The organism is Pseudomonas sp. E6002 (assembly GCF_013385565.1).
In the GTDB taxonomy this organism is placed as follows: Bacteria; Pseudomonadota; Gammaproteobacteria; order Pseudomonadales; family Pseudomonadaceae; genus Aquipseudomonas.
The window spans coordinates 1-114,622 of sequence record NZ_JACAPT010000017.1 but is presented as its reverse complement, the minus strand read 5'-3'; the positions used below and the strand labels follow the sequence as shown (position 1 = coordinate 114,622).

Genomic DNA, 114,622 nt, shown 5'->3' with positions numbered 1-114,622 from the left:
CGAGATCATCTGGTCCAGGCACACCGAGCGCGACTTCTCCAGCAACTGGGCAGTCAATGCGGTGAGCAGCACCGTCAGCAGCGCCCACGCCCGGCCCGACGGCACCAGCAAGCGGTAGATCAGCGCCATGACCCCGGCAGACGCCAGGGCGGTGGGCATCACGTTAGCCAGGTCGTTGGGCGCGCCGAATAAACGGGCAAAGAGGTAGCTGAGGTAGGTCGCGGTGCCCGGATAGTCCGGGTAAGGCTCACCGTAGGTGGTAGGAAACAGGCTCGCGCCGTGGCGAAACATCTCTTGCATGAACACGGCCCAGCGGCCGTCGAAGCCCTGTGGCTGCTGGTCCCAGATGCCCAGGGTGAACAGCAGCAGGGCGATGAGGAAAATACCCAGCGATTCCATTCGAAAGCGATTGTGTTGATCCATTATTCAGCCTGTCAGGTGGGGTAAACCGGCTCATGTTGCCGAACGCCACCCTGAATAAGCCCTGAACGGAATCAAACATTCATCCGCCTAACGACGAGCGGGCCAGATCAGCAGCGGCAGCAGCCGGATGTAGAGTAGCTCCCCTACCAATTCCACCAGGGTTTGCGTGATCACCGCTGCAGCAGCGAGCCCGCGGATCTCTTCGGGCAACGCCAGCGCCAGCGGCAGCACCACCAGGGAATTACGCGTGGAGGCGCTGAAGGTGACCGCCCGCGCCGTGGGCGCCGATAGCTTGAACAGGCACGAAGCCAGCGCCCCCATCAGCGGGGCCAGCAACAGGAAGCCGATATACACCGGGATCACCGGCGCCAGCAGGCCGATATCGCGGACCACGGCGGTGATCTGCGAACCGATCACCACCATCAGCACCAGCGCCATGGCCGGCACGGGCAGCCAGGCCCAGGCATCGCTCCAGGCACTGACGACCGGTGAGCGCCGGGACAGGGAAGTGGTCAGCACCGCCAGAATCATGGGGGCAACGATCAGCAGCAGGAAGGCTTCGACAAACGGCCCCACTGCAACCGCCACCTGCGACTGCGCCCCCAGCATCAACCCCAGGTAGACCGGCAACAGCAGCAGTTGCAGCAACAACAGAATCGGGGTCGCTGCCAGCATCAACCGCGAGTCACCCTTGCCGATATGGGTAAACACCACCACGTAGTCGATGCACGGCGTCAACAGCACCAGCAACGCACCCACCAGGATCGCCGGGTGTTCCACCAGGCCCCGAGTCAGCGCCCACACCAGCAGCGGAATCAGGATGAAGTTGGCCAGCAGCAACGCGGCCATGAAGTGTTTGTTGCCCAGCCCCTGGCGCAGGTCCAGAAACGGGATTTGCAGGAACATCGCGTACATCAGCACGGCGATGGCGGGCGTAACCAGGGCGGCCACACCTTGAGACATGGAGGGCGCCAGCAGGCCGACAACGGCAGCCAGCACCACGCTGGCGAAGTAGATCGGGATCTGGTTTTGTTCGAGGGTGTCGCGGGTCATGGGCCGGCTCTGGTGGGCGAAAGGGTCTAAGCCTAGGCATCTGTGCCGCTCAGGTCGAGCCTCAGAAAAATCCCCGGGGCCTTCATAGCAGAAATTTGTTAGTTTCGACTTCTCATAAAACTGCGCACGGGCCTTTGACCCCCCATCGAAAGCGCAATGATCGAGCCTGTTCATGAACCTGCCAGTCCGACCTCAAGCCGAAGCATTCCGCGAGCCCACAGCCGATGGGCATTCCATCGGCGGCTTCACGTGGCGCCATCCGCGCACAGACGTTGAACGCCCGGTCGTCATCATCAACGCCGCCACCTCCGTACGCTGCCGTCACTACTCACGGTTTGCCGATTACCTGTTTGCCAATGGCTTCGACGTCATCACCTACGACTACCGCGGCATCGGCGAATCCCGCAGCGGCTCGCTGAAAGGGTTCAAGGCCTCATGGTCCGATTGGGGCGTGCTGGACTTCGAAGCGATCCTGCAGCGGGCCCAGCGGGAGTTTGCCGGCCAACCGATTGATGTGGTCGGGCACAGTTTTGGCGGATGTGCGGCGGGGCTCGGGGCTTCCGGCGCGGTGATTCGGCGCCTGGTGACGGTAGGCGCGCAGTTTGCCTACTGGCGCGACTACGAGGCGAGCGGGCGCTGGCGGATGCTTGCCAAATGGCATGTGGTGATGCCGCTGGTGACAGCGGTTTTTGGCTACTTCCCGGGCAAACGCATAGGCTGGCTGGAGGATACCCCGGCGGGCGTGGTACGCGACTGGAGTACGCCGACGCCGAGTTATGAAAAACGTCCGAGTGGGCGAGCCTTGCCCGAGTTGCCGTTTTCGCGGGTGAAAGCACAGATATTGGCCATCAGCATTACCGACGACCCGTTTGGCACGGTGGCGGCAATCGAGCGCCTGCTGGGTTACTTCGACGGCAGCGAGCGCACGCACCTGCGGATCGCGCCTGAAGATATCGGCGAAAAAGAGGTCGGACACTTCGCATTCTTTCGCAGCCAGTATCAAGATCGGTTGTGGCCGATTGCATTGGCTTGGCTGCAACGGGGAGAGTTGGCCAACGGCACGCCGGGGCGCCAAGTGACGGATCGCACCTAGAAAGCCTTGGGATTTTTCCAGACCTGCGCTTCAATACCCCACCCCCAGATCCTGACACCAAGGACGTGAGCCCATGGCTTCGCCGAACAAGCAGCAAAAACGCGCCCACCGGGCAAAAGCCAAGGCCAAGCAGAATCGCACCCAACGCGCCGTCGCCACCAAGCCGGATGCCTTTGCCGGCGATGACAGCCGCATTGATCTTGAATCGGTGGATTTGACCGAGCTGTTCCTCGAGATGCGCACCGCTGGCGAAACCAGCCAGCAGGCGCTGTGTGCCGTGTTCCTGGCGCACCCGCTGCTGGCAGTGGTACTGGAGCAGGAAGGCGAAGAAGAAGCGACGGACTTTATCCTCGCGGCGCTGATCGAGTATCGCCAGTGGGCCACGGATACCGAGGATGAAGCGGCAGCGCTGGCGTGGATTGAATCGCCGGAATTCCAGGCCGATTACGTCGCGGCGTCACAGGCGCTGGTTAGCTCCGAAGACTGATACAAAACGAAATGTGGGAGCGGGCTTGCTCGCGAAGGCAGTGTGTCAGTCAGCTCAAATGTCGACTGATCCACCGCATTCGCGAGCAAGCCCGCTCCCACATTTGATCAACGGTATTGCGACGAAAGCATTCCGTCAGTTAAGCACCGCCGCCCCAACCTTCCGGCCCTTGCGCCGACGCGACACCATCAGCCCCGCCGCAACTACCAGCAAGCTCAGGATCCCGGTGGCAATGATCTCCACCTGATGCGCTTCCTGGAACAACATGATCGTCAGCACGCCCACGATGAACACGATCACCGCATACGTCAGGCCCGGGAACAGCCACATCTTGAAGGCAATCTTCTCGCCCGCTTCCGTGCGTTTCTGGCGCATGCGCAGTTGCGACACGGCGATCACCAGGTACACCAGCAGCGCGATGGCGCCGGAGCTGGCCAGCAGGAATTCAAACACCGCCGCCGGTGCCACGTAGTTGGCGAATACCGCCAGGAACGCCGCGCCGGTAGACAGCAACACCGCCCAGTAAGGCGTGCCGCTCTTGTTGGTGATCTTGGACACCGCCGGTGCATCACCGCGACGGCCCAGGGAGAACATCATGCGCGAAGCGGTGTACAGCGCCGAGTTCAGGCAACTGGTCACGGCCACCAGCACCACCAGGTCAACGATCAGCTTGGCATTCGGGATGCCCATGCGTTCCAGCACGGTCTGGTAGGAACCGACCGCTGCCAGCGCAGGATCATTCCACGGCACCAGGGCCACGACGATGAAGATCGACACCAGGTAGAACAAGCCGATCCGCCAGATCACCGAGTTGGTGGCCTTGGAAATCTGCTGGCCCGGGTTCTTCGATTCAGCGGCCGCGATGGTCACGATCTCGGTGCCCATGAACGAGAACATGGTGGTCAGGATCGCCGCCAATACCGCGCCCATGCCGTTGGGCAGGAAGCCCTGGGTGTCGAACAGGTGCGAAACGCCGCTGACCTGACTGCCCGGCAGGAAGCCGAAGATCGCCAGGATGCCGAGGATCACAAACCCGATGATCGCCACCACTTTGATCAGCGCAAACCAGAACTCGAACTCGCCGTAGTTCTTCACACTGAACAGGTTGGTCGCGGTCAGCAGCAAGGTAATGATCAGGGTGAAGGCCCAGATCGCCACGCCGGGGAACCAGGCGTGCAGGATGGTCGCGGCAGCGTTGGCTTCCAGCGGAATCACCAGCACCCAGAACCACCAGTACAACCAGCCGATGGTGAAACCGGCCCAGTGCCCGATCGCACGGTCGGCATAAGTAGAGAACGAACCCGTGTCCGGCGATGCCACGGCCATCTCGGCCAGCATGCGCATCACCAACACCACCAGCGTACCGGCGGCGGCATAAGCCAGCAGCACGGCCGGGCCCGCCGCAGCAATCGCGTGGCCGGAGCCCACAAACAACCCGGCACCGATAACGCCGGCAATCGACAGCATGGTGACGTGACGCGGTTTGAGCCCCTGTTCGAGGTCATTGGAGCTTTGCGTACTACTCATTGACACACCTTTGCGAGGAATTGCGAATACGGTCCACCCGGTCTGGCGTCTTTCTCGTGAAAAGAAACCAACGGGGCGTTCTTTATTTTTTACGCAAGATTTGCGCCAAAATGTTACAGAGCCGCGATTGACGCGGGCTGTAGGGAAACTCAATAGCTCTCGTAAGTCACTGACACTAATGGCATTCCGCTATAGCGTTACTGTGCGACTCACTTGAAAGACGAATCAGTGCACCAAAAACACACACAATTTGTGCGTGACGCCCCATTAAAGGGCTGATATGGACCGTTCGCCGGTTTAACCCTTCCAACACCCGGCCAAAGCTGGCACCATCGCGCCCTTTTTTACGCGAAACCTGTAGGAATACTGGTTCAAACGGCTGTTCGGTTGTTGATGGCGCGACACACTGCTGTGCCGATGCGACACCCTGCCGCAGACCGTCTGTTTACCGCCTGCAGGGCTGTTGGCTGTCATCCGGACGCTATGCTAGCTTGGCGCCTCGCCAGGAAGGCGGGCCAACAGCAGGAGCGCAATGAACACAATGAGGACCGCACATGGCTGAGGCCACGCCCGCGCTTGAAATCCGCAACTTGCATAAACGCTATGGTGAGCTGGAGGTGCTTAAAGGTATCTCGCTGACCGCCCGCGACGGCGATGTGATCTCGATCCTGGGTTCCTCCGGTTCCGGCAAGTCCACGTTCCTGCGCTGCATCAACCTGCTGGAAAACCCGCACCAGGGGCAAATCCTGGTGGCTGGTGAAGAGCTCAAGCTCAAGGCTGCGAAAAACGGCGAACTGGTGGCCGCCGACGGCAAACAGATCAACCGCCTGCGCAGCGAAATCGGTTTTGTGTTTCAAAACTTTAACCTGTGGCCGCACATGAGCGTCCTCGACAACATCATCGAGGCCCCGCGCCGCGTGCTCGGCCAGAGCAAGGCCGAAGCCACTGAAATCGCCGAAGCCTTGCTGGCCAAGGTCGGCATCAGTGACAAGCGTCATGCCTACCCCGCGCAACTGTCCGGCGGCCAGCAACAACGCGCCGCGATCGCACGCACCCTGGCCATGCAGCCCAAAGTCATCCTGTTCGACGAGCCCACATCGGCCCTTGACCCGGAAATGGTTCAGGAAGTACTTAATGTGATCCGCGCCCTGGCCGAAGAAGGCCGCACCATGCTGCTGGTCACCCATGAAATGGGCTTTGCCCGCCAGGTGTCCAGTGAAGTGGTGTTCCTGCACCAGGGCCTGGTCGAAGAGCAAGGATCGCCACAGCAGGTATTTGAAAACCCGCTTTCGGCGCGCTGCAAACAATTCATGTCCAGCAACCGCTAACGGAGCAACATGCATGCAGAACTATAAAAAATTCCTCTTGGCCGCCGCTGTTTCGATGGCGTTCAGCGCCACGGCGATGGCTGAAACCTTGAAAATGGGGATCGAAGCGGCCTACCCGCCGTTCAACAATAAAGATGCCAGCGGCAACGTCGTCGGCTTCGACAAGGACATCGGCGACGCCCTGTGCGCCAAGATGAAAGTCGAGAAGTGCGAAGTGTATGTCTCCGACTGGGACGGCATCATCCCGGCCCTGAATGCCAAGAAGTTCGACTTCCTGGTCTCCTCGCTGTCCATCACCGATGAACGCAAGCAGGCCGTCGACTTCACCGACCCGTACTACTCCAACAAGCTGCAGTTCATCGCGCCCAAAGCCAACAAAGACTTCAAGACCGACGCGGACTACCTGAAGGGCAAGATCATCGGTGCACAGCGCGCAACGCTGGCCGGTACCTACCTGGAAGACAAGCTGCCGGACACCACCGCCAAGCTCTACGACACCCAGGAAAACGCCTACCTCGACCTGACTTCCGGCCGCCTGGACGGGATGCTCGCCGACAAGTACGTGCAGTACGAGTGGCTGAAAAGCAAAGACGGCTCCGCCTACGAATTCAAGGGCGACCCGGTGGTCGAGAGCGACAAGATCGGTATCGCCGTACGCAAAGGCGACCCGCTGCGCGAGCGCTTGAACAAAGCCCTGGCTGAAATCAAGGCCGACGGCACCTACAAGAAGATCAACGACAAGTACTTCCCTTTCAGTATCGAGTGATCCTGAATGGCCTGCCCGGCGTGCTCGCTTGAGTGCGCCGGTCCTGAGCTTTGCCTTGCGAAACGACTAAACCATGAATTTCGACCTCTACGGATTCGGCCCGGCGCTCGCCGCCGGCGCGCTGATGACCGTCAAGCTGGCGCTCACCGCCCTGTGCCTCGGGCTGGTGCTCGGGCTGGCCGGCGCCCTGGCCAAGACTTCCCCGTACAAGCCGCTGCAATGGCTTGGCGGCAGCTACTCCACCCTGGTTCGCGGCATCCCGGAACTGCTGTGGGTCCTGCTGATCTACTTCGGTACGGTCAACCTGATGCGCTCCCTCGGGGAGTTTTTCGGCAACCCCGACCTTTCCCTCAGCGCTTTCGCCGCCGGGGTGATCGCCCTGGGCCTGTGCTTTGGCGCCTACGCCACGGAAGTCTTCCGCGGCGCGATCCTGGCCATTCCCAAGGGCCACCGTGAAGCCGGTGTCGCACTGGGCTTGTCGAAGGTCCGGATCTTCACCCGCTTGATCATGCCGCAGATGTGGCGCATCGCGCTGCCGGGCCTGGGCAACCTGTTCATGATTCTGATGAAGGACACCGCGCTGGTCTCGGTGATCGGCCTGGAAGAAATCATGCGCCACGCGCAGATCGGCGTGACCGTCACCAAGCAGCCCTTCACCTTCTTTATGGTCGCGGCCTTCATGTACCTGGGCCTCACTGTCCTGGCGATGACCGGCATGCACTTCCTGGAAAAACGTGCCGCGCGCGGCTTTGCGAGGAGCACGCAATGAGTGGCGACTACAGCTGGCTGTCGCATTTCGACCTGGGCCTGAACTGGGCCGTGATCATCAAATGGCTGCCGAAACTGGCCCAGGGCGCAACCCTGACCCTGGAGCTGGTGGCCATCGCCGTGATCGCCGGCCTGCTGCTGGCAATCCCGCTGGGCATCGCCCGCTCGTCACGCCTGTGGTACGTGCGCACCCTGCCCTACTGCTACATTTTCTTCTTCCGCGGCACGCCGCTGCTGGTGCAGCTGTTCCTGGTGTACTACGGCCTGGCACAGTTCGACGCCGTGCGTGAAAGCTTCATGTGGCCGTACCTGCGGGACCCGTTCTGGTGCGCCACCGCCACCATGACCCTGCACACCGCCGCCTATATAGCCGAGATCCTGCGTGGCGCGATCCAGGCCATCCCGCCGGGTGAAATCGAAGCCGCGCGGGCGCTGGGCATGTCCAGGCCCAAGGCGCTGTTCTACATCATCCTGCCGCGTGCCGCGCGCATCGGCCTGCCGGCCTACAGCAACGAAGTGATCCTGATGCTCAAGGCCAGCGCCCTGGCCAGTACCGTGACCCTGCTGGAACTGACCGGCATGGCCCGCACGATCATTGCCCGCACCTACCTGCCGGTGGAGATCTTCTTCGCAGCGGGTTTGTTCTACCTGCTGATGTCCTACGTCCTGGTGCGCTTCTTCAAGCTGCTGGAGCGCTGGTTGCGGGTCGATGCCTGCCAGGGCCGCTGACGCCTTGCTGACGGGTGAGCAACTGCTCGCCCGCTTCCAGGCGCTGGATGCGTTCCTCACCGAACATCAAGGGCTGTGGCGACCACGGCCCTTTACCCATCTGCAATTGCCGTGGGAAACCCAGCATCCCGAACTGGCCCATTGGCTGCGCCAGCGCTCGCTGGCCGAAGCGGAAACCAGCCATAACCAGCCTCACCACCTGCCGGCGCCTGCGCCTTTCCCTGAGCTGGCCATGCAGTCGCTGAATCTCAGTGCTGTGGATAACTTACCGTCCCGCCCGCTACCGGCCGCCCGTCATCGCCTGAACGTCGATGTACCCGGCCGCAAATGGCAGCAGATCGAAGCCTTCGGCGCCGCGCTGCAATTTCGCCAAACCCCCGAACACTGGCTCGACTGGTGTGCCGGCAAGGGCCACCTCGGCCGCCGCCTGTTGCAACCCGGGCAGCAACTGACCTGCCTGGAATACGACCCGGCCCTCATCGCCTCAGGGCAAGCCCTCAGCGAACACCATCAATTGCCCGTCACCCATCGCCTGCAAGACGTGATGGCCGACGTACAGATCAGCCGCGACCAAACCCCGGTGGCACTGCACGCCTGCGGCGACCTGCATGTGCGCCTGCTCCGACTGGCCAGCGCCGCCGGCTGCCAGCAGTTGGCCGTGGCGCCCTGCTGCTACAACCGCATCCGCGCCGAGCAGTACCCGCCGCTGTCGATTGCCGCCCAGGCGTCGTCACTGTATTTATCGGTGGAAGACCTCGGCCTGCCGCTGAGCGAAACCGTTACCGCAGGCGCGCGGGTGCGTCAGCAGCGCGATACGTCGATGGCCAGGCGCCTGGGTTTTGATGTCCTTCAGCGGCAACTGCGCGGGAGCGATGCTTACCTGCCCACTCCGTCCCTGCCCGCGAGTTGGCTGGCCAAGCCGTTCGCCGACTACTGCCGCGAACTGGCGGCCCTCAAGGGATTATCCACAGGGGAACAGGATTGGTCGGCACTGGAGGCCCAAGGCTGGCAGCGCTTGGCACAGGTGCGAAACCTGGAATTAGTGCGTGGTCTGTTTCGGCGCCCGCTGGAAATGTGGCTGGTACTGGACCGGGCATTGTTTCTCGAAGAAAACGGTTACAGGGTTCAAGTCGGCAGCTTCTGCGAAACACCGCTCACCCCGCGCAACCTGATGCTGCTCGCCGAGCGCAATTAAAGGGCATTTTGTCGCAGCGTGCCCTGTGGATAACTCTGTTGATGGAATTCTGGCAGAGGCCCTGCCGGCAAGTTTCGCGGGGCAAAATGCTGACTGGTCATTTTTTGTTCACAAAATAAAACGCACGCAAAACAGGCAGTTGCAGCGTGATGAGAACCGCTCCGCAAAATTGCGGTTTGATGACAGGTCGAACCAACCGATTGTGCATAAGCATCTGAGGTTAGCGGCATAACCCGGGCTTTTCAGTGGGCAACCAGCAGGCGGCAAAGCGCGTTTATATCGTCACAGGCCATGCTTGCGGCTTGGTTATCCAGCGGATCGCTGCCAAAAGCCAGGGCCTCGCTGATCGCCGGATCCCGATGCACCACCTCCAACAGGCTGTCACCCAGGCGCTTCCTGAACACCTCGACCATGTCCAGGCTGAAGCCCGAGGTCTCGTCGAGTTGGTTGATCACGAAGTGGCAACGCAGCGCCGGCCGATCATCAAGGTGTGGCGCCAGCAACTGCTCCATCTGCTCCAGGGTGCCAAGGGAAGCCGCATCCGCCTGGGCGATGACCAGCACCACATCGGCCACGTTCAGTGCCTGATGCAGGTAGACGTTATTACCCGCCGGGGTGTCGATGATCACCGTGTCCTGCTCACCCAAGCCCAGGGCCGACAAATGTTGCGCCAGCCAATGCGGCTCCTGTTTCAGCCAGCGCTGGAGGTCTTCCTGCTGACGGATATCGGTTTCGCCAAACGTGATCACCTGGCAACCGGCAAAGCCTGAATGAAGGATCTGGCTCCAGCGCTCGTTGTGCAGGCTGGTGCGCCCGATGCCGGGCAAGGTATGGCTCAGGCCGAAGTGGTGATAGAGCGCGTTTTGCGGGTCCAGGTCCAGCGCCACCACTGGCTGTCCCAGGCGCTGCAAACCGCTGCTCAGCGCGGTGGCCAGGGTGCTGCGGCCGACGCCGCCATTGACCGAAACCAGCGCTACCACCTTCGCCCGGATGTTCGCGGCTTCGCGGGACTGCTCGTTGGCACAAGGGGAATGTCGGGAGAACGACGCGCCACTGCCCATATTGAGGCTGGCACTGTCGTCGACCGGCATGTCTTCGAAGAACTGCAGCATCGAATCCATCCCTTGAACATCACTGGCAGTCGTCTTATCGAACAACGAAAAAAGATCATCGGTACGGCTCATCGCCAACACTCCCTCACGACGCATCTTAAAGACGTGAAAGGTCAGCTGTACTGATGCTTACCGCAGGTCTTTTTGTGGGCGCCTTTGTGTACGCATTCTGTGACAAAGGAATGAAAGTGTCATTATTTTGGTGTTTCTGAAGAAATCTTTAAGACGAGCGGTAAATGGTCAATTTACTGACTAACCTTTATCGGGTCGTAAGGTGTTTGCAAATCCCGCTCGGGGATCTCCCAGATCAGCAGCTTGGGCGGCGTCTGCTTGAACGCCGGGCTGTCGAAATAAGCCTTGGCGGCGCCTGAAAATTCGCCGCCGTCCTTGCTGAAGTTACCCACCGGAGCGTTCAGGGCTTTTTGCAGGAAGCCCACGAAATTCGAATTGCGCGAAAACGAGGTACCGATCAGCGCCACGTTCGGCAGGCCGGCGTCACCAAACAAATCGTCAGGGTTACTCGATGCCGCCGGGCCGTTTTCATGCGCGGTGCTGGCCGCAACCTGCTCGCCCACCGGCTGTAACTTCGGCGGCAACCAGTCGAGACCGGCCAGGCGCACCAGGTCACCCGGTCGCGGTGCAAGCGGTGCCTGGGTAATGTCGAAGGCTTGCTCCGGCGTGGCCTGGATACCGCGCTGCTGGATGCGCAGGGCCACGGCGCGGGCGCCGGCATTCGAGCCGATTTCGCTCCAGTGCGTGTCGGTACGCAGGTAGGCATCCGGGCCGAGGGGTTTCAGGGTGTCGGTCAAATCCAGCACTTCAACGCCCGCCGCTTGCAACAGCGTGCTCCATTGCTGGATCCGGCCATCCAGCACGGCCGGACGGTACAAGCCGCAACGCTGGGCAGCGGCGATGCGGGTTTTATCCGGCACCACCATCACTTGCAGATCAATACCGCGCTGGCCTAGCTGCTTTTTCAGGTCGATCACCGCGTCGGCCTTGGTGCGCGCATTGTCTTCGGCGTGGCGGTTGAGCTTCAGCTCATCGCTGATAAACAGCCAGCCCGGGCAGCCCTGGCGCACCCGCGGCCCGGTGTCGCCGAACGCCAGCCAACTGGCGCCGCGCTCCAGGTTTGCCGCTTCGATGGCCATCGGTGCCTTGGACAATTCCTTGGCAAACCGATGGGTCACTTCACCGTGCAGCAGCATGTCGCTGTCGACCTTGGGCGGCAGGAAACTCACCGGCCCCTTGACCATCAGCCAGACGCAAGACAACAGCCCCGCCGCCAGGAAAGGCACCAACACCCAGCCCGCCAGGGGGCTGGTGCGGACGGCCAATTCACTCGGTGGGGTCGGCGCGGTAGGGGCGGGCATCGTCAGGCTTCCTTAGAACTGAAAGTACAGAAACGGTACGGCATCGCGGCTGGCAATCAGCGCGAACGACAACACAAACCCGGCCACCGGCCACAGGGATGCGGCCACCACAAACCAAGGCTGCGTACCAAAACGCTGCTCGCAGCGGGTCTGCCAGATCGGCGCGATGATGCACACCAAACCGAGCAACGCGGCCATGCCATGAGCCGGGCGCATGGCCACGGCCAACGCATCACCCAAGGCCATGCCATGCATGCCGAATTGGCCGGCGTACATGGTCAGTGCCGAATGGAAGTCCGGTGCGCGGAACAGCGTCCAGGCCAGGCACACAAACAGCAGCGTCAAGATGTGCGACAGCACCGGCGGAATGCTCGGCAGGCTCGAGCGCGACCACGCCCGGTCAATGCACAACGCGATACCGTGGGCCGAACCCCACAACAGGTAGTTCCAACTGTCGCCGCCATGCCACAACCCGGCAATCGCCATGGTCAGGAACAGGTTGCGGTAGGTACGCCATACGCCGTCGCGGTTACCGCCGAGGGCGATGTACAGGTAGTCCCGCAGCCAGCTGGACAACGACAAATGCCAGCGCCGCCAGAAGTCCTGGATGCTGCTGGCGAGGTACGGCCGGTTGAAGTTTTCCGGGAAGTGGAAGCCCAGCATCAAGCCCAGGCCGATGGCCATGGCACTGTAGCCGGCGAAGTCGAAAAACAGTTGCAACGAGTACGCCAGGCAGCCGATCCAGGCATCCACCAGGCTCGGGTTTTCCAGGTGGAAGGCGATGTCCACCAGCGGCGACAAGGTGTCGGCCACCAGCACTTTCATGCCCATGCCGATCATGAAACGCCGAGCGCCAAGGCTGAAATTCGGCCAGTTGAAATAACGCTGGTTCAGCTCGCGCCGCACCCAGTCATAACGAATGATCGGGCCCGCAATCGAGTGGCCGAACATCGAGATATAGGTCGCGTAATTGATGAAGCTGCGCTCCACCGGCACCGTGTGCCGGTGCACATCCACCAGGTACGAAATCGCCTGCAGCACAATGAACGACAATCCGGCCGGCAATGCCACGCGCTGCCAATCCAGCGGCATCGCGCCGTACCAGGTGATTACCTCACTCACGGTGCCCGCGACGATGTTGGCGTACTTGTACCAACACAGCACCGCGGTGTTGAACACGATCAACGCGATCAACAGCCGCACCCGGCCCTTGCCGTCTTCACGGGAACGGTCCACCAGCAAACCGCCGACCCACGCCACCACGGTCAACACCATGTGCAGGAACAGGAACAGCGGGCTCAACCAGCCGTAGAACAGCCAGCTGCCGATCAACAGGATGACGTTGCGCCAGCCCGGACGGGCCAGCGCATAAATCAACAGGAAGGCCGGCAGGAACAGCGTGAGGAATTCCAGTGAGGCAAAGACCATGGTGGTGTCGGGCCCGATCAGTTAGCGAGCGTGTCGGAGGTAAACAGCAACCTCGAACCGGCGGCCGATGGCAGTGCGAGCACGCTGTAGCGTTCGCCGGCCTTGAGGGTGAAGGTCAGCGGCTGGCCCACCGGCGCGTTGGCGCACTTGAGCTGCACCGACAGTTCCACCGGGTTGATCATGCGGCGCGAAATCGCGCCTTCGGCGACCTTCTTGAACAGTTCGGCTTTTTGCGCCACGGCTTCCAGGCTCGCGTCGACGCAGGCGGCGTCGGCGTTGATAAAGGCCAGCGAGGCCTTCAGTGCGTTGAAGTCATCCGGCTGTTCGTGGATCACCAGTTGGCGCGTGCCGCCCTTGGCGTCCGGCACGGCCACTACGGTGGCGAACTCGCCCGGCGCGACGGTCACGGCCAGCTCGGAATCCTTGCCGCCCTGGCTCAACACACCCTTGATCGGGGTCTTGCCGCCCGACACCGGCAGGTAGTCAGACACCAGTTTGTCGCCACCCAACACCAGGCTGGCCTTGGAACTCTGGGGCAGCAATTTCAGCTCGCCGTCGGTGCCGTTGGCCAGGCGCAGGAAGGCCGAATCCTTCTCCGGGCCGGTGGGGTAAAGCGGGATGTCGGCGCTGTAGGCGCTGACGCTGGCGAGCAAGGTCGCCAGGCCCAGGGTAATCCGTTTCATTATTGCGCTCCTTTGCCCACGGCGGCCGGTGGCAACTTCGCCAGGGAGTCGCCGATCGCCTTGGCCCACTTCTGGTAGCCGTCGATGGTGAAGTGCTGGCCGTCGGTGGTGATCCACTGGCCCGGCTTGGAGAAGGTCAGCGAGTCAACGTAGGTGCACGGCGCCACGTTGGTGGCGAGGAACTGCGACATCACCTTGGTGCGCGCATCATCCTTCTTGTACTGCGAACCGACCTTGCCCCACGCCGGCCCGACCCACACGCACTTGGTGCCGGTTTCGGTGATGGCCTTGGTCAGGGAAGTCACGCTTTTCCAGGCCCAGACTTTCGGGAACTGCGGCTCCGGGTACGAGGCCATGGTGTCGGCGATGATGATCACCACCAGGTCCGGCTTGTCCTTGGCGATCAGGTCTTTGATCGGGGTGGTGCTCATGGCGTTCTTGCCGAAAATCTCGGCCTTGCCAACCGGCAGGCGCTCGGCACCGCACTCGACTTTCTTCGGCACGATCCAGTCGGCTGCACCGGCGCCGCACGCGCCGATGGAGTGAACCTTGGCGCCCTGGGCGGTGAGGTTGTCCTGCAGCGGGTTGAGCAGTGAATCAGGAAAGCTCATGTGACTTTCGCCCAATACCAGCAGGGTCAGGCCGGCAATAGCAGAAGCGGAAACAGGCATGGATGACTCCTATCAAATCAATTCGAATAAGGGGAACGGTACGGACTGACCGGCAAGGGCATAGGCCCGCTCAGGTCTTCAAACAAGTAGCGCAGGTAGGCGTTACCGACGTACTGGCGATAGTCCTGGGCGTTGTCGAGACCAACTTCGCCACCCAGGTAAAAGCGCGAGCTGAGGCGGTATTCGGCGGCGGCATTGAAGCTGTAGCCGATGCCGGTCTTGCTGCTGGAGTCGTATGCTTGATTACCCAGCTCTTTGTGGCCTGGAAAATAAGCGACGCCATCTTGCTCGATATGCTGCACACCCACCGAGCTTTTTATCTGGTAGCTGAAACGGTCAAAACTCTGGGCCCAACGCACCGGAACACCTAGAGAGAAGAAGCGTTGCGGACTGAAGTACCCGCCTTGGCGGTAGGTGTAGAAACCCTGGTTCTCACTGAAGCCCATCGCCGAGCCACTGATACCTAACGTCAGGGTGTCGGACGGGTTATTGCGCAGGTACCAGTAGATGCCGCTCCCCAATTCCAGACGGGTGTTGTCATCGACGTGATTGCCCAGCAATTCGTGCAACGAACCATAGCCGTACACACCAAGTTTCTGGTTGTCATAGCTCAACTCGCCACGGCCACCATTGGCGGTGACGCCGCCCCACTTATTCCCATCGCCGTCTTTAGAACCCGCGAAGGACGTCACGCTATCGGTGACCGGACGCCGGGATACATTGACGCCATAACGGAAGTTCGAATTGGCTTCAAACGGTCGGGCCACACTGACGCCACCCACCACGGTACTGTAAGTAAAGCCCAGCGGACTAACGCCGACGTCAGCCTTGAGCCCCTTGTCCGGATCTTCCACCGCCACAGCGAGACCTACACCGGTGTCGCTCTGCGAGCCGGCCGGTTTCGGGGTGCCCTTGCCAAAACGTGACAAGGCATCGTCGCTTACGCTACCAGCGCTCAAGTGCACCGGCGTCACGCGCAGCGCAACGTTCAGATCCCCCACCGGCATCCGCGCTTCGAATGGCGCCTCGACGTCAGTGATTTTGCTCAAGCCGCTTTCGCCATTGTTGCTGCGAACGCTCAAGCCCTGCACCAGGTAACCGGTGCGATCCCGCAGGATCGTATCCAGCGCACGACGTGCCGGGCTGAGGTTGGCGGTGTCGAGTGCAGCAATGCTCGACGGTGGCTCGAACGGCTCGTTCCAGTTGTTCGACGCCGGACGCGCGGAGGCTGCCAGGGCATTGTCCGGCACGACATTGGTCGGTGCATCAATCGGCGGCGGCACGGCGCCGGCGACGGTCAGGTCGGTGACCTGGCGACGCTGGCCCGGCAAGCCGACGAAGGGATTGTAAGGCACGCCCTGGGAGCCGGCCTGAGCCAATTGCGTCTGGCTCTTCTGGCTGTTCTCAATCGCCAACGCCTTGCGCAGCAGTGCAGCGGCTTCGTTGTTCTTGCCCAGCCCCTGATAGATGCGCGCAGCCGAGGTGAGGATCTCGGGGTTGCCCGGTTCCAGGGACAGCGCCTTTTCACTGGCGCTTTCCGCCAGGCCACGATCACGGCCTTGCAGCGCGATATCCGCCAGGCCCAGTTGCAGGCGAGCGTTGTTCGGGTTCTGCTGAATCAGCGGCGCATAAAGCTCCATGGCCTTTTTGCTATTGCCGCTGGCCGCGTACATCCGCGCCAGGGCACCTACCGCCATTGCGTCGTTGGGACGCTGGGCAAGGGCCGGCGACAGCATGTCGTAGGCCGCGACCAGGTCGTTTTTCTCACGCAGGGCATCAGCCTGTTTGACCCGGTACAGGTAGATCAAATCGTCGTAACGCTGGCGACCGGTTTCACTCAGCGGCTTGCCCTGCACTTCACGCAGGATGTCGCCCGCCTCGGTGTAGTGGTTGGCCTTGAGCAGCACATTGGCGTACAGCAGTTTCTGGTCGACGGTCGGGTTCGGATTGTTATCCAGAACCTTCTGCATGATATCCAGGCCCTGCTGCGTCGCGCCGACTTCCACATAAGCGGCAGCCAGCACTGCCAGGCGCTCAGGCTTCTGCCGGGTCATGGCTTCACTGCGGCCCAGCAGCGCGAGGGCTTCCGGGCGTTGGCCACGGCGGGCGGTCTCGATGGCGATGTCGGTCTGCTTGTGCAGCGCGATATCGATACCCAGCTCGTTCATGTCAGCGGTACGTTGCCCCGCAGGGATACGCGCCAGGGTCTCTTCAGCCTTTTTCCACTCACCCAGCTCCGCCGACAGCAGCGTGCTGGTGTACAGCGCGTCCGGCTGGTTCGGCTGCTTGGCCAGCAAGCCGTCGATCAAGGCACGGGCGTTGCGAATCTGGCCGTCGCGCAGGTAAATGCGCGCCAGGGCGAAGCGTGTCCACGGGTTTTCCGGGTCGGCATCAAGGGCTTGTTTGTAGGCGGCTTGCGCGGCTTTCAAATCGCCCCGCTGCTCGGCCAGCTTGCCGACCTGGGTAGCGCGCAATGCGGTGATTTTCACACTCGGCGCGAACTTCGCGCGCTCGGCGGGCGACACCGAGTCGATCAGCTTCAAGGCTTCTTCCGGCTGCCCCGACTGGGACAGCACGTTGATCAAGCCGCTCAGCGCGTCCGGGTCGCCAGGATGACGGGCGAGCACTTTGCGGTAGCCGGCTTCGGCGGTGTCGAACTGATTGTCCTGGGCCTGGAAACCCGCCAGTGCCACGGCAGCGCCGGGCTGGCCAGGGTTCAAGCGTTCGGCCTGGGCCACCAGGTCGCGGGCCTGGCTGCCGCGCCCGCCACGCTGGGCGTCACGGGCCTGGTTGAGCAGGTTCCAGTAGCGCACATCATTGAGCGCCGACTGCCATGCCGCGCCACCCGGCAAACGGGTGGCCTGAACCAGGTAGCTTTCAGCCTCGCTGAAGCGCTGCTGCTGTTGACGCAACACGCCCATGCCACCGAGGGCATCGACGTCATTGGGTTTTTCGTTGAGGCGCGCCGCCAATAGCGGCTCGGCGGTTTTCAGGTCGCCGTCATCCAGCGCCTTGAACGCCTTGGTCATCTGCGGATCACGCTGCCAACCGGCGCCGGTCTTGCCTTGGGCAATGCCCTTGTTCATCAGCGCACGGATTTCGCTGTCGTCCGGATGCGCCGCCAGAAACTGCTGGAACAACGGCACCTGGTCGCTCTTCGGCGGGCCGAGCCAGATCAGCGCAAAGCGCCAGGTTTCATCGGCGTTGCCGCCCACGTCGTTGTTCGGGGCCAGCTTGGCCAGGGCGCGGATGCCGTCGGCGCGGGTGGCCGGGTTACGCGCCAGATGCTTGGCCAGGAACAGCGCCACAATCGGGTCGTTCGGCCGCTCGCGAGACAAACGCTGCAAGCCGGCGATGGCCTCGTTCGTGCCCTTGGGCGTGAAGCCCAGGGTGTTGTAATACTCGCGGGCAAGCAGGCCCTGGGGCTGGCGCCCCTGGAAGATCTGGCGATACAGCGCCACCGCTTGTTCGCGCTCTTCTTCAGGCTCGCCGAGTTCACGGGCCTGTTCCAGCAACTTCGCGTTGGCCGGGATGTTGACGGTGATGTCCTGCTCCAGCAGCAAGGCCTGGCGCGGTACCGGGCTCAGCGCCTGCAGGCGGGCCAGGTACTTTTGCGCTTCGGCCGGACGCTGTTGTTGCACCTGGATCAAGCCAATGCCGTACAGCGCATCCGGCTGTTCAGGGCTCAGGCGCAGCAGTTTCTGCCAGGTCTCGAGGGCGCGTTCCGGGTTCTTTTTCGACTGCCAGTAATAGCCCTGCTCGATCAGCAGGCTTTGCGGGTCAGTGGTTTCGGCAAAGCTGGCGCTGGAAGCCAGGGCCGCCAGAATCGCAATGGCTAGCGTGTGACGGCGCATGCAGACTCCCAGGATAATTTCACCGTGCCGTCTTGTTCGAAACGGTACTTTTGATCAGCGAAGCCCTGGCCGAACAGGCTGAGCATGTAGTCGTAGTAAATCGGCTGGGCGCTGTCCGGGGCCGAAGGCGCGAGCGCCTTGGCAAGGGCGTCGTCGACTTTCTGCTTTTGCAATTGCGCCAGGGCGGTTTCGCCACGGGCCTGGAAGAAGGCCATGGTGGAGGCCGAGAACCCCGTCGGCGTGTAGCCGTTGTTTTTCTCGACTTCACCGGTCAGCACGTGGACTTTCTCCGGCGGCAAACCGTTGACCGACGCAGCAGTGGCACGGGAAATCCCGCCCAAGGCCTTGAGCATCGGCGCGGCCAGCGGGTCGCTCTTGGCGGTCATGCCGGCCCAGAGGTAAGTGCGGATCGCGTCGTAGCTGCCCAGGTCATCGGAAAACGGGTCGACGATAAACAGCCCGGTGTTTGCGCTGGTGGCGCGATAACCGACCCAGTTGGCCGCCAGGCCATGGGGATTGCTCGGCAGGTCGGCGAGCATCTTCGCGTTGCTCTCGGCCACTTCGTTCCAGCCGGCGTTCGGGCGTTCTTTTGCAAAGCGGCGCAGTTGCGGCAGTACTTGATAGCTGGGGTTGAAACGCCACAGGCCACCCGCGTGTGCATAGCCTACCGGCCCCGGCAACAGCATCTTGCCCAGGCCCGGTACGCGCACGATCAGGTTGCGTTCAACGTTGGCCAACACCAGTTGCGCGTCGCTGCGGTACTGCGGTGCGTTCCACACGCGCGCGGCTTCGAGCAACGCATAGGCCATCCACAAATCGGCGTCGCTGGCGGAGTTGCTGTCGATCGCGCCCCACTTGCCATCGTCACGCTTGCCCCACAGCCAGGCCGGCAGGTTCTGGCCGATGTCGGCGCCCGCCATGTTGGACTTGGTCCAGGTCCAGAGCTTGTCGAAGGTCGCCCGGTCGTTGCCCACCAGGGCAAAGAACATCGCGTACGACTGCCCTTCCGAGCTGCTTTCCGTCGGCTTCATGGACGAGTTCAACACCCGGCCATCGTCCTGGATAAACCGCTTGGCATAGTTCTGCCACAGCGGCCAATCGCAGGTCTGTGCCTGGGCGGCACCGGCAAGCAATGTGCTGCCAATCACCGCCAGGATCGCGCTACGCAAAGGGTTCATGCCAACCGCCGTTTTGCACGGGCACGCAGTGCCAGGTAGATCAGGCAGGTCAGCACCAGCAGCCCCAGGAAGGTAATCGCCAGCATCCAGCCCAGGTTCTGGGACAGCTGCCATTGCATGAATTTGAAGTAGTTCAGGTCGCCGACGTAGTACTGCTGGTCCGCGACCAACGAGCTGATCTGCGTGCCCTGCACCACCGCCAGGCTGCCCTGGATCGAGTCTTTGTAGTCGTCACCGCCAATCAGCGCCGAGGTCGCTTCAAGCAGGCCCTGAGGCTGGTTGCTGGCGATCAGCACCACGCTGCGCCCGGCCTTGAGCGGCGATTGGAAGCCGGCGAACCAGGTGCTGTTGCTCAGGCCGCTGAAGGTGATGCCGGCATTGGCCGTATGCTGGTTGGCCGCGGCGTCCGGGCTGATCCAGCTGCGCACATAACGTGGCAGGTCAGACAACAGGAAGTGGTGCTGCAGGCCGTCACTGGTGGCCGGCAGGTATTGCTGCCATTGCTGCAGCAGCGGCTGGTTGCCGCCGGTGGCGAGCACCAGCAGGTCTTTGTCGGCAACGCTTTGCACGTCTTTGGCCTGCACCACTTTGACGGCGGTGGCCGGGTAGCCGGTGGACTCGCCGAAGCGGCCCATCACAGTCAGGTAGGCGCTCAATTCATCGGTGCCGACGTTGTCCGGCATCACCACCGCCGACTCCGAAAGGTCAGCCAGGCGGGTGAACGGGAAGCCGGAATCGTTGAACACGCCCAGGTTCGGCATGGCGATAAAGTGCTGGTAGCTGCTCAGGTCCAGGCTCGAGTCCGGGTCAATCGCACCGCGCATGTTGTCGACGATGATGTCCCGGCATTCGCCTTCCTTGATGTAGTCGTACATGAAGCGCAGTTGCAGCTTGGACTTGGGCGAGGCCGAGCTGATCGGCAACAGGGTCGTCACTTCACGGGGCAGGGTTTCGTCTTTCTTCAGCTGGTCCAGCAGGCTCTGCCCGCCGCCCAGGTTGCTCACCGACGGCAACGCGACAGACTTCATGAACTGGTCGTTCAGGCCGATCAGCAAGGAGGAGTTGGTGGACACCTGCTGCGGCGTGTAGCGGTATTTGACGTTGAGCGGCACGCCCTCTTCACGCCAGTTGAACAGGTCGGGCGGCAGGCGCAGGTCGACGCTGATCGGGCCCGGGTTGTAGCCGGAGACGTTGAGCTTTTTCAGTTCTACCAGCTCGCCAAGGCGTACCGGACGGTTGCTGGGCAGCCAGTTCGGCGCGTCGTAAGGGCTGCGCGGGGCCAGGGTGTCGAGCCTGGTGATGACCACGCTGTTGCCGGTCAACACCGGGTTGCCCAGCACCACGGCGGTGGCGGCACGCTTGAGTTCGGCGCCATCACGGCCGGAGACGATCAGCAGCTTGCCATTCGGGTCGTTGGGGTTGGTGATCAGGGTCAGGGTGGGCCCTTTAGGCTCAGGGACCGCCACACCGTGTACATCCACAGCCTGGGTACTTTGCACCAGCACGATGGCGTTGCCCTTGGCCGGAATCTCGCCAAGGGTGGTCGGGAACGTCGCACCCCGGTAGCTGGCCAAGCCGCCTACCCACGACGACAGCGCACCGGCAGCTTCCAGCGCGGCGTTGTCCGGCGCGCTGGCAAACACGAACGGCAGGCTGACCTGGCGCGCATCGCGCTTGTCGAAGAACGGCAGCGGCAGCACCGACAGGTCGTCTTTCAAGACGATCGGCTGCACCTGCACTTTCAGCTCACTGCTGTTGCTGATCTTGGCCCACAGGCTGCTGTGCAGCGGGTCTTCACAGGACATGGTGTAGTGGCCGATGAACTGCAGGCTCAAGCGGTTGAATTCGGTGATCAGGTGCGCCGGAATCTGCACCAGTTTTTCCTGCTGGATGCCTGCGCCCTCTTTGGGCAGCGGCAGGCTGGCGGCGACTTCGTCGTTGACCAGCACGTTGATCTGCGACAGGTCCGCCAGCAGCGCCGGCGAGTAGCTGTACTTGAGCAACAGTTGCGCGCCCTTCACCACTTCATCGGCACGGATGTCGAAGTTGACGCTGTCGGACGCTTCCACGCCTTGCAGGTTCATGGTGTCGCGACGGCCCAGTTGCTTGAGGGTCAGGCTGTAGCCGTCGTCAGTGCTCTGCACCGCAACAGCGGGTGCAGCGGCCTGTGCCTGCGAGCCCAGGCCCAGCAGCGAAGCGATCATCAGCGCGAGCACGCCGCGCGACTGCGGGCGGGCAAATAGTGTGGAAGTCATGGCTTGTCCATCAGCGTATCGAGCGGTTGTGAGGGAGTGCGGCGCAGGGCCAGACGCAATTCATGCAGCGTGGCGCGACCCAGGGTAAACAGGCCGCCGATGCCGATGGCACCGACTTCACGCAGGGCTGACAACGGTGTATCGGGCTGGCCGGCGCCCCAACTCGCGGCCCAGGTGTCGGCGCGGGAAAACGTCAGGCGTACCAGTTCGCTTTGTTGGCGCAGGGACAGTGCATCGAATTGCGCGCCAATCTGCGCGCCCTTGCGGAACACCACCCGCGCCTGGAACAGGCTGTCTTGTCCGTTGCGCGACAGCACCAACTGCAACTGTTCGCCCCGGGCAATCTGGTGCCCGTCGGCGAGGATCAGGCCGAAGCCGTTCTGCGAGAAATCCTGGGTCGTACCTTTGAGCACACGACCGTCGGCGCAGATCACACTGACCGGCAATTTCGCGCTGACCCGCGGCTCGGAGCGCACTTGCCGCGCTTCGGAAGCCACCGCCACTGCCGCGCTGGTGATGATCAGGTTGTAGAGGGTCCAGGTCAGGTTGATCGCCACGGTGACCGCGGTGGACTCGTCGCCCCAGATCAACTGATAAAGACCGAAGCACAGCCCGACCAGGTTCACCGCCAGCAGTACCAGGTACGGCCGGGCGAGTTTCCAGTCGAAGAACTGCTTGTCGATGATCCCGCCCTTGTCGGTGACGTTGAAGCCGCCCGCCTTGGGGTTGACCAGCGCAACCAATACCGGCGGCAGGATGTACCAGGCCAGTACGGTCTCGTAGACCTCGTTCCAGAACGAGTGGCGGAAGCGCCCCTGGATCCGCGAGTTGGTCAGGCTCGAATGCACGAGGTGGGGCAACACATAGGCGACAATCATCAGCGCCGAGGCGTGGAAAATCTGCGCGCCGAAAATCAGGTAGGCCAGCGGCGCGGTGAGGAACACCAGCCGCGGCAAGCCATAGAAGAAGTGCAGCATAGCGTTGGCGTAGCAGATGCGCTGGCCCCACTTCAGGCCTTTGCCCAGCAGCGGATTGTCGGTGCGGAAAATCTGCGCCATGCCCCGCGCCCAACGGATGCGCTGGTTGATGTGGCGTGACAGGCTTTCGGTGGCCAGGCCCGCGGCTTGCGGGATCGCCAGGTAAGCGGTGTTGTAGCCCAGGCGGTTGAGCTTGAGCGCGGTGTGGGCGTCTTCGGTGACGGTCTCGACGGCCACGCCGCCGATTTCCAGCAAGGGCTTGCGGCGGATCACCGCACACGAGCCGCAGAAGAACGTCGCGTTCCACAGGTCGTTGCCGTCCTGCACCAGGCCGTAGAACAACTCGCCCTCATTGGGCACGGCGCGGAAGGTGTCGAGGTTCTTTTCAAACGGGTCGGGTGAAAAGAAGAAGTGCGGCGTTTGCAGCATCGCCAGCTTGGGGTCCTTGAGGAACCAGCCGAGGCTGACTTGCAGGAAGGAACGGGTCGGCACGTGGTCGGCGTCGAACAGCGCGATGTACTCGCCGTCGGTGACCTTCAACGCTTCATTGAGGTTGCCGGCCTTGGCGTGGAAATTGTTGTCGCGGCGGATGTAGTTCACGCCGATCTTGCGGCAGAAATCGCGGAAGTCGTCGCGACGGCCATCGTCGAGCACGTGGACGCGCAACTTGTCCTTGGGCCAGTCCATCGCCTGGGCGGCGAAGATGGTCAGTTTGACGATGCTCAACGCCTCGTTGTAGGTCGGGATGAACACGTCGACGGTGGGCCACTCCGACGGTTCGGTCTTGAGCCACACCGGCTCGCGGCGCAGCGGCCAGGCGGTTTGCACGTAGCCGAAGATCAGCACCACCAGCGCGTACAGCTCGGCGAGCACCAGGCCGTAGCCGAACAGCATGTCGAGCCAGGTTTCAAAACCCAGGGTGGAAGTCAGCCGCCAGTACATGTAGCGCAGCGACGCCACCAGCGACAACACCACCAGCGCGAGGATCGCCATGCGCCCGGGAATCTTGCGCAGCACCAGCACCGCAAGGAAGCACACGGCGGCAAACAGGCATTGGCTGTAGAGGTCCAGCGGGGCGCTGACAATGCTCACCAACAGCAAGGTGCCGACCACACAACTGATCACCACCAGCACTTTGCGCAGCGTATCGGGCCAGCGATTGAAGCGCGAAATCGCGGCGTCCAGCCGCTGCTCGGCGCGCCCCGGAGTGTGGGGCGTAGAGGACGTAGTGTCGGTCATGGAAGGTCCGAATCGATGCGTTCGAGCAGCGTGCGGCACAGGGCGTGAATGTCCTGGCAGCCGAGACTGTTGACGGTAGGGTCGAGGGGATCGCGGCCGCAGGCCTGGGCTTCACTGAACACCGGGTCACGGTGGACCGTGCCGAGCAGTGCATCGCCGAGGCGGGCCTTGAACACTTCGGCCATGTCCAGGCTGAAGCGGTGGGCGCCGTCGAGTTGGTTGATCACGTAGTAACGCTGTGGTGGTTTTTCGCACTCAAGGTACGGCGCCAGCACGCTGTCCATCTGGGCCAGGGTGCTGAATGAGGAAACATCCGCCTGCACCGCCACCAACACCACGTCTGCCAGGGCCATGGCCTGGTGCAGGTACACCGTGTTGCCGGCAGGCACGTCGATCACCACCGTGTCCTGGCCATTCAACTGCAAGCCGGCCAGGTGCCGGGGCAGCCATTGGACGTCTTCGCCGAGCCAGCGATTGAGGTTTTTTTGCTGGTCGTTGTTGGTCTCACCGAAGGCTACCAGGCGGCAACCGGCAAAGCCGCGCTCAGCCAAGCCTTCCCAGGACTCATTGCTCAAGCTCGTCGCGCCGATGCCGGGCAAATTCAGGCCCAGGCACAAGTGATGACGTAGGGCGTTTTGCGGGTCCAGGTCCAGCGCCACGGCCGGGTGGCCTTGACGCTGCAAGCCGCTGGCAATGGCCGCGGTCAGCGTGCTGCGACCGACACCGCCCTTGAGCGAGACCACCACGATCACCTTGGGTGAGGATTGATCCGAGTACACCTCACCGGTCGGCCCTTCGACCACTTCGGGAGGTTGCAGGTGATCGGCTTCGCCCTGGGTCAGCTCTTCGAGCAAGCGCAGCAATGGCGCCGATGGCGGCTCATCCAGCGCGACGGTGCAAGCGGTTTGGGCCGGGATGGGCACGGCGTCGAAACGCTCGACCACCACGTCATCCTCAAGATAATCATGGACGGCGTACATCTCCCGGTAGCCATTTGGATTGGCGCCCAGCTTATTGAATAGTTTTGAAATATCGTCTGCGCGACTCACCCACGGCCCTCCCCGGTTATTACGCTTTAAAGGCGTTAAAAAGGTCAGCCCGTTGAGCTGACCTTGGTTTTTCTAGTTATGTGTTGGCTGGCGGCATTCTGTGATATCAGATTGATGGTGTCAGTATTTTGATGCTTTTTGATGAATTCTTTCCGACGAGCGGCTGAGTGCCGTATTTTTGACTTATTTGGCGAATTTTTATCAATTTCTTTCAGATCAGAAGCTTGCGGAGGCTTCTAACCATTTTTCTGTCCGCCTGGTCAGGAAAAATTGCTTAGCTGACGAATCAAATTACAACTTAGTAATTAACCGCCAACGTTCCGTAAACCGGGTTAAACGATTCCGCTATTTATATGACGTTTAATATTTCGAAACAGAATACGGTAAGACTCACCTTATTCAAGGGAAAAACGATGACCGTTATGTCGAAAACATCTAAGAGAAAGACCCTGAGGCACTAATACCTCTAATGGATATGTTTCTGTATCAAGTTGTATGCAATCCCCTTCTCAACACATGCCGAGGCAAAACGCCGGGTGCATGACACAGGCCGGATACCTCCAGGGCGCTCAATAGGCTCCAACGCAACACACACCCTATTGAACCTCAGAGGACACCACCATGAACCGCAACACCCTCATCGCCAGCAGCCTGTTCGCCTTGCTTAACGTTGCCGCCTTTTCGGCCCAGGCCAGCCCCAAGCTGGATGTACAGCACGTACTGTCGACCGTGGACGATGGAGGCGCGGCGTGTGGCGTGGTGAATGCGCGGATGACCTACCTGGATTCCCACGGGCAGAAGCGGGTGTTTGAGTACAAGAAATTTGCCGATTCGTGTAACGAAGGCAGCTAACACGGTGAACAGCAAAACCTGTGGCAAGGGAGCTTGCTCCCGCTGGAGTGCGCAGCGCTCCCACTGTTTTGGGCCTGCTGCGCAGCCCAGCGGGAGCAAGCTCCCTCGCCACAAAATTTCATCTGAAGCTAAATGGCTTTAACCGCGAATACGGTGCTCGGTGAACTCATAATCCTCCTGGCAATCTCCAGTCGGGTCCGCCGCCACACCAGGTGCCGTTCTCGGTTTGAATCGGCTGGGTTTGCTGCGCATCGCGGAAAACGTGATGGTGAAGCGGCCGTCGGGCTTGAGGTTGTTGTTCCAGGACAGGAACTGGCACTTGCCGCTTTCTGCACGCAGGCCTTTCCAGTGATCCAGCGCATGGGATTGGCGGGGCTGGGGTGGCTGAAACGAGGCCGCGCAGAGAAAACCCGGTCGGTTGCAAAAATAGTCAGAATTCAGGGGTTTACAGATGCTTGCCAATCGCTATAATCGTCGCCCTAACACGCCGGTATAGCTCAGTTGGTAGAGCAACTGACTTGTAATCAGTAGGTCCCGGGTTCGACTCCTGGTGCCGGCACCATACAAAACGAAGCCCTCGCAGAAATGCGGGGGCTTTGTTGTTTCTGGGGTGTTCATATTCTGTCTACGCCTGGCGCCCCAACTGAACAAGCCGGTGAGCCTCCAGAAAGATCAATTCCTGTAGCGAAGTCCCGCCTTCAGCGTTTTATGCAGAATTATGGGTAGCCAATAATTATGGCGTATCCATAAAAAGAGCTAATTCATGAGCACATGCCGCTGCGGCCCCGAATTTTCGTACACCCATATCAGCTTGCCTCCCCATCCTCCACCCCGCTAACCTCCCCCAGTCGCTGCAAAATCAGCGGCCGGATGTGGAAGTCCGTACTATGGCTAAAGGCGCTCAAACGCCCATGAACACCTGCCGGCGTTTTTTTTCGCCTGTATTCTTGTGTTATGGCGGCTGTGTGCGGGGCACTTCGGTGCGCCGGGTTCCTTTAGCCCCGGTCTTCCACACCTGCGCACAGCTGCCACCCTCATGTGGAAGTGAGATTGGCAGTTCCTGAATCGCTAAAGGAGCTTCGCCATGTTCAAGGTCACACCCAACCCGCCTCAAGCCCCAATCGACGCCAAGCTTCATGCCGCCGCACAGCGGGCGATTGATCATTACTTGCACCCATCAGACGATGCAGAACCTGCGGCGCGTCCAGGCAGTAATCTGTTCTCCGTTTCGCCCGATGTGGATACCGAAACGCTGCTGGCCAATGCCGCAGAAACCCTCTCATCAGCCAACGAGATGGTCTCGAATCTGGCATTTGAGTTGGAAGGATCACAAAGGGCAGTGGCATTGGGGATTCAGCAACTGATTGAGTTGAGTTCAATGCTGGTAGATCGAGCGTTGGAACAAGTCGCGCCTGCAACCCGTTAATTTCGACAGGCCAACAAAAAACGCCCCGAACGATCACTGTCCGGGGCGTTTTTCGTTCAACCGCTTCGCTTAGTGCCCAGCACTCTGCCCACCGTCCACATGCAGAATTTCCCCGGTCACAAACCCAGCCGATTCCAGGTACACAATCGCCTGCGCAATATCCCGCGCTTCACCCATGTGCCCCACCGGATGCAGGCTGCCCAACGCCGCATGCGTCTCTTCCCCATGCATCGGCGTCTTGATAATCCCTGGGCTCACCGCGTTCACGCGAATCCCGCGCTTGGCGTATTCAATCGCCAGCGATTTGGTCGCCGAGTTCAGCCCGCCTTTGGTCAGCGAGGCCAGCACCGAAGGCACGCCATCAATCGCGTGGTCCACCAGGCTGGTGGTGATGTTGACGATGTGCCCGGCGCCCTGTTTCAGCATCTCGGTAATCGCCAGTTGGGTGATGTAGAAGAACCCGTTCAGGTTCACCGCCAACACGTTTACGTAGTCTTCGTGGGTGTAGCTGGTGAACGGTTTGGCAACGAAGATCCCGGCGTTGTTGATCAGGCTGTCGATGCGGCCAAAACGCGCTACGCCTTCGCGGATGACGCGCTCGGCGGTGGCCGGGTCGGCGATGTCGCCGGCCACGGTGAGGATGTCCGGATCTGTCGACGGTTTGATCGAACGGGAGGTGGCAACCACGCGGTAATCCAGCTCGCGGTAAGCCTTCACCGCAGCAGCGCCCAGGCCTTGGGATGCGCCGGTGATCACAACGACTTTTTTCGAATTGCTCATGATGAAACCTCTATATGGAAAATGGGATGGTTCAAGCAGCCGCGGCGGACATTTCCCGCAGCATCTGTTCGTAGTAACTGACGGATTGCGACCCGGAGACCAGCTGGCGGCCATTGAGGACCATGGCCGGTACGGAGTTGATGCCGTGCTCGCGGTAGAACGCTTCCAGCTCGCGCACTTCATTGGCGTAGGCGGTAGAGCCCAGCACCCGTCGTGCGCCTTCAATATCCAGCCCGGCTTCGGCGGCCAGACCCGCCAGGGTTTCGTGATCGCTGACGTTCTGGCCATCGCTGAAATACCCGCGCAACAGCGCCTTTTTCAGCTGGAGCTGGCGCCCTTGCTGCAATGCCCAAAACAGCAACCGATGGGCGTCGAAGGTGTTGTAGAAGTGGCTGCGCTTTTCCAGGTCGAAGGTGAAGCCGATGGCCGCGCCTCGCTCCATCAACATCCTTTTGCCGCTGGCAACTTCCTCGGCGCTGCGCCCGTATTTGCGCATCATGTGGGCAACGGCGTTTTCGCCTTCGGCCGGCATGTCGGGGTTGAGCTCGAAGGGTTTGAAGGTCAGTTCAACCTTCACTTCGCCCGCCAGGTTGTCGATGGCTTGCTCCAGGGCGGTGGCGCCGAGGGCGCACCACGGGCACACCACGTCGGAGATGAAGTCGATGGTGACAGGCGTGCTCATGACGGGTTTTCCGCGAGCTGTTTGCGGTACTGGGTGGTGGTGATGCCGGCGTAGCCCCAGTTATCGGTGTCGACTTCTTCGATGACGATGTGGGTCAGGTCGGGGCGTTTGTTGAGGACGCGTTCGAGGGTTTCGGTGATTTCGGCAATGACCTGGGCTTTCTGCTCCGAGGTAACGCCGTCGCGGGTGATACGTACGCTGACAAATGGCATGACAAGGCTCCAGTGACTTGCCCATCGACATGGTGGGCAGGCAGTGAGGCCAATTTAAGAGGTTGCCTGAGGTGGATAAAGGTGGGGCTGAGTACTTCATTAGTGATGCTATGTAATCAATCGAGACATCCGGCGCTGCGTTTTTTTACTGCTCCCTGGAATAACCCCCCTCCCCGCGCGTCTTGCCTACATGCTTAAGGCAGGCTGCAAACGCCTTGAGTGCTGGCCGATAACCCCTCACTTACGGACGTGCCCCACATGCTTAAATCCACATTCAAAACCCTGTTGCTGCCTACACTGATGGCCGCCGCGATGCTCACCGGCCAGGCCTATGCCGCCACACCGGCGCTGTCGGACACCACCGTGGTGCTGGTACACGGCGCCTTTGCCGATGGCTCCAGCTGGAACAAGGTGATTCCGCTGTTGCAGGCCAAAGGCTTGAAGGTGGTGGCGGTGCAAAACCCGCTGACGTCCCTGGCCGATGATGTGGCCGCCGCCCAGCGGGTGATTGATGCCCAGAGTGGGCGGGTGGTTCTGGTGGGCCATTCGTGGGCCGGCAGTGTGATCACACAGGGCGGCACCAGCGACAAGGTCAAGGCACTGGTTTATGTGGCCGCGTTCGCGCCGTCCGAGGGCCAGAGCTCTGCCGAGTCCGAGAAAGGCTACCCAACCCCGCCGGGTATCGAGACCATCAGTGCCGACGCTTCCGGCTACTTGTATTTGCCCGCCGCGTCCGTGGCGAAAAACTTCGCCCAGGACTTGCCTGCCGACCAGGCCAACCTGATTGCCGTGACCCAGGGGCCGATTCTGGGCAAGGCGTTCGACGATAAAATCACGGTCGCCGCCTGGAAAACCAAACCCAACTATTACATCGTCGCCGCCAAGGACCGCATGATCGACCCGGGCCTGGAGCAGGCCTACGCGAAGAAAATCAATGCCACCACCACCGTGGTGCAAACCAGCCATGTGCCGATGCTGTCGCAGCCGCAAAAGGTCGCAGATGTGATCATCGCAGCCGCCAGCAAGCGCTGATCGCAGGCATAAAAAAACCCCGAACCAGTCGGGGTTTTTTATCGCCTTGAATCAGGCGCGACGCCGAATCAATTAGAAAACGTTGATTGGGTAGTCGGCGAACAGGCGGATCTCGTTACCACCCACGTTGTAGTTGCTGGCGTTGTTGGAAACGCGCAACCACGACGCACGGGCACGCAGGCTCAGGTCTTTGGCCGGGCCGCTCTGTACTACGTATTTGAACTGGTTGAAGATTTCACGCTCGGTGCCACTGCCGCGGTTGGAACCGTCGTCAATGTTGGTGCCGCGCACGTAGGCGATGTTGTAGGTCAGGCCAGGCACGCCGAAGGCGCTGAAGTCCAGGCCGTAGCCTGCTTGCCAGGAGCGCTCGTCCTTGCCGTTGAAGTCAGACCAGTAGGAGTTGGCCAGCAGGATGGTGTTGCCACCGTCGCCGATGCCGCCTGCGTTGCGGTAGCCGCCGTACAGGTAACCGGTGTCACCGGTGCTGCGCTGGTGAGCCACGGTGAAGCTGTGCGGGCCAACGGCCCACGTGGCGCCCAGGCTCCAGATTTTGTTGTCGCGAGCGTCGGCGTCACCTTGGTTTTCCAGGGCGAAGCTACGGTCGAGCTTGGTCTTGTAGCCGTTGAAGTCGAAGGTCAACGATTGCTTCTCTGGCAGGGCCAGCACGTAGTTGACGTTGACGTATTGCTTCTTCAGCACGTCCTGCATGTTGGAAGCGTAGAGCGCTGCCGACAGGCTTTCGGTGAATTTGTAGCTACCGCCGATGTAGTCGATGCTTTTCAGCGCGCCACTGTCGGAACCCTCGGCGCTCTTGCGAGCTTCCTTGGTGAAGTGACCAGCGTCCAGCTGCAGGCCGGCGATTTCCTTGGAGACGATCGAGGTACCGGTATAGGTTTCGGACAACAGGCGGGAGTTGTCGTATTCCAGGACCGGCACGGCTGGCATCTGATCACCGTACTTGATCACGGTGTTGGAGATGCGTGCCTTGACGGCAGCGCCGCCCTTGGCCAGGTCGTTGGCCGCTTCGCCGCTGTCGCCTTGCTTGAAGAAGTCGATACCGCCAGCGCCGCTGCGACCTTTACCACCATCCAGGCGAATGGCGTATTGGCCGATCACGTCCACACCCACACCAACGGTGCCTTGGGTGAAACCGGATTCGAACTTGCCGATGAAGCCCTGGCCCCATTCGGCTTTGTCTTGCTTGCCGTTTTTGTAGTCGCGGCTGATGTAAGCGTTGCGTGCCGCGATGTTCAGGTGGCTGTCTTCAACAAAACCCTTCGATTGGGATTGGTCGTCAGCCATTGCTTGCGTAGCGCTCAAAATCCCCAGAGCGATCAGCCCCATCCGTTGCTTCAACATTTTCTTATATTCCTTATTACTGGTTGAGTACGCGCTGTGACACCAGGCTCCGTGTTGCTTTTCTGGTGTCGACTTTCCCAGATAAAAAAAGGCCCGCGGACGACGTGAAATGCCGCGGGCCTTTTTTTATTGGGGAAGTCATGGCGGTTAGCCACAGGCGTTGGGGCGAATCCTATCCGCGCCCTTTACTGTGTGTCAATTTCGTGAATCTTCTGTATTTAGGCTAAAAAAGTCTAAGAACCATTAAATAGCCATCATTGCGCAAGGCTCTATCAAGCGCTTCCTGGATCTGCACACCCCTGCAGGCCACACATTGGTGCACTCGATTGGGTGGGTTGAATCGAAATTGCGACTCTTTGTCTCAGCCACTCAACGAAGGCTTCTGGCTTGCCCAACCAGGGGCTGATATCGAGCAATTGCAGCTGCCCATTCTGCTCCAGGGCCAGCGTGGGGAAGCCCTGGCCACCGACTTTTGCCAGCCATTGGCGGCTGTCATTGATGTGCGCTTGAGTTGCTGCGCCAAGGATTTCACTGAAAGCGGCGGTGAAGGCTTGGGGATCCAAACCGATGGATTCGGCCAGGGTCAGCAGCACGTCCTTATCGGCAATTCGGCGACCTTCGACGTAGTGCGCCGTTTGCAAACGCGCCAATAATTCCAGCCCGCGACCGGCGATTTTTTCTGCGGCCAGCACGGCGCTGGTCGGCGGGGCTGAATCGAACACCGCACCGTGGTCCCGCAACAAACCTTCGAAATACGCTTCGCCAAACGGTTGCCCGGTGTACTCGGCGATGCGCCGGTCGTGGGGCATTACGTAGTCACGCAACTGCGGCGATACGGATTGGCGATTCGCGCCGGTCATCATGCCGCCGCCATGCAACTGGATCGGTAACACGCTCCGGGCGGCGCTCAGCAGCGGCTCGGCGCCGTAACACCAACCGCACAGCGGGTCGTAAATGTAGTGAAGTGTGGCTGCCGACATGACGGGCTCCGATGGATGTTGATGACCGGCAGATTAGTCTCACGCACAATTGGGAAAAACCCCGGATCGGCTTTCAGACTGTTTCGAGAATCGGTCGAATACCCTTGCAAAACATACGCCGTAACATTTTTCAGAAAGGTCCGCATAGGAATAGATAACCTGCGCAAATAGTAAGCATTACCATTAACGCGCTTTTATTCTGCCAACCTTTTTGGATACACACCCCGATGCCTGCCCTTCGCCTGACGCCCATGACCCTTGGGCTCTCTGTCCTGCTGTCTGCCGGATTTACCTGCGCTGCCACTGTCCTGCCGGAAACCTCCGTGAGCGCCGAAGCTGACGAGGACGACCCGCGCGTCAAGGAAACCAGCACCGCCACCCGCACCGCCACACCCGTGCGTTATGTGCCCCAGGCCATCGACTCGGTAAAAACCGACAACCTGCGTGCCTACGGCACCAATGACCTGGGCCAGGCCTTGAGCGGTATACCCAACGTCAGCAGCGGCGCCGACACACGGTTCGACAGCCTGCGCATCCGCGGCTTCGACGCCAGCAACGATTTCTACCTGGACGGCGTTCGCGACGACAGCCAATACGTGCGCGACCTGCACAACATCGAACGCATCGAGGTGCTCAAAGGCCCGGCAGCCGTGTTGTACGGCCGCGGCGGCCAGGGCGGCATCGTCAACCGTGTGAGCAAGCTGCCCCAGGCCGGTCGCGCCTCCAGCATCGAGGCCCAGGGCGGCAGCAATGATTTGCGCAGCCTGTACGCCGACCTCAGCACCGACCCCACCGACACCATCAGCCTGCGCCTGAACATGGGCAACCAGGACAACAACAGTTTCCGCGACGGCGTCAGCGGCAATCGCCAACTGTTTGCGCCGTCCATGAGCTGGCAACTGAGCCCCGACCTGAACTGGCTGGTGCAGTACGAATACAGCCGCTACAACCGCACGCCGGACCGGGGCATTCCCGGGGTCAATGGGCGGCCGGCGGATGTCAGCCGCGGCACCACTTATGGTGACAAGCGCGATTACATCGACGACACGTCCCAATCCCTGCGTTCGCGGCTTGCCTATGAGCTGAACGACAGTTGGCAACTGCGCCATACGTTGGGCGTGTTCACCCTAGACAGCGACTTCGATAACACTTACGCCGTCAGCTACGACCCAAAAACCGGCAAGGTCGGACGCCAGCGCTGGCAGCAGGACTTGACCACCCGCAACATCCTCAACAACGTCGAACTGGAAGGCGGCTTCACCACCTTCGGCCTGGAGCATCGCTTGCTCACCGGAGTGGAATTGGGCAACCAGCGCCGTGACCCGAAACTCTATCGAGCGCCGCTCGCCGCTGTGCCGAGCGTGGATGTGTACAACCCCAACCCGGACCTGCGCCACTACGGTCGCCTGCCGGCATTCAGCAGCAGTCACACCGAAGCGCAAAGCCAGGGCGTGTATGTGCAGGACCAACTGCGCCTGAACGATCAATGGCAACTGCTCGCCGGTTTGCGCTATGACCGCTTTGATGTGGAGTCCACCAACAAACTGACCAACGCCTCGGAACAGGTCGTGAGCCACAGCACCAGCCCGCGCGTGGGCCTGGTCTGGACGCCGCTGGAACACCATTCGTTCTATGCCTCGTGGAGCAAGACGTTCTCGCCGACCGGCGGCGGCCTGATCGGCATCACGCCCAATGCCACGGGCAACGCCAACGACCTGAGCCCGGAGCTGACCAAACAGAAGGAAATCGGGGTCAAGAGCGACTGGCTCGACGACCGCCTGAGCACCACCCTGGCGGTGTATGAACTGGAGCTCTACAACCGCCGCACCCGCGACCCGCTGGACCCGACCATCACCCTGCTCAGCGGCGAGCAGCGTTCCCGTGGCGTGGAGTTGACCGCTACCGGCAAGATCATCGGCAACTGGTACGTGCGCGGTGGCGTCGGCCTGCAGGACGCCACGGTGGTGAAAGACAACAATGGATTTGAAGGCAAGCGCATCAGCGACGTGGCCAAGCGCAACGCGAGCCTGTTCGTCACCTGGAAACCGGAGATGGGCTGGTACGCGGAAACCGGGCTGACGCTGGTGGGTGAGCGCTATGCGGATAACGCCAACACGGTGGCGTTGCCGGGTTATGGGCGTTGGGACGCACTGGCCGGGTTTCGGCAGAAGGAATGGGATGTGCGGGCGGCGCTGAACAATATCAGCGACAAGACATACTACGCGTCAGCGACGAGTGCGGCGCAGATTCAGTTCGGCGACCCGCGCAGTCTGGTGGTGACCGGAACCTACAGTTTCTAACAGGCTTGCGTGGCGAGGGAGCTTGCTCCCGCTGGGGTGCGAAGCGCCCCCAAAATAGGCGACTGTGTTTTTTCAGATAGAACTCGATGATCTGTTTTGGGGCTGCTGCGCAGCCCAGCGGGAGCAAGCTCCCTCACCACAAGGTCCAGTGCAACATTGAAAACAACCGTCAGCCTTGCATCAATTCACACAACGCCTGCACCTCGTCCTCGCTGAACAGCCCCGCCGGGTACCGTTCGCTCATCACCCGGCGCGGGTCGGGCGTCCTGATCTGCCGCGAACCGTTTGCCTTCAACCAGAGCGCCAGCGCGTGGATCGCGTCACCGTTCACCCGCAAAGGGTGGAACGTGCGCGTGTACATCAGGTTGATATCGGCATTCATTTCAGCGCTCTCTCCGACGGCATGAGCGGCTAACTTACTCAAGGTTTATGACAGAACCGCTTAGTCATACACCGTGCTGTGTGTCGCAACAGCGATACAAGAGCTATGCCAATGTGCCCGGTTTGTCGGCACTTGCACACAAAAAAGCCCGCGAACCTGACGGGCCGCGGGCTTGCCGTGAGCGCGCAAAACATGGCGCACTCGATTGCCGGTAAACCCGGCACCAGGCTGTTACAAGTGCACTCAGTTTTTGTGCGGCGCCGGCTGTTGCTGGGTCAGGCAGTGGATGTTGCCACCCCCCAGTAACAGTTCGCGGCCAGGCACCATCACCACTTCATGCTGCGGGAACAGGCTCTGCAGAATCTCCTTGGCGCGGCTGTCCAGCGGGTCGTCGAAGCTCGGCGCGATGATGCCGCCGTTGACGATCAGGAAGTTGACGTAGGAACCGGCCAACCGCACGGTGGGATTGCGCTCCTGGGTGCCGTCTACCGGGTCCACGCCTGCGCATTCTTCCTCGGTGGCGTACAGCGGCCCCGGGATCGGCATTTTATGCACTGTGAACGAGCGGCCCTGGGCGTCGGTGCTGCTTTGCAGTACGTCCATGGCGGCATGGCAGCGCGCATAGTTCGGGTCTTGCGGGTCGTCGGTCCAGGCCAGCAACACTTCGCCCGGGCGTACGTAGCAGCAGAAGTTATCCACATGCCCATCGGTCTCGTCGTTGAACAGGCCATCCGGCAACCAGATGATCTTATCCACCGCCAGGTTAGCGCTGAGCACCGCTTCGATTTCCTCACGCTGCAGGTGCGGGTTGCGATTGCGGTTAAGCAGGCATTCTTCAGTGGTGATCAGGGTGCCTTCGCCGTCGACGTGGATCGAACCGCCTTCCAGCACAAACCCTTCGGTGCGATAACGCGGGCTGCGCTCGATCTCGAGGATCTTGCCGCCCACCTGGGAGTCGCGGTTCCACGGCGAGTACAAGCCACCATCAAAACCGCCCCAGGCGTTGAAGTCCCAGTTCACACCGCGCACTTCACCGCTGTTGTTGATCACGAAGGTCGGCCCGGTATCGCGGACCCAGGCGTCGTCGCTGGACATTTCCACCAGGCGAATATTCGGCACGTCCAGGCGCGCCCGGGCGTTTTCGTACTGGCCGGCCGAGACCGCCACGGTCACCGGTTCAAAACGTGCGATGGCCTTGGCCACCGCCACATGGGCGGCCTGCGCCGGCTTGCCGCCCAGGCGCCAGTTGTCCGGGCGCTCGGGCCAGATCATCCAGGTTTGGGTCTGTGGCGCCCATTCGGCAGGCATGTAGAAGCCGTCGGCGCGGGGGGTGCTGTGCAAAGTGGTCATGGCGATTCAGGACTCCAGGGAACCGTCGAGGGTTTTAAGCGCACCATACAGGTTCGGACGGCGGTCGCGGAACGAACCCCAGGCGCTGCGAATGTGTTCAAGTTCATCGAGATCGAAGCGGTGCACCAGGATGCCTTCTTCGGTTTCGTTGAGTTCTTCTACTTTCTCGCCAAACTGATTGGCGATGAAGGACGAGCCGTAGAAGGTGATGTCGTAGCCGTCTTGCTCTTCGTTACCGATGCGGTTGCTGGCGATCAGCGGCATCAGGTTGGCGCCGGCATGGCCTTGCTGTACCCGCTGCCAGTGGTCACGGGACGAAATTGTCTTGTCGTGGGGCTCGCTGCCGATGGCGGTCGGGTAGAACAGGATTTCCGCGCCTTGCAGCGCCATGCTGCGGGCGGCTTCCGGGAACCACTGGTCCCAGCAGATGCCCACGCCGATCTTCGCGTAGCGGGTGTTCCACACCTTGAAGCCAGTGTCGCCGGGGTTGAAGTAATACTTTTCATGATAGCCCGGGCCGTCCGGGATGTGGCTTTTCCGATAAATCCCGAGGTTGGAGCCGTCCGCGTCGATGATCGCAATGCTGTTGAAACGCGCGCGGCCGGCCAGTTCATAGAAACTGATGGGCAACACCACCTGCAGTTCCCGGGCGACCTTCTGGAAGTGCTTGATCGCGACGTTATCTTCAACCGGGGTCGCCAGTTGCAGGTAGTCCGGGTTCGGCTTCTGGCAGAAGTACGGGGCCTCGAACAGTTCCTGGATCAGGATGATCTGCGCGCCCTTGGCGGCGGCCTCACGCACCAGCCTTTCAGCGGTTTCGAGATTGGCATCAAGGTCCCAGGAACAAGCCATCTGGGTCGCGGCAACGGTAACGATACGGCTCATGAATCATCTCCTCGGCGGCGGGCAAGTGGACGCCTTTATAGCGGATAAAAATCGGCTTTTGAAGCTAATAAATATCCACCCATCGAAAAATGATCAAATTTTACCGATAACAATCGAGTTTATTGTTACAAGCCTTCCTCCAGAACCTTCGCCAGCATGTCGACGAAGAAATCCACACTGTGCCGTGAGGTGACCATCGGCGGCTTGATCTTGAGGATGTTCAGGTAGTCGCCGGTGGGCTGCATGAAGATCCCCAGTTCCCGCAGCCGGTCACACAGCAGCGCGGTCTCTTCGGTGGCCGGTTCCAGGGTCTGTCGATCGCGGACCAATTCCAGCCCCAGGTAAAACCCGGAACCATGCACTGCGCCCACCAATGGATACTGCTCGACCAGCGCCTCCAACCGCGCCTTGAAGTGTCCGCCCACCTCCTGGGCGTTTTCCCACAGCTTTTCTTCCTCCATCACATCCAGCACCGCCATGCCGATCCGGCAACTCACCGGGCTGCCTCCCGATGAGGAGAAGAAGTAACCCTCGGCCTCCAGCGCCTCGGCGATTTCCCGGCGGGTGATCACCGCGCCCAACGGCTGGCCATTGCCCATGCCCTTGGCCATGGTGATGATGTCCGGCACCACGCCCTGCTCTTCAAAGCCCCAGAAGAAATGCCCCATGCGGCCGTAGCCCACCTGCACTTCGTCGGCGATGCACACGCCGCCCTGCTCACGAACCAGCGCGTACACCTGCTGCAAATAACCGGGCGGCAAGGAAATCCCGCCGGCATTGCCATACACCGGCTCGCAAATGAAACCCGCCAGCTGGCGATTCTGCGCGGCGATTTTCGCCAGGTTGTGTTCCACGCTGCGTACGTAGTCGGGGGCGCTGTCCTGCCCGCGAAACTCGCCGCGATAGGTATTCGGCGCGGTCACCGGGTGCACCCAGTCCGGGCGGCTGCTCAAGGCCTGGGGGTTGTCGGCAATCGAAGTCGACACCGCATCCGCCGCCACCGACCAGCCGTGGTACGCCTCCAGCACGCTGAGCATGTCGCGCCCGCCGCTGTAGGCCCAGGCCAGGCGAATCGCCAGGTCGTTGGCCTCGGTGCCGCTGTTGACCAGGAACACCCGGTCCATGGAGTCCGGCGCCAGCGCCAGCAAACGCTCGGAGAATTCGGCAATCGCCGCATAGTGGAAGCGCGAGTTGGTGTTGAGCAGCGACCATTGCCGCGCCGCCACCTCGGCCATGCGCGGGTGACCGTGGCCGAGGACGGCGACGTTGTTGAGCATGTCGAGGTAGGAACGGCCCTGCATGTCGATCAGGTGGTTGCGCCAGCCGCGCTCGATGCGCGGCGGGTCGACGTAATAGTGCTTCTGCGAGCGGGCGAAGCTGGCGTCCCGGCGCGCCAGCAGGGCTTCGGGGTCGAGCTCCGGCTCGGCGTCGCAGGCCAGCCCCAGCAAGGTAGCCGGGGATGGGCACAACGCTTGCCATGCCGCCGCCCGGGAAGGCGTGCAGAACAGCGGCGGCTCAAGCTCGGCGCGGCACAGTTGTACTGTCAGCGGCGCGACCACGTCGCCGATTACCTGGCCTTTTACCACTGCGGCGCCGTGCTTCAACAAGGCGTTCACGCCCCACAACCGAACACTCAACTGGGCGCTATGCAGGCTCAGCAGGCCGTCGGCGCCATGGCGCAAGGTGCCGGCGAACGGTGCTTCCACCGTGGCGCCCAAGGGCATGTGCAGTTCTACGTGAAGCGCGAAGGTGTCGGGCTCGACGGCACTGTCGAGTTGGGTGCGGGACAGACGGTATTGACCATAACGACTGGCTGCCAGGCCATGGACCACGGCCGCTTGTTCCAGCAATCGGCGATCAATGCTCTCCTGCTCCCAGTTACCGGCCTCGAAATGCGGGCTGAGCACGCCCAGATCGATCAACGCGAATTCACGCCCAACGAGCCCCGGCAACAAAGGCGCGAAGCCTTCACCGACAATCGGCGGCAATTCGGCACCGACGCAGTTCAGGATCGCCGCCTCCATCAATTCAAAGGGCACCGAGGTGGCTACGTGGAAAATTTCCCACTCATGCTCGGCATTCTTCAACAGGTACGCGTTATCCGGGTCCAGGCGTTGCTGCTGTTCACTGCTCAGCACCAACACCGCGGCCCGCGCGACGATCAGCGGCCATAGCACCTGCAACTCTTCGTGCTGCAACGGCGTGATCCGGTGGCACGCCTGGATCGCCGGCAGGATTGCGAACGGATCACCCTCGGCATGATGCAGCAGCGCCGCGCAGGTCACCGACAGGTCGGCAATGCGCCAGGTGCGCACCAGGTCGCCAAAATCGATCACCCCCTCAATCTGCCAATGCCGCTGGGCATCGCGCTGCCAGACCACGTTGTCATCGGTGATGTCCATGTGCACGGCTTGCCAGGGCAGGCGGTCGGCCAACGGCAGCAGACGCTGCCCGACCTGCTCCACCACGCGCTCCAGCCCGGCCCGGTGCGGGAGGTTTTCGAGAGTCGCCAGCAAATGAGTGATCAGCTCAAGGGCATGGCGTGGGTCCCATTGCAGGGTACGTTCCAGGCCCGGATGCTCGAAGTCGGCCAGCGCCTGGCTCATCCGCCCGCAGAGTTCGCCGAAGCCTGCGATCACCTCGCGCCCCAGATGGGGCAGATGGGTCAGCGGCTGGCCGTCGATGTAGTCCAGCAACCGCAGGTGCACGGTTTGCCCGGCGACGGTCTCGGTCAGCAGTTCTTCGCCACCGAGCGACGAGATCACCTTGGGCACCCATACATCCGAATGGCCCTGCAGATGCTTCAAAGCGGCGTGCTGGGCCTGCAGCTCGACGGCGGCGTAGTCGCCCCGGCAGATTTTCAGCACAAAGCGGCCACGCTCGCTGTCGATACGGTAGTTGAGGTCTTGCTGGCTGCCGAGGGACTGCAACGCCCCACCCAGGCCGTAATGCTGCTCAAGTAGCTGCGTCGCAGGCACAGGCCCGACTTGCGGGCAAGGCAGGCTGGCGCGATGAATCAACGTGGCGAGCAACATGTGAAGACCCCTGGCTTTTTTATCAGGCGCTTATATCGCCATTGTTGACGGGGGTTACGCAACCCCCAGTCCCGCGCAGTGCCGTCAATCTGACTGTGGCCCCTTGCACCACCTGGCTCCACAACTCAAGCTATGCTCCATTCGCTTAATGTCTGTCTAAGGAAAAGGGCCTCCGACATGCGCATTCTCATCACCGGCGGCGCCGGATTCATCGGCTCCGCTCTGATCCGGCACCTGATTCAACACACCGGGCACGAAGTGCTCAACCTGGACAAATTGACCTACGCCGGCAATCTTGAGTCGCTGGCCAGCATCGCGAGCAACAGCCGCTACGAGTTTGTCCAGGCCGATATCATCGACCAGGCCACCGTCAGCGCCGTACTGGCGCGCTTTGAGCCCCACGCGATCATGCACCTGGCGGCCGAGTCTCATGTGGACCGTTCCATCGACGGCCCGTCGGATTTTATCCAGACCAATATCGTCGGCACCTACAGCCTGCTGGAGGCCGCACGCGGTTATTGGCAGAAGCTGGAAGAACCGGCAAAGAGCGCCTTCCGCTTCCACCACATCTCCACCGATGAAGTGTATGGCGACCTGCACGGCGTCGATGACCTGTTCACCGAAACCACGCCCTACGCCCCAAGCTCGCCGTACTCGGCCAGCAAGGCCGCGTCCGATCACCTGGTACGCGCCTGGCAGCGCACTTACGGCCTGCCGGTGCTGTTGACCAATTGCTCGAACAACTACGGGCCGTTCCACTTTCCCGAGAAGCTGATTCCGCTGGTGATCCTCAACGCCCTCGCAGGTAAACCATTGCCGGTGTACGGCGACGGCCTGCAAGTGCGCGACTGGCTGTTCGTCGAAGACCACGCCCGCGCGCTGTTCAAAGTGGTGACTGAAGGTGTGGTAGGCGAGACCTACAACATCGGCGGCCATAACGAGCAGAAGAATATCGACGTGGTGCGCAGCATCTGCGGCCTGCTGGAAGAACTGGCACCACAACGCCCGGCGGGCGTGGAGAAATTCACTGACCTGATCACTTTCGTCAAGGATCGCCCGGGCCACGACCAGCGCTATGCGATCGACGCCAGCAAGATCGAACGCGAGCTGGGCTGGGTTCCGCAGGAAACCTTTGAAACCGGCCTGCGCAAAACCGTGCAGTGGTACCTCGATAACCTGGAATGGTGCCGCAGGGTCCAGGACGGCAGTTATCAAGGCGAACGACTGGGCGACACCGACTTTAAGGATCTGATCGCATGATGAAGGGAATCGTACTGGCCGGTGGCTCCGGCACGCGTTTGCACCCCATTACCCTGGGCGTTTCCAAGCAACTGTTGCCGGTGTATGACAAGCCGATGATCTACTACCCGATCTCGGTGCTGATGCTGGCCGGGATCAAGGAAATCCTGGTGATCTCCACCCCGGTAGACCTGCCGCAATACCGCAACCTGTTGGGCGATGGCAGCCAGTTTGGCGTGCGGTTCACTTATGCGGAGCAGCCGTCCCCGGACGGCCTGGCCCAGGCGTTTTTGATTGGCGAAGAGTTTATCGGCGATGACCCGGTATGCCTGATCCTGGGCGACAACATCTTCCACGGCCAGCACTTCGGCGAACAACTGCGCACTGCTGCCGAACGCCCATCTGGCGCCACGGTATTCGGTTACTGGGTCAAGGACCCGGAGCGTTTCGGCGTGATCGACTTCGACAGCCAGGGCCGCGCGCTGTCCATCGAGGAAAAACCAGCCAAGCCAAAGTCGAGCTACGCGGTGACCGGCCTGTATTTCTACGACAACGACGTGATCAGGATCGCCAAGGCAGTCAAGCCATCGCCACGGGGCGAGCTGGAGATCACCGACGTCAACAACGCCTACCTCAAGCGTGGCGACCTGCACGTGGAGCGCTTCGGCCGTGGTTTCGCCTGGCTCGACACCGGCACCCACGACAGCCTGCTGGAGGCCTCGACGTATGTGCAGACCATCGAGCACCGCCAGGGTTTGAAAGTGGCGTGCCTGGAAGAAATCGCCTACGAGAACGGCTGGATCGACCGTGACCACTTGCTGGAGCGGGCCAAGTACTTCGGCAAGACCGGCTACGGCCAATACCTGTATTCACTGGCCGGGGAGCAAAAATGAAGGTCACCGACACGGCGTTGCCGGGCGTATTGATCATCGAACCGAAAGTGTTCGGTGACGAGCGCGGCTTTTTCTACGAAAGCTTCAACGCCCGCGCCTTCGAAGAGGCCACCGGGCTCAAGCGTGATTTCGTGCAGGACAACCACTCGCGCTCGCAAAAAGGCGTGCTGCGCGGCCTGCATTACCAGCTCGAACATACCCAGGGCAAACTGGTGCGCGTCATCGCCGGCGAAGTGCTGGATGTGGCCGTCGACATCCGCCGCAGCTCGCCCAACTTCGGGCAATGGGTGGGCGTGCGGCTTAGCGCCGATAACCATCGCCAGTTGTGGGTACCGGAAGGTTTCGCCCACGGCTTTGTGGTGCTGAGCGACTACGCCGAGTTCCTCTACAAGACCACCGATTACTACCAGCCGAGCGCCGAGCGTTGCATCCTCTGGAACGACCCGACGCTGGCCATCGACTGGGAACTGACGGAGACGCCGCAACTGTCCGCCAAGGACCAGGCCGGGAAAAGCCTGCAAGAGGCCGACCTGTTCCCATGAAAATCCTTATCAGCGGCCAACATGGCCAAGTCTCCCGGGAGTTGCAACAGCGCCTCCGGGGCCTGGGCGAGTTGATCGTGCTGGGCCGCGATCAACTGGACCTGGCGCATCCCGAGCAGATCCGCGACCAAGTACGCGCCCATCGCCCGGGCCTGATCATCAACGCAGCCGCCCATACGGCCGTCGATCAAGCCGAGAGCGAGCCGGACGTGGCCTTCGCCATCAACGCCACCGCGCCCGGGATTTTTGCCGAGGAAGCCAAGGCACTGGGCATTCCGCTGATTCACTATTCCACCGACTACGTGTTCGACGGCAGCAAGGCCGCGCCCTACAACGAGGACGACGCAACCAACCCGCTGGGCGTCTATGGCGCAAGCAAGCTGGCGGGCGAACAGGCGATCGCGGCCGTCGGCGGTGAACACCTGATCCTGCGCACCAGCTGGGTCTACTCGACCCACGGCAAGAACTTCCTGCTGACCATGCAACGCCTGCTGCAGGAAAAACCGCAGATGCGCATCGTCGCCGACCAGATCGGCGCGCCGACCTGGGCCGGGACCATCGCCAACAGCACCCGTGCACTGATCGAGCGCTGGCAGGCGGGCCAGGCCGGGGATTGGGGTGTCTACCACCTGACGGCCCAGGGCGAGACGTCGTGGTTCGGCTTTGCCCAGGCCATCGGCGAGCAACTACGGGCCAACGGTCGTGCCTGCGCCGAGCTGGAAGCGATTCCCTCCAGCGCCTATCCAACGCCGGCCAGGCGCCCGCTGAACTCGCGCCTCGATTGCAGCCGCCTGCAACAGCAATGGCATGTCTCGCAACCGCAGTGGCATGACGCATTGCGCGAGTGTCTTGCCGAGCAGCACTAGGCATAATGCGCCTGTACCCACAGGCGCATGACTCCCATGACTCCACCCCTTCCGCGAAGACCCCGCTGGCGCAGCCTGGCATTGCTGGCGCTATGCCTGGCACCGCTGTTGTGGCCGCTGGAGCACTTGGCCGAGCGTTATTACCGCAACGAACTGGCCGGTCAGAACCGCCAGACGCTGGACCTGTACGTCGCCAACCTGCTGGGCACCCTGCACCGCTACGAAGTGTTGCCACAAATCCTCGGTGACCTGCCGGCCCTGCGCACCGCCATCGACGCGCCTCACGTCAGCACCAACCTGGTCAACGCCAACCACCTGCTCAAGGACGTCGCCGCGCAGGCCGGGGTGGAAGTGATGTACCTGATGGACACCACCGGCAAGACCCTCGCCGCGTCCAACTGGGACAAGCAGGACAGCTTCGTCGGGCGTAATTTTTCCTTTCGCCCCTACTTCAGCGAAGCCATGGCCGGGCGCCTCGGGCGCTTCTTCGGCCTGGGCACCACCTCGGCCAAACGCGGTTACTTCTTCGCCGCCGCTGTGCGAGATGGTGACAAGATCATCGGTGTGCTGGTGGTAAAGGTCGACCTGGACCACACCGAAAGCCTGTGGGGCAACACCCCCGAACAACTGCTGGTCACCGACCACAACGGCGTGGTGATCCTGACCTCGCGCCCGCAATGGCGCTTCCGTGCCACCCGGCCGCTGACGGATGAAGAACGCCGCGCCATCATCGCCATCCAGCCCTATCCGACCCGCGACCCGCAGCCGCTGAGCCTCAGCCCGACGGCGTGGGTGCGCCAATCCACCGACATCGCCGAAACCGGCTGGAAAGTCGAGATTCTCGCGCCGCGCACCTTGATCAGCCGCCCGGTGCGCACCGTGGTCGCGGTGGGTGGCGCCGCCTTGCTGGTGCTGATGCTGTTGCTCGGCCTGATGATGCAGCGCCGTCGTCACTACCTGGAACGCATCGCCTTCGAAGCCAAGGCCCGTCGCGAACTGGAGATGCGCGTGATCGAGCGGACCAGCGACCTGGAAGGCCTCAACCGGCGCCTGAAACAGGAAGTGCTGGAGCGTGAACATGCGCAGCAGGAACTGGTGCGCGCCCAGGACGACCTGGTGCAGGCCGGCAAGTTGTCGGCGCTGGGCACCATGTCGGCGAGTATCAGCCATGAACTCAACCAGCCGTTGGCGGCGATTCGCAGCTACGCGGAAAACGCCGGGATTTTGCTCGACCATGAGCGCACCGACGACGCCCGTGGCAACCTCAAGCTGATCAGCGAGTTGACCGGGCGCATGGCCTCGATCATCGCTCACTTGCGCGCCTTCGCCCGGCGCGACCGGCATGCGCCGGAAAGCGTGGCCCTGCAACCGGCCCTGGACGATGCCCTGGCGCTGCTGGCCAAGCGGCGACGGGCGATGGAAGTGGAACTGATCCGCGACCTGCCCGAGGCCACGTTGTGGGTGGCGGCGGGCGAAACCCGCCTGCGCCAGGTGCTGGGCAACCTGTTGGCCAACGCTCTGGACGCTCTGACCGAAAAAGGCCCGCCGCGCAAACTCTGGCTGAGTGCCCAAACCACCGAACAGGGCGTCAACCTGTACATTCGCGACAACGGCCCGGGTTTCTGCATGGAAGCCCTGGGCCGCGCCAGCGAGCCCTTCTACACCACCAAGACCCGCACCCAGGGCCTGGGGCTGGGCCTGGCGATCTGCGACACCCTGATGCGCGCCTTTGGCGGTGAACTGTTGTTCGCCAACCACAAGGAAGGCGGCGCACTGTTAACCTTGAAACTGCGCGCCGGAGCACCGGGTGTCAGTCTGCAACCGTCCGAGGACCGCAGTGTATGACTATCGATAACCAGATTCAGGTGGTGTTGATCGACGATGATCCACACCTGCGTCAGGCCCTCTGCCAGACCCTGGACCTGGCCGGGCTGAAAGTCCTGACCCTCGGCGAAGCCCAGGGCCTGACCGCGCGCCTGTCCCGGGATTGGCCGGGGGTTGTGGTGAGCGACATCCGCATGCCCGGCATGGACGGCCTGGAACTGTTGAAGGAACTCCACGCCCAGGACCCGGAGCTGCCGGTACTGCTGATCACCGGCCACGGCGACGTGCCACTGGCGGTGCAGGCGATGCGCACCGGCGCCTACGACTTCCTGGAAAAACCCTTCGCCAGTGACGCCCTGCTCGACAGCGTGCGCCGCGCCCTGGCCCTGCGCCGCTTGGTGCTGGACAACCGCAGCCTGCGCCTGGCCCTGAGCGACCGTCAGCAATTGAGTACACGCCTGGTGGGCCACTCCCCGCAAATGCTGCGCCTGCGCGAGCAGATTGGCGCGCTGGCGGCGACCAAGGCTGATGTGCTGATCCTCGGTGAAACCGGTGCCGGCAAGGAAGTGGTAGCGCGTGCGCTGCACGATCTGTCGAACCGCCGCAGCGGCCCGTTTGTGGCGATCAACGCCGGCGCCCTGGCCGAGTCGGTGGTGGAAAGCGAGTTGTTCGGGCATGAGCCAGGTGCCTTTACCGGCGCCCAGAAGCGGCGCATCGGCAAATTCGAATTCGCCAACGGCGGCACGCTGTTTCTCGACGAAATCGAAAGCATGAGCCTGGATGTGCAGGTCAAGCTGCTGCGGCTGTTGCAGGAGCGTGTGGTGGAGCGTCTGGGGGGCAACCAACTGATCCCGCTGGATATCCGCATCATCGCCGCCACCAAGGAAGACCTGCGCCAGTCCGCCGACCAGGGGCGCTTCCGGGCGGACTTGTATTACCGCCTCAACGTTGCGCCGCTGCGCATTCCACCGCTGCGCGAACGGGGTGAGGATGCGTTGATGCTGTTCCAGCACTTTGCCGACGAAGCCAGCACACGCCACGGGCTACCGATGAAAGAGCTGCAACCGGGCCAGCGCGCGCTGTTGTTGCGTCACAGCTGGCCGGGCAATGTGCGCGAGCTGCAAAACGCCGCCGAGCGTTTCGCCCTGGGCCTTGAGCTGGCGCTGGACAGCACCCCGGACAGCCCTTCGCCGGGCATCCTCACCAGCACGCCCGGCGGCTTGAGCGAACAGGTCGAACAGTTTGAAAAAAGCCTGATCGCCGCCGAACTGGCGCGCACCCACAATTCCATGCGCAGCCTCGCCGAGGCATTGGGCGTGCCGCGTAAAACCCTGCACGACAAACTGCGCAAGCACGGGCTGAACTTCGCTGACAGCGGCAACAGTCACGCTGACGACGAATGACCCTTTTCCCCCTGCCACGAGGCCACCATGAGTCGCGATAGCCGTTACCTGGAATCGATCCTTCACCACGACATTCCCCTGACCCGGGAAATGGGCCTCAAGGTTATCGACTGGCAGGACCGGCAGCTGCAACTGCGCTTGCCGCTCGACGCCAACATCAACCACAAGAGCACCATGTTTGGCGGCAGCCTGTATTGCGGCGCCGTGCTGGCAGGTTGGGGCTGGCTGCATTTGCAGTTGCGCGAGGAAGGGATTGAAGACGGGCACATCGTGATTCAGGAGGGGCAGATCAGTTATCCGCTGCCGGTGACCACCGATGCGACGGCGATTTGCCAGGCGCCTGATGACAAGGTGTGGAAGCGGTTTTTGGCGACCTATAAACGGTATGGCCGGGCGCGCTTGGCGCTGGAGACATGGATCGTCAACGAGGGCAGTGAAGAGCGGGCCGTGGCCTTTACCGGGCAGTACGTCCTGCACACATAACAAATGTGGGAGCGGGCTTGCTCGCGAAAGCGGCGGATCAGCCAATACATCTGGTGACTGACACACTGCCTTCGCGAGCAAGCCCGCTCCCACATTTTTGACCGGCGCTGTGCTTAAGACCGGGCCAGGGTCAGCAACCGCTCACGCCATTCAGCCTTGGCCGGCAGTGCCAAAAAGAACGGATTCAACAGCGATTCCCGCGCCGGGTAACTGAACGGCTGCCCATTCAATTCCAGCACTTCACCGCCCGCTCCTTCCAGCACACCCTGTGCCGCAGCGGTGTCCCACTGCGAGGTGGGCGCCAGGCGCGGGTAGCAATCGGCGCTGCCCTCAGCCAACAGGCAAAACTTCAAAGAACTGCCGATATTGGCCAGCTTCAACTCGCCCAATCCGGCACTCAAGCCAGCGAGCAAGCGATCCTGTTCAGGGCTCGTATGGCGACGACTGGCAACCACGGTAAATGCTTCACCGCTCGCCGGGGTCTGGCGCACCTGGATTTGCTTGGGCGCAGCACCTACATCGGAACGCCAGGCACCCAGCCCGGCACCCCCGAAGTAGCACCGACCGCTGGTAGGCATCGACACCACACCGAACACCACGCGGCCTTTTTCGATCAGCGCGATGTTGACGGTGAACTCCTCGCTGCCGGAGATGAATTCCTTGGTGCCATCCAGCGGGTCCACCAGCCACCAGCGCTGCCAACCGGCGCGCACGCTCTGGTCAATGTCCGCGTCTTCCTCCGAGAGCACCGGAATGCTCGGGTCCAACGCAGTCAGCCCGGCGAGGATCAAGTGATGGGCAGCCAAGTCGGCGGCAGTGACCGGTGAATCATCGGTCTTGGTGGTGACGGCAACATCGGCGCGCCAATACGGCAGGATGACCTCGCCAGCCTGGCGGGCCAATTCGATCGCGGGGGCAATAAACGGGTGACCCAGGAACAGTTCGCTCATGGCTGGAACGCTCCACGTTGAGTCAACAGGTCGCGTACCAGGTACAGCGCGGCCAACGCGCGGCCCTCGCTGAACTGCTCGTTCTGCGCCAACTGCGAGAGCTCCCGCAGGTTGACCCGGTCGACGCGCATCGGCTCGGGCTCGTCGCCTTCCAGGCGCTCTTCATACAGTTCGGTGGCCAGCACCACCTGGATTTTCTGGCTCATGTAGCCGGGGGACAGCGACAGCTCGGTGATGTGCTCCAACTGGCGGGCGCCGAAACCGGCTTCTTCCTTGAGCTCACGGTCGGCTGCCGCCAACACGTCTTCGCCCGGTTCGATCAGGCCCTTGGGCAGTGACAGTTCATACTCGTCGGTGCCGCCGCAATATTCTTCGATCAGCAACGCATGGTCCGAGTCGATCATCGCCACGATCATCACCGCGCCATATCCGGCACCCCTGCCCACCAGGCGCTCGTAGGTCCGCTCCACGCCATTGGAAAAGCGCAATTGCACTTCCTCCACGCGGAACAAACGGCTACTGGCGACTATTTCGCGGGCGAGGACGGTGGGTTTCTGGCGCATGAGCGGCTCCTTGGCGTGATCGGGTTACTATACCGTGGCTTTTCCGATTGTCTGTGTCGGATATCTTTTCTTACATGAGTGTTCTTTATGCCTCCATTGCCCTGGCACGCCATCGACACCGTCCTGCTGGACATGGACGGCACCTTGCTCGACCTGCACTTCGACAACCATTTCTGGATGGAGCACCTGCCCCAGCGCTATGCCGAGTTGCATGGTGTGAGCCGGGCCATGGCCGAGATGGAGCTGCAGCCGCTGTTCGAGCGTAACGCCGGACAGTTGCAATGGTATTGCCTGGATTTCTGGAGCGCCGAACTCAAGATCCCGGTGCGCGAGCTCAAGCTGGAAACCGCACACCTGATTGCCTTGCGCCCGGATGCCGACACCTTCCTGGCGGCGATCAAACAGGCGGGCAAGCGGGTGATCCTGATCACCAACGCCCATCGGGATTCGCTGTCGTTGAAGCTGGAACGCATCGAGTTGGCGCCTTATTTCGAGCGACTGATCAGCTCCCATGACTATGGTTTCGCCAAGGAAAACCCGCAGTTCTGGGACGCCCTGCACGCCGACATCGCCTTCGACCCGGCCCGCAGCCTGTTTATCGACGACACCTTGCCGATCCTGCGCAGCGCCCGGGATTTTGGCGTGGGGCACTTGCTGGCGGTGAAGGAACCGGACAGCCGGAAGGGGCCCAAGGACACGGCGGAGTTTGCAGCGGTTGGGGATTACCGGGACTTGATCGTAGGTTTGTAACAACGCTGAAGGTCCAATGTGGGAGCGGGCTTGCTCGCGAATACGGTGTGTCAGCCACTGAATATATTGACTGACACACCGCATTCGCGAGCAAGCCCGCTCCCACATTGGGTCCGCGGATTACTCAGGAATACGCAGCGTCTGCCCTGGATAGATTTTGTCCGGATGGGACAGCAGCGGCTTGTTGGCCTCGAAGATTTTGTTGTACTGGTTGGCGTTGCCATACACCGCCAGCGAAATAGCGCTCAGGGTGTCGCCCTTTTTCACCACGACAAAGCGGGCCGCCGCGACAGCAGGACCGGAAACAGTGATCTGGTCATCAACACTCGCAACGCCGGCGATGTTACCCAGCGCCAGCAATATCTTCTCTTTCTCTTCCTGGCTGGCGACTTCACCTGTCACGGTCACCTTGTCACCGTCGACGGTGGTTTGCACATTGGGGTTACCCAATCCAACCTTGGCCACGTGCTCTTTTAACTGCTCGCTCGCGTTGGCATTACCCGGTGTCAACAGGTCAATCAACTTCTCGCCTGCTTCCTTAACAAAGCTTAAAAGACTCATGGTGCGCTCTCCTTGGGATTTAATTTCCAGATGCCAAAGACTAGACCAGTCCTACAGAATTGGGTTCCAGCCTGACCAAAGACCCAAACACGCTAGAATCCCACCGCATTGGAATAAGCCCGGAGCGAAGATGGACATCAAACAGCTGAAATTCCTCATCGCCCTCGACGAAACCCGTCACTTCGGCCAGGCGGCGGCGCGCTGCCATATCACCCAGCCGACCCTGTCGATGCGCCTGCGCAGCCTGGAGGAAGAGCTGCAGTTGCCGCTGGTCAATCGCGGGCAGCGCTTCGAAGGCTTTACCGCCCCCGGCGAACGCGTGCTGGCCTGGGCACGCACGGTGCTGGCGGCCTATGACGGCTTGCAGGCCGAGGCCGCTGCGTGTCGCGGCAACCTGGTAGGCACGTTGCGCCTGGGGGTGGTGCCGTTGTCGAGCTTCGATCCGCTGGCGTTGATGCAGAAGCTGCACAAGGAACACCCCAGCCTGCGCTTTGAGTTGTCCGCGTTAAGCTCCGAGCAAATCCTTGAACAACTTGCCAGCAACCGCCTGGACCTCGGTGTGTCGTACCTCGAGCGCCTGGACGCCGAACGTTTCGACTCCCTGGCCCTAGGCGAAACCCGCATGGGCCTGCTGTACGACCAACGGTTCTTCAGCTTCGGCGACAAGCCCCTGAGTTGGGAGGCGCTGATCGAACTGCCCCTGGGCATGCTCACCAGCGGCATGCACTTTCGCCAGTCCATCGACCATAACTTCCACAGCCGTGGCCTCAACCCGCAGCCACTGTTGCAGACCGATGCCGTCCATCAATTGTTACAAGCGGTGCACGGCGGCCTGTGTTGCGCGGTGATGCCACTGGACGGCGGCCTCGACGCCCTCACCGAGCACCTGCGCCTGCAACCCATTGAAGACGCTCACACTTTGGCTCGCCTGGGGTTGATCATGCGCCGCAGTGCACCCCGTTCGGCCTTGGCGGAAGCGTGTTTTGCGCTGTATCAGAAATCGCTGATCGAGACTTGATCGACGGCATCTATCGGTAGATCAGTACTGACGATTAGACGCGACCCTTTGTCGCGCCTAGTCTTACAGCTGAATACTCCCGGTGGTAATGCCCAATGAACGCCCAGCGCCCAGTCTGCGCGGCGCCCGCCCTCGAAACGCCCGCGCCCGCCGCCAGCCAGAGCTACCAGTTTTGTAATCTCGAACACACCGAATCGGCCAGCACCGCGCTTGCCGAGGAAGTCGCGTTGGCGATTGCCTATAACGACATCAGCCAGGCGGTGATGCTGGTGACGCCGACCGATCTTGAAGACTTTATTGTCGGATTCAGCATCGGTAGCGGCATTATCGAAGACGTTAGCGACATTTATGACCTGAAAATCAGCGGTTCGGGCTCGACCCAATACGCTCAGGTGCAGATTTCCAGCCGCGCGTTCTGGAATATGAAGCAGCAGCGCCGGCAACTCGCCGGCACCAGTGGCTGTGGGCTGTGCGGCGTAGAAGCCGTGGAGCAGGCGCTGCCCAACCTCAAGGTGTTGCCCGGCGCGCCGTTGCCGCCTGCCGAATGGCTGGATGGCCTGCGCCAGCGCATCAGCGCGTTCCAACCGCTGGGCCAGTACAGCGGCGCGGTGCATGCGGCGGTGTTCATGAACAACCAGGGCGAATTGCTGCTGGGCCGTGAAGACATCGGCCGGCATAACGCCCTCGACAAGCTGATCGGTGCGCTGATCCGCCAAAAGATTCCGACCGACGGCGGCCTGGCGATTGTTACCAGTCGCTGCAGCCTCGAACTGATCCAGAAAGTCTTGCGTGCAGGCATCCAGACCCTGGTCAGCCTGTCGTCGCCCACCGGCCTGGCCCTGCAATGGGCTCGCCGGCACAACCTCAATCTCATCCACCTGCCGCAGAAAAGTGCGCCGCGGGTCTATAGCCCTGCGATGGAGAATCAAGCGTGAGTAATCATCATCAAGCCGACGACAAACCCACCCCGCGCTACAAGCCCTATAAAGGCCCGGCGGGTGGTTGGGGCGCACTGATCAGCGTGGCGCAAGCCTGGCTGACCAGCGACAACGCGCTGAAAAACATCCGCATGATGCTCAAGACCAACCAGAACGGCGGCTTCGACTGCCCGGGCTGCGCCTGGGGCGACTCGCCGGAAAGCGGCATGGTCAAGTTCTGCGAGAACGGCGCCAAGGCGGTCAACTGGGAAGCCACCAAGCGCCGGGTCGACGCGGCATTCTTCGCCAAGCACAGCGTCAGCGCGCTGCTGGAGCAGAGCGACTACTGGCTGGAGTACCAGGGCCGCCTGACCGAGCCGATGAGCTACGACGCCGAAACCGACCGTTACAAACCCATCAGCTGGGAATCGGCTTTCGACTTGATCGGCAAGCACCTCAATGCGCTGCCAAACCCGGACATGGCCGAGTTCTATACCTCGGGCCGGGCCAGCAACGAAGCGGCTTACCTGTATCAACTGTTTGTGCGCGCCTACGGCACCAACAACTTCCCGGATTGCTCGAACATGTGCCACGAAGCCAGCGGCGTCGCCCTGGCGCAAAGCGTGGGCGTGGGCAAAGGCACCGTGACCTTCGATGACTTCGAGCATGCGGATGCGATTTTCGTCTGGGGCCAGAACCCCGGCACCAACCACCCACGCATGCTGGAGCCGCTGCGCGAAGCGGTAAAACGCGGCGCCCAGGTGGTGTGCATCAACCCGCTGAAAGAGCGCGGCCTGGAACGCTTCCAGCACCCGCAACACCCGCTGGAAATGCTCACCAACGGCGACAAGCCAACCAACACCGCCTACTTCCGCCCGGCGCTGGGAGGCGACATGGCCATCCTGCGGGGCATGGCCAAGTTCCTGCTGCTGTGGGAACGCCAGGCCCAGGCCGAAGGCAAGGAGGCCGTGTTCGACCACGACTTCCTCAACGAACACACCGCCAACGTGCTGGATTACCTGGGCAAGATCGACGACACCTCATGGGATGAAATCGTCGAGCAGTCCGGCCTGACCCTGGTGGAGATCGAGCAAGCGGCGCGCATGTACGCCAAAGGCAAGAACGTGATCATGTGCTGGGCGATGGGCATCACCCAGCATCGCCACTCGGTGCCGACCATCCAGGAAATCGCCAACCTGATGCTGCTGCGCGGCAACATCGGCCGCCCGGGCGCGGGCCTTTGCCCGGTGCGTGGCCACAGTAACGTGCAGGGCGACCGCACCATGGGCATCAACGAACGGCCACCGGTGGCGTTCCTCGATTCCCTGGAGCGTCGTTTCCAGTTCCAGGTACCGCGCGATAACGGCCACAACGTGGTGGAAGCGATTCACGCCATGCTCGAAGGCCGCTCCAAGGTCTTTATCGGCCTGGGCGGCAACTTCGCCCAAGCCACGCCGGACAGCCCACGCACCTTTGAAGCACTGCGCAATTGCGACCTGACCGTACAGATCAGCACCAAGCTCAACCGCAGCCACCTGATGCATGGCAAGGACGCGCTGATCCTGCCATGCCTGGGCCGCACCGACATCGACATCCAGGCCGAAGGCCCGCAAGCCGTGACCGTTGAAGACTCGTTCAGCATGGTCCACGCCTCCAACGGCCAGCTGCAGCCGCTGTCGAAACAGATGAAATCCGAGCCTGCGATTCTGGCGGGCATTGCCGCCGCCACCCTGGGCAGCAAGCCGGTGGACTGGAACTGGCTGGTGGCCGATTACGACCGTATTCGCGACCTGATCGCCGACACCATTCCGGGCTTCAAGGACTTCAACGAGCGCCTGAAAAACCCGGGCGGTTTCTACCTGGGCAACTCGGCTGGCGCTCGTCGCTGGAACACCCCGTCGGGCCGCGCCAACTTCCGCCCGAACATCCTGCCCAAGGACCTGGTGCACGAACGCACCCGCAACACCGGGCAATTGCCGGACCTGATCATGCAGTCGATGCGCTCCCACGATCAGTACAACACCACCATCTATGGCCTGGACGACCGCTATCGCGGGGTCAAGGGCCAGCGGGATGTGTTGTTCGTCAACGAAGCCGACATCATCCGCCTGGGCTTCAAGCCGGGGCAGAAGGCTGACATCGTGTCGATCTGGGACGACGGCCGTGAGCGTCGGGTGAAGGGCTTTACCTTGCTGGCATTTGATATTCCGGCGGGGCAGGCTGCGGCTTATTACCCGGAAGTGAATCCGCTGGTGCCGCTGGAAAGCACGGGGGATGGCAGCCATACGCCAACGTCGAAGTTTGTAGCGATCCGCCTGGAAGCAGCGAGTGCAACCGGCTTGATCATGGCGAAGTCGGCCTAAGCGACACCTCATTGTGGCGAGGGAGCTTGCTCCCTCGCCACAGACAGCACCCGAGTTTCTTACGGGCACAAAAAAGGCCGCTTTTGCATAAAAGCGGCCGTTCCGAAGTAACTAAAGACTCGCAAAACTCACTTAAGTTCCTCATACAAAACAGTAACTTAGAGAATTGTATACAACCCATACCACTGGTCGGGTTTCGATTGTCACCGTCTCGATACAACCTCAGGATCGCGCCGTCATCCTCTTGAGGTTCCTCTATGAAGTTCTCCTCGATTCTCTTGTTGTCCCTTGGCCTGGTCAGTGGCGCAGCCATGGCCGGTGGCACCACCGAAGCCGGTGTGGGCGGCGCATTGGGCGGGGTTCTAGGTTCTGTCGTAGGTCAGCAGTTGGGCGGTAACACCGGCTCGGCGATTGGTGCAGCACTCGGCGGCGCGGGCGGCAGTGCGGTGGGCGCAGACAAGCGCAGCCGCGGTGAAGCAGCCATTGGCGGCGCATTGGGCGCGGCCGGCGGCAACGTGGTGGGTCGCAGTGTCGGCGGCAGCACCGGCAGCCTGATCGGCGCAGCAGCCGGCGGTGGCGCCGGTGGCGCACTGGGCAACTACATGGGCAACAAGAGCGATGACGATGATCGTCGTTACCGTGGGCGTGATAACCGCCGCTATGACCGCGATGACCATCGCGGGCGCGGCCATGCTTATGGGCATCGCAAAAACAAGCATCACTATCGCCACCACCGGTAACACGCGAATCGAAAGAACAACGCGGGTTTAATGTGGGAGCGGCGGTGCGCCGCTCCCACATTTGATTTTCATTGCTTCGCAGATCGTATTCAGATCACCAATCGCTGTAACGCCTCGCGCAACATCCCCGGGATCGTCACCGGCTGGTTCGACGCCCGATCCACAAACACATGCACAAACCTCCCCGCAGCACAGGCATCTTCTTCTCCCGCCTTGAACACCGCCAACTCATACTGCACCGAACTGTTGCCCAACTTGCCCACCCGCAGGCCGATCTCGATGCGATCCGGAAAGGCAATCGAGGCGAAGTAGTCGCACGCCGAACTCACCACAAACCCAACCACTTCGCCGTCATGAATATCCAACCCGCCCTGCTCGATCAGGTAGGTATTCACCGCGGTGTCGAAGAAGCTGTAGTAGGTGACGTTATTCACATGGCCATATACATCGTTGTCGTGCCAGCGCGTGATGATCGGCTGGAAGTGGCGGTAATCGGCGCGTTGTGGCATGGCGTTGGTCATCGGTAAAACCCGGGCAGGAGGAGGCTCTCTTGATACTGGGTTCAAGCACTACCCGCAAGCCTAGGTTGGGCTTTGCTCAATCGTTTGCTGGACGCACGCCATACGCTTGAGCGCTTGATCCGTCTCGGCCGATTGCTGCAGGCACTGGCGATAGGCGGTGATATAGGTCTCGACTGCAGCGCTGGCCTGCTGCGGCGTGACCCGCGCCAGATACTCCACGAACGAACGCCGGCCGATCTGGAAGTGTTGGTAATCCAGCGGAAAATCCCAATAACCACCCCAGGTCAAAAAGCCGTGTTCGGCGAACAGGTCAATCACCTCTTCTGCCCGGCCAGGGCGCGCCGGCTTGCCGGGGCGGGCATCCAGGCGGTTAACGGCAGTCGCGGTACTTGCCCTGGGCTCAACAGTGGCCTGGCCGGTGAATTCACCTCGCGGGTTACGCCCGAACAAAACGAATGGGTTTTGCAGAGGGTTAAGGTCGATTGCGGCGCCATAGGCGTGCAGCGACCACCCCGAAGCGCCACTGACCTGGCGCCCATTAAAACCACTGGTATTGTTGCGGGCCATCGAGACCTTGTCGTTGCCTCGATAGGTTTCCAGCCTGACCGCCTGATGCACCGGGAACCGACGTTGCAGCAACTGCCTGAAGATCTCCTCCACATGGGGTGCGATGGCATCCAGCACCACGAGCTGCCCGTTGTTATGCAGCACTCCGCCAAAGTCCACATAGCTGAACGTCACCCGCGCCAGGCGTGCGCAGGGCAATGGATTGGCGGCGGTGATAGTGTTGCGAAGCTGCATCTGCCGACAGTCATTCACGCTCAACGGGATGACCGAGGCCAGCGTGCCTTGTGCCACCAGCAACCCGGCGAACAGCAAGACGCCGGGGACAACACCACGAGAAAAACCAAAAGCCATGGGCAATTCCTTTGCAGAAGAAGTGAAGCGTCAAACCTTCTCACGTGCGGGCACGGTCCGGCTGTCGGCGGCGTCTGCCACTGGAAGGGAAAGCGCGACCCTCCAGACCGGAAATCAGAGTGCCTCCAACCCTGCCTCCGCCCATTCACGAACCTCTGCATAGGGATACTCCTCCAGTACCGCGAAACCTGGAATCCCTCGTGCCTTCAGCTTGGTAAACAACGGCACGCTGAGACCGCATAAAAACCGTGTCAGCCGCTCCGCGCTTGGCAAGTCGCCGCTGTACTCATGGTGGCTGTGGATAAATTCACCGCACAGCGCGAGAAAGTTTTTATCCACAAGCGGCGGCAAGCTCGGCGGCGCCGGCAAGTGGGCGACGTTACCGTGGCACACCGAGCAGTGCCCGCACTGCCGGGGCGCGTTTTCATCGCCGAAATAGTGCGCCAGGCGGTAACCCAGGCACTCCTGTGTCGCGAACAGATCCAGCATGGCGTGAATTCGCGCCACCTCCGTCACCTCATGCTGCTTGAAGCCTGTGTATAACTCCGTGCTCAGCGCCTGTGGATCGAAGTCGGTATACAGCAGGGCGTAAACCTCGGTCATCTGCCGGCTTTCCATCTCGATCAGGCCTTGTTCCTGAAAGTAATCCAGGGCCTTCACTACCCGGCTGCGATCGGCCTGGTGCTGTTGATACAGCGCGTCGAAGTCCACCGTCGCCCAGGTTTTCGCCCGTTTGCAGACCTGGATAATCGCTGCGACAAACTGCTGCCGCTCGCCGGCAAAACGCGCCAGCAATGCCTCTGGTTCAATCAAATACTTGAAGCGGTATTCGGCATAAAACGCGTAGCGCGGCGCAATCACACCCTTGAGTTCAAGCTGCACGAGCAAGGTCTTCAGCGGTAGTTCACGGATGTTGCTGTGGTCCGACAGTGAGCGGAGCATAAACTCCCACTGTCCATCGGCACGGACCGCCTGTATTTCCTCCAGGACTCGGCGAATACCTTCCTGTTCCGGCGTATCGCCGTACACAAAGTTTTCCAGGATATTCAGGCTGTCGCGGTTGGCCAGAACCAGACACTCAGACGGCTGCCCGTCACGCCCGGCGCGGCCGATTTCCTGGCTGTAGTTCTCGATGGATTTGGGCAGGTCGAAGTGCACCACGTTGCGGATATCGCTTTTGTCGATGCCCATGCCGAAGGCAATGGTGGCGACGATGCAGTTGGACTGCCCGCCCATGAATCGCTTCTGAATGGCCTCCCGCTTATCGTGAGCCAGGCCCGCGTGATAAGCCTCGGCCTGGATTCCATTGCGATTCAAATGCTCGGCAATCTGCTCTGCGGTTTTTTGCAGCGTGACGTAGACGATGCTTGGCTGATTGGCTCGCTCCTGCATCCACGTCACCAGGCGTCGTCGCTTGTCCTGGCCACTGACGGGCTCAACCAGCAGGTTGAGGTTGGAGCGGTAGAAGCCGGTGGTGATCACATCGTCAGGTGCAATGGCGAACTTGGCCTGCATGTCGGCGATCACCTTGGGCGTCGCCGTGGCGGTCAGCAGCAGCGCCTGGGGGATGCGGAACTGGCGTTGGTAATCCGGCAGCTTCAGGTAGTCCGGGCGAAAGTTATGGCCCCATTCGGAAATGCAGTGAGCCTCATCCACCACCAGCAGCGAGATCGGCACGCTTTGCAGGAAGTTGCGAAAGCGCTCGTTCTTCAAGCGCTCCACGGAAACCATCAGGATTTTCAGCTCGCCCGAACGCGCCCGGGCCATGACGTCATTGGCATCATCGCGGCTCTGGGCCGAGTCGATGCTGCCCGCCGAGATACCGTGGCGCTGCAGGAAACCCAACTGGTCCTGCATCAGCGCCAGCAACGGCGACACCACCAGCGTCAGGTGCGGCAGCAACACGGCGGAAAGTTGATAACACAGGGACTTGCCGGAACCGGTGGGAAAAATCGCCGCCGCCGAACGGCCGGCCAGCACGGCACTGACCACCGCCTCCTGGCCCAAACGAAACTGTGGATAACCAAAGACCTGTTGGAGGGTGTTGTGCATAAGCTGTCACTCCATTGACCGCTGAACGAGCCCAAAACATAGACCAGCGCATTCAGCGAATCGAGAAAGGTCGCAAGGAAAAAAGAGTCTGGATGATACACAGCCTGGGAAGTGGAGTAGGCACCCGTAAGAATCGTTCCAACCTTACGCGGGACGCATCTCGAAACTCATTGCGCTACAATCAACCTTCGCACCGAGAGGACGCTGTCATGGCCGAACTGACGTTTGAGCAAAAGCAGGATCACTACGACAAGATCCGTCGTTCCAACTACCTGGCCAGCCTGCGCCTGGAAGGGTTCGACACCCAGCCCGCCGACGTCGACAAACCCCTGCCGACCCGCGAAGCCGTCCTCGCCAAGTACCGCAACACCCCACGCTGATGCTCGACAAATATGGCGTGGGCCAGGACCCGTACTGCTACCCCGGTAGCAGCGTCCTGCGCAACCGCCTCGATTTGTTCGACGAAGAACGCCTGCACCAGGCCGAGCGGGAACTGTCTGAAATCGCTGTCGGCAGCCTTCCGCTGTATCCCCCGCCCTACGACCTGGAACGCCTGCAACACATCCACCGCACCCTGTTCGCAGACATTTACGAATGGGCCGGGGAACTGCGTACGGTCAACATCCAGAAAGGCGACACGCTGTTCTGCACACCGGAGCGTATCCCGCCTGAGGCGAGCAAGATCATCCAGCACATGGCGCAGGCGAACTGGTTTGTCGGGGTGACGCAGGCAGAGTTGGTGACGCAAATTGCCGAGGCCTATGGCGACCTCAACGTGATCCACCCGTTTCGCGAAGGGAATGGCCGGGCGCAGCGGATTCTGTTCGAGCAGATCATCGTGAATGCCGGGTTTTCAGTGAACTGGTGGCTGGTGAAGAACGCAGCGTGGATACCGGCGAACATCGATGCGGTGGCGTGTGATTATCGGGGGTTGGAGGCGATTTTCGAGCGGTGTATCAGCACCCCGCGCTAGCCCCGATCGTTCCCTACGCTCCGCGTGGGAATGCCGCCAGGGACGCTCCGCGTCCCGTCATCCGCGCACGACCCAAGCCATGAACACTGGTGACGCGGAGCGTCACGGGATGCATTCCCACGCGGAGCGTGGGAACGATCAGTACATCACCAACGCACTGTATTTGCTGGTCCAGGATGGCTGTGACCTGCTGGAAGCCGCCCAAACCGGCATGATGCAACTCACCACCGCCGACGCCGTAAAGCGAACGCCATCTGAGCAGTCGCAGAGCTAGAAATGTGGGAGCCGGGCTTGCCTGCGATGGCGGTGTGTCAGAAAACACTTCTACCACTGACACACCGCCATCGCGGGCAAGCCCGGCTCCCACATTTGACCTGTTTCGTTTGAAGGATCACGGTTCGATCGATAAAGTCTGTCGCCCTGCCCACTCACGCGTAACCACCATGAACCTGGCCCCCAACTTTCCTGAAGACTTTGCCATGCAACAGCTCTTGCAACTGCTGCATGAAGAAATTGGCCTGCCTGAACATAAGACGCTGCGCCTTGAAACGGCCATCAACCTGGACCTGGGTTGCGACGGCGCCGAAGCCAATCAATTGATGGAAGCGCTGGAGCAAGGCTTCGCTGTCGACTTGAACGACTACGACGCTTATCGTTACTTCCAACCTCCCGTATTCGACGTCTTCCTGAAGCACAGAGCCAAAGGTCGCGGCGACAAGCTCCCGCTGACCATCGGCATGCTTTACCTGGCTATCAAGACCCAACGCTGGGACACGCAAGCCCTGGAAAACCGGGCGAACAAAAAACCTTAATTTGATACACCGCAGCCTTCAAAAAATAACAAGGACCTTACATGGACGTATTAATGGGCCTGCTGGCCGCCCTGCTCTGGGGCGGCACGGACTTCCTCGTGGGCCTCAACGCCCGAGCTGTCGGCGTCAAACGCGCGGTGTACTTCGGCCAGGCGCTGGGCTTCCTGATCATGACCCTGCTGCTGGTCATATTCCCGGCCTTCCTCGTCAAATCCCTCGCGGCGCCTTTGAGTGTGTGGCTCCTGGGAGCCGCAGCAGCCCTGCTGACCGTCTCCGGCGCCCTTGCGCTGTCCAAGGCCTTCTCGCTGGGCAAAGCGGCGATTGTCGCGCCGCTGGTGACGTCCTACGGTGTCGTGACTACTTTGCTGTCATGGGCCAGCGGCGAACACATCAGCCTGATCCAACTCGGCTGCATCGCTCTCTGCGTAATTGGCGTGATCCTGTCCAGCATTCACAAGGACAATGGCGTCCCTCACAACAGTTCCAGCCGCTCAATCGCCTACGCGATGCTCGCAGCGTTGCTCTACGGCACAAGCTTTTGGGTGCAGGGCCGCTACACCCTGCCGACACTTGGCCCGGTCACGATGCTTTGGCTTGGGTATTTGGTTGGCCTGTGCGTCCTGGTGTTGATGGTGCTTAAGATCAAAGACGGCCTGAAAATCCCACCGCTGAAAAACTGCGCAACGCTGACCAGCGCGAGCCTGATGAACCTGGGTGGGTTCTCGGCGTTCTCGTGGGGTGCAATGGCGGGGTCGGTTTCCGTGGTGACGGTGATCAGCACCCTGTCCGGTGGGATCGCCGCGATTCTGGGGTTTGTGTTTTTCAAGGAGCGGCTGTCAGCGGTGCAAGTGACCGGTGTGGTGCTGGTGTTAGTGGGAGCCGTGGTTCTGCACCTCGTCGACTGATCCTTCGCCCACAAAAAAGCCGCCCACTAGGGGCGGCTTTTTCACAACGGCCGAATCTTACAACTTCGGACCCGCAGCCTTGATCGCATCGCTCACTTCAAACTTCTTGAAGTTCTCGATGAACAGACCCGCCAGCGCTTTCGCCGCTTCATCGTAGGCAGCCTTGTCAGCCCAGGTGTTACGTGGGTTCAACAGGCCAGTCTCGACGCCCGGTACAGCCAATGGCACGTCCAGGTTGATGGTGTCCAGGTGCTCGGTCTCGGCACCAATCAACGCACCGCTCTGGATCGCTGCAATCACGCCACGTGTGGTCGGGATGTTGAAGCGCTTGCCAACGCCGTAGCCGCCGCCGGTCCAGCCGGTGTTGACCAGGTAGACCTTGGAGCCGAAGCCGCGCACGCGCTTGATCAGCAGTTCTGCGTATTCACCAGCCGGGCGTGGGAAGAATGGCGCGCCGAAGCAGGTGGAGAAGGTCGACTTGATGCCGCCGCCCGAACCCATTTCGGTCGAGCCCACCAGAGCGGTGTAGCCGGACAGGAAGTGGTACGCCGCTTGTTCTTCGCTGAGGATCGACACGGGCGGCAGTACGCCGGTCAGGTCGCAGGTCAGGAAGATCACAGCGTTTGGCTCGCCACCGAGGTTTTTCTCGGAACGCTTGGCCACGTGCTCCAGCGGGTAGGCGGCGCGGCTGTTCTGGGTCAGGCTGACGTTGGTGTAGTCGGCGTGCTTGGCATCGTCGATCACCACGTTTTCGAGCACGGTGCCGTGCTTGATGGCTTTCCAGATCACCGGCTCGTTCTTCTCGGACAGGTCGATGCACTTGGCATAGCAACCGCCTTCGATGTTGAACACCACACCTTCGCCCCAGCCGTGTTCGTCGTCGCCGATCAGGTAGCGGCTTTCGTCGGCGGACAGGGTGGTTTTACCGGTGCCCGACAGACCGAAGAACAGGGTCACGTCGCCGGCTTCGCCGATGTTGGCTGCGCAGTGCATCGGCAGCACGTCGGAGGCCGGCAGCAGGAAGTTCTGCACCGAGAACATGGCTTTTTTCATCTCACCGGCGTAACGCATGCCGGCGATCAGGACTTTTTTCTGGGCGAAGTTGAGGATCACGCAACCGTCGGAGTTGGTGCCGTCACGCTCTGGCACGCATTCGAAGTTGGCCACGTTGAGCACTTGCCACTCTTCACGACCGGCCGGGTTGTACTGGGCCGGGTTGATGAACAGGCAACGACCGAACAGGTTCTGCCAGGCAGTCTGGGTGGTCATTTTCACGGCCAGGTAGTGGTCTTCTGCAGCCCCTACGTGAACGTGGGAAACGAAATGCTCTTGCGCGTTGTTGAATGCCTCGACGCGAGCCCACAGGGCATCGAACTTGTCGGCCGGGAACTTGCGGTTGATCGGGCCCCAGGCAATGGCAGCCTGGGTGGAAGGCTCTTCAACGATGAAGCGGTCGACTGGCGAACGGCCGGTACGGTGACCGGTTTCTACGACCAGCGCACCGGTATCGGCAAGCACGCCTTCACCGCGCTGCAGGGCTTCTTTGACCAGATCGTCAACACTCAGATCGGTGTATACGGCGTTATTGGCTTGCGTCATGAGGTTCCCCGTCGGCCAGTGGCCGAGTGCTCCAAACGTTTTGTAGTAGAAAGTTGCGCACTACTACCGCGAAAAAAGTGGGCCGGATTATGCCAGAAAAGCCCAAAAAGAGTAGGGCCCTCCGGTCAGAACGGCGGAAATCCGGCGTTTGTCAGGTGATTTACCTGTGCTTAAACGTTTTAGTGGCGGGTGCCTGAAGGGGTATCTACGCCCGCGCCGGCGAATAATTGAGCAATATCGGCAGCGTCGAACAGGTAGCGCTGGTTGCAGAACTGGCAGTCGATCTCGATGTTGCCACCGTGTTCCACCACCAGGTCCTGCGCATCTTCCAGGCCCAGGCTGACCAGGGCAGTGGCCGAGCGCTCGCGGGAGCAGCTGCAGTGGAAGCGCAGCGACTGCACGTCGAACAGGCGCACGGCCTCTTCGTGGTAGAGGCGGTGCAGGATGGTTTCGTTATCCAGGCCCAGCAACTCTTCGGCTTTCAGGGTGCCGGCCAGGGCGGTGATGTGGGCCCAGCTGTCGGCGCGGTCTTCTTCGTCCTTGATGCGGTCGGCCGGCAGTTGTTGCAGCAGCAGGCCACGGGCGCGCTTGCCGTCGGCGTTGAGCCAGAAGCGGGTGCCCACTTGCTGGGACATCACGAAATAATTGGTGAAGCAGTCGGACAGGGTTTCGCCGTCGAGGTCGACGATACCCTGGTAACGCTGGCCTACCGTCGGGTCGACGGTCAGGGCCAGCACGCCGTCTGGCATCAGGTCAGCCAGGGTCGCATCGGCGGCGATGCGGTCCGCGTCGTAGCGGGCCAGCCCACGGATTTCGCGCTCGCTGGAGCATTCGATCATCAGCAGCGGGATCGGGCCTTCGGAGCGGGCCTGCAGGATCAGCAAGCCATCGAACTTCAGGGTGCCCACCAGCAGCGAGGCAGCCGCCATCAGTTCGCCGAGCAATTGCGCGACCGGCTCCGGATAGGGGTGCTTGGCGAGGACTTCGGCATAGCTGCGCTCCAGGGCGACCAGTTCGCCGCGGGCGTCGCTGTCGTCGAAGATGAAGCGTTGGGTGAAGTCGGTATCCGGTAGATCAGTCATAGGTCTGGGTATCTGAATTGATGACAAAAAGATGACAAGGTTTATAGAATTACACGCTTTAGCACCGTTTTGGTGCGGCCTTCTGCGGGAAAACGAAGCGCTTTAAAGCTAAGAGGAAACAGTTTATGAACAATCCGGGTTTGTTCCAAGCCAGGTGGGACCTCGGTCGATTGGCCCTGTGTAATTTACTCGCTGTGGGGCTGCTGTGTTTTTGGCTCTGGCCGGCGGGCCAGGCGCTCTGCACGGTTTTCGACGAGTGGCTGTTTCATCTGCTCAATGACCCGCTGGCAAGCAGCTCCGCGTGGCTGCATGTGTGGGCGGTGGCCAGTTTGCGGCCGTTTGACGCGGTGGTCGGGGTGATTCTGCTGACGCTGTTGATCCGTGGCGACTGGGTGTTCAAGGCGATTGAAGTGCGCCAGGCGTTTTTCGGCTTCCTGGGCATTCTGCTGCTGTTGCTGTTTATCCGCATGCTGTTTTCCAAGCTGGCAGCGCAGATGGGCTGGCAACACCATAGCCCGTCGATGGTGATCAGCGGCGCGATTCAGATGAGCGACTATTTCCCGGGCCTGGAGAAGACATGGGAGTTGAAGGACCGCTCCAGCCAGAGCTTCCCGGGGGATCATGCATCGGTATTGCTGATCTGGGGCATGTTCATGACCGTGTTTGCCAAGCGGATCGGGCAGGTGCTGGTGATCTGGGGCTTGGCGCTGCTGTTCATGATGCCGCGGCTGGTAGCCGGTGCGCATTGGGGGCAGGACGATTATATCGGTGGGGTGTTGCTGGCGCTGTTGGCGTTGGGCTGGGGTTACTACACGCCCTTTGCAGCGAAGGTTTCGCGGGGGCTGGTGCGAGTGACGGGCCCGGTGTTTGAGTTGTTTCGGCGAGTACCGCTGGTTAATCGCTTGAGCGTGATTCGCAGCGTTTGAGTTGAAATAGCAGGAGCCGACCTGGCTCCTGCGGTCTGCCGATTAATCATCATTGCCACTGCCGCGAAACTTGAACAGGTCGCGCCGCTGTTTCTTGCTTGGCTTGCCGTCGGTGGTCATGCCCAGGGAGCCGGCCTTGCGCATGGCCGCCGCGTTTTCGCGCTTGGCGATGCTGGCTTCGGTCTCGGTATACAACGCCTGCGCCTCGGGAGCGCCCCTTCGCACAATTGAAAGGGCCTGGACTACGACGGTTCGCTCATCAAACCCGGCACGGATCTGAAACTCATCGCCGACGCGTGGCTCCTTGCCGGGCTTGCAACGCTCGCCGCGCCAATGCACCTTGCCACTCTCGATCGCCGCCTTGGCCAAGGCACGGGTCTTGAAGAAACGCGCCGCCCACAACCACTTGTCCAAACGGACTTTTTCTTCCTCTTCCTGCTTCTGAACCACTTGAATTCCTCGCTCTGAAAAATGTCGCAACTTTACCGTTGAAACCCTTCAACGCATAAACCCTTGAGCTCACCTAAGATACGCCAGGTAGCATCCTGTTTTCGCGAGGTTAACGTGTGACCGACTTTCCCATTTCACTGACCTCGCCCAAACAAGCCTGTGCGGGCTGCCAGCAAAGTGAGCCGCTGGGCTTTGAGTTTGCCTTTGCGTATCAGCCTATCGTGGACCTGCGTGACCAGTCGATTTTTGCCCATGAAGCCTTGGTGCGCGGCGTGAATGGTGAGGGCGCGCTGTCGGTGCTGGATCAGGTCAACGACAGCAATCGCTACCGTTTCGACCAGCAATGCCGCACCCGCGCGATCGCCACCGCTTCGACACTCAACATGCAGACGCACCTTTCAATCAACTTCATGCCCAATGCGGTCTATCGACCAGAACTGTGCATCCGCAGCACCCTGGAGGCGGCCCGGGCGCATAATTTTCCGTTGGATCGGCTGATTTTCGAGACCCTGGAAAGCGAGCATGTAGATAACTATCGCCATTTGACGAATATTCTGCGTGAATACCGCGAATTCGGCTTCAAGACCGCCATCGACGATTTCGGGGCGGGCTATTCGGGGCTGAATCTGCTGGCCGATTTCCAACCTGACCTGATCAAACTCGACATGGCGCTGATCCGCGATGTCGACCGTGATCGTGTCCGTCAGGTGATCGTCCGGGGGATTGTCACAATCTGTGAGCAGTTGGGCGTTACTGTCATCGCCGAGGGCATCGAAAGCGCCGGCGAGCGGGACTTTCTCGCCGACTGTGGAATATTTCTGATGCAGGGCTACTGGTTCGCCAAGCCTGCATTCAAAGCCCTGGCCGAGGTATCACCCGCCGCCTGGGCGAATTAATTGCCGGTTATTCATATTGAAGACATTTGACCATTTGACCGTTGTGGGTCTGCGTGAGTGGGTGGCACTTCCCGACTTGGGAGTGGCAGGCCTGCGCGCCAAGATCGACACCGGCGCCAGTACCTCAAGCCTGCATGCCACCGAGATCGAGCCATTTGAGCGCGACGGTGCAAAGTGGGTGCGCTTCACCGCGCACCTGGGCAGCGTGGTGCAACTGCGTCACCGGCGCTGCGAAGCACCGCTGGTGGCGATGAAAACCATTAAAAGCTCCAACGGCCAGGCCCAGGTGCGGTATGTGATCAGCACCACCCTGGCCCTGGGCGATCGGGTATGGCGGGTGGAATTCACCCTCGCCTGCCGCAAGGCCATGCGTTACCGCCTGTTGCTGGGCTCCAAGGCCCTGATTGACGGCCAACTGGTGGTCAGTCCCGGCGTCAAATACGTTCAAGACAAGCCGGTGTTCCCGGTCTCTACTACCTCTGCCACAGGTGCTGCATGAAGATCGCTGTGCTGTCGCGTAACCCGCGTCTGTATTCCACCCGTCGCCTGGTCGAGGCCGGCACCGAACGTGGCCATGAGATGGTGGTGATCGATACGTTGCGCGCCTATATGAACATTGCCAGTCATAAGCCGCAGATCCACTACCGGGGCAAACCGCTGGAAGGCTTCGATGCGGTGATCCCGCGTATCGGTGCTTCCGTGACGTTCTATGGCTGCGCGGTACTGCGCCAGTTTGAAATGATGGGGGTGTCTCCCCTCAATGAATCGGTGGCTATCGCCCGTTCGCGGGACAAGCTGCGCTCGCTGCAGTTGCTGTCGCGCCGTGGCATTGGCTTGCCGGTCACCGGCTTTGCGCACTCCCCGGATGACATTCCCGACCTGATCGAGATGGTCAACGGCGCGCCGCTGGTGATCAAGGTGCTGGAAGGCACCCAGGGCATCGGCGTGGTGCTGTGTGAAACCGCGACTGCGGCCGAGTCGGTGATCGAGGCGTTCATGGGCCTCAAACAGAACATCATGGTGCAGGAGTACATCAAGGAAGCCGGCGGTGCGGATATCCGCTGCTTCGTGGTGGGCGACAAGGTGATTGCCGCGATGAAGCGCCAGGCCAAGCCGGGTGAGTTTCGGTCCAACCTGCACCGTGGCGGCAGTGCCAGCCTGATCAAGATCACCCCGGAAGAACGCATGACCGCACTGCGGGCAGCCAAGGTCATGGGGTTGAGCGTGGCGGGTGTGGATATATTGCGCTCCAACCACGGGCCGCTGGTGATGGAGGTGAACTCGTCACCGGGCCTGGAAGGAATTGAGACCACCACCGGCAAGGATGTGGCGGGGATCATCATTCAGCATTTGGAGAAGAGTGGTGGGCCGAATATGACGCGCACCAAAGGCAAGGGCTGAATACACCCGACCTATAAAGCACCGCAAAACCAGTGTGGGAGCGGGCTTGCTCGCGAAGGCGGTGGATCAGTCGACATTTCTATGGACTGACCCACCGCCTTCGCGAGCAAGCCCGCTCCCACATTTAGACCGCGTCCCTGGGCAACATCAGCCCCAACGGCAAGCGCACTCGCGCTTCCAGGCCGCCATCCGGCCGGTTGCGCAATTCGACGTTGCCGCCATGCATCGAAGCAATCCGCCGCACAATCGCCAGCCCCAGGCCCGTGCCTTTGCCACCCCGGGCACGGTCGCCTCGGGTGAACGGGTTGAAGATACCTTCCAGTTCCGCCGGATCGATGCCGGCCCCACGGTCCATGACACTCAGCACCACGTAAGGCGCGCTGGTATCCCCGGAAACGTAGGCTGCCACTTCCACATCGGAACCAGCGTGATGCAGCGCGTTACCAATCAGGTTATTCAGCAGGCGCTTCATCGAAACCCGACGCAACGCGAACGGCTGGATCGGCTCCAGGCGCATGCGCACCTGCTCGCCATTCTGGTTGTAGGGCGCAACCACCTCGCGAACCAGGTCCGTCAGGTCGACCTCTTCCACCACCTCGTCCCTGCCATCGCGGATAAACGCCAGGAACTGGTCGAGAATCGCGTCCATGTCCTCGATGTCTCGAACCATGTCGTCGGTAAGGTCGGTGTGGTTACCCATCAGTTCCAGGGAAAGCCGCAGACGCGTCAGCGGCGTGCGCAGGTCATGGGACACCCCCGCCAGCATCAGCTCGCGCTCGCGCCCCGCCTGTTCGACATCCTCGGCCATCTGGTTGAACGCGCTGTACACCTCGGTCATTTCACTCGGCGTATCGCTGATGGGCAGGCGCACACTGCGGCCCTGGCCCAGCTGGCGTGCGGCAAACACCAGGCGCTTGAGCGGCTGATTGAGCTGGCGCACGAAAATCCAGGCAGACGCGGTGGAAAGCAAGCCAATCGCCAGGAACCAGCCCAGCACGTTCCAGATCTTCTGCCCCCGCAACGGATGCGGATACAGCGGCACTTTCAGCCAGTCCTCCCCCAGGCTCGGCGCTCGCACCCACAGCGCCGGCGACACATGCATGCGCAGCCGCACCTCGGTGTCTTCACCCAGTTCGGCCTGCATCTGGCGCTGGTAGATTTCGCTGTAGGGCCAATGTTGCTCGCCCTCGGGCACGCCCGCGCCCGCGACCCGGACCAGGGTAGCGGCCTTGGCGATCTTCTCGCGGTTCTCGGGGTCTGCGGCCCAGTAGGCGCGCAAGGTCAGCGCGACACCGTGGCTGTACTGCCGGTCCACCAGCACGTCTTCGTTCATCAACAGATAAACCAGTGTCAGGGCCTTGGAAAACAGTACGACGATGAGCACCAGCCAAAGGGTGCGTGAGAAGAAACTCTGCGGGAACCACAACGGGGTTTTCATAAAAGACAGCTGGACACCTTGCAGGAGCGAGCCAAGCTCGCAGAATTGCAAACGCCGGGCAACCGGCTGACTCTTATCGAGTCATCACCGGCACGCCCGCCTCTGCAAATCATCGGTCACTTGGTTGCAGTGCCATCCGGCACAAACACGTAACCCACACCCCACACCGTCTGGATATAACGCGGCTTGGATGGATCGGGCTCGATCATCCGGCGCAGACGGGAGATCTGTACGTCGATGGAGCGCTCCAGGGCGTCCCACTCGCGGCCACGGGCCAGGTTCATCAGCTTGTCGCGGGTCAGCGGCTGGCGAGCGTTCATCACCAGTGCCTTGAGCACGGCGAATTCGCCAGTGGTCAGCATGTGCACTTCATCGCCACGCTTGAGCTCACGGGTGGCCAGCGACAGCTCGTAGTCACCGAAGGTCACGCTTTCGTCTTCGCTGCCTGGGGCGCCCGGTACCGGGGCGGCCTGGCGACGCAGTACGGCCTTGACCCGTGCCATCAGCTCGTCCGGGTTGAACGGCTTGGCCAGGTAATCGTCGGCGCCCAGTTCCAGGCCCTTGATGCGGCTCAGCTCATCGCCCTTGGCGGTCAGCATGATGATCGGGATCTGATTGTTGGCGCCGCGCAGGCGTTTGCAGGCGGTCAGGCCGTCTTCGCCGGGCAGCATCAGGTCCAGCACCACCAGGTTGAAGACTTCACGTCCCAACAGGCGGTCCATCTGTTCGGTGTTTGGCACCGCGCGGGCACGGTAGCCCTTGGAGTTGAAGAAACGCTCCAGCAGGCTGCTCAGCCCCGGATCGTCATCAACGATGAGAATTTTTTCGCCTTCAGCAGTTTGTGCAGTGCTGCTCATTAGATGCTCCTCTTATCTCGGCGCGCATTATGGCGTAGCTGCCGTTATACGCACCGTGTGCATTGTTAGCAGATTTTTCCTCTACCGCCAGCGAACCCGCGCCCTACAACCTTGGCGGCAATCCCCCCAAGGGCAGAACGCTGGTTATAATGCGGCGCCTTTGTGCAGGGCAACGTCAGTTCGTTACCGTTTACTGCCAGGGGATTTTTTTCACCCGCTTGTAGTGATTTTTTCGATTTCGAGGGTCAATAGGCTGCCTCTTGACCCAGGCAGCGGCGCCAGACGGGCCGCTCAACCAGCCTCGCGAGCCTTGTTTTCCGGGCCTGCGAGCCTGCTTTCAGAATTTCAGGTGGTTTTATGGACAGCATCAACAGCCGCATCGCCGAGGAACTCGGCGTACGCCCACAACAGGTCGAAGCGGCCGTCGCTCTACTGGATGAAGGCTCCACAGTGCCCTTCATCGCCCGTTACCGTAAAGAAGTCACCGGCAGCCTCGATGATATCCAGTTGCGGCATCTGGAAGAGCGCCTGCGCTACCTGCGAGAACTCGACGAACGGCGTATCAGCATCCTCGCCAGCATTGAGGAGCAAGGCAAGCTGACCCCGCAGCTGGAACGCGACATCAAGCTCGCCGACACCAAGACCCGCCTCGAAGACTTGTACCTGCCGTACAAGCAGAAGCGCCGCACCAAGGGCCAGATCGCCCTGGAAGCCGGCCTCGGCGAGCTGGCCGACGGTCTGTTCAACGACCCGTCCCTGGCCCCGGAAGCCGAAGCTGCACGCTTTGTCGATGCCGAAAAAGGCGTGGCCGACGTCAAGGCCGCCCTCGAAGGCGCCAAGTACATCCTCATGGAGCGCTTCGCCGAAGACGCCAACCTGCTGGAAAAACTGCGCAACTACCTGAAGCAGGAAGCCACCCTCAGTGCCCGCGTAATCGCCGGCAAGGAAGAGGAAGGCGCCAAGTTCCGCGATTACTTCGAACACGACGAGCCGCTGAAAAGCATGCCGTCCCACCGTGCACTGGCGATTTTCCGCGGCCGCAACGAAGGCATCCTGAGCTCCGCGCTGAAAGTCGGCGACGAGCTGCCAGGCACCATGCACCCGTGCGAAGGCATGATCGGTCAACAGTTCGGCATCCAGAATCAGAATCGTCCTGCGGACAAGTGGCTCAGTGAAGTCGTGCGCTGGACCTGGAAGGTCAAGCTCTACACCCACCTGGAAACCGACCTGCTGGGCGAGTTGCGCGACGGCGCCGAAACCGAAGCCATCAGCGTATTCGCCCACAACCTGCACGACCTGCTGCTGGCCGCACCCGCCGGCCCACGCGCAACCCTGGGCCTCGACCCGGGCCTGCGCACCGGCTGCAAGGTTGCCGTGGTCGACGCCACCGGCAAGCTGCTGGATCACGCCACGGTTTACCCCCACGTGCCACACAACAAGTGGGACCAGACCATCGCCATCCTGGCCGCCCTGTGCGCCAAGCACGCGGTGGACCTGATTGCCATCGGCAACGGCACCGCCAGCCGTGAAACCGACAAGCTGGCCGCCGAGCTGATCAAAAAATACCCAGGCATGCAGATGACCAAGGTGATGGTCTCCGAGGCCGGCGCTTCGGTGTACTCCGCGTCTGAACTGGCTTCCAAGGAATTCCCGGACCTCGACGTGTCGATCCGTGGCGCCGTGTCCATTGCTCGCCGCCTGCAGGACCCACTGGCCGAGCTGGTGAAGATCGACCCGAAATCCATCGGCGTCGGCCAGTACCAGCACGACGTGTCGCAGCTGAAACTGGCTCGCGGCCTGGACGCCGTGGTTGAAGACTGCGTGAACGCCGTGGGCGTGGACGTAAACACCGCTTCGGTTGCGCTGCTGGCCCGCATCTCCGGCCTCAACGCCACCCTGGCGCAGAACATCGTGACCCACCGCGACGAAAACGGTGCGTTCAAGACCCGTGCAGCGCTGAAAAAAGTCGCACGCCTTGGCGAAAAAACCTTCGAGCAAGCCGCCGGCTTCCTGCGCGTCATGAACGGTGACAACCCGCTGGATTCCTCGGCTGTCCACCCGGAAGCCTACCCGCTGGTACAACGCATCGCCGCTGAAACCGACCGCGACATCCGCTCGCTGATCGGCGACGCCGCGTTCCTCAAGCGCCTGGACCCGAAGAAGTACACCGACGAAACCTTCGGCGTGCCGACCATCACCGACATCCTGCAAGAGCTGGAAAAACCTGGCCGCGACCCGCGTCCCGAGTTCAAGACCGCCGAATTCCAGGAAGGCGTCGAAGACCTCAAGGACCTGCAACTGGGGATGATCCTCGAAGGCGTGGTGACCAACGTGACCAACTTCGGCGCGTTTGTGGATATCGGCGTGCATCAGGACGGTTTGGTGCACATCTCTGCGCTTTCGGAGAAGTTCATCAAGGACCCGCGTGAAGCGGTGAAAGCCGGTGATGTGGTCAAGGTCAAGGTCATGGAAGTCGACATCCCGCGCAAACGCGTCGGCCTGTCGATGCGCATGAGCGACACCCCGGGCGAGAAAATCGACGGTGCCCGCGGCGCACGCCCGGGCTCGGCGCCACGCCAATCCCAAGGCGCCGCCCCCCGCAAGGAAACCGCTGCGCCAGCCCCGGCCAACAACGCCATGGCTTCGCTGTTCGCCAACGCCAAACAACTGAAGAAACGCTAATGGAACTGCCAGCCGGCTTGACCCACAGCGCTTTCAGCGAACTCATTGGCTGCCGCCTGCAGCGCCTGGAAACCGGTGTTGCCGAGGTGGCCTTGACCCTGGAACCGCAGTTGCGCAACCGCGCTGGCAAGCTCCATGGCGGGGCGATCTTCAGCCTGGTGGACATTGCCATGGGGCTGGCGTGTTCCAGCTCCCATGGTTTCGACCAGCAGAGCGCGACCATCGAATGCAAGATCAACTACATCCGCGCCGTTTCCGACGGCGATGTGCTGTGCACCGCTCGAGTGATTCACCCGGGTCGGCGCACGCTGGTGGTCGAGGCGGACGTGTACCAGGACGAAAAACTGGTCGCAAAAGCACAAGGCACCTTCGCTGTCCTATAGCTCCCTGTCATCGATTTGAGTTAATTTCGGCGCTTCGAAAGTTGCGCCGAACTTTTCCTCGTGCGCGATAGCCAGATTCAGGGACGAGGGCGGCTCTTTCAGAGTGGGTCAATCCGGCTCAAAAACCAGGCGATAACGCCAGTTTCCACTTCACCCTTGTAGACCGTCCTGACCACCCCCATATTGGGGCGACTGACGCGTGAAGGAATCCAACTTGAGCGAACTTCTCAACCGCCGCCTGGCCCTGCTCGGCAAGCACGAACACCTCTCTTTGCTCGAGCAATGCCTGCACGGCATCGAGCGCGAATGCCTGCGCGTCACCGGTGAAGGCCGACTGGCACAAACGCCGCATCCCGAGGCCCTGGGCGCTGCACTGACCCACGAACAGATCACCACCGACTATTCCGAGTCGCTGCTTGAGTTCATCACGCCGGCGTTGCCCAACCCGGCCGATACCCTGAGCAGCCTCGACAAGATCCACCGTTTTGCCTACAGCAAGCTCGGCAGCGAGTACCTGTGGAGTCCATCGATGCCGTGCCCGTTGCCGGCCGAGGAAGATATTCCGATTGCCTACTACGGCACCTCCAACATCGGACAGCTCAAGTACGTGTATCGCAAGGGCCTGGCCCTGCGGTACGGCAAGACCATGCAGTGCATCGCCGGGATCCACTACAACTTTTCCCTGCCGGAAGACCTCTGGCCGTTGCTCAAGGAAGCCGAAGGCTTTGTGGGGACCGACCGGGATTACCAGTCCACGGCCTATATCGCGCTGATCCGTAACTTCCGCCGCTACAGCTGGCTGCTGATGTACCTGTTCGGCGCCTCGCCGGCCCTGGACGCGGGTTTCCTGCGCGGTCGTTCGCACCAGCTCGAAGTGCTGGACGCCGACACCCTGTACCTGCCGTACGCTACCAGCCTGCGCATGAGCGACCTGGGTTACCAGAGCAACGCCCAGGCCGGCCTGACGCCGTGCTACAACGACCTGGCGAGCTACACCGACAGCCTGCGCGAAGCTGTGGCAACACCCTACGCACCGTACGTCGAAGTCGGTACCCATAAGGACGGTGAGTGGGTTCAGCTCAACACCAACATCCTGCAGATCGAAAACGAGTACTACTCCAACATCCGGCCCAAGCGCGTGACCTACACCGGCGAGCGGCCGATCCAGGCGCTGATGGCCCGTGGCATCCAGTACATCGAAGTGCGTTGCCTGGACATCAACCCGTTCCTGCCGATGGGCATCGACTTGCAAGAGTCGCGCTTCCTCGATGCGTTCCTGCTGTATTGCGCGCTGAATGACAGCCCGCTGTTCGCCGACAATGAGTGCGGCAACGCCACCTCCAACTTCCTCAGCGTGGTCAAGGAAGGCCGCCGTCCGGGCCTGCAATTGCAGCGCCGTGGCGAATCGGTGGACATGAAGGAATGGGCGGCAGAGCTGCTGGAGCAGATTGCTCCGCTGGCGGCGATGCTGGACCAGAGCCAGGGCATCAATGAACACAGCCAGGCGCTGGACGCGCAGCTGGCGAAGGTCAAGGATTCGTCCCTGACCCCGTCGGCCCAGGTGCTGGCGGCGATGAGCGAGCGTAAAGAGAGCTTTGCGCAGTTCTCGCTGCATCAGAGCCAGGTGCATGCGGAGTACTTCCGCAGCGAGCCGTTGAAGGCAGAGGAACAGGCACGTTTTGAGGAGCTGGCGCGCAGTTCGCTGGCGCAGCAGGCGGAGCTTGAGCAGAACGAAGTGGGTGATTTTGACGTGTTTGTCGGGTCGTACCAGGCGAGCATCCTCGCTATCAGCAACTAAAAGGCTGACACAGACCCCTGTGGGAGCGGGCTTGCTCGCGAAAGCGTTGTATCAGTCGATGTATTCGGTGACTGATTCACCGCTTTCGCGAGCAAGCCCGCTCCCACATTTGACCTATGCGCCTTCTAGCCTGGCGCGCGAGTTTCTCCTCATAAGCTAATTCGAAAATGTTATTTATTTTCGGATTCTTAGATCATTTAGTCTTCTCACACGCCGACCTCCGGCCGCCTGATGAGGACTTCCCCCTTGAAACTGCACTTCCCCCTTCGCCTCTTGGCGGCGTTGTCCCTGGCCGGTGCCAGCCTGTTTGCCCAGGCCGCGGACGTGACCATCGCTTACCAGACCACCGTTGACCCGGCGAAAGTCGCCCAAGCCGACGGCGCTTACGAAAAAGCCACCAACGCCAAGATCGACTGGCGCAAATTCGACAACGGTGCCGACATCATCGCCGCCATCGCTTCCGGTGACGTGCAGATCGGCTACCTCGGTTCCAGCCCGCTGACCGCTGCCGTGACCCGCAAGGTTCCGGTGGAAACCTTCCTGATCGCCACCCAGATCGGCGGGGCCGAGGCCCTGGTGGCCCGCAACGGTTCCGGGATCAACAGCCCGCAGGACCTGATCGGCAAGAAAGTCGCCGTGCCGTTCGTTTCCACCGGCCACTACAGCCTGCTGGCCGCGTTGAAGCACTGGAACATCGACCCGTCCAAAGTGACCATCCTCAACCTCGCCCCGCCGGCCATCATCGCCGCCTGGAAACGTGGTGATATCGACGCCACCTACGTGTGGGACCCAGCGCTTGGCGTAGCCAAGGAAAACGGCAAGGTACTGATCACGTCCGGCGAACTGGCCAAGTTCGGCGCGCCGACCTTCGATGCCTGGATCGTGCGTAAGGATTTCGCCGAGAAGCACCCGGAAATCGTCACGGCTTTTGCCAAGGTCACCCTGGATGCCTACGCCGCTTACCGCAAAGACCCACAAGCCTGGCTGGCTGACAAAGGCAACGTCGACAAACTGGTGAAGCTCTCCGGGGCCAAGGCCAGCGACATTCCGCTGCTGCTGCAAGGCAACGTCTACCCGCTGGCGGCTGACCAGGTCACCCTGCTCGGCGCACCGACCACCAAGGCTGTCACCGATACCGCCGCGTTCCTCAAGGAACAAGGCAAGGTCGACGCCGTACTGCCGGACTACGCCCCGTACGTCAGCCCGAAGTTCATCACTAACTGATACCAGGAGTTAACCGCGATGGCCTTGCTACAACTGGAGCGCATCAGCGCACAGTACCCAGGCAGCCCGGAGCCAGTACTGGCAGATATTTCCCTGAGCCTTGGGCCCCAGCAATTGCTGGTGGCCCTCGGCCCTTCCGGCAGTGGCAAGACTTCGCTGTTGAACCTGATTGCCGGCTTTGTCGAACCCAGCGCCGGGCGCATCACCCTTGACGGTGTGCCGGTAAAAGGACCGAGCGCCGAACGCGGCGTGGTGTTCCAGGACGACGCCCTGCTGCCCTGGCAGGACGTGCTGGCCAACGTCGGCTTCGGCCTGGAGTTGGCAGGCGTGCCCAAGGACCAGCGGGAAATCCGCGCCCGGGAAATGCTCGCCCTGGTGGACCTCGCCGGTTTCGACAGCCGCCGTATCTGGCAACTCTCCGGTGGCCAGAAGCAACGTGTCGGACTGGCCCGTGCATTGGCTGCCGACCCCCGCGTACTGCTGATGGACGAACCCTTCGGCGCCCTTGATGCCTTCACCCGCGAACAGATGCAGGAGCTGTTGCTGCAAGTCTGGCGGCGCACGGCCAAACCGGTATTCCTGATTACCCACGACATCGAAGAAGCGGTGTTCCTCGCCACGGATTTGATTCTGCTGGCGCCCAACCCCGGCCAGATCGTCGAGCGCCTGAGCCTGGACTTCGGCCAGCGCTACGCCGCCGGTGAGTCGGCACGCGCGATCAAGTCCGACCCGCGCTTTATCGAAACCCGCGAACACGTGCTGGGCAAGGTGTTCTCGCAAAGGCAGGTGTCCGCATGAGCAGTTACGAATTACCGGCCACGGCCACCAAGCCGGCGAGCAAACCCGTCGTGCCCGTACGCCGCAGCCTGAGCACCCGCTGGATCAGCGTGCTGACCCTGGTGACCCTGGTTGCCATCTGGTGGGCCGTGACCGCCAGCGGGCTGATCGAGCCGCTGTTCCTGCCACCGCCTTCGGCCGTGCTGCAAAAAGGCTGGCTGCTGGCGACCACCGGCTACATGGATTCCACCCTGTGGCAGCACCTGGGCGCGAGCCTCAAGCGCATCGGCCTGGGCCTCGGCTTTGCCGTGCTGACCGCTGTGCCGGTGGGGATTGCCATCGGTTCCAACCGCATCGCCCGGGGCATTCTCGACCCGCTGATCGAGTTCTACCGGCCGATTCCACCACTGGCCTACCTGCCGCTGATCGTGATTTGGTGCGGCATCGGCGAGCTGTCCAAAGTACTGCTGATCTACCTGGCGATTTTTGCGCCGATCGCCATCGCGACCGCCACCGGCGTACGTACCGTCGACCCGGCCAAACTGCGCGCCGCGCAGTCGTTGGGCGCTACCCGGGCACAACTGATTCGCCATGTGATCCTGCCGAGCGCCCTGCCCGACATCCTCACCGGCGTGCGGATTGGCCTGGGCGTGGGTTGGTCGACCCTGGTAGCCGCAGAATTGATCGCGGCCACCAGCGGCCTGGGCTTCATGGTGCAGTCCGCCGCGCAATTCCTGGTCACCGACGTGGTGGTGCTGGGGATTCTGGTGATCGCGCTGATCGCCTTCGCCATGGAAATGGGCTTGCGTGCCCTGCAGCGCAAATTGGTGCCGTGGCATGGCCAGGCACACTGAGAAATTTTCGACGAGAATCCCATGAGCAGCCTGACCGTAACACCTCTCAGCACCGCCCTTGGCGCCCAGATCAGTGGCGTCGACATCACCCAACCGCTGAACATTGAAGACCGCGACGCCATCGAACAGGCGCTGCTCAAGCATTCGGTGCTGTTCTTCCGCAACCAGCCGATCAACCCGCAGCAACAGGCGCGGTTCGCGGCGAATTTCGGCGACCTGCACATTCACCCGATCTACCCCAACGTGCCGGAGCAGCCAGAAGTGCTGATCCTCGACACCGCCGTGACCGACGTGCGCGACAACGCCATCTGGCACACCGATGTGACCTTCCTGCCCACCCCGGCCCTCGGTGCGGTACTCAGCGCCAAGCTGCTGCCGGAGTTTGGTGGCGATACGTTGTGGGCCAGCGGGATTGCCGCGTATGAGGCGCTGTCCGAGCCGTTCAAGAAACTGTTGGACGGTTTGACGGCAACCCATGACTTCACCCGCTCCTTCCCGCTGGAACGTTATGGCAACACGCCGGAAGATTTGGCGCGCTGGGAAGAAGCCCGGCGCAAGAACCCGCCGCTGTCTCATCCGGTGATTCGTACCCACCCGGTGAGCGGGCGTAAATCGCTGTTCGTCAGCGAGGGGTTCACCAGCAAGATCAACGAACTGGAGCCGGCGGAAAGCGACGTGGTGTTGAAGCTGCTGTTTGCACATGCAACACGGCCGGAATTCACCATTCGCTGGCGTTGGCAGGAAAATGACGTGGCGTTCTGGGATAACCGCGTGACCCAGCATTACGCGGTGGATGATTACCGGCCGCAGCGGCGGGTGATGCATCGGGCGACGATTCTTGGAGATGTGCCGTTCTAGCAGGCACACCACAAATCAAATGTGGGAGCGGGCTTGCTCGCGAAAGCGGTGAATCAGTCGACATATCCAGTGACTGACACTCCGCTTTCGCGAGCAAGCCCGCTCCCACATTGGGTAGAGGTTGATGCAGGAATCGGGCTCTACCGCTTATTCAGCCGTAGACGGCTTCTCCCACAAGTTAATCCCGCCTTCCTGGGCAAACCGATCAATCTCCGCCAGTTCCTGCGCGCTGAAGCTCAGGTTCTGCAACGCACCGACGTTTTCAATGATCTGCTCCGGCCGGCTCGCGCCGATCAGGGCGCTGGTGACCCGTGGATCACGCAACGTCCACGCCAACGCCATCTGCGCCAGGCTTTGGCCACGGCGCTTGGCAATTTCATTCAGCGCGCGGGCGTGGGCGATGTTGGCCTCGGACAAGTGCTTGGCCTGCAACGAACCACCCCCCGGACGATTGACCCGCGCATCCGCCGGTACGCCGTTGAGGTATTTGTCGGTCAGCAGGCCCTGGGCCAATGGCGTGAACGCGATCACCCCGGCACCGAGTTCTTCGGTGACGTCCAGCAGGTCTTTTTCCACCCAGCGGTTGAGCAGGTTGTAGGCCGGCTGGTGGATCAGCAGCGGGACTTTCCACTCCTGGAGCAGCGCCGCAATTTCCCGGGTTTTCACGCCGGAGTAGGACGAGATCCCGATGTACAACGCCTTGCCCTGTTGCACGGCGGTGGCCAGTGCGCTGGCGGCTTCTTCCAGCGGGGTGTCGGCATCAAAACGGTGGGAGTAGAAGATGTCCACATAGTCGACGCCCAGGCGTTGCAGGCTCTGGTCGAGGCTCGCCAGCACGTACTTGCGCGAACCGCCGCCCTGGCCATAAGGGCCCGGCCACATGTCCCAGCCCGCCTTGCTGGAGATGATCAGTTCGTCGCGGTAATGCTTGAAGTCTTCCCGCAGCAAACGACCGAAGTTGATCTCGGCGCTGCCGTATGGAGGGCCGTAGTTGTTGGCCAGGTCGAAGTGGTTGATACCCAGGTCGAACGCGGTGCGCAGCAAGGCGCGCTGGGTGTCGATCGGGGTGCTGTCGCCAAAGTTGTGCCACAGCCCCAGGGACAGTGCCGGCAGCACCAGTCCGCTGCGACCTACGCGGCGGTAAGGAATAGATTCATAGCGGTTTTCGGCAGCAATGTAAGTCATCGAATCCTCTCTTGGACTTGGGGCAAATAAGGCCCGGGAATAAGCATATTCCCGGGCCTTTTAAGCAGCTGAATCGCTTAAGTCTGCCTATCCCTTTTACAGCAAAGTCCTACCAGAGTGGAACGACGTAGCTTACATAGAAGCGGTTTTCATCTTGCACCGTGGCACCGGTGATATCCGGGCTGGCGTGGGCATTTCGCCAGGTCACGCCCAGGCCTTTGAGGGTGCCGGTGGGCACCTGGTAAGCCACGGTGACGTTACGTTCCCATTCGCTCGTAGTGCCTTGGGTGGTGCGGATGTCATCACCGTGTGCGTAGGACGTGGCGAAGGTCAGGCCGTTAAGGCCGAGTTTGCCGAAGTCATATTTGTACTGCGCCAGCCAGGTGCGCTCGCCGGCATGCTGGAACTTGTTCAGTTGCATGTTGGTGAGTGCCGGGGTGTCGGCGCCCGATCCCGGGCCCTGGTTGCTGGCACCGCTGTTCAGGCCGGAATCCAGGTACGGGAAGTCGCTGTCGCCGCTGTTTTTCTGGATGCCCAGGCCGACGGTATGGCCGTCCAGGCTGTAGCTTTCCAACAGGCTGACGGTGGACTGGTTGATGCGGCCCTTGGAGGTGCCATCGCCGTAGAGACCCGCAGCCGAATAGTCTTTGTCGCCCGCGGCGTTTTCACCCACACCCAGGCTGCGGTACAGGCGCACGTCGGTGTCGATCGCGCCGACAGGCAAGGCGTCATGACGCTTGGCACCGAGGAAGAACTGCTGGTAGTAATCCTCAAGGTTGGAGTACCACAGGCTGACGGTGGTGTCCGGCAAACCTTTGTAGTCCGCGCCGCCGTAGAGGAAGCGATCGCTCTCTTTGGTGCCGCCGGCGGTGATCATGCCCTGGTCGCCGGTTTCGTTGCGGATCTTGGTCTTGAGGATGTCACCGGCGGTAAAGGTGAAGTCGGTCAAGTCCTTGGAAACCAGCTGCACGCCGGTGTTGGTCTGCTGGTACAGGCGGCCGTCGGTGTTGGCCAGCACCGGGTTGTTGCCGTACAGCGTACCGACGCGCAATTCATCCTGGGCGAAGCGCATCTTGAAGGTCGGGCTGAGCACGCCGAACTGGTCGGCCGACTTGCCGTTATCCAGCGGGAACATGCTGCCGGGGTAGCGGCCCTGGTGATCCTTGTCATTGAGGTCGCCGCCGGAGTCCAGTTTCAAACCGTAGAACGCCTGCAGGTCCAGGCCAAAGCCCACCGGCCCGTCGGTGTAGCCGGACTTGAAGTTGAACTCAAAACCCTGGCCCCAATCACGGATGCTGTGGGCCTTGTTATTGCTGTTCACCACATCCCGCCCCTGCTGGTTGAGGTAGCGGTTGAGCAGGGTCACGTCGGCGTGGCTGTCATCGATAAAATCGGCGTGGGCGGACAGCATAAAGCTCGCCATGGCGGCACCCACCATGGGGCTTAATAACGTCTTCATTGGTACCGGTCTCCGTCACTGTTCTGAAATGAAAGCGTCAAACGCTTCACACAATTAGGCGATGGCCATGTGACAGTTCGGAGTCAAAACACCCTTTACCCGGATGAAATTAAATTTAAGAAACCCAGTAAAGACGCGGGTTAGCGGGCAGTGGCGAAGATTTCGGCGAGCCAATCGACGAACACTCGCACCCTCGGCGACATGTGTCGGTTTTGCGGGTAGAGCACCGAAACCGGCATGGGCGGCGGTGGTGTATCAATGAGGATTTCCTGCATAACGCCCTGGTTGATCAGCTCGGCGATGCGGTAGTGCGGGCACTGGATAATGCCCAGTCCGGCGACTGCGCTGGCGGCATAAATCTCTGCGCCGAACACCGACAGCGCCCCCTCGATCGTCACTTCCTGCACCTGGCCGTCGACCATGAATTCGAAGGGGAACAGCTTCGCGGTGGTGCGTGAAACATAGTTCACCGCACGGTGCTCGCCCAGGTCGGCGAGGCGCTTCGGCTCGCCGTATTTGCGCAGGTAGGCCGGGCTCGCGCAGGTCACCTGGCGCAGCGTCGCAACCCGGCGACCGATCAATGCCGAATCCCCCAGGGTGCCCGCCCGCAGCACACAATCCACGCCTTCGGCGATCAGGTCGACGAAGCGGTCCGCCTCGCTGATGGACAGCTCGATTTCCGGGTAGCGCGCCATGAATTGCGGCAGCGCCGGGATCACGAAGTACTTGGCCAGGGTGCCGTGCAAATCCACCCGCAGGCGGCCCTTGGGGGCCACCGAACGGAAGGCCAGTTCCGCCTCTTCCAGCTCCGCCAGCAGTTGCACACAGCGCAGGTAATAGGCCTCGCCATCCAGCGTGGGGCGGACGCGGCGGGTGCTGCGTTCCAGCAGGCGCGTGCCGAGCCAGGCCTCGAACTGGTTGAGGGTGTGGGTCAGGGTGGCGCGCGGCAGGTTCAGGTCATCGGCCGCCAGCGTGAAGCTGCTGCGTTCGTAAATCCTCACGAACACTTTCATCGCTTTGACCTGGTCCACGGCGCGTCTCCATTGTTGGCGATTCTTGAACAGTCAAGGCAACTCTGGCGCATTTATCGGCCTGGGTAAACATGTGAATCTGCCTCCACACCCAACCACTGCCCCAAGGAAACCAGATCATGACTACCCAAGTTGCTATCGTTACCGGCGCCTCACGCGGCATCGGCGCCGTGGTTGCCAGACAACTGGCTGCCGACGGTTATGCCGTCGCCATCAACTACGCCAACAGCGCCACCGAAGCGTCAAGGCTGGTAGTGGAGTTGCGCCAGGCCGGCCACCAAGCCATAGCGATCCAGGGCGACGTGGCCAGCGCCGCCGACGTCAAGCGCCTGTTCGACGAGACCGAAGCCCAGCTGGGCAAGGTTGATGTGCTGATCAACAACGCCGGGATCCTCAAGGTGCTGCCGCTGGCCCAACACAGCGATGAGCTCTACAACCAGAACTTCGACATCCATACCCGCGGCACCTTCAACGCCCTGCGTGAAGCCGCCACCCGCCTGAACGACGGCGGGCGCATCGTCAATTTCTCCAGCAGCACCGTCGGCCTCAACTTCCCCGGTTATGCGGTGTACATCGCCAGCAAGGCGGCGGTGGAATCCCTGACCCAGGTGTTCGCCAAGGAAATGCGCGGCCGGCGCATCACCGTCAACGCCGTTGCCCCGGGGCCGGTGGCGACCGAACTGTTCCTGCATGGCAAAAGCGAAGAGCAGATCCAGGGCCTGGCCAAGATGGCACCCCTGGAACGCCTGGGCCAACCGGAAGATATCGCCAGCGTGGTGGCGTTCCTGGTGAGCCCGGCCGGTGGTTGGGTGAACGGGCAAATCCTGCGGGCCAATGGTGGTTTGGTCTGAAGGCCGGCAAACGCTCGTTCAACGGCAAACTACTATTGTGGCGAGGGAGCTTGCTCCCGCTGGAGTGCGCAGCGCTCCCATCTTTTTTGGGGCCGCTGCGCAGCCCAGCGGGAGCAAGCTCCCTCGCCACAGGTTTGGTGTTCATGGAAAATCAGCGGGTATCAGGAGACTTAAGATATGCACACCGCCCGCGTCATCACCGCCGGCCTGATCCTCCTCGCGCTGATGCTGTTCATCGGCCAAAAGCTGGGCGTCAGCCGGCACATTCTGGCCTACAGCTTTGTCGGGATCTGGCTGGTGGTGTCGGTGGTGAACGGCGCGGTAGGCGTGGTCACTGCCGGCCAGCCCCTGGTCTCGGAGCTGGTGATCGGCAGCGGGGTATTCGGTGCGCCGTTGGTGGCACTGGCCCTGTTTATCAGGACCTGAGCCTTAACGAACCAGGTGCAGGAACTGCATGTGCCGTTCGTACTGGTCGAGGATGTCGTTGATGATCTGCTCCTTGGTGTAGCCCACCAGATCGTAGTCCTGACTGCCCTCGCTCAAGTGCACTTCCGCCCGGTAGTAGCGGCGGTTGTTGAGCTGCTTGGAACCCATGCCGCCCCGTGCGAATGACGGGGTGAAATAGCCGCGCATCTGCACCTGATACACAAACGGGTGCTGCTCGCCGTGGCCGATCTCCAGGCTGACGCTGTCATTGGCCGGGTCAGGCTGGGTGACCACGTTGAGGCCTTTTTCGACAAACACCGCCGTCACTTCTTCGATGGCCGGGCGCACCGTGGTCTCGAGGAAACGGTACACCTCATCCCGTGACGGGAAATGCACCGCCTGGCTCAGGCGCTGGCGCCAACCGCCCGTGCCCTTGCGTGAGCCCGATACCGGCGCGAGGGAATGCATCTGCGCAATCTGCTTCTGCGACTCAAGGTAGAACGCCTTGTGCAGCCCCCACATCATCAGCAGCAGGATCATCGAGAACGGTAGCGAGGTCAGGACCACGGCCGACTTGAGCGAGTCGATGCTGCCGGCAAACAGCAGCGCGCTGGTCACCAACGCGGTCATCGCGCCCCAGAACACCCGCAGCCACTTCGGCCCGTCTTCATCGGCGTTGCCGCCTTTGGCCGACAAGGTCGAGAGCACCACCGTGCCGGAGTCGGCCGAGGTGACGAAGAACACGAAGCTGATAAACACCGTGACCGCGATAACGGTCTTGCTCCACGGGTAGGTTTCCAGCAGCAGGTAGAGGCTCATCGACGGGTCATCAATGGCCGACTGTCCCAGCGCCGTGAGGCCGTGGTTGAGCACCTGGTCGATGGCGCTGTTGCCGAAGATCGACATCCACGCCAGGGTGAAGCCCAGCGGGATCAACAGCACGCCGAACACGAATTCACGGATGGTACGACCGCGGGAAATGCGCGCGATAAACAGGCCTACGAACGGCGACCATGCGATCCACCAGGCCCAATAAAACACGGTCCAGCCGCCCAGCCAGTCGCTCGGTTTGTCGTAGGCGTAGAGGTCGAAACTCTTGGTCGGCAAGGCGCCGAGGTAGTCGCCGATGTTCTGGATCAGGGTGTTGAGCAAGTGTTGGGTAGGGCCGGCGAACAACACGAACAGCAGCAGCGCGCAGGCCAGCAGCATGTTGATGTCGGACATCACCCGCACGCCTTTATCGACACCGGAGACCGCCACCAGGATCGCCGCGCCCATCATCAAGGTGATGAGGCCGACCTGGATCCACTGGGTGTGGGCCACGCCGAACAGGTAATCGAGCCCGGAGTTGAGGTGCAACACGCCAAAGCCCATGTCGGCGCCGAGGCCGAACACCGTGGCGATGATGCCGAAGCCGTCCACCGCATAACCGATGGGGCCGTTGATGCGCTTGCCGATCAGCGGGTACAGCGCCGAGCGCAACGCCAGCGGCAGGTTATGCCGGTAGGCGAAGTACGCCAGGGCCATGCCGACGAAGGCGAACACGCCCCAGCCATGCAGGCCCCAGTGCAGAAACAGGATCTGCATGGCCTGGCGCGCCGCGTCACCGTTCAGGGCCTCGCCCTGGGGCGGTTGCACCAGGTGAGTCAGGGGTTCGGACACGCAGAAGAAAAACAGCGTGATGCTGATCCCGGCGGCGAACAGCATGCCGGCCCAGGACAGGTAACTGAATTCGGGCTCGTCGTGGTCGGCACCGAGTTTGATCTTGCCGTAGCCCGATAACGCGGTGACCACCACGAAGACCAGATACAGGGTCATCGCCAGCATGTAGTACCAGCCGACCGTGTTGGCCGCCCAGTTTTGTGCGGCCAGCAGCCAGGCGCCGGCTTGTTCGGGAATCGCGATGACGGTCAGGCCGAACAGCAGGATGAAGCTCGCTGCGAAGTAAAACACCGGCGGATTCATGCGGACCAGACCGCTGGAAGGTGTGGACGATGCACTCATGTAGGGCGCACCTCAAGGGTATGGGATGTGGCTGTAAAAAACGGACTCAGCAAAGGTAAGCCTCCTGTTGTGAGCGGGCAGCGAACCACCGATTTAACTTGAACGAACAGTCAAGTTAAACATGGATAGGGGTTTGAGGACTAATCGCAGGGCCGAGTGGTAGGTGTTTCCTACACTAGCTCAAGGAAAGGTATGACGTATGGGGATGACGAAACGTTCAGCGATTGCTGAGTGAAATACGGCTCGAATTTGGGTAGTGCGGCTCAAATTTGGAATGCAGACAAAATGTGGGAGCGGGCTTGCTCGCGAATGCGGCGTGTCAGCCAACACTTCTGGCGACTGATACACCGCATTCGCGAGCAAGCCCGCTCCCACATTGGATCTGTGTGATCGTTAGAGAGGGTGCTGCTCTATTTCTGCGTCCCATCATCATGCTGCAGATTCGCCTGGGTCAGGTTCGCCCCCGCCGGCACACTGCGCGTCAGCCACACATTGCCGCCAATGGTCGAGCCCTTGCCGATGGTAATCCGCCCCAGGATCGTCGCCCCGGCGTAGATCACCACGTCATCCTCGACAATCGGATGCCGCGGATGGCCTTTCTGCAATTGCCCATCCTCATCCGCCGGGAAACGCTTGGCGCCCAATGTCACGGCCTGGTAGATCCGTACCCGCTCGCCGATGATCGCCGTCTCGCCAATCACCACACCCGTCCCGTGGTCGATAAAGAAGCTCGGGCCGATCTGCGCGCCCGGGTGGATATCAATCCCGGTCGCCGAGTGCGCGATTTCCGCGCTGATGCGCGCCAGCAACGGCAACCCCGCCCGATACAAGTGGTGCGCCAGGCGATGGTGAATCACCGCCAAAATCCCCGGGTAGCACAACAGCACTTCGTCCACGCTGCGCGCCGCCGGGTCTCCGTGGTAGGCGGCGAGCACGTCGGTGTCCAACAGGCTGCGCAAGCCTGGCAACGCCAGGGCGAAATCCTGGATCAGGTGGATGGCATGGGCGTCGACTTCACTGTCATCCTGGCCGCCTTGGCGTGCTGCATACCGCAGCTCCAGCCGCGCCTGGGCGAGCAACGCGTTCAGCGCCACATCCAGGGTGTGGCCGACGTAGAAGTCTTCACTTTCTTCACGCAGGTCCACCGGCCCCAGACGCATGGGGAACAGCGCACCACACAACGCCTCGAGAATCTGCGCCACGGCTTCCCGTGAAGGCAGCTCGCGACCACCCTGCTCGCCGCTGACCCGGCCATTGCGGGTGCGCCACTGGTCCCGGGCGCTGCGCAGCTGGCTGACGATGGTCTGTAATTGCCAATGACTGGAACGCTCACTCACGGTCTTCACTCCTGACGAAATGCCCACCACTTTACGGCAAGGCACCTGAGCGTCCTTAAGAACCAATAGTGCAATGCTAATAACCCGTCGACATAAGCGATTGGCGGTTGCCGACGCAAAAGTGCCTGCCTATAGTCCCAGCATCTCTGACCACCCGTGCGTAGCCATGATCAAACAACAGCTCGACCGCTTTAACCGTCTGGAACTGCTGGGCGGCGCCACTGCCCTGGAAAAACTCGAGCGGCTGTCGGCCTGGCTGGGGCGTGACGTCTACGTCAAACGCGACGACACCACGCCGCTGGCGATGGGCGGCAACAAGCTGCGCAAACTTGAATACCTTGCCGCCGATGCGCTGGCCCAGGGTGCCGATACCCTGGTGACCGCCGGCGCGATCCAGTCCAACCATGTACGCCAGACCGCTGCGCTGGCCGCCAAGCTGGGCCTGGGCTGCGTTGCCCTGCTGGAAAACCCGACGGGCACCGAAGACCCCAACTACCTGGCCAACGGCAACCGCCTGTTGCTGGAGCTGTTCGACGCCAAGGTCGAGTTGGTGGAGAACCTGGACAACGTCGACGACCAGCTCAACGCCCTCGCCGACCGCCTGCGCAGCAACGGCAAGAAGCCGTACCTGGTGCCCATCGGCGGCTCCAACGCCCTCGGCGCCCTGGGTTACGTGCGCGCCGGGCTGGAGCTGGCCGGGCAGATTGAAGACAGCGGCATCCCGTTCTCCACCGTGGTCCTGGCCTCCGGCAGCGCCGGCACCCACAGCGGCCTGGCCCTGGCGCTGGCCGAAGTGCTGCCCGACCTGCAAGTGATTGGCATCACGGTGTCCCGTACCGACGAAGCCCAGCGCCCCAAGGTGCAGGGCCTGGCCGAACGTACGGCCGAATTGCTCGGCGTGCCGCTGCCGGACGCGTTCAAGGTGATCCTGTGGGACGAGTACTTCGCCCCCCGTTATGGCGAGCCGAGTGCCGGCACGCTGGCGGCGATCAAGCTGGTAGCCAGCCAGGAAGGCCTGCTGCTGGACCCGGTCTACACGGGCAAGGCCATGGCCGGGTTGCTGGATGGCATTGGACGCCAGCGCTTTGAAGAGGGGCCGATCATCTTCCTGCACACGGGTGGCGCACCGGCGTTGTTTGCTTATGATTCGAGCTTTTAATATTCCATAAAGAAATATCAATCTGATTTTATATTATTTTCAAGTCTTAAAAACCGGCTTTATAGTCGCGCCGTAGGCGAGCTTGATGGCGATACGCATGACTGGGCAGATCCAAAACACCGAGTTGATGCAATCGCGGGCAAGCCCGGCTCCCACACACCGCGCTTTTAAGGCAGGATACGACTACCGCGTCACCTGCATCGCTCAACATAAAAAACACAGGGGCTCTTCATGACTATTTCCGTATTCCGTCGCACGTTACTGGTTGGCACATTGGGGCTGGCGCTTGGCGCCGGGTGGCTCGGTCAGGCAGTTGCCGGCGAGCAGTTGGACAACATCAAGAAAGCCGGCGAAATCAAGATTGGCCTGGAAGGCACCTACCCGCCGTTCAGCTTCGTCGACGAAAGCGGCAAGCTCAGCGGTTTCGAGGTCGAGTTGTCTGAAGCGCTGGCCAAGAAGCTGGGCGTCAAGGTCAAGCTGCAAGCCACGCCGTGGGATGGCATCCTCGCCGCCCTGGAATCCAAGCGCCTGGACGCGGTCGTCAACCAGGTGACCATCTCCGATGCGCGCAAGGAAAAGTATGACTTCTCCAAGCCTTACACCGTTTCCGGGATCCAGGCGCTGACCCTGGCGAAGAACGTCGACACCATCAAGACCGCCGACGACCTGGCCGGCAAGAAAATCGGTGTGGGCCTGGGCACCAACTACGAACAATGGCTCAAGGAAAACCAACCGAAAGCCATCGTCAAAACCTACAACGATGACCCAACCAAGTTCCAGGACCTGCGCATCGGCCGTGTCGACGCCATCCTGATCGACCGCCTCGCCGCGCTGGAATACGCCAAGAAAGCCAAGGATACAGCCGCCGCAGGTGCTGCGTTCTCCCGTCAGGAAGCCGGTATTGCCCTGCGCAAAGGCGAGCCTGAACTGCTGGCCGCGGTGAACAAGGCTCTGGACGAACTGCGCGCCGACGGTACCTTGAAGAAGCTGTCCGAGAAGTACTTCAACGCTGACGTTACTCAATAATGGAAGCAGGTTTCCAACTCGCGCTGGACTCCGCGCCCTTTCTGCTCAAGGGCGCGTACTTCACGGTCATCCTTAGCCTCGGCGGGATGTTTTTCGGCTTGCTGCTGGGCTTCGGCCTGGCCTTGATGCGCCTCTCGCGCTTCAAGCTGTTGAGCTGGACCGCCCGCGTCTACGTGTCGTTCTTTCGCGGCACGCCCTTGCTGGTACAGCTGTTCCTGATCTACTACGGCTTGCCGCAAGTGGGCATCGAGCTGGATCCGATCCCGGCGGCCATGATCGGCTTTTCGCTGAACATGGCTGCTTACGCCTGTGAAATCCTGCGTGCCGCCATCGGTTCCATCGAGCGCGGCCAGTGGGAAGCTGCGGCCAGTATCGGCATGACCCGTGCGCAGACCCTGCGCCGGGCCATCCTGCCGCAGGCCATGCGCACGGCCTTGCCGCCGCTGGGCAACAGCTTTATTTCCCTGGTCAAGGACACTGCCCTGGCCGCCACCATCCAGGTGCCGGAGCTGTTCCGCCAGGCGCAATTGGTCTCGGCCCGTACCTTCGAAATTTTCACCATGTATCTGTCCGCCGCCTTGATCTACTGGATTCTTGCCAGCGTCCTGGCGCACGTGCAAAACCGCCTGGAAGCACGAGTCAACCGGCATGACCTGGAGTCTTGAAGCATGATCGTGGTTGAAAAACTGACCAAACAATTCAAGGGTCAGGTGGTGCTTAACGGGATCGACCTTGAGGTCAAGGAAGGCGAAGTCGTCGCCATCATCGGCCCCAGCGGTTCCGGCAAGACCACCTTGCTGCGCTGCCTGAATTTCCTCGAAGAACCCACCAGTGGCCGAATCAAGGTCGGTGACATCGAGATCGACAGCAGCCGCCCGCTCAACCAACAGCAAAGCCTGGTGCGGCGCCTGCGCCAGCACGTGGGCTTTGTGTTCCAGAACTTCAACCTGTTCCCGCACCGCACGGCCCTGGAGAACGTCATCGAAGGCCCGATCGTGGTCAAGAAGATGCCCCGGACCGCCGCAGATGCCCTGGGCCGCAAGCTATTGGCCCGGGTCGGCCTGGCAGGCAAGGAAGACGCCTACCCACGCCGCCTCTCCGGTGGGCAGCAGCAACGGGTTGCCATTGCCCGGGCCCTGGCGATGGAGCCGGAGGTGATCCTGTTCGATGAGCCGACTTCAGCCCTGGACCCGGAGCTGGTAGGCGAAGTGCTGGCGACCATTCGCAGCCTCGCGGAAGAAAACCGCACCATGGTCATCGTGACCCACGAAATGAGTTTCGCCCGGGATGTGGCCAACCGGGTGATCTTCTTCGACAAGGGCGTCATTGTTGAACAAGGCGAAGCCAAGGCGCTGTTTGCCAACCCGAAAGAAGAACGTACCCGGCAGTTTCTCAGCAAGTTCATCAACAACTAACTTGCGCCGATTCATTGTAAGAAGCTTCGCTTTATAGAGTTGCCGAAAGGCAACTCGCCTCTTTAGTGTTTTTGGGGAAACACCCTTTATTCATTGGGTAAAAGTCACCCTGAAGCACGCACTTGCAGCGCCCTCCCAGTAAGACCCTTCTGAATATTCCATAACCCCCTGTTTGCCCCGCCCAGCCTCTTGACGCCAACTAACCAAGCCTCTTATCTAACGCCCAGAGGATTGGATCCATTCTGGTTTTTTATTAAATCGTTTCTTTCGGACTACGTCGCCTGCCCGCGCCTGATGTCCGGAACGATTGCTGCTGGCTGCACCAAGGAGATTATTTATGAAGCGTATTTCCACCCAGGCGCTGCTCACTGCCCCGACCTTGCCCCAGGCCCATCGAGAAGGCATCAATGCCCTCGCTGCGACAAACCTGCAGGTCGATATCGCGCCTTACTGCGGCATGGACGAGGGCGACCTGATCGAGTTGTTCTGGAACAACTGCTTTGCCGCCTCCCGGCGCATCACCGCCGGCAAGATCGGCATGCCCACCAGCCTGCGAGTGCCGGAGAGCTTTGTGCAAAATGGCCCGGCACGGATTCATTACCGGGTCATGCAGGTCGGCCACGGCCCGGCGCGCTCGGCCATCACCCGGGTGCGGGTCAAGACCGACTACCCCGGCGGCATGCCCTCGGCACTGAGCCTTGATGAAAACCAGAACCTGGCCGCCGTCAGCCTGCCCGAGACCATCCGTCGCCATGGCGTCAACAGCAGCCAGATCCGCCGTGGCGTGCCCCTGACCATCGAGCCGTACCTGAACATGGCGACCGATGACGAGATCACCCTGCGCTGGGGTGACGTGCGCCTGGACCTGCCGAGCATCCAGGCTGGCGATGTGGGCAAGGCGGTGCAGGTGTGGGTGCCGTCGGCCATCATTGTCGAGGCTGGGGACGACCATCGCCTCGAAGTGACCTACTGCATTCTCGACCGGGTCGGCAACAATTCAAGCTGGGCGCCAGCCCGCATCCTGCGCATCGCCGCGCTCGCTCCCCAGGCCCCGACCAGCCCCGCCAGGGCCCCGCTGGCCTACCAACCCCGTCGCCCCGGCTCGCCCTGTGAACCGGGGTGACAGACCTTCTATGCATATTCCTAAAAGTTAGTTTATTAAAAAATTTAACACGCTTAGGGTATATGCACCGGACCACCGGACATTCCTGATTTTTTTATCTTTTCAACGGATGTGAGGTAGGTATGGTCAAAATTACCCCGGTGCGTAACGCCAGGGCATTGCGTGCAGCCAAGGAGCGGCGCTGATGTCTAACTTGGCACAAACACCCCCCCAGAGTGATCTGGACGTTGCCCCGCTGTTGTTGCCCGCCAAAGTGCTGCGCAACGACGCCGAGGCCCTGAGCGCCGCCCACGAGCTGGCACAGGCCGCGCGCCTGCAAGCGGCCAGGCGCGATCAGCAACGCAAACTGCCCTGGGCTGAAATCGAACACTTCACCCGCAGCGGCCTGGGCAGTATTTCCATTCTCCGTGAGTACGGCGGCCCGCAGGTGTCCTTCGTGACCCTGGCCGAGGTGTTCGCGATCATCAGCGCGGCCGACCCGGCGCTGGGGCAAATCCCGCAGAACCATTTCGGCATCCTGCACGTGCTGCAAGGTGCGGCCAGCGAGCGCCAGAAAAAGCAGCTGTTCCAGAGCGTGCTGGACGGCTGGCGCATCGGCAACGGCGGCCCGGAACGCGGTACCAAAAACACCCTGGACCTCAAGTCACGCATCACCGCCGAAGGTGACGGCTACGTCGTCAGTGGCCAGAAGTTCTACTCCACTGGCGCGCTGTTCGCCCATTGGGTGGCGGTCAAGGCCTTGAACGATGACGGCAAAGTCGTCATGGCGTTCGTGCGCCGTGGCACCGAAGGCCTGCGTATCGTCGATGACTGGTCCGGCTTTGGCCAACGCACCACCGCCAGCGGCACAGTGCTGCTGGATCAAGTGGCGGTGGACGCCGAACTGGTGGTGGAAACCTGGCGACTCGGCGAAACACCGGGCATCCAGGGTGCAGTCTCGCAATTGATCCAGGCGGCCATCGATGCCGGCATCGCCCGTGGCGCGATCGACGACACCATCAGCTTTGTACGCGAACGCTCGCGGCCATGGATCGACGCCAAGGTCGAACGGGCCAGCGATGACCTGTATGTGATCGCCGATATCGGCAAGCTGAAGATCGAACTGCACGCCGCTGAAGCCCTGCTGCGCAAGGCCGGCCAGGTACTGGACCAAGTCAGCGCCGCGCCGATCACCGCGCAGTCCGCCGCACGCGCCTCGATTGCCGTGGCCGAAGCCAAGGTGCTGACCACCGAGATTTCCCTGCTCGCCAGCGAAAAGCTGTTCGAGCTGGCCGGCAGCCGCGCGACCCTCGCCGAATTCAACCTCGACCGCCACTGGCGCAACGCCCGGGTGCACACCCTGCACGACCCGGTCCGCTGGAAGTACCACGCGGTGGGCGCTTACCACCTCAACGGCACTTTGCCTGCCCGACATTCCTGGATTTAACCGACCAGACCTCTGGAGAATACGCATGACCCTTTCTCATCACGTCGCGGTTATTACCAGCGATGAACAAGCCCTCATTGTCGCCAGCGACCTGGCCGAAGACTTCCGCCGCGACAGCGCCTTGCGTGACCGTGAACGCCGCCTGCCCTTGCCTGAGCTGGACGTGTTTTCCCGCTCCGGCCTGTGGGGCATCAGCGTACCCAAGGAGTTCGGTGGTGCCGGCGTTTCCAACGTCACCCTGGCCAAAGTCACGGCACTGATTGCCCAGGCGGATGCGTCCCTGGGGCAGATCCCGCAAAACCATTTTTATGCCCTCGAAGTGCTGCGGGTGAACGGCAGCCCGGCGCAGCAAAAACGCCTGTACGCCGAAGTGCTCGCCGGCCAGCGCTTCGGCAATGCCCTGGCAGAACTGGGCACCAAGACCGCCCACGACCGCATCACCAAGATCACCCGCGACGGTGACGGTTTCCGTATCACCGGCCGCAAGTTCTACTCGACCGGCGCGATCTACGCCCAACGTATTCCCACGTCCGTGGTGGACGAAAACGGTGTGCAGCAACTGGCCTTTGTCACCCGTGACAGCGAGGGCCTGAGTGTGATCGACGACTGGAGCGGCTTCGGCCAGCGCACCACTGGCAGCGGTTCGGTGGTGTTCGATAACGTGTGGGTCGCGGCCCAGGACGTGATCCCGTTCCAGAGTGCCTTCGAGCGCCCGACCACTGTCGGCCCGCTGGCGCAGATCCTTCACGCCGCCATCGACACCGGCATTGCCCGCGCAGCCTATGAAGATGCCCTGCACTTCGTGCGCACCAAGACCCGGCCGTGGATCGATGCCACCAGCGACAAGGCCACCGAAGATCCGCTGACCCTGAAAAGCTTCGGCCACTTGAGCATCCGCCTGCACGCCACCGAAGCCCTGCTGGAACGCTCAGGCGAATTCCTCGACCGCGCCCAGGCCGACAGCAATGCCGACACCGTCGCGGCCGCATCCATCGCGGTCGCCGAAGTGCGCGCCCTCAGCACCGAGATTTCCCTGGCGGCCGGCAGCACCCTGTTCGAACTCGCCGGCAGCCAGGCGACCCTCGCCGAACACGGCCTGGACCGCCACTGGCGCAACGCCCGGGTGCACACCCTGCACGACCCGGTGCGCTGGAAGTACTTTGCTGTGGGCAATTACTACCTCAACGATGAAAACCCGCCACTGCGGGGGACTATCTGATGGCGAAGAAAAAAATCCTGTTCAATGCCTTCAATATGAACTGCATCGGGCACATCAACCACGGCCTGTGGACCCATCCACGGGACAACTCGACCCAGTACAAAACCATCGAGTACTGGACCGAACTGGCGCAGTTGCTGGAACGCGGACTGTTCGACGGGCTGTTCATCGCCGACATCGTCGGCGTGTATGACGTCTACCAGAACTCGGTGGACGTGCCGCTCAAGGAGGCGATCCAGCTGCCGGTCAACGACCCGTTGCTGCTGGTCTCGGCCATGGCGGCGGTGACCAAAAACCTTGGCTTCGGCCTGACCGCCAACCTCACCTACGAACCGCCGTATCTGTTCGCCCGGCGCATGTCGACCCTCGACCACCTGAGCCGTGGCCGGGTGGGCTGGAACATCGTCACCGGCTACCTCGACAGCGCCGCCAAGGCTATGGGCCTGACCGAGCAGGTCGAGCACGACCGGCGCTACGACCAGGCCGACGAATACCTGGAGGTGCTCTACAAACTCTGGGAAGGCAGCTGGGAAAACGACGCGGTGATCAACGATCCGCAGGCGCGGGTGTATGCCCAGCCGGAGAAGGTGCACAAGGTCGAGCACAAGGGCGAGTTCTATCAGGTGGAGGGTTATCACCTGTGCGAGCCGTCGCCGCAACGCACGCCGGTGCTGTTCCAGGCGGGCAGCTCCGACCGTGGACTGCTGTTTGCCGGGCGTCACGCCGAGTGCGTGTTCATCAGCGGGCAGAACAAGGCCTCGACCAAGATCCAGGTGGACAAGGTGCGCGCCAGCGCCGTGGAAGCCGGGCGCAACCCGGACGATATCAAGGTGTTCATGGGCCTGAACGTGATTGTCGGCGCCACCGAAGAAGCTGCGTGGGCCAAGCACGCCGAGTACCTGAGCTACGCCAGTGCGGAAGCCGGCGTGGCGCATTTCTCGGCCTCTACGGCGATTGATTTTTCACAGTACGAAATCGACGAACCGATCCAGTACGTGAAGAGCAACGCCATCCAGTCCGCGACCAAGAACCTGCAGAACAATGACTGGACCCGGCGCAAGTTGCTTGAGCAGCACGCCCTGGGCGGGCGCTACATCACCCTGGTGGGTTCGCCGGCACAGGTGGCGGATGAACTTGAATCATGGATCAGCGAAACCGGCCTGGATGGCTTCAACCTGACGCGCATCGTCACCCCGGAAAGCTACGTCGACTTCATCGAACTGGTGGTGCCGGAGCTGCAGCGCCGGGGCTCGTACAAGACCGCGTATGAGACCGGGACGTTGCGGGAGAAAGTCTTCCACCACTCGGCGCACTTACCTGAACAACACACCGGCTCCACCTACCGCCACTGAACCAAAATGTGGGAGCGGGCTTGCTCGCGAAAGCGCTGTATCAGTCGCCGGATGCATTCACTGACACACCGCTTTCGCGAGCAAGCCCGCTCCCACAGTTGACCGAGTTGTTTGCACTCACACCTTATGACTGGAAATCCACTATGAAAAAAACATTGCTCAGCCACCCAGTCAAAGCACTGGCGCTCGCCCTCGGATTGTTCAGCTCGGCGGTATTCGCCGCTGACGCACCGTTGAAAGTCGGCACCACCGCCGCCTTCGCCATTCCCCTGGAGGCCGCCGTCGAAGAGGCCGGCAAACAGGGTTTGAAAGTCGAACTGGTGGAATTCACCGACTGGATCGCACCCAACGTCAGCCTGGCAGCCGGCGATATCGACGTGAACTACTTCCAGCACATCCCGTTTTTGGAAAACGCCAAGGCCGCTGCGGGCTTTGACCTGGTGCCGTACGCGCCGGGCATCATCAACAACGTCGGGCTGTATTCGAAGAAGTACAAGAGCATCAACGACCTGCCCCAGGGCGCCAGCGTGGCGATTGCCAACGACCCGATCAACAGTGGTCGCGGCCTGCAACTGCTGGCCAAGGCCGGCTTGATCACGCTCAAGCCGGGCGTGGGCTACAAGGCCACTGAAGAAGACATCGTCACCAACCCGAAGAAGATCAAGATCCTGCAAGTCGAAGCCGTGCAACTGGTGCGCGCTTATGACGACGCCGACCTGGTGCAGGGCTACCCGGCGTATATCCGCCTGTCCAAGACCTTCGATGCCGAGTCGGCGCTGCTGTTCGACGGCCTCGACCACCCGGAATACGTGATCCAGTTCGTGGTCCAGCCCAAGAGCAAAACCGACCCGCGGGTGATCAAGTTCGTCGACATCTACCAGCACTCGCCGGTGGTGCGCGCCGCGTTGGATAAATCCCTTGGCAAGCTCTACCAAGTGGGCTGGGAAGATAAAAAATGACCGCCGCCCACTCTCAACTGCGCGACCTGGGCCTGCCGCCCAGGGACGCCGAGCAGACAGAACTGCACCCGGACCTGAATCGCGCGCACGTGCGCTTTATCAACCTGAGCAAGACCTATGACGGCCAATCCGTGCCCGCCCTGCAAGGCATCGACCTGGCGATCCAGCGCGGCGAAGTCTTCGGCATCATCGGCCGCAGCGGCGCCGGCAAGTCGTCGCTGATCCGCACCATCAACCGCCTGGAACAACCGAGCAGCGGCCGGGTATTGATTGACCAGGTGGACATCGGCGACTTCGACGAAGACCGCCTGGTCGCCCTGCGCCGACGCATCGGCATGATCTTCCAGCACTTCAACCTGATGTCGGCCAAGACCGTGTGGCAGAACGTCGAACTGCCGTTGAAAGTCGCAGGCGTGCCCAAGGAGCAGCGCGAGAAGAAGGTGCGTGAACTGCTGGAATTGGTCGGTTTGCAGGATAAGCACAAGGCTTACCCGGCCCAGCTGTCCGGCGGGCAGAAACAGCGGGTGGGCATCGCCCGCTCACTGGTGCATGACCCACAGATTCTGTTGTGCGACGAAGCCACTTCAGCGCTCGACCCTGAGACCACGCAATCCATCCTCGGCCTGCTGCGGGAGATCAACAAACGCCTGGGCCTGACCATCGTGCTGATCACCCACGAAATGGCCGTGATTCGCGAAATCTGCGATCGCGTGGTGGTGCTGGAACACGGCCATGTGGTCGAGCAAGGTCCGGTGTGGGAAGTGTTCGGCAACCCGCAGCATGAGGTCAGTAAAACCCTGCTGGCGCCGCTGCAACATGGCCTTCCTGAAGAGTTGCAAAGCCGCCTGCAGGCCAATCCGACCTCAAAGGACGCCGCCGTGGTGCTGCGCTTGCAACTGACTGGCAGTGCCGAAGACGAACCCGATCTTGCTGCGTTGTTCAGCGCCCTCGGCGGGCGCGTGCGCTTGCTGCAAGGCGGTGTGGAACGCATCCAGGGCCACGCCTTGGGGCAATTGCTGCTGGCGGTGAGCGGCTCGTCCCTGACCGCCGAAGAACTGCGCAGCCGCGCCGGGCGCTGGGCACAACAGGTGGAGGTGCTGGGCTATGTGGTTTGATCGTTTATTGCAGGGCGCCATCGATACGCTGTTGATGGTCGGAGTGTCGTCGTTGATTGCATTGCTGGTGGGGATTCCGCTGGCGGTGTTCCTGGTGACCAGCGACAAGGGCGGCATCTATCAGGCGCCTGCCTTGAATCGGGTGCTGGGGGCGTTCGTTAACCTGTTCCGCTCGATCCCGTTTTTGATTTTGATGGTGGCGCTGATTCCGTTCACCCGGTTGATCGTCGGCACCACCTATGGCGTGTGGGCGGCGGTGGTGCCGTTGACCATCGCGGCCACGCCGTTCTTCGCGCGGATCGCCGAAGTCAGCTTGCGCGAAGTCGATCACGGCTTGATCGAAGCGGCGCAAGCCATGGGTTGCCGGCGCTGGCATATCGTCTGGCATGTGCTGCTGCCGGAGGCGCTGCCGGGGATTGTCGGCGGGTTCACGATTACCCTGGTGACGATGATCAACTCCTCGGCCATGGCCGGCGCAATTGGCGCCGGTGGACTGGGGGATATTGCCTATCGCTATGGCTATCAGCGTTTTGACACGCAGATCATGCTCACCGTGATTGTGCTGCTGGTGATCCTGGTAGCCGTGATTCAGTTGGGCGGCGATCGGTTGGCCAGGGTTCTGAACAAGAGGTGAGGTATAGTCGGGCCATCTCAGCGCCCGGTATAACCTGCCATGAAACTCGCCCCCGACGACCTCGACCAGATCACCTCCACCACCCTTGGCCACTACAACAAAGTGGCCGAGGATTTTCGTGAAGGCACCCGCGATCACGATGTGAGCCAGAACATTGATGCGTTGCTGCGGCATATCCAGGGCGACGCACCGTTTACCGTGCTGGATTTCGGCTGCGGGCCGGGGCGGGATTTGCAGACGTTTACCCGCATGGGCCACATCGCGGTGGGGCTCGATGGTTCGGAGCGCTTTGCACAGATGGCCCGGGAAGACAGCGGCTGTGAAGTGCTGCAACAGGACTTCCTGAAGCTGGATTTGCCGGCCGGCCGTTTCGACGGGATCTTCGCCAATGCGGTGCTGTTTCATATTCCCAAGCAGGAACTGCCGCGCATTCTTGGGCAGTTGCATGGGGCGTTGAAGGTCGGTGGAGTGTTGTTCAGCTCAAACCCTCGGGGTGAAAACCAGGAGGGCTGGAATGGGCCACGGTATGGCTCGTATCACGACTTGCAGGCGTGGCAGGCATTGCTGACGGCTGCGGGGTTTGTGGAGCTGGAGCATTACTACCGGCCAGCGGGATTGCCTCGGGAACAACAGCCGTGGCTGGCGAGTGTGTGGCGCAAGCTGTAGGTCTTTGTTGTTTGGGCTTACGCCTTCGCGAGCAAGCCCGCTCCCACATTTTGGAATGCATTTCCCTGTGGGAGCGGGCTTGCTCGCGAAGGACTCACAGCCGCCACTCATCCACCTGATACACCACAGCCTGGGCGCCAGGCACAAAAGCCGTAATACGCCCCTCAGCAAAATTCGCCACCAACCGCGTTCCATCGGCAAACGTGGTCTGCTGCACCTGTTTATCTTCGGTCAGCCAGCGAAAATCGGTCATCGCCTGAGTCGCCAACCGTTCATGCAGCGGCCGGAAGAACGCGTCCTGGCGCTGAATCACCGGCAAGCGCTGCTTCACCGTCGCCGCACTCAGGTGATACAGCGGCGGCACGTTGTAGAGCAGTTGCGTCAGCTCGTTTTCGGCCCGCACGTTGCTCAGTTTCAGGCTGTCGAACAGCCAATGGTGGGTGGTGATCACCGAGCCATGGAACACCGCCTGATACAGCGGCAGGCGCATCGTCGGGTCAAAGTAGACCGTGCGAAACGGCTCTTTCAACGGCACCGACTTGAAGAACACCGCCGGCTGTTCCGGCGGGTACCAAGCCCCGACGTAATACGGCGACTGCTTGTCCTTGGTCATCTCACGATCACCCCAGCCCAGCACCGGCGTTTGCATGCCGTGGGCAAACAGGATGCCTCGGGCGGTGATCGCGTTGCCGTCCTCGGAACCTGCCGGCAACTTCAGCGCCGTATTGATCCAGCGGGCCGCATCGATATTGCCTTCGGCGTTTTGTGCCTGGGTCAGGCTCGCACCCGTGCGATAGCTGTCGAACAACATGCTGGTGGCATAGGCGTCTAGGAACCAGGCGTTGAACCCGGACTTGGCCTGCACCGCCTTGATCCGCGCCTCCAGCAACGGCCGCACGCAGCGCGGGTCGGTGTAGTGGCCGGACTTCTGGAAGCCTGTCTTGAGCTGGCCGCCCTTCAACACGATCGCGCACTCGCCATAGGCCTTGCTGCCCAGATGCGCGGTGGTCCAGTCGGGATTTTCAGTGGCAGACAGTGCCGTTTCATAAGAGTCGTAGGGCGCCATCAGGTAACCGGCTTCGACCCCGGTCTTCACCGCCTCAGGATGCCAGAGCCCGCCTTCCCAGCCTTCGCCCTGGGTCACCAGCAGGCGCTTGAGACCGGCGCCTTTCAGCGCGTTGGTGACGGACAAGGTGTTGCCCCAAGTCTCAGGCGTGGCGCTCAAGGCACCGGCAAAGGCCACGGCCAACTCACGACGCAGCGCACCATAGCCATCAGCGAGTTGGGTCATATTCGGCTCGGTGGAGGGCTGCCAGCTTTGCCGGGCCTTTGTGTTGATCGCCGCGTTCAGGCCGCGCAGCAGGACAGCCTGCTCATACGGTTGCTTGACCTGCCGAACCTGCGCAGCCTCTTTGTCCAGCAAGCCATTCAATTCAGCCGCCAAGCCTTTACCGCTGCGTAGCAGCTTGAGCAGTTGCGGCCAGTCGCGCACATCCCCCGGAGCCAGCAGATCATTGCCCCACAGGTAGATATGGCTGGCGCCCAGCAGCTTTTCCGCTTCCGGGGTTTGCCGCAACTTGTCCGCCAACGGTTCAAACAGCCCGTGCTCCACCAACCACTGGTGATAACGCTTGGCGCCGGCCAGCGGGTCGCTTTCGCCCAGGTGCAACAGAACGGTCATCGGCGCCGCGGGGTCCAGCGTGGTGAATTCATGGAAGGCGGACAACGCCAGTCCTTTGCCGTCGGCCTGCCAGCTCAAACGGTTGTTGTAAGGATTGGTCATCAGCCAGTTTAGGGTGAACGCGCCGTGATCCACGCCCCACAGCGGCAAGCTGAGGTCCTGGGTGGTGTTGACGTCGCCCTGTTCCAGCAGGAAGTCCTGCCACACACCATTGCCCGCCGGCACGTAATGCCCTTCGGCCAGGGGCCAGATCAGGCCCTTGCCCATGGCGCTGGCGGGTTGGCGCAGGATCGCCAACTCACCGGCATCACGGGCGGTAATCGTCAGGGCAAGATCCCGTTGCTCGAGGGTGGCGCTCAGGCGATAGGCGCCATCGTCCCATTGCCAACTGGCCTGACGGGTGCTTTGGGAGAGCTGGTTGACCCTGTGCGCAGGGCCTCCGCTTGAAGCCTGCACGGCGGTCTTGTCGCTGGGGATAACGTGGATCGCAAGGGTCGCCGGGTCGATCTCAACCCGCCACAGGGCGTTCTCCAGCACCGTGCCGGCAAGGGCCACGGGCGACAGTAACAAGCTACAAACCAGCAGGAAACAACGCATGGGGCAGGCCTTGGCAAAGGATCAGGCCCGGAGGGTAAAACAATTGATCGGGTGCGAAGGGCAAAAAAATGTTTCAGGGAACATTCCCACGTCCGTGTAGGAATGTCACCGCTGTGGCCGTCAGGCTTGTTCTTTCTTCGGCTCGCGAATCTTGTACCAGGCCACGTACAGCGCCGGCAGGAACAGCAGCGTCAGCAAGGTGGCGATGATGATCCCGCCGATCATCGCGTAGGCCATCGGACCCCAGAACACTTCACGGGCGATAGGGATCATGCCCAGGCTGGCCGCTGCTGCGGTCAGCAGGATCGGCCGGCGCCGGTGTTCGGTAGCTTCCACCACCGCGTCCCACGGCGTGTAGCCGTCGCGCTCGTAGGCGTCGATCTGCGTCACCAGGATCACCGAGTTACGGATGATGATGCCGATCAGCGCAAGGATCCCCAGAATCGCCACAAAGCCCATGGGCGTGCCCGTGGGAATCAGCGCCAACACCACGCCAATCAGCCCCAGCGGCGCCACGCTGGCCACCAGGAACATCTTCTGCACGCTGTGCAGCTGGATCATCAGGAAGGTCGCCATCAGGAACAGCATCAACGGCACTACCTTGGCAATCGGGCCCTGGGCCTTGCCGCTTTCTTCCACGGTGCCGCCGGTGGCGACCTTGTAGCCCACCGGCAACCCAGCACTGAACTTGTCGATGTCCGGCTTGAGCTGTTTCACCAGGTCGGTCGGCTGCATGTCGTCGCGCACCGCCGCCTTGATGGTGATGGTCGGCTTGCGGTCGCGACGCCATACCAACGGCTGTTCCAGCTCATAACGCACGGTGGCGAACGCCAGCAGCGGAATAGAGGTGCCGTTGGGTGTGACGATCTGCAGGTTCTGCAAGGTTTCCGGCGTACCGCGTTCGGCATCTTCGGCGCGGCCGACCACGTTGATCAGGTAGATATCGTCATGCACCTGGGTCACCGACGCACCGCTGACCACGCTGTTCATCAACTGCGCCACGTCTTCCGACGACAGCCCCAGTTGCCGCGCCTTGTCCTGGGCGATGTCCACCCGCAGGACTTTGCCCGGCTCGTTCCAGTCGTAGATGATCTCGCCCATGTGGGTATTTTTATCGAGCATGGTCGCCAGTTCGATCGCGTGTTTGCGCACCTGGTCGATGTCCTTGCCAGACACCCGGTACTGGATCGGACGCCCCACCGGCGGGCCCATTTCCAGTGGCTGCACGAAGCTGCCCACGCCGACAAAATCTTCCCGCAGGCGTTTTTGCAGGCGCGCAATCAAGGCGCCGCGCTCTTCCAGGCCCTTGCTGACGATCACCAGTTGCGCGTAGTACGGGTTCTCCAGTTGCTGGTCGAGCGGCAGGTAGAAACGGATCGCGCCCTGGCCGATATAGGTGCTCCAGCGGGCGATGTCCGGGTCGTCCTTGATGATCGCCTCAAGACGGTCGACGGCCTTGCGGGTCTCGTTGATCGAGGCGTTTTGCGGCAGGTTGAGGTCGACGAGGATTTCCGGACGGTCCGAAGACGGGAAAAACTGGTTCTGCACAAACTGCATGGAAAACACCGACGCCACAAACAACAGCACCGTGATGCCGATGGCCCACCAGCGATTGCGCATGGCCCACAGCATGCCGCCATTGAACGCCCGGCCCACCCGGCCGGGCTCGGCATTGTGGGGTTTTACCTTGCTGCTGAGGATGTGCACGCCGAGCACCGGCGCGAACAACACCGCGACCACCCACGACACCAGCATCGCCACGGCAATCACCGCAAACAGCGTGAAGGTGTACTCACCCGCCGAACTGGCATTAAGGCCAATCGGCACAAAACCGGCAACGGTCACCAGCGTACCGGTCAACATCGGGAATGCCGTGGAGGTGTAGGCGAAGGTCGCGGCCTGCTCCTTGGTCTCGCCTTTTTCCAGGCGCGTGATCATCATCTCCACGGTGATCATCGCGTCGTCCACCAACAGGCCGAGGGCAATGATCAACGCGCCCAGCGACACCCGCTGCATGGTGATGCCGCTGTACTCCATGAACACGAACACCAGCGCCAGCACCAATGGAATCGAGCACGCCACCACCAACCCGGCACGCACGCCGAGGCTGATAAAGCTCACCACCAGCACGATGATCACCGCCTCGAACAACGCGCTGGTAAAGCCGCCGACGGCCTCCTCCACCACTTCGGCCTGGTCGGAAACCTTGTGCACGCCCACACCCACCGGCAGGTCGGCGGTCAGGTCGTCCATGCGTTTGTGCAGGGCCTTGCCGAAGTCCTGGATGTTGCCGCCCTTCTGCATGGCGATGGCCAAGCCGATGGCGGGTTTGCCGTTGAAGCGGAACATCGGCGTCGACGGGTCGACATAGCCACGGGTGATTTCCGCCACGTCGGCCAGCCGATAGAAACGGTCATTGAGCCGCAGGTTGACGTTGGCCAGGTCCTTCTCCGAGGCGAACTGCCCGGAGGTGCGCACCGAAATCCGCTCCGGCCCGGCCTCGATCACCCCAGCCGGGGTCACGGCGTTCTGCGATTGCAGGCTCTGCACCACCTGGCGCTGATCGATCCCCAGCGCTGCGAGTTTGCGGGTGGAGAAATTCAGGTAAATCACTTCGTCCTGCTGGCCGATCATCTCGACCTTGCCCAGCCCCGGTACCGAACGAATTTCGGCGCGCACCTGCTCCACGTAATCGCGCAGCTGGCGCATCGACAGGCCGTCGGCGGTAAACGCGTACACCGAGCCGAACACATCCCCGAACTCGTCGTTGAACGCCGGCCCCTGCAAGCCTTGGGGGAAGCTGCCGCGAATATCGTCGATCTTCTTGCGGACCTGGTACCAGATCTGCGGGATGTCCTTGGCGCTGGTGGTGTCCCGCAGGAACACGAACACCGTGGACTCGCCGGGCCGGGTGTAGCTCTTCACGTAGTCGAGGGAGTCCAGCTCTTCGAGTTTTTTCTCGATGCGGTCGGTGACCTGCTTCAGGGTCTCTTCCTGAGTCGCACCCGGCCAGCGGGTCTGGATCACCATGGTCTTGATGGTGAACGACGGGTCTTCCTCGCGACCGAGGTTCATGTACGAGAACACGCCCATCAGCAGCGCGACGAACATCAGGTACCAGACGAAGGACTGATGCTTGAGGGCCCAGTCGGATAAGTTGAAGCTCCCTTTCATCGCGGGCTGTCCTCGTCGATTTTAACTTTTTGCCCGGGCTTCAGGCTGTTCACGCCGGCACTCACCACCCGCTCGCCGGGTTTGACGCCGGCGTTGAGCAAGGCGCTGTCGGCGTCACGGCTGACGATGCTGACGTCACGGGGCTGTACGGTCTGGCTTTGGGTGTCGATGACCCAGATGCGGGTCTTGCCGTCGGCTTCCTGCAAGGCGCTGAGGGGCAATTCGATACGCGGCGCGATGGCTGAACTCAGGGTCACGCTGATGGCGGTGCCAAGGCGGAACGCGGGCGGTGTTTCCGCCAGGGTCAGGCGGGCGCGACGGGTGCGCGTGGCGCTTTGGGCCTGGGGTTCGATCTCGCGCACGGTGGCGGTGGTGCTGACCGTGGGGTCCATCTGCCCGGCGACCAGGAACACCACATCCGGCGGCAGGCGCTCGGCGAGGCCGGCGGGCAAGTCGATGACGGCTTCCTTGATGTCCGGTCGTGCCAGGGTCACCACTTGCTGCCCGGCGCTGACCACCTGGCCGGCCTCGGCATTCCAGGCGGTGACGATGCCTGCATGGTCGGTGCGCAGTTCGGCGTAGTTGAGCTGGTCCTTGGCCTGGTTGACCGAGGCCCTGGCCTGATCCAGGGAAGCCTGGGTGGTTTTCAGGTCGGTCTGGGCGATGTCCAGCTGGGCCTGGGCGCCGACGCCACGGTTGAACAATTCCTGCTGGCGGCGGGCATTGGCCTGGGCGTTGATCCACTGTGCCTGGACCCGGGCCAGGTCGCCCTGGGCGGCGCGCAACTGGTTCTGTTGATCGGTGGGGTCGAGCACGGCGAGCAACGCGCCCTGCTGCACTTCAGCGCCCACGTCGACCGCGCGCCGGGCGATACGGCCTGGCACACGGAAACCGAGATTGCTTTCGTAGCGGGCCTGGATCGTGCCGGCGAAGCGGCCGAGGTTTTCCTGGTCCTCGGCTTTCACTTCAATCGACAGCACCGGGCGCACCGGTTCCGGTGCCGGTTCTTCCTTGGAACACGCCATCAACAGCAGGCTGGCGGCGAGCACACACGTCAACTGCTTCATGGCTGCACTCCCTGGGCCTGGGCCTGATCCGGCGGCTGGGCGATTTCCACGATCATGCCGGGATGCAGCAATTGCCCGCCGGCCACCACGACTTTTTCGCCGCCCTTGAGGCCGTCGCTGATGATCACCTTGCCGGTCAGGTAACGCGCGACCGTGACCTTGTGCAGTTGCGCCTTGCCGTCGTCGTCCACCAGCCAGACAGCCGGCGCACTGATGTCTTTGGTCAAGGCAGCCCACGGCAATTCGATGCTGGCCTTGGCCGGCCCGTTGGCGGTGGCGCTGACCACCGAGCCCAGTTGCATGCCCTTGGGCAGCGCGTCGAGGGCGATTTTGACTTGCACCGTGCCGGTATTGGCGGCAACGGCCGGGGTGACTTCGCGCACCTTGCCCACGGCGGTGATCTGCGGGTTTTCCAGCAGGCTGACGGTAATCGGTTTGTCCGGCGGCGGCTCCACCAGCAGCGATTCATAGACGTTGAACACCGCGTCGCGCTCGCCATCCCGGGCCAGGCTGAAAATCGGCACGGTGGCCTGCACCACCTGGCCCACCTCGGCCTGGCGGGCGGTGATGATGCCCGGCGCGTCGGCGACCAGCGAGGTGTAGCCCAACTGCTCGCGGGCATTGGCCAACTGCGCCTGGGCCGCGGTCAGCGCGCTCTGGCTGCTGCGCAACGCGGCCTGGGCAGAGTCGTATTCGCTGCGGCTGGTGTAGCCCTTGGGCAAGAGTTTTTCCTGGCGCACAAACGCGGCGGCGGTCTGTTTGACCCGCGCCTGCTCGGCGACCACCTGGGCCTGGGCGGAGTCGACATTGGTCTGCAAATCTTTCGGATCGAGCTTGGCCAGCACCTGCTTGGCGCTGACGCGGTCGCCGACATCCACCATGCGCTGGATAATCTTGCCGCCGACGCGGAACGACAGATCGGTCTGCACCCGGGCCTGGATATCGCCGGTCAAGGTCACGGCGGCGGCAAAGTCGGTGGACTTCACCGTCTGCACAAACACCCGGGAATGCTCCTTGGGTTCGGCTTTTTCCTGGCCGCAACCGCTCAGCAGCGCCAGCAAGCCAAGGCCGAGGATAAATGTGAGTTTGTGACCGCCCATGCAGGCTCCTTTTGCGTGATGCCGACGTGCCAGTGTCTATGCGACTGTGAGCTTAGAACAGGGTTCCTTATCTGCATGGAGAATCCCATACTCCAGGGGTTCCCAAACCGATAATTTTTCTCATGCTCAAGACCCTCGCGGTGGCCAATTACCGCTCGATCAACAAATTGGTGGTGCCGCTGGATCGGTTGAACCTGATTACCGGCCCCAATGGCAGCGGCAAGTCCAACCTGTACCGCGCCCTGCGGCTGCTGGCGGAGACGGCCCAGGGCGGCGTGATCAACGCACTGGCCCGCGAGGGTGGGCTGGATTCAACCTTCTGGGCCGGGCCGGAAAGCATCAGCCGGCGCATGCTCAGTGGTGAAGTGGCGGTGGAGCCCATCGTGCGCCAGGGCGCCAAGCGCTTGCGCTTGGGGTTTGCCGCAGAGGATTTCAGCTATGCGATTTCCCTGGGGTTGCCCGAGAAGACCTTGTCCTATTTTTCCCTGGACCCGGAGATCAAGAAAGAATGCATCTGGGCCGGGCATGTATTTCGCCCGGCGAGCCTGCTGGTGCAGCGCTCCGGCCCGATGGTACGTGCCCGCGATGGCCGCGCCTGGGATGTACTGGCCCAGCACACGCCGAACTACCACAGCCTGTTCGATCAGGTCGGCAGCCTGCGGGGTTCGCCGGAGGTATTGCTGCTGCGCGAAAGCATTCGCGGCTGGCGCTTTTATGATCATTTTCGCAGCGACGTCGACGCCCCGGTGCGCCAGCCGCAACTGGGCACGCGTACGCCGGTGCTGCATCACGATGGGCGGGACTTGGCGGCGGCGTTGCAGACCATCCGCGAGATCGGCGACCCCGAGGCGTTGCAGCGGGCGATCAGCGATGCGTTTCCGGGCGCACGGTTGAATATCGAGCCGTTGCAGGGCGGACGCTTTGCCATCGAGTTTTATCAGGAAGGATTGCTGCGGCCGTTATCGGCGGCGGAGCTGTCGGACGGGACCTTGCGCTACTTGCTGCTGGTGGCGGCGCTGCTGACGCCGAGGCCACCGACGATGATGGTATTGAACGAACCGGAAACCAGCTTGCACCCGGATCTTTTGCCGGCGTTGGCGCGGCTGATCATCCAGGTGTCGCAGCAGTGTCAGGTGTGGGTGGTGTCCCATGCCAGCCGCTTGATTGCGGCGTTGCAGCAGGATGAAGGGTGTAATTCGATCGTGCTGGAGAAGGTGATGGGGCAGACGCAGGTAGTGGGGCAGCGGGTGCTGGATGAGCCGGCGTGGCATTGGCCCAGTTAGGCGGTGCCTGTGAGGGCCTCTTCGCGAGCAAGCCCGCTCCCACATTTGTCCGCATTCCAAAGGTGGAACTCGGTCGAATGTGGGAGCGGGCTTGCTCGCGAAGACGGTAGATCAGTCACCCAACAGCTAACTGATCAACCCTGCCACTTCCCGCCTTCAACAATCACACTCTCAGGCTTGGTGTCATCGCTCAGTTCCTTGCGAACATACTGGTCATACAGCTTGAGCAAATACTTCTCTTCGCCCAACTTCGCCAGCTCGGCATTCACCCAATCCCGCAATTCGATGTTGCCCTTCTTCACCGCCGGCGCAATCGGCGCTTCATCCCCCAGTTTCTGCTCCAGCACGCGATAGCCCGGGTTCTGCTTGGCCCAGCTGAACAGCACCAGGTTGTCCTGGGCATAGGCATCACCACGGCCCGCCGACAACGCTTGCAGCGACTCGGAATTTTTCTCGAACTTCAGCAGTTTCCAGTCCGGGTGGTTCTTGGTCAGCCAGATATCCGCGGTGGTGCCGGTGGTGACGATGGTGGTGCGGGTCGCCAGGTCGTCCAGGCTCTTCACCGAGCTGTCCTGCGGCACCAGGGCCTGCACCGCGACTTTCAGGTTCGGGTTGGTGAAGTCCACCGCTTCCTTGCGCTCCGGCGTCACCGTCATGTTGGCGAGGATCAGGTCGACCTTGTCGCTTTGCAGGAACGGAATGCGGCTCGCCGGCTCTACGGCGACGAATTCAACCTTGTTCTCGTCGCCCAGCAGGTCCTTGGCGAAACGGCGGCCGATGTCGGTATCGAAGCCGACATAGCGGCCGGACTCATCCACGAAACCAAACGGCGGCTTGTCGGTGAATACGCCGACGATCAGCTTGTCCCGCGCCTTGATCTTGTCGATGTAGCTCACTGCAGCGGGTGCCGGGGTGGCAGCGGCAGCCGTCTTGGCGGGCTCTTCGGACTTATTGCAGCCGGCCAGCAAAGCGAGGCCGAACAGGGGGAATAACAACTTGGCAGTTTTCATGACAGCTCCAGTTCCTTGGTTCTTTTGGGCAGTGTTGAAACGAAGGAGAACTTCTCCAGGAACTGCTGCGCGCGTGCGGTTTGCGGGTTCGTAAAGAATGCCTCGGGGGTGTTTTGTTCGAGGATGCGGCCGGCCTCCATGAACACCACGCGGTCGGCGACGGCGCGGGCGAAGGCCATTTCATGGGTGACGATCAGCAGCGTCATGCCGTCCCGGGCCAGGCCCTGGATCACTTCCAGTACTTCCTTGACCATCTCCGGGTCGAGGGCGGCGGTGACTTCGTCAAACAGCATGACCTGCGGGTTCATGCACAACGAGCGGACGATGGCGATGCGTTGCTGCTGGCCGCCCGAGAGCTGGCGCGGGTAGGCGTCACGCTTGTCCGAGAGGCCCACCCGTTCCAGCAGTTTTTCTGCCTGGGCCCGGGCTTCGCGGGGCTCGCGCTTTTGCACTTTCAGCGGGCCGAGCAGGAGGTTGTCGAGCACGCTCATGTGCGGGAACAGGTGATAACTCTGGAACACCATGCCCACGTCCTGGCGCACCTGGCGCCAGTCGGTGGCCTTGTCCAGCAGCTCCTTGCCGGCAAAACGCAGGCTGCCGCTGTGGGCCAATTCCAGGCCATTGAGGCACCGCAGCAAGGTGCTTTTGCCGCAACCGCTGGGGCCGAGGATCACCACCACTTCGCCGCTTTGCACACTCAGGTCGATGCCGTCGAGCACCTGCTGGTCGCCGAAAAACTTGTTGAAACCCTGGAACTCGATCAATGCGCTCATGCTTGGGCCCAGCGCCGTTCCAGCACCTTGGAGGCGGCCGACAACGGGTAGCAGATAAAGAAGAAAAACAGGAACAGCGCGCCGTAGATCAACACCGACTCGTAGGTGCGCTCGATGATTTGCTGGCCGACCTTGATCACGTCCACCACACCGATCAGCACCGCCAGGGAGCTGGTCTTGATGATGCGGGTGTAGACGTTGATGGTCGGCGGCGTCATGCGTTTCAGGGCCTGGGGCAACAGCACGTAGCCGTACAGTTGCGGGTCCGACAGGCCAATCGACAGGCCGGCTTCACGCTGGCCACGGGGCAACGAATGCAACGCACCGCGCACCACTTCGCCGACTTCACTGGCGCCCCACAGCGACAACACCAGCACGGCGCACCAGAAGCTCGGAATGCTCAGGCCAAAGAAAATCGGCAGGCCGAAGAACAGCAAGTACAACCACACCAACACCGGAATGGCACGGAACAGCTCCAGGTAAATTCGCAGCACCAGGTTGATCGCTTTCGAATTCAACGTGCGCAGTACGCCATACACCACGCCGCCGACGGTGCTGAAGGCGATGCTCAAGAACGAGATCGACAGGGTTTGCGCCGCGCCCTTGCCCAGTTGCGGCAAGGACACCCAGAGTAATTCAAGACCCGAACTGGCCATGCTGGAGCCTCCTTTCAAGGCGGCTGAGCAGCAGCGACAGCGGCAGGAATAACAGCACGCAGATCAACGTGAGCACCGCGAGCATTTCGTAGGTTTTGTAGTAGAGGGCGATATAGCTTTTGGTGGTGTAGAGAATCTCCGGCACCGCCACCGCCGACACGATCGTGGTTTCCTTGAGCAGGAAAATAAAGTTCGCAAACAGCGCCGGCAGGCTGAGGATCCCGGCCTGGGGCAGGATCACATGGCGCAGCAGTTGCCAGTGGGACAGCCCGATGGACTTGCCCGATTCGATCTGTGCCAGCGGCACCGCCTCGACACCGGCGCGCAACACTTCCGTGAGGTAGGCGCCGCCGAGAAAGGTCATGGTGATGATTGCCGCCCAGAACCCGGAGATATTCAGCCCCAGGGCCGGCAACGCGAAATAGACGAAAAACAGTTGGATCAGCAGCGGTGTGTTGCGCGCCAACTCCACGTACAGCGCCACCAGGCGCCACACGTAGGGCGTGCGAAACACCAGCAGCGCGGCGTTGATCAAGGCCACCAGCATGGAGGTGCCAATGGCGATCAGGCCGACTTGCAGGGTAACGCCCACGGCCTTGAGAAACGCTGGCAGCGTGCTGAGGATAAATGCGTAATCGAAGGTCATCTGAAATCCCTGACGCCGCAGGGGTAAAGCGGCGTTGGTGCGGTCCGGTCCAGCGTGGGTAACGCCGGGTAGCGCCGACTTTAAAGGTATAAAAAGCAAAATTTAAATACCGAAATAGCATATTGATATCACCCAAATAGATAACCTGCGGATTCGCGGTGCAGATGGATGACAGCTACTGTTCCCGGGGAAGTAGGAAGGGTCTTTTTATCGGAGCTGCACTTCAGGGATAGGCAGCGCGTGGCCAGACTGACGGCCAACCAACAGCGAGGGAGTGAGCGATGAACGAGGCAAAACCGATTGATCCGCAGGAACTGGTGAAGTGGCTGGTGGCACTGCGCAGGGCCATCAATAGCCGGAATCTCTGAGCAGACACAGTCCCAAAAAGTGGGAGCGGGCTTGCTCGCGAATGCGGTGTATCAGTCAGCAGATGTGTTGGCTGACCCACCGCATTCGCGAGCAAGCCCGCTCCCACATTTCGATTGTGTTCCAGCCATAAAAAACGCCGACGCTGTAGAAGCCGTCGGCGTTTAAACCTTGAAGGAGGTTTTTGGGTTCGATCAGAACGCCGGCACGACCGCGCCGTTGTATTTCTTCTCGATGAAAGCTTTCACTTCAGGGCTGGTCAGGGCTTTGGCCAGCTTCTGGATCGCGTCGCTGTCCTTGTTGTCCGGGCGGGCAACCAGGAAGTTCACGTACGGCGACTTGGCGTCTTCGATGATCAACGCGTCCTTGGCCGGGTTCAGGCCGGCTTCCAGGGCGTAGTTGGTGTTGATCAGGTCCAGGTCAACCTGGTCCAGGACGCGTGGCAGCAGCGCCGATTCCAGCTCTTTGAATTTCAGGTGTTTCGGGTTGCTGGCGATGTCTTTCGGCGTGGCCAGGGCGTTGGTCGGGTCTTTCAGAGTGATTACGCCAGCCTTTTGCAGCAGCAGCAGGGCACGGCCGGAGTTGCTGCCTTCGTTCGGGATGGCCACGGTGGCGCCATCTTTGAGCTCAGAGATGTTTTTGATCTTTTTCGAGTAGCCGCCGAAGGGTTCAACGTGCACACCCACTACGGTGACCAGGTTGGTGCCTTTACCCTTGTTGAAGTTTTCCAGGTACGGCAGGGTCTGGAAGTAGTTGGCGTCCAGACGCTTCTCGGCCACCTGTACGTTCGGTTGTACGTAGTCGGTGAAGACTTTGATTTCCAGGTCCACGCCTTCTTTGGCCAGGGTCGGCTTGACCAGCTCAAGGATCTCGGCGTGCGGGATCGGGGTAGCGGCTACCACCAGTTTCTCGTTGGCCTGGGCGAAGCTTGCGGTCAGGGCAGCCGCCAGTGCGGTAAACAACAGAACCTTTTTCATGCAGTGTCCTTATCGAAAATCCGGGTCGTCTGGGACGGCCGCTTTTTTAGTGGATGCCAGCGAAGTGCTATCGCGGCGTGGAGCGGACAATACCGAGGTTTTTTATTCCAGAACAATACTTTTTATTCACTTTGATATTCCATTTTGTTCATGCAGGAACCCGTCTTGCCGGCGATGGCGGTCTTGAGCCTTGCGATGCTCCTGAGGACGCCATCGCCGGCAAGCCGGGCTCCTACAAAACAGCGTGTTCTTTCAGATAGCTTTTCAGGGCTTCAACCTCGGCGGCGCTGGCGTGGCCAAGAATTCGCCGCACCTGCTCCACAGGCGAACCCGCCACGGGCAGGTTCAAATGCTCAGGCAGAATCTCGTCGCCACTGCTGACCAGCAAGGCAAAGTGAATCACGTTCTCCAACTCCCGGGTGTTGCCCGGCCAGCTGTGATGTTCCAGCACGCGCTGGGCTTCGTCGCTGATCAGCGGCACCGGCAGGTCGAGGCGCTGGCTGTAGATGCCGAGGAAATATTCGGCCAGTGACAGGATGTCGCCCACCCGCTCGCGCAGTGCGGGCAGCTCCAGTTGGCCTTCGCTGAGGTAATGGAACAGGCGCTCATGAAACTTGCCGGCCGCCACGGCCTGGGCGAGGTCGATGCTGGTGGCCGCCACCAGCCGCACATCCACCGGGCTTGGCTGATGGGCGCCGACGCGAGTGACTTCGTGGTTTTCCAGCGCCGCCAGCAGCTTGACCTGGATTGGCAGCGGCAAGTCGCCGATTTCATCCAGGTACAACGTGCCGCCGTTGGCCGAGCCAAACCAGCCGGCGCGGCTGCTGGCTGCGCCGCTGTGGCTGCCTGCGGCGTAGCCGAACAGTTCGGCGTCGGCGTATGTCGGGCTGATGGCGCCGCAATTCACCGAGACAAACAGGCCGGTGCGGTCGCTGCCACGGTGGATATGCCGGGCGAGCAACTCCTTGCCGCTGCCGGTTTCGCCGCGGATCAACACGGGCAAGGCACGGGGGGCGAGGTTTTCGAGGTCTTCGCGCAGTTGCCGCGAACGCGGGTCGACAAACACCAGCGCCTTGGCACGAATGCTCAGGGGGCTTTTTTCGGCGTCGGGGAAGGTCAGCAGGGGCTGACCGAAGGTTTCATGCAGGCTCATGGCAGGCTCCCGCCCCATCCACGAAGGGGAAGGGGCGTTTAAAAAATTTTATGCACGGCGCCGGGAGTGATGTTCCAGGCGATTTTGCAGGCGATAGAGGTAGGCGAAACCCTGTTCCCAGCGTTGATGGCCGGACTTCACGTTGATGTGCCCGGCGCCCGCGAGAATTCCCGCTTCGGCGCCCCAGTTACGTGCCAGTTCCAGGGCGCGGGTGGCGCTGACGGCGCTGTCGTTGTCGGAGCTGACGACCTGGCTTGGGAACGGCAGCAGGTGGCTGGGGATTGGCGCAAAGTTACGCAGGGCGGGTGCGCAGGCAGGGCGTTCGACATCGGCCGGGGCCACCAGCAGGGCGCCGCGTACCTGACGCAGGAACTGCACCGGTGCGGTGGCCGCCCAATGGGCGACGGTGATGCAGCCCAGGCTGTGGGCGATCAGAATCACCGGGGTGCTGTCGGCGGCGATGGCTTCGGCCAGGGCTGCCACCCAGTCTTCGCGGCGTGGGGTGAGCCAGTCGGCCTGCTCCACACGAGCGCTGTTGGGCAGGCTGTTCTGCCAATGACTTTGCCAATGATCTTCTGGCGATCCTTGCCAGCCCGGCACGATCAGATAACGAATCGACTCGCTGTGCATGGGTGTGCCCTCCTGCAGCGTTTAACGTTGTGGGTCAGTATAGGCACGGGGTATATATTCGTTAAGGAATAAGAAGCTATTTATTAATAACCAAAAATCGAGTGTTAAAAGCCAAATCAAAAACCAGAGCGAAAGCAGAGC

General features: G+C 61.5%; 103 protein-coding genes and 1 tRNA gene (1 of these 104 cut by a window edge). 55 read left to right on the top strand and 49 right to left on the bottom strand.

Annotated features, from left to right (window positions below):
• Together HX815_RS15000 and HX815_RS14995 are read right to left on the bottom strand one after the other, a co-directional pair.
• Window positions 1–423 carry the 5' portion of a glycosyltransferase family 39 protein gene (locus tag HX815_RS15000; protein WP_177028491.1) on the bottom strand. Its footprint begins 1,218 nt before the window's first position, so 423 of the gene's 1,641 nt are visible here — the first part of the coding sequence; its start codon is at window positions 421–423; the stop codon falls past the left edge of the window.
• A gap of 87 nt (window positions 424–510) precedes the next feature.
• Window positions 511–1,476 (bottom strand): arsenic resistance protein, encoded by a 966-nt coding sequence (locus tag HX815_RS14995; protein ID WP_177028490.1) that lies wholly within the window; start codon window positions 1,474–1,476, stop codon window positions 511–513.
• Between the two features lie 172 nt (window positions 1,477–1,648).
• Between HX815_RS14995 and HX815_RS14990 the strand changes: the two genes are divergently transcribed.
• Together HX815_RS14990 and HX815_RS14985 are read left to right on the top strand one after the other, a co-directional pair.
• Window positions 1,649–2,569: an alpha/beta fold hydrolase gene (locus HX815_RS14990; RefSeq protein ID WP_102604466.1), complete on the top strand. Its 921-nt coding sequence runs from the start codon at window positions 1,649–1,651 to the stop codon at window positions 2,567–2,569.
• Window positions 2,570–2,642: 73 nt separating this feature from the next.
• Window positions 2,643–3,056: a hypothetical protein gene (locus tag HX815_RS14985; RefSeq protein ID WP_063033519.1), complete on the top strand. Its 414-nt coding sequence runs from the start codon at window positions 2,643–2,645 to the stop codon at window positions 3,054–3,056.
• Window positions 3,057–3,191: 135 nt separating this feature from the next.
• Here HX815_RS14985 and gabP read toward each other — a convergent pair whose 3' ends face one another.
• Window positions 3,192–4,583, bottom strand: coding sequence for a GABA permease (gene gabP / locus HX815_RS14980; RefSeq protein WP_003218057.1), 1,392 nt, complete (start codon window positions 4,581–4,583; stop codon window positions 3,192–3,194).
• Between the two features lie 554 nt (window positions 4,584–5,137).
• On the opposite strand from gabP, the gene HX815_RS14975 reads away from it, so the two are divergent.
• From HX815_RS14975 to HX815_RS14955, 5 genes are all read left to right on the top strand, one after another.
• On the top strand, window positions 5,138–5,911 hold the full coding sequence (locus HX815_RS14975; RefSeq protein WP_003218059.1) for an ABC transporter ATP-binding protein: 774 nt from the start codon (window positions 5,138–5,140) through the stop codon (window positions 5,909–5,911).
• 13 nt (window positions 5,912–5,924) lie between these two features.
• Entirely contained in the window at window positions 5,925–6,677 is a 753-nt protein-coding gene (locus tag HX815_RS14970) for an ABC transporter substrate-binding protein (protein ID WP_003218061.1), read from the top strand.
• Between the two features lie 73 nt (window positions 6,678–6,750).
• The gene (locus HX815_RS14965) at window positions 6,751–7,446 is read left to right on the top strand and encodes an ABC transporter permease (RefSeq protein ID WP_003218063.1); all 696 of its coding nucleotides are present in this window, start codon (window positions 6,751–6,753) and stop codon (window positions 7,444–7,446) included.
• 38 nt (window positions 7,447–7,484) lie between these two features.
• Window positions 7,485–8,174, top strand: coding sequence for an ABC transporter permease (locus tag HX815_RS14960; RefSeq protein WP_032899447.1), 690 nt, complete (start codon window positions 7,485–7,487; stop codon window positions 8,172–8,174).
• Complete coding sequence (locus HX815_RS14955) at window positions 8,155–9,369, top strand: methyltransferase (protein WP_177028489.1); 1,215 nt, start codon at window positions 8,155–8,157, stop codon at window positions 9,367–9,369. The genes HX815_RS14960 and HX815_RS14955 overlap by 20 nt, the downstream gene beginning before the upstream one ends.
• A gap of 242 nt (window positions 9,370–9,611) precedes the next feature.
• On the opposite strand, the gene bcsQ (HX815_RS14950) is transcribed toward HX815_RS14955, so the two are convergent.
• From bcsQ (HX815_RS14950) to bcsQ (HX815_RS14905), 10 genes are all read right to left on the bottom strand, one after another.
• Entirely contained in the window at window positions 9,612–10,553 is a 942-nt protein-coding gene (bcsQ, locus tag HX815_RS14950; protein WP_102604463.1) for a cellulose biosynthesis protein BcsQ, read from the bottom strand.
• A gap of 173 nt (window positions 10,554–10,726) precedes the next feature.
• The gene (locus tag HX815_RS14945; RefSeq protein WP_177028488.1) at window positions 10,727–11,854 is read right to left on the bottom strand and encodes a cell division protein FtsQ; all 1,128 of its coding nucleotides are present in this window, start codon (window positions 11,852–11,854) and stop codon (window positions 10,727–10,729) included.
• A 12-nt stretch (window positions 11,855–11,866) separates the two neighbouring features.
• Window positions 11,867–13,282, bottom strand: coding sequence for an MBOAT family protein (locus HX815_RS14940; RefSeq protein ID WP_003218070.1), 1,416 nt, complete (start codon window positions 13,280–13,282; stop codon window positions 11,867–11,869).
• A gap of 17 nt (window positions 13,283–13,299) precedes the next feature.
• Window positions 13,300–13,965, bottom strand: coding sequence for an alginate O-acetyltransferase AlgF (locus HX815_RS14935; RefSeq protein WP_177028487.1), 666 nt, complete (start codon window positions 13,963–13,965; stop codon window positions 13,300–13,302).
• On the bottom strand, window positions 13,965–14,636 hold the full coding sequence (locus tag HX815_RS14930; RefSeq protein ID WP_003218072.1) for an SGNH/GDSL hydrolase family protein: 672 nt from the start codon (window positions 14,634–14,636) through the stop codon (window positions 13,965–13,967). Before HX815_RS14930 ends, HX815_RS14935 begins: the two co-directional genes overlap by 1 nt.
• A 17-nt stretch (window positions 14,637–14,653) precedes the next feature.
• Window positions 14,654–18,490 (bottom strand): cellulose biosynthesis protein BcsC, encoded by a 3,837-nt coding sequence (locus HX815_RS14925; RefSeq protein ID WP_177028486.1) that lies wholly within the window; start codon window positions 18,488–18,490, stop codon window positions 14,654–14,656.
• Entirely contained in the window at window positions 18,472–19,668 is a 1,197-nt protein-coding gene (bcsZ, locus tag HX815_RS14920; protein ID WP_177021909.1) for a cellulose synthase complex periplasmic endoglucanase BcsZ, read from the bottom strand. Before bcsZ ends, HX815_RS14925 begins: the two co-directional genes overlap by 19 nt.
• Complete coding sequence (bcsB, locus tag HX815_RS14915) at window positions 19,665–21,923, bottom strand: cellulose biosynthesis cyclic di-GMP-binding regulatory protein BcsB (protein ID WP_008435714.1); 2,259 nt, start codon at window positions 21,921–21,923, stop codon at window positions 19,665–19,667. The genes bcsZ and bcsB overlap by 4 nt, the downstream gene beginning before the upstream one ends.
• Entirely contained in the window at window positions 21,920–24,139 is a 2,220-nt protein-coding gene (gene bcsA / locus HX815_RS14910) for a UDP-forming cellulose synthase catalytic subunit (protein WP_177028485.1), read from the bottom strand. Before bcsA ends, bcsB begins: the two co-directional genes overlap by 4 nt.
• Window positions 24,136–25,119 (bottom strand): cellulose biosynthesis protein BcsQ, encoded by a 984-nt coding sequence (bcsQ, locus tag HX815_RS14905; protein WP_177028484.1) that lies wholly within the window; start codon window positions 25,117–25,119, stop codon window positions 24,136–24,138. Before bcsQ (HX815_RS14905) ends, bcsA begins: the two co-directional genes overlap by 4 nt.
• 690 nt (window positions 25,120–25,809) lie before the next feature.
• Here bcsQ (HX815_RS14905) and HX815_RS14900 point away from each other — a divergent pair.
• The 3 genes from HX815_RS14900 (at window position 25,810) to HX815_RS14890 (ending at window position 27,466) form a co-directional block, all read left to right on the top strand.
• Window positions 25,810–26,040 (top strand): DUF2790 domain-containing protein, encoded by a 231-nt coding sequence (locus tag HX815_RS14900; protein WP_177028483.1) that lies wholly within the window; start codon window positions 25,810–25,812, stop codon window positions 26,038–26,040.
• A 486-nt stretch (window positions 26,041–26,526) separates the two neighbouring features.
• Window positions 26,527–26,602 (top strand) — tRNA-Thr (locus HX815_RS14895).
• A 522-nt stretch (window positions 26,603–27,124) separates the two neighbouring features.
• On the top strand, window positions 27,125–27,466 hold the full coding sequence (locus HX815_RS14890) for a DUF6124 family protein (protein WP_003218106.1): 342 nt from the start codon (window positions 27,125–27,127) through the stop codon (window positions 27,464–27,466).
• Window positions 27,467–27,535: 69 nt separating this feature from the next.
• Here HX815_RS14890 and HX815_RS14885 read toward each other — a convergent pair whose 3' ends face one another.
• Genes HX815_RS14885 through HX815_RS14875 form a run of 3 tightly spaced genes read right to left on the bottom strand, consistent with a single transcriptional unit; the run spans window position 27,536 to window position 29,140 of the window.
• Window positions 27,536–28,246 carry an SDR family NAD(P)-dependent oxidoreductase gene (locus HX815_RS14885; RefSeq protein ID WP_003218108.1) on the bottom strand — a complete coding sequence of 237 codons (711 nt, stop codon included), beginning with the start codon at window positions 28,244–28,246 and terminating at the stop codon, window positions 27,536–27,538.
• A gap of 31 nt (window positions 28,247–28,277) precedes the next feature.
• Window positions 28,278–28,928, bottom strand: coding sequence for a DsbA family oxidoreductase (locus tag HX815_RS14880; RefSeq protein WP_177028482.1), 651 nt, complete (start codon window positions 28,926–28,928; stop codon window positions 28,278–28,280).
• Complete coding sequence (locus HX815_RS14875) at window positions 28,925–29,140, bottom strand: 4-oxalocrotonate tautomerase family protein (RefSeq protein WP_003218111.1); 216 nt, start codon at window positions 29,138–29,140, stop codon at window positions 28,925–28,927. Before HX815_RS14875 ends, HX815_RS14880 begins: the two co-directional genes overlap by 4 nt.
• A gap of 258 nt (window positions 29,141–29,398) precedes the next feature.
• Between HX815_RS14875 and HX815_RS14870 the strand changes: the two genes are divergently transcribed.
• Window positions 29,399–30,172, top strand: coding sequence for an alpha/beta fold hydrolase (locus HX815_RS14870; RefSeq protein ID WP_177028481.1), 774 nt, complete (start codon window positions 29,399–29,401; stop codon window positions 30,170–30,172).
• A gap of 72 nt (window positions 30,173–30,244) precedes the next feature.
• Here HX815_RS14870 and HX815_RS14865 read toward each other — a convergent pair whose 3' ends face one another.
• Window positions 30,245–31,531 carry an OprD family porin gene (locus HX815_RS14865; RefSeq protein ID WP_003218115.1) on the bottom strand — a complete coding sequence of 429 codons (1,287 nt, stop codon included), beginning with the start codon at window positions 31,529–31,531 and terminating at the stop codon, window positions 30,245–30,247.
• Between the two features lie 272 nt (window positions 31,532–31,803).
• Window positions 31,804–32,511 carry a DsbA family protein gene (locus HX815_RS14860; RefSeq protein WP_008435732.1) on the bottom strand — a complete coding sequence of 236 codons (708 nt, stop codon included), beginning with the start codon at window positions 32,509–32,511 and terminating at the stop codon, window positions 31,804–31,806.
• Window positions 32,512–32,738: 227 nt separating this feature from the next.
• On the opposite strand from HX815_RS14860, the gene HX815_RS14855 reads away from it, so the two are divergent.
• Entirely contained in the window at window positions 32,739–34,811 is a 2,073-nt protein-coding gene (locus tag HX815_RS14855; protein WP_177028480.1) for a TonB-dependent siderophore receptor, read from the top strand.
• A gap of 169 nt (window positions 34,812–34,980) precedes the next feature.
• Here HX815_RS14855 and HX815_RS14850 read toward each other — a convergent pair whose 3' ends face one another.
• From HX815_RS14850 to HX815_RS14835, 4 genes are all read right to left on the bottom strand, one after another.
• Window positions 34,981–35,193 (bottom strand): hypothetical protein, encoded by a 213-nt coding sequence (locus HX815_RS14850; RefSeq protein WP_003213240.1) that lies wholly within the window; start codon window positions 35,191–35,193, stop codon window positions 34,981–34,983.
• A 243-nt stretch (window positions 35,194–35,436) separates the two neighbouring features.
• Window positions 35,437–36,543 carry an agmatine deiminase gene (gene aguA, locus HX815_RS14845; protein WP_102604451.1) on the bottom strand — a complete coding sequence of 369 codons (1,107 nt, stop codon included), beginning with the start codon at window positions 36,541–36,543 and terminating at the stop codon, window positions 35,437–35,439.
• 6 nt (window positions 36,544–36,549) lie between these two features.
• Window positions 36,550–37,428 carry an N-carbamoylputrescine amidase gene (gene aguB / locus HX815_RS14840; protein ID WP_177028479.1) on the bottom strand — a complete coding sequence of 293 codons (879 nt, stop codon included), beginning with the start codon at window positions 37,426–37,428 and terminating at the stop codon, window positions 36,550–36,552.
• 125 nt (window positions 37,429–37,553) lie between these two features.
• Window positions 37,554–40,463: an aminotransferase gene (locus HX815_RS14835; protein WP_177028478.1), complete on the bottom strand. Its 2,910-nt coding sequence runs from the start codon at window positions 40,461–40,463 to the stop codon at window positions 37,554–37,556.
• A 177-nt stretch (window positions 40,464–40,640) separates the two neighbouring features.
• Here HX815_RS14835 and rfbB point away from each other — a divergent pair, with 177 nt between their 5' ends.
• From rfbB to HX815_RS14800, 7 genes are read left to right on the top strand one after another with little or no spacing between them, the layout of a single operon-like run.
• Window positions 40,641–41,723, top strand: coding sequence for a dTDP-glucose 4,6-dehydratase (gene rfbB / locus HX815_RS14830; protein ID WP_177028477.1), 1,083 nt, complete (start codon window positions 40,641–40,643; stop codon window positions 41,721–41,723).
• Window positions 41,720–42,595 (top strand): glucose-1-phosphate thymidylyltransferase RfbA, encoded by an 876-nt coding sequence (rfbA, locus tag HX815_RS14825; protein ID WP_087692716.1) that lies wholly within the window; start codon window positions 41,720–41,722, stop codon window positions 42,593–42,595. The genes rfbB and rfbA overlap by 4 nt, the downstream gene beginning before the upstream one ends.
• Complete coding sequence (gene rfbC / locus HX815_RS14820; RefSeq protein WP_177021900.1) at window positions 42,592–43,137, top strand: dTDP-4-dehydrorhamnose 3,5-epimerase; 546 nt, start codon at window positions 42,592–42,594, stop codon at window positions 43,135–43,137. Before rfbA ends, rfbC begins: the two co-directional genes overlap by 4 nt.
• Entirely contained in the window at window positions 43,134–44,003 is an 870-nt protein-coding gene (rfbD, locus tag HX815_RS14815) for a dTDP-4-dehydrorhamnose reductase (protein ID WP_087692718.1), read from the top strand. The genes rfbC and rfbD overlap by 4 nt, the downstream gene beginning before the upstream one ends.
• Window positions 44,004–44,039: 36 nt before the next feature.
• Window positions 44,040–45,848 (top strand): ATP-binding protein, encoded by a 1,809-nt coding sequence (locus tag HX815_RS14810; RefSeq protein ID WP_023659335.1) that lies wholly within the window; start codon window positions 44,040–44,042, stop codon window positions 45,846–45,848.
• Window positions 45,845–47,230, top strand: coding sequence for a sigma-54 dependent transcriptional regulator (locus HX815_RS14805; RefSeq protein ID WP_087692719.1), 1,386 nt, complete (start codon window positions 45,845–45,847; stop codon window positions 47,228–47,230). The genes HX815_RS14810 and HX815_RS14805 overlap by 4 nt, the downstream gene beginning before the upstream one ends.
• Window positions 47,231–47,257: 27 nt before the next feature.
• A complete protein-coding gene (locus HX815_RS14800; protein WP_087692720.1) occupies window positions 47,258–47,713 on the top strand; it encodes a YiiD C-terminal domain-containing protein in 456 nt (151 codons plus the stop codon).
• A gap of 113 nt (window positions 47,714–47,826) precedes the next feature.
• On the opposite strand, the gene cysQ is transcribed toward HX815_RS14800, so the two are convergent.
• Both cysQ and nudE read right to left on the bottom strand, forming a co-directional pair.
• Entirely contained in the window at window positions 47,827–48,663 is an 837-nt protein-coding gene (cysQ, locus tag HX815_RS14795) for a 3'(2'),5'-bisphosphate nucleotidase CysQ (RefSeq protein WP_003213220.1), read from the bottom strand.
• Window positions 48,660–49,226, bottom strand: coding sequence for an ADP compounds hydrolase NudE (nudE, locus tag HX815_RS14790; RefSeq protein WP_003213218.1), 567 nt, complete (start codon window positions 49,224–49,226; stop codon window positions 48,660–48,662). The genes cysQ and nudE overlap by 4 nt, the downstream gene beginning before the upstream one ends.
• An 87-nt stretch (window positions 49,227–49,313) precedes the next feature.
• Here nudE and yrfG point away from each other — a divergent pair, with 87 nt between their 5' ends.
• Window positions 49,314–49,976: a GMP/IMP nucleotidase gene (gene yrfG, locus HX815_RS14785; RefSeq protein WP_003213217.1), complete on the top strand. Its 663-nt coding sequence runs from the start codon at window positions 49,314–49,316 to the stop codon at window positions 49,974–49,976.
• Between the two features lie 120 nt (window positions 49,977–50,096).
• Here the strand turns inward: yrfG and lysM are convergent, their stop codons facing one another.
• Complete coding sequence (gene lysM, locus HX815_RS14780; RefSeq protein ID WP_003213215.1) at window positions 50,097–50,537, bottom strand: peptidoglycan-binding protein LysM; 441 nt, start codon at window positions 50,535–50,537, stop codon at window positions 50,097–50,099.
• A gap of 130 nt (window positions 50,538–50,667) precedes the next feature.
• Between lysM and HX815_RS14775 the strand changes: the two genes are divergently transcribed.
• From HX815_RS14775 to HX815_RS14760, 4 genes are all read left to right on the top strand, one after another.
• Complete coding sequence (locus HX815_RS14775; protein ID WP_003213213.1) at window positions 50,668–51,555, top strand: LysR family transcriptional regulator; 888 nt, start codon at window positions 50,668–50,670, stop codon at window positions 51,553–51,555.
• A 95-nt stretch (window positions 51,556–51,650) separates the two neighbouring features.
• Complete coding sequence (fdhD, locus tag HX815_RS14770; protein ID WP_008435774.1) at window positions 51,651–52,490, top strand: formate dehydrogenase accessory sulfurtransferase FdhD; 840 nt, start codon at window positions 51,651–51,653, stop codon at window positions 52,488–52,490.
• Complete coding sequence (locus HX815_RS14765) at window positions 52,487–54,835, top strand: FdhF/YdeP family oxidoreductase (protein WP_102367895.1); 2,349 nt, start codon at window positions 52,487–52,489, stop codon at window positions 54,833–54,835. The genes fdhD and HX815_RS14765 overlap by 4 nt, the downstream gene beginning before the upstream one ends.
• A gap of 257 nt (window positions 54,836–55,092) precedes the next feature.
• Window positions 55,093–55,575 (top strand): glycine zipper domain-containing protein, encoded by a 483-nt coding sequence (locus HX815_RS14760; RefSeq protein ID WP_008435777.1) that lies wholly within the window; start codon window positions 55,093–55,095, stop codon window positions 55,573–55,575.
• A gap of 89 nt (window positions 55,576–55,664) precedes the next feature.
• Here HX815_RS14760 and HX815_RS14755 read toward each other — a convergent pair whose 3' ends face one another.
• The 3 genes from HX815_RS14755 to HX815_RS14745 form a co-directional block, all read right to left on the bottom strand.
• Window positions 55,665–56,096, bottom strand: a complete 432-nt coding sequence (locus HX815_RS14755; protein WP_003213207.1) for a thioesterase family protein — start codon at window positions 56,094–56,096, stop codon at window positions 55,665–55,667.
• Window positions 56,097–56,156: 60 nt separating this feature from the next.
• Window positions 56,157–57,014 carry a M15 family metallopeptidase gene (locus HX815_RS14750; RefSeq protein WP_134325551.1) on the bottom strand — a complete coding sequence of 286 codons (858 nt, stop codon included), beginning with the start codon at window positions 57,012–57,014 and terminating at the stop codon, window positions 56,157–56,159.
• A gap of 114 nt (window positions 57,015–57,128) precedes the next feature.
• Window positions 57,129–59,066 carry an ATP-dependent DNA helicase RecQ gene (locus tag HX815_RS14745; RefSeq protein ID WP_177028476.1) on the bottom strand — a complete coding sequence of 646 codons (1,938 nt, stop codon included), beginning with the start codon at window positions 59,064–59,066 and terminating at the stop codon, window positions 57,129–57,131.
• Window positions 59,067–59,275: 209 nt separating this feature from the next.
• On the opposite strand from HX815_RS14745, the gene HX815_RS14740 reads away from it, so the two are divergent.
• From HX815_RS14740 to HX815_RS14720, 5 genes are all read left to right on the top strand, one after another.
• Window positions 59,276–59,446: a YhfG family protein gene (locus HX815_RS14740; RefSeq protein WP_003213201.1), complete on the top strand. Its 171-nt coding sequence runs from the start codon at window positions 59,276–59,278 to the stop codon at window positions 59,444–59,446.
• Window positions 59,446–60,039 carry a putative adenosine monophosphate-protein transferase Fic gene (locus HX815_RS14735; RefSeq protein ID WP_003213199.1) on the top strand — a complete coding sequence of 198 codons (594 nt, stop codon included), beginning with the start codon at window positions 59,446–59,448 and terminating at the stop codon, window positions 60,037–60,039. The genes HX815_RS14740 and HX815_RS14735 overlap by 1 nt, the downstream gene beginning before the upstream one ends.
• A gap of 79 nt (window positions 60,040–60,118) precedes the next feature.
• A complete protein-coding gene (locus tag HX815_RS14730) occupies window positions 60,119–60,313 on the top strand; it encodes a hypothetical protein (RefSeq protein ID WP_177028461.1) in 195 nt (64 codons plus the stop codon).
• A gap of 169 nt (window positions 60,314–60,482) precedes the next feature.
• A complete protein-coding gene (locus tag HX815_RS14725; protein WP_003213195.1) occupies window positions 60,483–60,851 on the top strand; it encodes a DUF1493 family protein in 369 nt (122 codons plus the stop codon).
• Between the two features lie 53 nt (window positions 60,852–60,904).
• Window positions 60,905–61,756, top strand: a complete 852-nt coding sequence (locus HX815_RS14720) for a DMT family transporter (protein ID WP_087692724.1) — start codon at window positions 60,905–60,907, stop codon at window positions 61,754–61,756.
• Window positions 61,757–61,813: 57 nt separating this feature from the next.
• On the opposite strand, the gene HX815_RS14715 is transcribed toward HX815_RS14720, so the two are convergent.
• Together HX815_RS14715 and hslO are read right to left on the bottom strand one after the other, a co-directional pair.
• Window positions 61,814–63,355 (bottom strand): phosphoenolpyruvate carboxykinase, encoded by a 1,542-nt coding sequence (locus tag HX815_RS14715; protein WP_003213191.1) that lies wholly within the window; start codon window positions 63,353–63,355, stop codon window positions 61,814–61,816.
• A 179-nt stretch (window positions 63,356–63,534) separates the two neighbouring features.
• Entirely contained in the window at window positions 63,535–64,437 is a 903-nt protein-coding gene (hslO, locus tag HX815_RS14710; protein ID WP_102367891.1) for an Hsp33 family molecular chaperone HslO, read from the bottom strand.
• Window positions 64,438–64,562: 125 nt separating this feature from the next.
• On the opposite strand from hslO, the gene HX815_RS14705 reads away from it, so the two are divergent.
• A complete protein-coding gene (locus HX815_RS14705) occupies window positions 64,563–65,363 on the top strand; it encodes a phosphatase PAP2 family protein (RefSeq protein WP_134325547.1) in 801 nt (266 codons plus the stop codon).
• Between the two features lie 42 nt (window positions 65,364–65,405).
• Here the strand turns inward: HX815_RS14705 and HX815_RS14700 are convergent, their stop codons facing one another.
• On the bottom strand, window positions 65,406–65,813 hold the full coding sequence (locus HX815_RS14700) for a S4 domain-containing protein (protein WP_177021893.1): 408 nt from the start codon (window positions 65,811–65,813) through the stop codon (window positions 65,406–65,408).
• Between the two features lie 116 nt (window positions 65,814–65,929).
• On the opposite strand from HX815_RS14700, the gene HX815_RS14695 reads away from it, so the two are divergent.
• From HX815_RS14695 to rimK, 3 genes are read left to right on the top strand one after another with little or no spacing between them, the layout of a single operon-like run.
• Window positions 65,930–66,709: an EAL domain-containing protein gene (locus HX815_RS14695; RefSeq protein WP_177028475.1), complete on the top strand. Its 780-nt coding sequence runs from the start codon at window positions 65,930–65,932 to the stop codon at window positions 66,707–66,709.
• Window positions 66,710–66,743: 34 nt separating this feature from the next.
• On the top strand, window positions 66,744–67,208 hold the full coding sequence (locus tag HX815_RS14690) for an ATP-dependent zinc protease (protein WP_371132397.1): 465 nt from the start codon (window positions 66,744–66,746) through the stop codon (window positions 67,206–67,208).
• Window positions 67,205–68,110: a 30S ribosomal protein S6--L-glutamate ligase gene (rimK, locus tag HX815_RS14685; protein ID WP_003213178.1), complete on the top strand. Its 906-nt coding sequence runs from the start codon at window positions 67,205–67,207 to the stop codon at window positions 68,108–68,110. The genes HX815_RS14690 and rimK overlap by 4 nt, the downstream gene beginning before the upstream one ends.
• 124 nt (window positions 68,111–68,234) lie before the next feature.
• On the opposite strand, the gene HX815_RS14680 is transcribed toward rimK, so the two are convergent.
• Complete coding sequence (locus tag HX815_RS14680; RefSeq protein ID WP_003213176.1) at window positions 68,235–69,548, bottom strand: ATP-binding protein; 1,314 nt, start codon at window positions 69,546–69,548, stop codon at window positions 68,235–68,237.
• 116 nt (window positions 69,549–69,664) lie between these two features.
• Window positions 69,665–70,405 carry a two-component system response regulator OmpR gene (ompR, locus tag HX815_RS14675; protein ID WP_003213175.1) on the bottom strand — a complete coding sequence of 247 codons (741 nt, stop codon included), beginning with the start codon at window positions 70,403–70,405 and terminating at the stop codon, window positions 69,665–69,667.
• Window positions 70,406–70,762: 357 nt separating this feature from the next.
• On the opposite strand from ompR, the gene HX815_RS14670 reads away from it, so the two are divergent.
• The 7 genes from HX815_RS14670 (at window position 70,763) to tauD (ending at window position 78,981) form a co-directional block, all read left to right on the top strand.
• Window positions 70,763–73,087 (top strand): Tex family protein, encoded by a 2,325-nt coding sequence (locus HX815_RS14670; protein ID WP_177028474.1) that lies wholly within the window; start codon window positions 70,763–70,765, stop codon window positions 73,085–73,087.
• A complete protein-coding gene (locus HX815_RS14665) occupies window positions 73,087–73,470 on the top strand; it encodes a PaaI family thioesterase (RefSeq protein WP_003213170.1) in 384 nt (127 codons plus the stop codon). The genes HX815_RS14670 and HX815_RS14665 overlap by 1 nt, the downstream gene beginning before the upstream one ends.
• Before the next feature lie 214 nt (window positions 73,471–73,684).
• Window positions 73,685–75,268 carry a glutamate--cysteine ligase gene (gene gshA / locus HX815_RS14660; RefSeq protein ID WP_008435798.1) on the top strand — a complete coding sequence of 528 codons (1,584 nt, stop codon included), beginning with the start codon at window positions 73,685–73,687 and terminating at the stop codon, window positions 75,266–75,268.
• Between the two features lie 246 nt (window positions 75,269–75,514).
• Window positions 75,515–76,492, top strand: coding sequence for a taurine ABC transporter substrate-binding protein (gene tauA, locus HX815_RS14655; RefSeq protein ID WP_003213167.1), 978 nt, complete (start codon window positions 75,515–75,517; stop codon window positions 76,490–76,492).
• Window positions 76,493–76,510: 18 nt separating this feature from the next.
• Window positions 76,511–77,290 carry a taurine ABC transporter ATP-binding subunit gene (gene tauB, locus HX815_RS14650; protein ID WP_023659332.1) on the top strand — a complete coding sequence of 260 codons (780 nt, stop codon included), beginning with the start codon at window positions 76,511–76,513 and terminating at the stop codon, window positions 77,288–77,290.
• Entirely contained in the window at window positions 77,287–78,123 is an 837-nt protein-coding gene (gene tauC, locus HX815_RS14645) for a taurine ABC transporter permease TauC (RefSeq protein ID WP_003213163.1), read from the top strand. The genes tauB and tauC overlap by 4 nt, the downstream gene beginning before the upstream one ends.
• 21 nt (window positions 78,124–78,144) lie before the next feature.
• Window positions 78,145–78,981, top strand: coding sequence for a taurine dioxygenase (gene tauD / locus HX815_RS14640; protein ID WP_003213162.1), 837 nt, complete (start codon window positions 78,145–78,147; stop codon window positions 78,979–78,981).
• Window positions 78,982–79,128: 147 nt separating this feature from the next.
• Here tauD and mgrA read toward each other — a convergent pair whose 3' ends face one another.
• From mgrA to HX815_RS14625, 3 genes are all read right to left on the bottom strand, one after another.
• On the bottom strand, window positions 79,129–80,166 hold the full coding sequence (gene mgrA / locus HX815_RS14635) for an L-glyceraldehyde 3-phosphate reductase (protein WP_177028473.1): 1,038 nt from the start codon (window positions 80,164–80,166) through the stop codon (window positions 79,129–79,131).
• Between the two features lie 109 nt (window positions 80,167–80,275).
• Window positions 80,276–81,604: an OprD family outer membrane porin gene (locus HX815_RS14630; protein ID WP_080673292.1), complete on the bottom strand. Its 1,329-nt coding sequence runs from the start codon at window positions 81,602–81,604 to the stop codon at window positions 80,276–80,278.
• Between the two features lie 161 nt (window positions 81,605–81,765).
• The gene (locus tag HX815_RS14625; protein ID WP_008435806.1) at window positions 81,766–82,656 is read right to left on the bottom strand and encodes a LysR family transcriptional regulator; all 891 of its coding nucleotides are present in this window, start codon (window positions 82,654–82,656) and stop codon (window positions 81,766–81,768) included.
• Window positions 82,657–82,775: 119 nt separating this feature from the next.
• Here HX815_RS14625 and HX815_RS14620 point away from each other — a divergent pair, with 119 nt between their 5' ends.
• Together HX815_RS14620 and HX815_RS14615 are read left to right on the top strand one after the other, a co-directional pair.
• Entirely contained in the window at window positions 82,776–83,507 is a 732-nt protein-coding gene (locus HX815_RS14620; protein WP_134325543.1) for an SDR family oxidoreductase, read from the top strand.
• A 177-nt stretch (window positions 83,508–83,684) separates the two neighbouring features.
• A complete protein-coding gene (locus HX815_RS14615; protein WP_177028472.1) occupies window positions 83,685–83,933 on the top strand; it encodes a hypothetical protein in 249 nt (82 codons plus the stop codon).
• Window positions 83,934–83,936: 3 nt separating this feature from the next.
• On the opposite strand, the gene betT is transcribed toward HX815_RS14615, so the two are convergent.
• Window positions 83,937–85,898: a choline transporter BetT gene (betT, locus tag HX815_RS14610; RefSeq protein WP_003211865.1), complete on the bottom strand. Its 1,962-nt coding sequence runs from the start codon at window positions 85,896–85,898 to the stop codon at window positions 83,937–83,939.
• A gap of 449 nt (window positions 85,899–86,347) precedes the next feature.
• The gene (gene epsC / locus HX815_RS14605; RefSeq protein WP_003211862.1) at window positions 86,348–87,274 is read right to left on the bottom strand and encodes a serine O-acetyltransferase EpsC; all 927 of its coding nucleotides are present in this window, start codon (window positions 87,272–87,274) and stop codon (window positions 86,348–86,350) included.
• Between the two features lie 166 nt (window positions 87,275–87,440).
• Between epsC and HX815_RS14600 the strand changes: the two genes are divergently transcribed.
• From HX815_RS14600 to HX815_RS14545, 12 genes are all read left to right on the top strand, one after another.
• Entirely contained in the window at window positions 87,441–88,433 is a 993-nt protein-coding gene (locus HX815_RS14600; RefSeq protein WP_003211860.1) for a D-cysteine desulfhydrase, read from the top strand.
• A 231-nt stretch (window positions 88,434–88,664) separates the two neighbouring features.
• Window positions 88,665–89,459 carry a cystine ABC transporter substrate-binding protein gene (gene tcyJ, locus HX815_RS14595; RefSeq protein WP_003211859.1) on the top strand — a complete coding sequence of 265 codons (795 nt, stop codon included), beginning with the start codon at window positions 88,665–88,667 and terminating at the stop codon, window positions 89,457–89,459.
• On the top strand, window positions 89,459–90,124 hold the full coding sequence (gene tcyL / locus HX815_RS14590) for a cystine ABC transporter permease (protein WP_003211857.1): 666 nt from the start codon (window positions 89,459–89,461) through the stop codon (window positions 90,122–90,124). The genes tcyJ and tcyL overlap by 1 nt, the downstream gene beginning before the upstream one ends.
• 3 nt (window positions 90,125–90,127) lie before the next feature.
• Entirely contained in the window at window positions 90,128–90,874 is a 747-nt protein-coding gene (gene tcyN, locus HX815_RS14585; protein ID WP_003211855.1) for an L-cystine ABC transporter ATP-binding protein TcyN, read from the top strand.
• Window positions 90,875–91,211: 337 nt separating this feature from the next.
• Window positions 91,212–91,997: a hypothetical protein gene (locus HX815_RS14580; RefSeq protein ID WP_177028471.1), complete on the top strand. Its 786-nt coding sequence runs from the start codon at window positions 91,212–91,214 to the stop codon at window positions 91,995–91,997.
• 184 nt (window positions 91,998–92,181) lie between these two features.
• Window positions 92,182–93,423 carry an SfnB family sulfur acquisition oxidoreductase gene (locus HX815_RS14575; RefSeq protein WP_177028470.1) on the top strand — a complete coding sequence of 414 codons (1,242 nt, stop codon included), beginning with the start codon at window positions 92,182–92,184 and terminating at the stop codon, window positions 93,421–93,423.
• A 25-nt stretch (window positions 93,424–93,448) separates the two neighbouring features.
• Window positions 93,449–94,642, top strand: coding sequence for an SfnB family sulfur acquisition oxidoreductase (locus tag HX815_RS14570; RefSeq protein WP_008435819.1), 1,194 nt, complete (start codon window positions 93,449–93,451; stop codon window positions 94,640–94,642).
• Entirely contained in the window at window positions 94,642–95,994 is a 1,353-nt protein-coding gene (locus HX815_RS14565; RefSeq protein WP_177028469.1) for an LLM class flavin-dependent oxidoreductase, read from the top strand. Before HX815_RS14570 ends, HX815_RS14565 begins: the two co-directional genes overlap by 1 nt.
• Window positions 95,995–96,137: 143 nt before the next feature.
• Entirely contained in the window at window positions 96,138–96,953 is an 816-nt protein-coding gene (locus HX815_RS14560) for a MetQ/NlpA family ABC transporter substrate-binding protein (RefSeq protein WP_003211844.1), read from the top strand.
• Complete coding sequence (locus HX815_RS14555; protein WP_177028468.1) at window positions 96,950–98,068, top strand: methionine ABC transporter ATP-binding protein; 1,119 nt, start codon at window positions 96,950–96,952, stop codon at window positions 98,066–98,068. The genes HX815_RS14560 and HX815_RS14555 overlap by 4 nt, the downstream gene beginning before the upstream one ends.
• Window positions 98,058–98,702 (top strand): methionine ABC transporter permease, encoded by a 645-nt coding sequence (locus HX815_RS14550; protein WP_003211840.1) that lies wholly within the window; start codon window positions 98,058–98,060, stop codon window positions 98,700–98,702. The genes HX815_RS14555 and HX815_RS14550 overlap by 11 nt, the downstream gene beginning before the upstream one ends.
• 39 nt (window positions 98,703–98,741) lie before the next feature.
• The gene (locus HX815_RS14545; protein ID WP_177028467.1) at window positions 98,742–99,368 is read left to right on the top strand and encodes a bifunctional 2-polyprenyl-6-hydroxyphenol methylase/3-demethylubiquinol 3-O-methyltransferase UbiG; all 627 of its coding nucleotides are present in this window, start codon (window positions 98,742–98,744) and stop codon (window positions 99,366–99,368) included.
• 94 nt (window positions 99,369–99,462) lie between these two features.
• Here the strand turns inward: HX815_RS14545 and HX815_RS14540 are convergent, their stop codons facing one another.
• The 4 genes from HX815_RS14540 to HX815_RS14525 all read right to left on the bottom strand — a co-directional run bounded on the left by HX815_RS14540 (window position 99,463) and on the right by HX815_RS14525 (window position 106,987).
• Window positions 99,463–101,646 (bottom strand): glycoside hydrolase, encoded by a 2,184-nt coding sequence (locus tag HX815_RS14540; RefSeq protein WP_177028466.1) that lies wholly within the window; start codon window positions 101,644–101,646, stop codon window positions 99,463–99,465.
• Window positions 101,647–101,766: 120 nt separating this feature from the next.
• Window positions 101,767–104,820 (bottom strand): efflux RND transporter permease subunit, encoded by a 3,054-nt coding sequence (locus HX815_RS14535; RefSeq protein ID WP_087692737.1) that lies wholly within the window; start codon window positions 104,818–104,820, stop codon window positions 101,767–101,769.
• Complete coding sequence (locus HX815_RS14530; RefSeq protein WP_003211833.1) at window positions 104,817–105,887, bottom strand: efflux RND transporter periplasmic adaptor subunit; 1,071 nt, start codon at window positions 105,885–105,887, stop codon at window positions 104,817–104,819. Before HX815_RS14530 ends, HX815_RS14535 begins: the two co-directional genes overlap by 4 nt.
• Window positions 105,884–106,987: an efflux RND transporter periplasmic adaptor subunit gene (locus HX815_RS14525; RefSeq protein WP_177028465.1), complete on the bottom strand. Its 1,104-nt coding sequence runs from the start codon at window positions 106,985–106,987 to the stop codon at window positions 105,884–105,886. The genes HX815_RS14530 and HX815_RS14525 overlap by 4 nt, the downstream gene beginning before the upstream one ends.
• A gap of 122 nt (window positions 106,988–107,109) precedes the next feature.
• Here HX815_RS14525 and HX815_RS14520 point away from each other — a divergent pair, with 122 nt between their 5' ends.
• Window positions 107,110–108,270, top strand: coding sequence for an AAA family ATPase (locus HX815_RS14520; protein WP_177028464.1), 1,161 nt, complete (start codon window positions 107,110–107,112; stop codon window positions 108,268–108,270).
• Window positions 108,271–108,404: 134 nt separating this feature from the next.
• Here HX815_RS14520 and HX815_RS14515 read toward each other — a convergent pair whose 3' ends face one another.
• From HX815_RS14515 to HX815_RS14485, 7 genes are all read right to left on the bottom strand, one after another.
• Window positions 108,405–109,280 (bottom strand): transporter substrate-binding domain-containing protein, encoded by an 876-nt coding sequence (locus tag HX815_RS14515; RefSeq protein ID WP_008435828.1) that lies wholly within the window; start codon window positions 109,278–109,280, stop codon window positions 108,405–108,407.
• The gene (locus HX815_RS14510; protein WP_177028463.1) at window positions 109,277–110,053 is read right to left on the bottom strand and encodes an amino acid ABC transporter ATP-binding protein; all 777 of its coding nucleotides are present in this window, start codon (window positions 110,051–110,053) and stop codon (window positions 109,277–109,279) included. Before HX815_RS14510 ends, HX815_RS14515 begins: the two co-directional genes overlap by 4 nt.
• Window positions 110,050–110,709, bottom strand: coding sequence for an amino acid ABC transporter permease (locus tag HX815_RS14505; protein ID WP_008435829.1), 660 nt, complete (start codon window positions 110,707–110,709; stop codon window positions 110,050–110,052). Before HX815_RS14505 ends, HX815_RS14510 begins: the two co-directional genes overlap by 4 nt.
• Window positions 110,690–111,355, bottom strand: a complete 666-nt coding sequence (locus tag HX815_RS14500) for an amino acid ABC transporter permease (RefSeq protein ID WP_003211825.1) — start codon at window positions 111,353–111,355, stop codon at window positions 110,690–110,692. The genes HX815_RS14505 and HX815_RS14500 overlap by 20 nt, the downstream gene beginning before the upstream one ends.
• A 560-nt stretch (window positions 111,356–111,915) precedes the next feature.
• Complete coding sequence (locus tag HX815_RS14495; protein WP_003211822.1) at window positions 111,916–112,698, bottom strand: MetQ/NlpA family ABC transporter substrate-binding protein; 783 nt, start codon at window positions 112,696–112,698, stop codon at window positions 111,916–111,918.
• Between the two features lie 232 nt (window positions 112,699–112,930).
• A complete protein-coding gene (locus HX815_RS14490; protein ID WP_003211821.1) occupies window positions 112,931–113,851 on the bottom strand; it encodes a sigma 54-interacting transcriptional regulator in 921 nt (306 codons plus the stop codon).
• Between the two features lie 48 nt (window positions 113,852–113,899).
• Window positions 113,900–114,481 (bottom strand): alpha/beta hydrolase, encoded by a 582-nt coding sequence (locus HX815_RS14485; protein WP_003211820.1) that lies wholly within the window; start codon window positions 114,479–114,481, stop codon window positions 113,900–113,902.
• Window positions 114,482–114,622: the final 141 nt, after the last annotated feature.

Coding starts and splice junctions, on each gene's coding strand:
- HX815_RS14940 (WP_003218070.1), bottom strand. CDS start 13,282: ATGGTCTTTGCCTCACTGGAATTCCTCACGCTGTTCCTGCCGGCCTTC.
- tauD (WP_003213162.1), top strand. CDS start 78,145: ATGAGCAGCCTGACCGTAACACCTCTCAGCACCGCCCTTGGCGCCCAG.
- HX815_RS14930 (WP_003218072.1), bottom strand. CDS start 14,636: ATGCCTGTTTCCGCTTCTGCTATTGCCGGCCTGACCCTGCTGGTATTG.
- mgrA (WP_177028473.1), bottom strand. CDS start 80,166: ATGACTTACATTGCTGCCGAAAACCGCTATGAATCTATTCCTTACCGC.
- HX815_RS14835 (WP_177028478.1), bottom strand. CDS start 40,463: ATGTTGCTCGCCACGTTGATTCATCGCGCCAGCCTGCCTTGCCCGCAA.
- gabP (WP_003218057.1), bottom strand. CDS start 4,583: ATGAGTAGTACGCAAAGCTCCAATGACCTCGAACAGGGGCTCAAACCG.
- rfbB (WP_177028477.1), top strand. CDS start 40,641: ATGCGCATTCTCATCACCGGCGGCGCCGGATTCATCGGCTCCGCTCTG.
- HX815_RS14510 (WP_177028463.1), bottom strand. CDS start 110,053: ATGAGCGCATTGATCGAGTTCCAGGGTTTCAACAAGTTTTTCGGCGAC.
- HX815_RS14880 (WP_177028482.1), bottom strand. CDS start 28,928: ATGAGCACGCCTGTCACCATCGACTTCATCTCCGACGTGGTGTGCCCG.
- HX815_RS14875 (WP_003218111.1), bottom strand. CDS start 29,140: ATGCCATTTGTCAGCGTACGTATCACCCGCGACGGCGTTACCTCGGAG.
- HX815_RS14810 (WP_023659335.1), top strand. CDS start 44,040: ATGACTCCACCCCTTCCGCGAAGACCCCGCTGGCGCAGCCTGGCATTG.
- HX815_RS14600 (WP_003211860.1), top strand. CDS start 87,441: ATGATCAAACAACAGCTCGACCGCTTTAACCGTCTGGAACTGCTGGGC.
- HX815_RS14720 (WP_087692724.1), top strand. CDS start 60,905: ATGGGCCTGCTGGCCGCCCTGCTCTGGGGCGGCACGGACTTCCTCGTG.
- rfbD (WP_087692718.1), top strand. CDS start 43,134: ATGAAAATCCTTATCAGCGGCCAACATGGCCAAGTCTCCCGGGAGTTG.
- HX815_RS14665 (WP_003213170.1), top strand. CDS start 73,087: ATGGAACTGCCAGCCGGCTTGACCCACAGCGCTTTCAGCGAACTCATT.
- HX815_RS14725 (WP_003213195.1), top strand. CDS start 60,483: ATGAACCTGGCCCCCAACTTTCCTGAAGACTTTGCCATGCAACAGCTC.
- HX815_RS14850 (WP_003213240.1), bottom strand. CDS start 35,193: ATGAATGCCGATATCAACCTGATGTACACGCGCACGTTCCACCCTTTG.
- lysM (WP_003213215.1), bottom strand. CDS start 50,537: ATGAGTCTTTTAAGCTTTGTTAAGGAAGCAGGCGAGAAGTTGATTGAC.
- bcsQ (WP_102604463.1), bottom strand. CDS start 10,553: ATGAGCCGTACCGATGATCTTTTTTCGTTGTTCGATAAGACGACTGCC.
- tauC (WP_003213163.1), top strand. CDS start 77,287: ATGAGCAGTTACGAATTACCGGCCACGGCCACCAAGCCGGCGAGCAAA.
- HX815_RS14495 (WP_003211822.1), bottom strand. CDS start 112,698: ATGAAAAAGGTTCTGTTGTTTACCGCACTGGCGGCTGCCCTGACCGCA.
- tcyL (WP_003211857.1), top strand. CDS start 89,459: ATGGAAGCAGGTTTCCAACTCGCGCTGGACTCCGCGCCCTTTCTGCTC.
- HX815_RS14900 (WP_177028483.1), top strand. CDS start 25,810: ATGAACCGCAACACCCTCATCGCCAGCAGCCTGTTCGCCTTGCTTAAC.
- tcyN (WP_003211855.1), top strand. CDS start 90,128: ATGATCGTGGTTGAAAAACTGACCAAACAATTCAAGGGTCAGGTGGTG.
- HX815_RS14870 (WP_177028481.1), top strand. CDS start 29,399: ATGCTTAAATCCACATTCAAAACCCTGTTGCTGCCTACACTGATGGCC.
- cysQ (WP_003213220.1), bottom strand. CDS start 48,663: ATGAGCGAACTGTTCCTGGGTCACCCGTTTATTGCCCCCGCGATCGAA.
- HX815_RS14515 (WP_008435828.1), bottom strand. CDS start 109,280: ATGAAAACTGCCAAGTTGTTATTCCCCCTGTTCGGCCTCGCTTTGCTG.
- HX815_RS14505 (WP_008435829.1), bottom strand. CDS start 110,709: ATGGCCAGTTCGGGTCTTGAATTACTCTGGGTGTCCTTGCCGCAACTG.
- HX815_RS14760 (WP_008435777.1), top strand. CDS start 55,093: ATGAAGTTCTCCTCGATTCTCTTGTTGTCCCTTGGCCTGGTCAGTGGC.
- HX815_RS14570 (WP_008435819.1), top strand. CDS start 93,449: ATGACCCTTTCTCATCACGTCGCGGTTATTACCAGCGATGAACAAGCC.
- bcsZ (WP_177021909.1), bottom strand. CDS start 19,668: ATGAACCCTTTGCGTAGCGCGATCCTGGCGGTGATTGGCAGCACATTG.
- HX815_RS14800 (WP_087692720.1), top strand. CDS start 47,258: ATGAGTCGCGATAGCCGTTACCTGGAATCGATCCTTCACCACGACATT.
- HX815_RS14955 (WP_177028489.1), top strand. CDS start 8,155: ATGCCTGCCAGGGCCGCTGACGCCTTGCTGACGGGTGAGCAACTGCTC.
- HX815_RS14580 (WP_177028471.1), top strand. CDS start 91,212: ATGAAGCGTATTTCCACCCAGGCGCTGCTCACTGCCCCGACCTTGCCC.
- HX815_RS14865 (WP_003218115.1), bottom strand. CDS start 31,531: ATGTTGAAGCAACGGATGGGGCTGATCGCTCTGGGGATTTTGAGCGCT.
- HX815_RS14530 (WP_003211833.1), bottom strand. CDS start 105,887: ATGAAGCAGTTGACGTGTGTGCTCGCCGCCAGCCTGCTGTTGATGGCG.
- HX815_RS14620 (WP_134325543.1), top strand. CDS start 82,776: ATGACTACCCAAGTTGCTATCGTTACCGGCGCCTCACGCGGCATCGGC.
- HX815_RS14975 (WP_003218059.1), top strand. CDS start 5,138: ATGGCTGAGGCCACGCCCGCGCTTGAAATCCGCAACTTGCATAAACGC.
- HX815_RS14935 (WP_177028487.1), bottom strand. CDS start 13,965: ATGAAACGGATTACCCTGGGCCTGGCGACCTTGCTCGCCAGCGTCAGC.
- HX815_RS14575 (WP_177028470.1), top strand. CDS start 92,182: ATGTCTAACTTGGCACAAACACCCCCCCAGAGTGATCTGGACGTTGCC.
- HX815_RS14805 (WP_087692719.1), top strand. CDS start 45,845: ATGACTATCGATAACCAGATTCAGGTGGTGTTGATCGACGATGATCCA.
- HX815_RS14990 (WP_102604466.1), top strand. CDS start 1,649: ATGAACCTGCCAGTCCGACCTCAAGCCGAAGCATTCCGCGAGCCCACA.
- HX815_RS14860 (WP_008435732.1), bottom strand. CDS start 32,511: ATGTCGGCAGCCACACTTCACTACATTTACGACCCGCTGTGCGGTTGG.
- HX815_RS14500 (WP_003211825.1), bottom strand. CDS start 111,355: ATGACCTTCGATTACGCATTTATCCTCAGCACGCTGCCAGCGTTTCTC.
- HX815_RS14615 (WP_177028472.1), top strand. CDS start 83,685: ATGCACACCGCCCGCGTCATCACCGCCGGCCTGATCCTCCTCGCGCTG.
- HX815_RS14745 (WP_177028476.1), bottom strand. CDS start 59,066: ATGCACAACACCCTCCAACAGGTCTTTGGTTATCCACAGTTTCGTTTG.
- HX815_RS14565 (WP_177028469.1), top strand. CDS start 94,642: ATGGCGAAGAAAAAAATCCTGTTCAATGCCTTCAATATGAACTGCATC.
- tcyJ (WP_003211859.1), top strand. CDS start 88,665: ATGACTATTTCCGTATTCCGTCGCACGTTACTGGTTGGCACATTGGGG.
- nudE (WP_003213218.1), bottom strand. CDS start 49,226: ATGCGCCAGAAACCCACCGTCCTCGCCCGCGAAATAGTCGCCAGTAGC.
- HX815_RS14775 (WP_003213213.1), top strand. CDS start 50,668: ATGGACATCAAACAGCTGAAATTCCTCATCGCCCTCGACGAAACCCGT.
- aguA (WP_102604451.1), bottom strand. CDS start 36,543: ATGACCACTTTGCACAGCACCCCCCGCGCCGACGGCTTCTACATGCCT.
- HX815_RS14730 (WP_177028461.1), top strand. CDS start 60,119: ATGAACACTGGTGACGCGGAGCGTCACGGGATGCATTCCCACGCGGAG.
- fdhD (WP_008435774.1), top strand. CDS start 51,651: ATGAACGCCCAGCGCCCAGTCTGCGCGGCGCCCGCCCTCGAAACGCCC.
- HX815_RS14680 (WP_003213176.1), bottom strand. CDS start 69,548: ATGAAAACCCCGTTGTGGTTCCCGCAGAGTTTCTTCTCACGCACCCTT.
- rfbA (WP_087692716.1), top strand. CDS start 41,720: ATGATGAAGGGAATCGTACTGGCCGGTGGCTCCGGCACGCGTTTGCAC.
- HX815_RS14885 (WP_003218108.1), bottom strand. CDS start 28,246: ATGAGCAATTCGAAAAAAGTCGTTGTGATCACCGGCGCATCCCAAGGC.
- HX815_RS14545 (WP_177028467.1), top strand. CDS start 98,742: ATGAAACTCGCCCCCGACGACCTCGACCAGATCACCTCCACCACCCTT.
- bcsQ (WP_177028484.1), bottom strand. CDS start 25,119: ATGTACGCCGTCCATGATTATCTTGAGGATGACGTGGTGGTCGAGCGT.
- HX815_RS14550 (WP_003211840.1), top strand. CDS start 98,058: ATGTGGTTTGATCGTTTATTGCAGGGCGCCATCGATACGCTGTTGATG.
- HX815_RS14670 (WP_177028474.1), top strand. CDS start 70,763: ATGGACAGCATCAACAGCCGCATCGCCGAGGAACTCGGCGTACGCCCA.
- HX815_RS14735 (WP_003213199.1), top strand. CDS start 59,446: ATGCTCGACAAATATGGCGTGGGCCAGGACCCGTACTGCTACCCCGGT.
- HX815_RS14485 (WP_003211820.1), bottom strand. CDS start 114,481: ATGCACAGCGAGTCGATTCGTTATCTGATCGTGCCGGGCTGGCAAGGA.
- HX815_RS14525 (WP_177028465.1), bottom strand. CDS start 106,987: ATGGGCGGTCACAAACTCACATTTATCCTCGGCCTTGGCTTGCTGGCG.
- HX815_RS14520 (WP_177028464.1), top strand. CDS start 107,110: ATGCTCAAGACCCTCGCGGTGGCCAATTACCGCTCGATCAACAAATTG.
- betT (WP_003211865.1), bottom strand. CDS start 85,898: ATGAATCCGCCGGTGTTTTACTTCGCAGCGAGCTTCATCCTGCTGTTC.
- HX815_RS14490 (WP_003211821.1), bottom strand. CDS start 113,851: ATGAGCCTGCATGAAACCTTCGGTCAGCCCCTGCTGACCTTCCCCGAC.
- bcsA (WP_177028485.1), bottom strand. CDS start 24,139: ATGACCGACACTACGTCCTCTACGCCCCACACTCCGGGGCGCGCCGAG.
- HX815_RS14740 (WP_003213201.1), top strand. CDS start 59,276: ATGGCCGAACTGACGTTTGAGCAAAAGCAGGATCACTACGACAAGATC.
- HX815_RS14750 (WP_134325551.1), bottom strand. CDS start 57,014: ATGGCTTTTGGTTTTTCTCGTGGTGTTGTCCCCGGCGTCTTGCTGTTC.
- HX815_RS14535 (WP_087692737.1), bottom strand. CDS start 104,820: ATGAAAGGGAGCTTCAACTTATCCGACTGGGCCCTCAAGCATCAGTCC.
- hslO (WP_102367891.1), bottom strand. CDS start 64,437: ATGACTGATCTACCGGATACCGACTTCACCCAACGCTTCATCTTCGAC.
- rfbC (WP_177021900.1), top strand. CDS start 42,592: ATGAAGGTCACCGACACGGCGTTGCCGGGCGTATTGATCATCGAACCG.
- rimK (WP_003213178.1), top strand. CDS start 67,205: ATGAAGATCGCTGTGCTGTCGCGTAACCCGCGTCTGTATTCCACCCGT.
- ompR (WP_003213175.1), bottom strand. CDS start 70,405: ATGAGCAGCACTGCACAAACTGCTGAAGGCGAAAAAATTCTCATCGTT.
- aguB (WP_177028479.1), bottom strand. CDS start 37,428: ATGAGCCGTATCGTTACCGTTGCCGCGACCCAGATGGCTTGTTCCTGG.
- HX815_RS14945 (WP_177028488.1), bottom strand. CDS start 11,854: ATGCCCGCCCCTACCGCGCCGACCCCACCGAGTGAATTGGCCGTCCGC.
- HX815_RS14995 (WP_177028490.1), bottom strand. CDS start 1,476: ATGACCCGCGACACCCTCGAACAAAACCAGATCCCGATCTACTTCGCC.
- HX815_RS14715 (WP_003213191.1), bottom strand. CDS start 63,355: ATGACGCAAGCCAATAACGCCGTATACACCGATCTGAGTGTTGACGAT.
- HX815_RS14970 (WP_003218061.1), top strand. CDS start 5,925: ATGCAGAACTATAAAAAATTCCTCTTGGCCGCCGCTGTTTCGATGGCG.
- tauB (WP_023659332.1), top strand. CDS start 76,511: ATGGCCTTGCTACAACTGGAGCGCATCAGCGCACAGTACCCAGGCAGC.
- HX815_RS14630 (WP_080673292.1), bottom strand. CDS start 81,604: ATGGTGGGTGCCGCCATGGCGAGCTTTATGCTGTCCGCCCACGCCGAT.
- HX815_RS14855 (WP_177028480.1), top strand. CDS start 32,739: ATGCCTGCCCTTCGCCTGACGCCCATGACCCTTGGGCTCTCTGTCCTG.
- HX815_RS14985 (WP_063033519.1), top strand. CDS start 2,643: ATGGCTTCGCCGAACAAGCAGCAAAAACGCGCCCACCGGGCAAAAGCC.
- HX815_RS14705 (WP_134325547.1), top strand. CDS start 64,563: ATGAACAATCCGGGTTTGTTCCAAGCCAGGTGGGACCTCGGTCGATTG.
- HX815_RS14540 (WP_177028466.1), bottom strand. CDS start 101,646: ATGCGTTGTTTCCTGCTGGTTTGTAGCTTGTTACTGTCGCCCGTGGCC.
- HX815_RS14925 (WP_177028486.1), bottom strand. CDS start 18,490: ATGCGCCGTCACACGCTAGCCATTGCGATTCTGGCGGCCCTGGCTTCC.
- HX815_RS14560 (WP_003211844.1), top strand. CDS start 96,138: ATGAAAAAAACATTGCTCAGCCACCCAGTCAAAGCACTGGCGCTCGCC.
- HX815_RS14755 (WP_003213207.1), bottom strand. CDS start 56,096: ATGACCAACGCCATGCCACAACGCGCCGATTACCGCCACTTCCAGCCG.
- HX815_RS14890 (WP_003218106.1), top strand. CDS start 27,125: ATGTTCAAGGTCACACCCAACCCGCCTCAAGCCCCAATCGACGCCAAG.
- bcsB (WP_008435714.1), bottom strand. CDS start 21,923: ATGACTTCCACACTATTTGCCCGCCCGCAGTCGCGCGGCGTGCTCGCG.
- HX815_RS14555 (WP_177028468.1), top strand. CDS start 96,950: ATGACCGCCGCCCACTCTCAACTGCGCGACCTGGGCCTGCCGCCCAGG.
- HX815_RS14965 (WP_003218063.1), top strand. CDS start 6,751: ATGAATTTCGACCTCTACGGATTCGGCCCGGCGCTCGCCGCCGGCGCG.
- yrfG (WP_003213217.1), top strand. CDS start 49,314: ATGCCTCCATTGCCCTGGCACGCCATCGACACCGTCCTGCTGGACATG.